The sequence below is a fragment of the Rhodococcus aetherivorans genome, from assembly GCF_025722975.1.
Classification (GTDB): Bacteria; Actinomycetota; Actinomycetes; order Mycobacteriales; family Mycobacteriaceae; genus Rhodococcus; species Rhodococcus aetherivorans.
In genome coordinates, this window is sequence record NZ_CP106983.1 from 1 (window position 1) to 115343 (window position 115343).

88 protein-coding genes, 7 pseudogenes and 1 other annotated feature are annotated in these 115343 nt (G+C 65.7%); of the genes and pseudogenes, 47 read left to right on the forward strand and 48 right to left on the reverse strand.

All coding sequences use genetic code 11. The features are described from left to right. From OCS65_RS28050 to OCS65_RS28060, 3 genes are all read left to right on the forward strand, one after another. A complete protein-coding gene (locus OCS65_RS28050) occupies nt 1-633 on the forward strand; it encodes a hypothetical protein (protein WP_263510438.1) in 633 nt (210 codons plus the stop codon). A gap of 281 nt (nt 634-914) precedes the next feature. Continuing rightward, a complete protein-coding gene (locus tag OCS65_RS28055; protein WP_263510439.1) occupies nt 915-9725 on the forward strand; it encodes a helicase-related protein in 8811 nt (2936 codons plus the stop codon). Nucleotides 9726-10610: 885 nt separating this feature from the next. Then, on the forward strand, nt 10611-11159 hold the full coding sequence (locus OCS65_RS28060; RefSeq protein WP_263510440.1) for a recombinase family protein: 549 nt from the start codon (nt 10611-10613) through the stop codon (nt 11157-11159). Nucleotides 11160-11457: 298 nt separating this feature from the next. On the opposite strand, the gene OCS65_RS28065 is transcribed toward OCS65_RS28060, so the two are convergent. Then, nucleotides 11458-12798 (reverse strand): SIR2 family protein, encoded by a 1341-nt coding sequence (locus OCS65_RS28065; RefSeq protein WP_263510441.1) that lies wholly within the window; start codon nt 12796-12798, stop codon nt 11458-11460. Between the two features lie 161 nt (nt 12799-12959). On the opposite strand from OCS65_RS28065, the gene OCS65_RS28070 reads away from it, so the two are divergent. Next, nucleotides 12960-13763, forward strand: a complete 804-nt coding sequence (locus OCS65_RS28070) for an IS5-like element ISRhosp9 family transposase (RefSeq protein ID WP_263510442.1) — start codon at nt 12960-12962, stop codon at nt 13761-13763. A 216-nt stretch (nt 13764-13979) separates the two neighbouring features. Here the strand turns inward: OCS65_RS28070 and OCS65_RS28075 are convergent, their stop codons facing one another. Continuing rightward, on the reverse strand, nt 13980-14894 hold the full coding sequence (locus tag OCS65_RS28075; protein WP_263510443.1) for an abortive infection family protein: 915 nt from the start codon (nt 14892-14894) through the stop codon (nt 13980-13982). Nucleotides 14895-14978: 84 nt separating this feature from the next. Beyond that, on the reverse strand, nt 14979-15470 hold the full coding sequence (locus tag OCS65_RS28080; protein ID WP_263510444.1) for a GNAT family N-acetyltransferase: 492 nt from the start codon (nt 15468-15470) through the stop codon (nt 14979-14981). 276 nt (nt 15471-15746) lie between these two features. On the opposite strand from OCS65_RS28080, the gene OCS65_RS28085 reads away from it, so the two are divergent. Further along, the gene (locus tag OCS65_RS28085) at nt 15747-15980 is read left to right on the forward strand and encodes a hypothetical protein (protein WP_263510480.1); all 234 of its coding nucleotides are present in this window, start codon (nt 15747-15749) and stop codon (nt 15978-15980) included. Next, nucleotides 15913-16620 (forward strand): annotated as a pseudogene (locus OCS65_RS28090) (IS110 family transposase); the annotation flags it as partial. The gene OCS65_RS28085 and the pseudogene OCS65_RS28090, both read left to right, overlap by 68 nt. Before the next feature lie 266 nt (nt 16621-16886). On the opposite strand, the gene OCS65_RS28095 reads toward OCS65_RS28090, so the two are convergent. Then, entirely contained in the window at nt 16887-17330 is a 444-nt protein-coding gene (locus OCS65_RS28095) for a YjfA family protein (RefSeq protein ID WP_263510445.1), read from the reverse strand. 180 nt (nt 17331-17510) lie between these two features. Between OCS65_RS28095 and OCS65_RS28100 the strand changes: the two genes are divergently transcribed. Both OCS65_RS28100 and OCS65_RS28105 read left to right on the forward strand, forming a co-directional pair. Next, nucleotides 17511-19232 (forward strand): hypothetical protein, encoded by a 1722-nt coding sequence (locus OCS65_RS28100; RefSeq protein ID WP_263510446.1) that lies wholly within the window; start codon nt 17511-17513, stop codon nt 19230-19232. Nucleotides 19233-20065: 833 nt separating this feature from the next. Further along, nucleotides 20066-21127: an IS110 family RNA-guided transposase gene (locus OCS65_RS28105; RefSeq protein ID WP_263510447.1), complete on the forward strand. Its 1062-nt coding sequence runs from the start codon at nt 20066-20068 to the stop codon at nt 21125-21127. Between the two features lie 185 nt (nt 21128-21312). On the opposite strand, the gene OCS65_RS28110 is transcribed toward OCS65_RS28105, so the two are convergent. From OCS65_RS28110 to OCS65_RS28125, 4 genes are all read right to left on the reverse strand, one after another. Next, entirely contained in the window at nt 21313-21507 is a 195-nt protein-coding gene (locus OCS65_RS28110; RefSeq protein WP_263510448.1) for a hypothetical protein, read from the reverse strand. Between the two features lie 321 nt (nt 21508-21828). After that, nucleotides 21829-22401 carry a hypothetical protein gene (locus OCS65_RS28115; protein WP_263510449.1) on the reverse strand — a complete coding sequence of 191 codons (573 nt, stop codon included), beginning with the start codon at nt 22399-22401 and terminating at the stop codon, nt 21829-21831. 66 nt (nt 22402-22467) lie between these two features. Next, nucleotides 22468-23037, reverse strand: coding sequence for an HNH endonuclease (locus OCS65_RS28120; RefSeq protein ID WP_263510450.1), 570 nt, complete (start codon nt 23035-23037; stop codon nt 22468-22470). Between the two features lie 10 nt (nt 23038-23047). Then, a complete protein-coding gene (locus tag OCS65_RS28125; RefSeq protein WP_263510451.1) occupies nt 23048-23596 on the reverse strand; it encodes a hypothetical protein in 549 nt (182 codons plus the stop codon). Nucleotides 23597-23847: 251 nt separating this feature from the next. On the opposite strand from OCS65_RS28125, the gene mobF reads away from it, so the two are divergent. The 4 genes from mobF to OCS65_RS28145 all read left to right on the forward strand — a co-directional run bounded on the left by mobF (nt 23848) and on the right by OCS65_RS28145 (nt 34156). Then, nucleotides 23848-28134, forward strand: coding sequence for a MobF family relaxase (gene mobF, locus OCS65_RS28130; RefSeq protein ID WP_263510452.1), 4287 nt, complete (start codon nt 23848-23850; stop codon nt 28132-28134). 47 nt (nt 28135-28181) lie between these two features. Further along, the gene (locus OCS65_RS28135) at nt 28182-29360 is read left to right on the forward strand and encodes a hypothetical protein (RefSeq protein WP_263510453.1); all 1179 of its coding nucleotides are present in this window, start codon (nt 28182-28184) and stop codon (nt 29358-29360) included. A 240-nt stretch (nt 29361-29600) separates the two neighbouring features. Continuing rightward, entirely contained in the window at nt 29601-31607 is a 2007-nt protein-coding gene (locus OCS65_RS28140) for a site-specific DNA-methyltransferase (RefSeq protein ID WP_263510454.1), read from the forward strand. Then, nucleotides 31604-34156: a DEAD/DEAH box helicase gene (locus OCS65_RS28145; RefSeq protein WP_263510455.1), complete on the forward strand. Its 2553-nt coding sequence runs from the start codon at nt 31604-31606 to the stop codon at nt 34154-34156. Before OCS65_RS28140 ends, OCS65_RS28145 begins: the two co-directional genes overlap by 4 nt. Before the next feature lie 198 nt (nt 34157-34354). On the opposite strand, the gene OCS65_RS28150 is transcribed toward OCS65_RS28145, so the two are convergent. After that, the gene (locus OCS65_RS28150) at nt 34355-34723 is read right to left on the reverse strand and encodes a hypothetical protein (RefSeq protein ID WP_263510456.1); all 369 of its coding nucleotides are present in this window, start codon (nt 34721-34723) and stop codon (nt 34355-34357) included. Nucleotides 34724-34889: 166 nt separating this feature from the next. Between OCS65_RS28150 and OCS65_RS28155 the strand changes: the two genes are divergently transcribed. Next, nucleotides 34890-35069: a hypothetical protein gene (locus OCS65_RS28155; protein WP_263510457.1), complete on the forward strand. Its 180-nt coding sequence runs from the start codon at nt 34890-34892 to the stop codon at nt 35067-35069. A gap of 22 nt (nt 35070-35091) precedes the next feature. Here OCS65_RS28155 and OCS65_RS28160 read toward each other — a convergent pair whose 3' ends face one another. The 17 genes from OCS65_RS28160 to OCS65_RS28240 form a co-directional block, all read right to left on the reverse strand. Continuing rightward, entirely contained in the window at nt 35092-35625 is a 534-nt protein-coding gene (locus tag OCS65_RS28160) for a DUF4913 domain-containing protein (protein WP_263510458.1), read from the reverse strand. Between the two features lie 2 nt (nt 35626-35627). Next, nucleotides 35628-37619 (reverse strand): type IV secretory system conjugative DNA transfer family protein, encoded by a 1992-nt coding sequence (locus OCS65_RS28165; protein WP_263510459.1) that lies wholly within the window; start codon nt 37617-37619, stop codon nt 35628-35630. Between the two features lie 16 nt (nt 37620-37635). Beyond that, nucleotides 37636-38184 carry a hypothetical protein gene (locus tag OCS65_RS28170; protein ID WP_263510460.1) on the reverse strand — a complete coding sequence of 183 codons (549 nt, stop codon included), beginning with the start codon at nt 38182-38184 and terminating at the stop codon, nt 37636-37638. A gap of 14 nt (nt 38185-38198) precedes the next feature. Continuing rightward, complete coding sequence (locus tag OCS65_RS28175) at nt 38199-39830, reverse strand: M23 family metallopeptidase (RefSeq protein ID WP_263510461.1); 1632 nt, start codon at nt 39828-39830, stop codon at nt 38199-38201. Continuing rightward, complete coding sequence (locus tag OCS65_RS28180; protein ID WP_263510462.1) at nt 39827-40141, reverse strand: hypothetical protein; 315 nt, start codon at nt 40139-40141, stop codon at nt 39827-39829. Before OCS65_RS28180 ends, OCS65_RS28175 begins: the two co-directional genes overlap by 4 nt. Further along, nucleotides 40138-41901, reverse strand: coding sequence for an ATP-binding protein (locus OCS65_RS28185; RefSeq protein WP_263510463.1), 1764 nt, complete (start codon nt 41899-41901; stop codon nt 40138-40140). The genes OCS65_RS28180 and OCS65_RS28185 overlap by 4 nt, the downstream gene beginning before the upstream one ends. Nucleotides 41902-41921: 20 nt before the next feature. Then, nucleotides 41922-43427, reverse strand: coding sequence for an SCO6880 family protein (locus OCS65_RS28190; protein WP_263510464.1), 1506 nt, complete (start codon nt 43425-43427; stop codon nt 41922-41924). Next, the gene (locus OCS65_RS28195; RefSeq protein ID WP_263510477.1) at nt 43424-45025 is read right to left on the reverse strand and encodes a hypothetical protein; all 1602 of its coding nucleotides are present in this window, start codon (nt 45023-45025) and stop codon (nt 43424-43426) included. The genes OCS65_RS28190 and OCS65_RS28195 overlap by 4 nt, the downstream gene beginning before the upstream one ends. Next, entirely contained in the window at nt 45016-45738 is a 723-nt protein-coding gene (locus tag OCS65_RS28200) for a DUF8175 domain-containg protein (protein ID WP_263510465.1), read from the reverse strand. Before OCS65_RS28200 ends, OCS65_RS28195 begins: the two co-directional genes overlap by 10 nt. A gap of 116 nt (nt 45739-45854) precedes the next feature. Beyond that, nucleotides 45855-46460 (reverse strand): DUF8175 domain-containg protein, encoded by a 606-nt coding sequence (locus OCS65_RS28205; protein ID WP_263510466.1) that lies wholly within the window; start codon nt 46458-46460, stop codon nt 45855-45857. After that, complete coding sequence (locus OCS65_RS28210) at nt 46457-46831, reverse strand: hypothetical protein (RefSeq protein WP_263510467.1); 375 nt, start codon at nt 46829-46831, stop codon at nt 46457-46459. The genes OCS65_RS28205 and OCS65_RS28210 overlap by 4 nt, the downstream gene beginning before the upstream one ends. A gap of 13 nt (nt 46832-46844) precedes the next feature. Next, a complete protein-coding gene (locus OCS65_RS28215) occupies nt 46845-47138 on the reverse strand; it encodes a hypothetical protein (RefSeq protein WP_010596728.1) in 294 nt (97 codons plus the stop codon). 28 nt (nt 47139-47166) lie between these two features. Then, on the reverse strand, nt 47167-47739 hold the full coding sequence (locus OCS65_RS28220; protein ID WP_263510468.1) for a DUF6668 family protein: 573 nt from the start codon (nt 47737-47739) through the stop codon (nt 47167-47169). Beyond that, the gene (locus tag OCS65_RS28225; protein ID WP_263510469.1) at nt 47736-48509 is read right to left on the reverse strand and encodes a hypothetical protein; all 774 of its coding nucleotides are present in this window, start codon (nt 48507-48509) and stop codon (nt 47736-47738) included. Before OCS65_RS28225 ends, OCS65_RS28220 begins: the two co-directional genes overlap by 4 nt. Continuing rightward, nucleotides 48506-49576 (reverse strand): DUF8176 domain-containing protein, encoded by a 1071-nt coding sequence (locus OCS65_RS28230; protein WP_263510470.1) that lies wholly within the window; start codon nt 49574-49576, stop codon nt 48506-48508. The genes OCS65_RS28225 and OCS65_RS28230 overlap by 4 nt, the downstream gene beginning before the upstream one ends. A 102-nt stretch (nt 49577-49678) precedes the next feature. Further along, entirely contained in the window at nt 49679-50803 is a 1125-nt protein-coding gene (locus OCS65_RS28235; protein ID WP_263510471.1) for an insoluble domain protein, read from the reverse strand. 37 nt (nt 50804-50840) lie between these two features. After that, nucleotides 50841-52460 (reverse strand): cutinase family protein, encoded by a 1620-nt coding sequence (locus OCS65_RS28240; protein ID WP_263510472.1) that lies wholly within the window; start codon nt 52458-52460, stop codon nt 50841-50843. 907 nt (nt 52461-53367) lie between these two features. On the opposite strand from OCS65_RS28240, the gene OCS65_RS28245 reads away from it, so the two are divergent. From OCS65_RS28245 to OCS65_RS28255, 3 genes are all read left to right on the forward strand, one after another. Continuing rightward, nucleotides 53368-53826, forward strand: coding sequence for a helix-turn-helix domain-containing protein (locus OCS65_RS28245; RefSeq protein ID WP_263510473.1), 459 nt, complete (start codon nt 53368-53370; stop codon nt 53824-53826). Nucleotides 53827-53993: 167 nt separating this feature from the next. Then, nucleotides 53994-54200: a toxin-antitoxin system gene (locus tag OCS65_RS28250; protein WP_139311051.1), complete on the forward strand. Its 207-nt coding sequence runs from the start codon at nt 53994-53996 to the stop codon at nt 54198-54200. A gap of 303 nt (nt 54201-54503) precedes the next feature. Beyond that, nucleotides 54504-56309: a hypothetical protein gene (locus OCS65_RS28255; RefSeq protein ID WP_263510474.1), complete on the forward strand. Its 1806-nt coding sequence runs from the start codon at nt 54504-54506 to the stop codon at nt 56307-56309. 28 nt (nt 56310-56337) lie between these two features. Here the strand turns inward: OCS65_RS28255 and OCS65_RS28260 are convergent, their stop codons facing one another. Together OCS65_RS28260 and OCS65_RS28265 are read right to left on the reverse strand one after the other, a co-directional pair. Continuing rightward, nucleotides 56338-57336, reverse strand: coding sequence for a GAF domain-containing protein (locus tag OCS65_RS28260; protein WP_263510475.1), 999 nt, complete (start codon nt 57334-57336; stop codon nt 56338-56340). A gap of 89 nt (nt 57337-57425) precedes the next feature. After that, nucleotides 57426-58784 (reverse strand): cytochrome P450, encoded by a 1359-nt coding sequence (locus OCS65_RS28265; protein ID WP_263510476.1) that lies wholly within the window; start codon nt 58782-58784, stop codon nt 57426-57428. Nucleotides 58785-59792: 1008 nt separating this feature from the next. On the opposite strand from OCS65_RS28265, the gene OCS65_RS28270 reads away from it, so the two are divergent. The 3 genes from OCS65_RS28270 (at nt 59793) to OCS65_RS28280 (ending at nt 62225) form a co-directional block, all read left to right on the forward strand. Next, entirely contained in the window at nt 59793-60509 is a 717-nt protein-coding gene (locus tag OCS65_RS28270) for a ParA family protein (RefSeq protein ID WP_029540292.1), read from the forward strand. Further along, complete coding sequence (locus tag OCS65_RS28275) at nt 60502-61020, forward strand: hypothetical protein (RefSeq protein ID WP_263510395.1); 519 nt, start codon at nt 60502-60504, stop codon at nt 61018-61020. Before OCS65_RS28270 ends, OCS65_RS28275 begins: the two co-directional genes overlap by 8 nt. 209 nt (nt 61021-61229) lie before the next feature. Next, entirely contained in the window at nt 61230-62225 is a 996-nt protein-coding gene (locus OCS65_RS28280) for a DUF2637 domain-containing protein (protein WP_263510396.1), read from the forward strand. Nucleotides 62226-63102: 877 nt separating this feature from the next. Here the strand turns inward: OCS65_RS28280 and OCS65_RS28285 are convergent. Then, on the reverse strand, nt 63103-63498 hold the full coding sequence (locus OCS65_RS28285) for a hypothetical protein (protein WP_263510397.1): 396 nt from the start codon (nt 63496-63498) through the stop codon (nt 63103-63105). Between the two features lie 392 nt (nt 63499-63890). Here OCS65_RS28285 and OCS65_RS28290 point away from each other — a divergent pair, with 392 nt between their 5' ends. Then, nucleotides 63891-64073, forward strand: a complete 183-nt coding sequence (locus tag OCS65_RS28290) for a hypothetical protein (protein ID WP_263510398.1) — start codon at nt 63891-63893, stop codon at nt 64071-64073. A 259-nt stretch (nt 64074-64332) separates the two neighbouring features. On the opposite strand, the gene OCS65_RS28295 is transcribed toward OCS65_RS28290, so the two are convergent. After that, complete coding sequence (locus OCS65_RS28295; protein WP_263510399.1) at nt 64333-64650, reverse strand: hypothetical protein; 318 nt, start codon at nt 64648-64650, stop codon at nt 64333-64335. 1393 nt (nt 64651-66043) lie between these two features. Here OCS65_RS28295 and OCS65_RS28300 point away from each other — a divergent pair. Together OCS65_RS28300 and OCS65_RS28305 are read left to right on the forward strand one after the other, a co-directional pair. Beyond that, nucleotides 66044-68896, forward strand: a complete 2853-nt coding sequence (locus OCS65_RS28300) for a leucine-rich repeat domain-containing protein (protein WP_263510400.1) — start codon at nt 66044-66046, stop codon at nt 68894-68896. Between the two features lie 17 nt (nt 68897-68913). Further along, a complete protein-coding gene (locus OCS65_RS28305) occupies nt 68914-69234 on the forward strand; it encodes a hypothetical protein (protein WP_263510401.1) in 321 nt (106 codons plus the stop codon). 17 nt (nt 69235-69251) lie between these two features. Here OCS65_RS28305 and OCS65_RS28310 read toward each other — a convergent pair whose 3' ends face one another. Continuing rightward, nucleotides 69252-71501 (reverse strand): ankyrin repeat domain-containing protein, encoded by a 2250-nt coding sequence (locus tag OCS65_RS28310; RefSeq protein WP_263510402.1) that lies wholly within the window; start codon nt 71499-71501, stop codon nt 69252-69254. A 1641-nt stretch (nt 71502-73142) separates the two neighbouring features. Between OCS65_RS28310 and OCS65_RS28315 the strand changes: the two genes are divergently transcribed. From OCS65_RS28315 to OCS65_RS28330, 4 genes are all read left to right on the forward strand, one after another. Beyond that, nucleotides 73143-73298, forward strand: a complete 156-nt coding sequence (locus tag OCS65_RS28315; protein WP_263510403.1) for a hypothetical protein — start codon at nt 73143-73145, stop codon at nt 73296-73298. Between the two features lie 936 nt (nt 73299-74234). Then, nucleotides 74235-74756: a hypothetical protein gene (locus tag OCS65_RS28320; protein WP_263510404.1), complete on the forward strand. Its 522-nt coding sequence runs from the start codon at nt 74235-74237 to the stop codon at nt 74754-74756. Nucleotides 74757-74898: 142 nt separating this feature from the next. Continuing rightward, nucleotides 74899-75210, forward strand: coding sequence for a hypothetical protein (locus OCS65_RS28325; RefSeq protein ID WP_263510405.1), 312 nt, complete (start codon nt 74899-74901; stop codon nt 75208-75210). 190 nt (nt 75211-75400) lie between these two features. Beyond that, nucleotides 75401-76261, forward strand: a complete 861-nt coding sequence (locus tag OCS65_RS28330) for a hypothetical protein (RefSeq protein ID WP_263510406.1) — start codon at nt 75401-75403, stop codon at nt 76259-76261. Nucleotides 76262-76807: 546 nt separating this feature from the next. Here OCS65_RS28330 and OCS65_RS28335 read toward each other — a convergent pair. Both OCS65_RS28335 and OCS65_RS28340 read right to left on the reverse strand, forming a co-directional pair. Further along, nucleotides 76808-77572, reverse strand: a complete 765-nt coding sequence (locus tag OCS65_RS28335) for a DUF2510 domain-containing protein (RefSeq protein ID WP_263510407.1) — start codon at nt 77570-77572, stop codon at nt 76808-76810. Between the two features lie 374 nt (nt 77573-77946). Further along, entirely contained in the window at nt 77947-78579 is a 633-nt protein-coding gene (locus OCS65_RS28340) for a DUF4352 domain-containing protein (protein ID WP_263510408.1), read from the reverse strand. A 181-nt stretch (nt 78580-78760) separates the two neighbouring features. Here OCS65_RS28340 and OCS65_RS28345 point away from each other — a divergent pair, with 181 nt between their 5' ends. Next, the gene (locus OCS65_RS28345) at nt 78761-80017 is read left to right on the forward strand and encodes a sensor histidine kinase (RefSeq protein ID WP_263510409.1); all 1257 of its coding nucleotides are present in this window, start codon (nt 78761-78763) and stop codon (nt 80015-80017) included. Nucleotides 80018-80074: 57 nt separating this feature from the next. Further along, entirely contained in the window at nt 80075-80731 is a 657-nt protein-coding gene (locus OCS65_RS28350) for a response regulator (protein WP_263510410.1), read from the forward strand. A gap of 97 nt (nt 80732-80828) precedes the next feature. Here the strand turns inward: OCS65_RS28350 and OCS65_RS28355 are convergent, their stop codons facing one another. Next, nucleotides 80829-81365, reverse strand: a complete 537-nt coding sequence (locus tag OCS65_RS28355; RefSeq protein WP_263510411.1) for a hypothetical protein — start codon at nt 81363-81365, stop codon at nt 80829-80831. A gap of 401 nt (nt 81366-81766) precedes the next feature. Between OCS65_RS28355 and OCS65_RS28360 the strand changes: the two genes are divergently transcribed. Then, nucleotides 81767-82384: a uracil-DNA glycosylase gene (locus tag OCS65_RS28360; RefSeq protein WP_263510412.1), complete on the forward strand. Its 618-nt coding sequence runs from the start codon at nt 81767-81769 to the stop codon at nt 82382-82384. 93 nt (nt 82385-82477) lie between these two features. Beyond that, nucleotides 82478-83011 carry a GIY-YIG nuclease family protein gene (locus OCS65_RS28365; protein ID WP_263510413.1) on the forward strand — a complete coding sequence of 178 codons (534 nt, stop codon included), beginning with the start codon at nt 82478-82480 and terminating at the stop codon, nt 83009-83011. 304 nt (nt 83012-83315) lie between these two features. On the opposite strand, the gene OCS65_RS28370 is transcribed toward OCS65_RS28365, so the two are convergent. The 3 genes from OCS65_RS28370 to OCS65_RS28380 form a co-directional block, all read right to left on the reverse strand. Beyond that, nucleotides 83316-84989 (reverse strand): UvrD-helicase domain-containing protein, encoded by a 1674-nt coding sequence (locus OCS65_RS28370; RefSeq protein WP_263510414.1) that lies wholly within the window; start codon nt 84987-84989, stop codon nt 83316-83318. Continuing rightward, a complete protein-coding gene (locus OCS65_RS28375; protein ID WP_263510415.1) occupies nt 84986-86605 on the reverse strand; it encodes an ATP-dependent nuclease in 1620 nt (539 codons plus the stop codon). The genes OCS65_RS28370 and OCS65_RS28375 overlap by 4 nt, the downstream gene beginning before the upstream one ends. Nucleotides 86606-86880: 275 nt before the next feature. Continuing rightward, a complete protein-coding gene (locus OCS65_RS28380) occupies nt 86881-87111 on the reverse strand; it encodes a cold shock domain-containing protein (protein ID WP_263510416.1) in 231 nt (76 codons plus the stop codon). A 695-nt stretch (nt 87112-87806) separates the two neighbouring features. Here OCS65_RS28380 and OCS65_RS28385 point away from each other — a divergent pair. The 3 genes and pseudogenes from OCS65_RS28385 to OCS65_RS28395 form a co-directional block, all read left to right on the forward strand. Beyond that, complete coding sequence (locus OCS65_RS28385; protein WP_263510417.1) at nt 87807-88973, forward strand: site-specific integrase; 1167 nt, start codon at nt 87807-87809, stop codon at nt 88971-88973. Between the two features lies 1 nt (nt 88974). After that, nucleotides 88975-89994, forward strand: coding sequence for a hypothetical protein (locus OCS65_RS28390; RefSeq protein WP_263510418.1), 1020 nt, complete (start codon nt 88975-88977; stop codon nt 89992-89994). A gap of 69 nt (nt 89995-90063) precedes the next feature. After that, a pseudogene (locus OCS65_RS28395) lies at nt 90064-91095 on the forward strand (IS3 family transposase); the annotation flags it as partial. Here OCS65_RS28395 and OCS65_RS28400 read toward each other — a convergent pair. After that, nucleotides 90995-91403: pseudogene (locus OCS65_RS28400) on the reverse strand (IS30 family transposase); the annotation flags it as partial. The pseudogenes OCS65_RS28395 and OCS65_RS28400 overlap by 101 nt on opposite strands. A 34-nt stretch (nt 91404-91437) precedes the next feature. On the opposite strand from OCS65_RS28400, the gene OCS65_RS28405 reads away from it, so the two are divergent. Further along, a protein-coding gene (locus tag OCS65_RS28405; RefSeq protein WP_420833259.1) for an IS5 family transposase occupies nt 91438-92255 on the forward strand; the annotation gives its coding sequence in 2 pieces (ribosomal slippage) (nt 91438-91788 and nt 91791-92255; 816 coding nt in all). Between the two features lie 9 nt (nt 92256-92264). On the opposite strand, the gene OCS65_RS28410 is transcribed toward OCS65_RS28405, so the two are convergent. Then, nucleotides 92265-92516 (reverse strand): hypothetical protein, encoded by a 252-nt coding sequence (locus OCS65_RS28410; protein ID WP_263510419.1) that lies wholly within the window; start codon nt 92514-92516, stop codon nt 92265-92267. Between the two features lie 462 nt (nt 92517-92978). Here OCS65_RS28410 and OCS65_RS28415 point away from each other — a divergent pair, with 462 nt between their 5' ends. Next, entirely contained in the window at nt 92979-93338 is a 360-nt protein-coding gene (locus OCS65_RS28415) for an ArsR/SmtB family transcription factor (protein ID WP_263510420.1), read from the forward strand. 210 nt (nt 93339-93548) lie between these two features. On the opposite strand, the gene OCS65_RS28420 is transcribed toward OCS65_RS28415, so the two are convergent. Genes OCS65_RS28420 through nthB form a run of 3 tightly spaced genes read right to left on the reverse strand, consistent with a single transcriptional unit; the run spans nt 93549 to nt 95174 of the window. After that, the gene (locus tag OCS65_RS28420; protein WP_263510421.1) at nt 93549-93863 is read right to left on the reverse strand and encodes a nitrile hydratase accessory protein; all 315 of its coding nucleotides are present in this window, start codon (nt 93861-93863) and stop codon (nt 93549-93551) included. Beyond that, nucleotides 93860-94471, reverse strand: coding sequence for a nitrile hydratase subunit alpha (gene nthA / locus OCS65_RS28425; protein ID WP_263510422.1), 612 nt, complete (start codon nt 94469-94471; stop codon nt 93860-93862). Before nthA ends, OCS65_RS28420 begins: the two co-directional genes overlap by 4 nt. A gap of 13 nt (nt 94472-94484) precedes the next feature. Beyond that, the gene (gene nthB / locus OCS65_RS28430) at nt 94485-95174 is read right to left on the reverse strand and encodes a nitrile hydratase subunit beta (RefSeq protein ID WP_263510423.1); all 690 of its coding nucleotides are present in this window, start codon (nt 95172-95174) and stop codon (nt 94485-94487) included. Nucleotides 95175-96361: 1187 nt separating this feature from the next. On the opposite strand from nthB, the gene OCS65_RS28435 reads away from it, so the two are divergent. Further along, nucleotides 96362-96808 carry a MarR family transcriptional regulator gene (locus OCS65_RS28435; protein WP_263510424.1) on the forward strand — a complete coding sequence of 149 codons (447 nt, stop codon included), beginning with the start codon at nt 96362-96364 and terminating at the stop codon, nt 96806-96808. Nucleotides 96809-96859: 51 nt separating this feature from the next. Here the strand turns inward: OCS65_RS28435 and OCS65_RS28440 are convergent, their stop codons facing one another. Then, a complete protein-coding gene (locus OCS65_RS28440) occupies nt 96860-97945 on the reverse strand; it encodes a substrate-binding domain-containing protein (protein ID WP_263510425.1) in 1086 nt (361 codons plus the stop codon). 1031 nt (nt 97946-98976) lie between these two features. Here OCS65_RS28440 and OCS65_RS28445 point away from each other — a divergent pair. From OCS65_RS28445 to OCS65_RS29990, 5 genes and pseudogenes are all read left to right on the forward strand, one after another. Beyond that, on the forward strand, nt 98977-99690 hold the full coding sequence (locus OCS65_RS28445) for an energy-coupling factor ABC transporter permease (protein WP_263510426.1): 714 nt from the start codon (nt 98977-98979) through the stop codon (nt 99688-99690). Continuing rightward, the gene (locus OCS65_RS28450) at nt 99677-100033 is read left to right on the forward strand and encodes an energy-coupling factor ABC transporter substrate-binding protein (protein ID WP_263510427.1); all 357 of its coding nucleotides are present in this window, start codon (nt 99677-99679) and stop codon (nt 100031-100033) included. Before OCS65_RS28445 ends, OCS65_RS28450 begins: the two co-directional genes overlap by 14 nt. A gap of 115 nt (nt 100034-100148) precedes the next feature. Continuing rightward, the gene (gene cbiQ / locus OCS65_RS28455) at nt 100149-100823 is read left to right on the forward strand and encodes a cobalt ECF transporter T component CbiQ (protein WP_263510428.1); all 675 of its coding nucleotides are present in this window, start codon (nt 100149-100151) and stop codon (nt 100821-100823) included. Then, nucleotides 100820-101746 (forward strand): energy-coupling factor ABC transporter ATP-binding protein, encoded by a 927-nt coding sequence (locus tag OCS65_RS28460; RefSeq protein WP_317551239.1) that lies wholly within the window; start codon nt 100820-100822, stop codon nt 101744-101746. Before cbiQ ends, OCS65_RS28460 begins: the two co-directional genes overlap by 4 nt. A gap of 177 nt (nt 101747-101923) precedes the next feature. Then, a pseudogene (locus OCS65_RS29990) lies at nt 101924-102079 on the forward strand (IS3 family transposase); the annotation flags it as partial. Nucleotides 102080-102214: 135 nt separating this feature from the next. Here the strand turns inward: OCS65_RS29990 and OCS65_RS28470 are convergent. Beyond that, nucleotides 102215-103339: an IS30 family transposase gene (locus tag OCS65_RS28470; RefSeq protein WP_420833258.1), complete on the reverse strand. Its 1125-nt coding sequence runs from the start codon at nt 103337-103339 to the stop codon at nt 102215-102217. Nucleotides 103340-103415: 76 nt separating this feature from the next. Next, nucleotides 103416-103546 (forward strand) — a sequence feature (AL1L pseudoknot). Between OCS65_RS28470 and OCS65_RS28475 the strand changes: the two are divergent. Then, a pseudogene (locus OCS65_RS28475) lies at nt 103422-103877 on the forward strand (IS3 family transposase); the annotation flags it as partial. It overlaps the preceding feature by 125 nt. Before the next feature lie 446 nt (nt 103878-104323). On the opposite strand, the gene OCS65_RS28480 reads toward OCS65_RS28475, so the two are convergent. Together OCS65_RS28480 and acs are read right to left on the reverse strand one after the other, a co-directional pair. Further along, nucleotides 104324-105406, reverse strand: a complete 1083-nt coding sequence (locus tag OCS65_RS28480; protein ID WP_263510430.1) for an AAA family ATPase — start codon at nt 105404-105406, stop codon at nt 104324-104326. Between the two features lie 365 nt (nt 105407-105771). Next, nucleotides 105772-107706 (reverse strand): acetate--CoA ligase, encoded by a 1935-nt coding sequence (acs, locus tag OCS65_RS28485; RefSeq protein WP_263510431.1) that lies wholly within the window; start codon nt 107704-107706, stop codon nt 105772-105774. Nucleotides 107707-107993: 287 nt separating this feature from the next. On the opposite strand from acs, the gene OCS65_RS28490 reads away from it, so the two are divergent. Continuing rightward, nucleotides 107994-109031 carry an aliphatic amidase gene (locus tag OCS65_RS28490; RefSeq protein ID WP_263510432.1) on the forward strand — a complete coding sequence of 346 codons (1038 nt, stop codon included), beginning with the start codon at nt 107994-107996 and terminating at the stop codon, nt 109029-109031. Nucleotides 109032-109671: 640 nt separating this feature from the next. On the opposite strand, the pseudogene OCS65_RS28495 reads toward OCS65_RS28490, so the two are convergent. Then, a pseudogene (locus tag OCS65_RS28495) lies at nt 109672-110674 on the reverse strand (IS481 family transposase). A 127-nt stretch (nt 110675-110801) separates the two neighbouring features. Here OCS65_RS28495 and OCS65_RS28500 point away from each other — a divergent pair. The 3 genes from OCS65_RS28500 (at nt 110802) to OCS65_RS28510 (ending at nt 113393) form a co-directional block, all read left to right on the forward strand. After that, a complete protein-coding gene (locus OCS65_RS28500) occupies nt 110802-111011 on the forward strand; it encodes a hypothetical protein (protein ID WP_263510433.1) in 210 nt (69 codons plus the stop codon). Between the two features lie 538 nt (nt 111012-111549). Then, nucleotides 111550-112368, forward strand: coding sequence for a hypothetical protein (locus tag OCS65_RS28505; RefSeq protein WP_263510434.1), 819 nt, complete (start codon nt 111550-111552; stop codon nt 112366-112368). Next, on the forward strand, nt 112365-113393 hold the full coding sequence (locus OCS65_RS28510; protein ID WP_263510435.1) for a tyrosine-type recombinase/integrase: 1029 nt from the start codon (nt 112365-112367) through the stop codon (nt 113391-113393). The genes OCS65_RS28505 and OCS65_RS28510 overlap by 4 nt, the downstream gene beginning before the upstream one ends. A gap of 251 nt (nt 113394-113644) precedes the next feature. Here the strand turns inward: OCS65_RS28510 and OCS65_RS28515 are convergent, their stop codons facing one another. Further along, nucleotides 113645-114688 (reverse strand): PDDEXK family nuclease, encoded by a 1044-nt coding sequence (locus OCS65_RS28515; protein ID WP_263510436.1) that lies wholly within the window; start codon nt 114686-114688, stop codon nt 113645-113647. 113 nt (nt 114689-114801) lie between these two features. Between OCS65_RS28515 and OCS65_RS28520 the strand changes: the two are divergent. Beyond that, nucleotides 114802-114969: pseudogene (locus OCS65_RS28520) on the forward strand (transposase); the annotation flags it as partial. Nucleotides 114970-115343 lie beyond the last annotated feature (374 nt).

Here is a 115343-nt window from a genome sequence, read left to right on the forward strand (position 1 = left end):
ATGGCTCCGCAGAGCGAGGATTTCAGGGTGCAGGTCGAGGGGATCGACCTGACGATCGCGGCCGAGACCAGGCGGATTCTGGTCGAGTGGCTGGGGATCGATCCGGCGACCGAGCAGGGGCAGATCGACCGGGAAGCGCTGCGCCTGCAGCAGATGACCGAGGACGCGGCCGAGCAGTTCGAGCAGGCGACCCCGACGCCGCCGGACGCGACGTACCGGGACGCGGTACGCGCCAAGGCAACAGCGTGGCGGGCAGCGCGGGAGATGGTGCTGGAAGACGAGCTGTATCCGCAGGTGACGCCAGAAATCCGCACAGCCCGCGAGAAGTTCGCGGCGTGGGCCGAGCGGGAAGCCGAGAAGCACTGGGAAGCGGCCCGGAGAGCGCAGGACCCCGATCGGTGGCGGACGCAGAACGTGCGACCGAACCCGACCGCGGTGCGAGTGGTCGAGCGAGTATGGCTGGCGAAGCCGGCATGGTTCCTGTCGCTGGCGGAGGCGCTGATCGCACAGCGGATCGAGGACAACCAGCCGGTGCCGATGACCTCCCGCGATCCGCTCGCGGACGAGCTAGCGACACTGATCGAGGACGAGATGCGGCGCAACCCGCCGCAGGACCCGGATCTGCCGTTCTGACCCAGGCGCATTGGGCGCAAGTCCGCGACGAACTCGTTGACCTGCGCAGGCAGGGAAAGAACGCCTCTCGTGCCCTCGCTTCGGCGCGTCGAGCATTGGCGACCGCGCAGGATCGTGGACTGCCCGAAGGGATTGCAGCCAACACTGCGAATGTTGCGTCCTGCACGGAACAACTCGAACGTCTCCGTGGGCACTGGCGTGAACTGCGGGGTCGGGAGAACCAGCTCCGCAGTGAGCTGCACGGTCTCGGGATCGACCCGGAGAGCGTCCCCAAGCAAACGGTGCGCGAGATCGCTTCCGCGCATTCGGCCTGGCGGGAGCACCCCGCCACCGCCCGCCAATTGCGGACGCTCGAACGTCTGGCTGCCGAGACGACCGTGCCGTTCGTCGTCGACGAGAACATCACCAAAGGTCAGGCCCACGACCTGATCGCCTCATTGCTGGCCGGCAACCTCCCGCAGGTACAGTTCCCCGACCGTCCCGCAGGGCCGATGTTCCTCCCGGCCGCGACACCGACCGAACTGGACACTCCCCCGGCCCCCGGACTGCACCAGGCCGAGACACCGCAGGCCGATACCCCGCAGCCGGTGATCGATCCGTTGGTCGAGGTCGAGCGACGCCTGCTCGGGCGTCTCGCCGAACCGGATCCCGAGGCCGATACCGCCGCGAACCTCGAGGTCAATACCGCGGCGCAGTTCTTCTCTTGGGCCGACGGGCATTTCAAGGTCAAGGCCCAGGTCGCCCTCGCCGATCTGATGGCCGACCGTGCCTCGCTGACCGACGAGATGTTCGTGGTGTGCCGGTCGATCCTGGCAGATCCGAAACGCTGGGGCGAACTCGGCCACCGCGCCGCCGAGGCGTACTGGCAGGCCCGCACCGGCGAGCCGGTGCAGCATCCGGTCACCGCCGGGGTCACCGACACGATCGTCGACGCCCGCGCCCGCGAGGACCGCGCCGTCGCCGAGGACTTCCTCGACACCACCCAAGTCGTTCTCGACGCGCAGGAACCGGCCGAGCTGGAGACCGCCGAGCAGCGCAGTGAGCACGTCGATGCGGTGCTGGACGGCATCGACCAGGCCGCCACGGTCGAGGTCGAGCAGTGGTGGGCGCGGGGCCGCGCCGCCTACGACCCCGACGACCCGCTGACCCTGCCGCAGCCGGACACCGACCCGCAGGTCGCCGCCGCGATCAAGGCGGTGCGCGGCCGCAAGGCCCGCGACGAGATCCGCGCCCAGTGGTTCGCCGGTGTCGAGCAGGGACGCCGCGAGGCCACCGCCGCGCAGCGCCAGGCCCTGATCGCCGAGGTCGCCGTCGATCCCCGGCTCATCGCACGCGTCGAGGGCCGGCGCCCGGACTACCTGCCCGCCGTCGCCCGCGACGACGCCAAGACCCTGATCGCCGAAGCCGCCCACGCCGGCTCACCGCTGCGGCAGGCCGCAGCGAAAGTGCTGCTCGAACACCACCCGCTGCCGGCCGAGCTGTACGAGCGGGCCTACGCCGAATGGGACCGCCTCCACGGACCCGAGCTGACCTGGGACCAGGACACCGCCGGGGAGTGGACGGCGTGGATGACCATGCAGCTGCGCCGGGACCCGCTGGTCGGGTCGTGGGCCGGATTGCCGATGTGGACCCGCACCGATCTGATCGAGTTCGGTATCGAGACCGCCTTCGCAGTCATGGCCGAGGAACGCCCCGATCTGATCGCCGCCACCGCGGGCATTCCCATCGAGCGTCTGGCTGCCGAGCTGCGCGGAAACATCATCCCGAACCTGCCGCAACCCGAGGCATCGGATGTCTCCGCCGGGTTCGTCGCGACCGGCGAATTCCGGCAGCTCCGCTTGCGGGACTACGTGGAATCGAGGGTGCAGCACTACTCGATTCACGGGTGGGCATACACCCTCGACGGCAGCAGCACGTCCACCACCGCCGGCCACAATCCGCGGGTGGCGATCGGTGCGCTGCTCGACGCACGCACCAAGCCGATCCCGGAGTGGATCGAACGCATCTACCGGCCCTACGCCGGGGCCCGCGCCACCGTTGTGACCAGGGCGACCGCCTACGCCCGGAACAACCAGTTCTACCACGCTGCGGCCCGTGCGGATCTGCTGTGGAAGTACGACGAGTCCGGCACCTTCGTTGCCGCCCACTCGCTCCTCGAGGACATGCGCCGGGGCATCATCGAGCAGCTGCGCAGCGATGTCCCCGCCGAGGTCGACCTGCTCGAATCCCTCGGGATCGACCTGGAGTGGACCCTCGGTCACGACGTGGACCCGAAGGTTCTGCGCGACATTCGGGCCGCAGGGGACGACCTCTACAGCCTCACGCCCCCCGACCTGACCTTCGCCGGGGCGGGAGATGTGATCGTCGGGGACCCCGACGGCCGGCACGTCACGATCCGCTCCGGGTGGGCACCGAACAGCAGCGACCACATCACCTACGTCGATCGTCAGCCCCGTCCCGAGCTGACTATGCGGGACGCGATCGCCGACGCCCGCGCCGTCCTCGCCGCCGCCCCCCAGGCCGAACAGTTCGACCTGGAGCGCACCACCGGCGTCGAGGCCGAACTCGACACCGCCACCGAGGCTGAAGCCGAGGTGGATACCCACGACCAACCGACCATCGAGACCGAGCAACCGCAGGTCGGTGAGGAGGCCCCGCCGTCCCCCCGAGTCTTAGCGCCTGCGGTCGATGACACAGGCGCGGTGATCTTCGAAGCGGTCGAATCGGCTCCCACCGAGCCGTCGGCACCGCCCAGCCCCGACACGGCTGCGACGTCGTGGGTGATCACCGATCGTCCGATGCTCGGCCACCTCGGGCCGATCGCTGCACCGACCCCCGCCCCCGAACCCGAGTTGGCACTGGAACCAGAAGCTGCCGCCGAGCCGATCGAGGCGGCCCCGGACGCCGACGAGCTGGTCGTTCCCGACACCGAGTATGGCGAGCCGCTGACCAGCCCCCTGTGGCGAAACGGTGGTCTGGTCAAGGCCCGCAAGGAGTCCGGCGGATACGTCTACGTCTCCCCGGCCACCGCCGCCGAGTACGCCGCCGCTGATGCGTCCGCCGAACCGCAGACCACGGTTGAACAGCCGCAACACGAGACCACCGCCGAGACCGGCGAACCCACCCCGCAGACCGGTGGTGACCAGGCGCACCCGGACACCGACTCCATGTCCGCAGGCCCGGTGGTGCGTCCTGCCCCGCCGACCGTGCAGGATCAGGACTTCACTCTCGGTACCGAGGTGCTGGTCCCCACCGGGGCGAAGGCCCGGGCACGGGCGAACATCGCCGCCCTGCGCCTGGTGCGCCGGCTCGACGAGCAGCAGCGACCGGCCACCGCCGCCGAGCAGGCGGTGCTGGCGCAGTGGTCCGGCTGGGGCGCGGTCCCGGAGGTCTTCGACAACCGCCCGAAGATCCTCGCGCAGTGGGGCGACGAACACGCCGAACTGCTCGACCTGCTCGGGGAGAAGGGCTTCGCGCAGGCCCGCCAGACCACCCTCAACGCGCACTACACCGACCCGGCGATCGTCGCCGAACTGTGGCGGGCGGCGGCGCGGGCCGGACTGCCCGACGAGGCGCTGATGCTCGAACCAGGCTGCGGGGCCGGTCATTTCGTCGGCACGGCCCCGGCCTCGGTGCGCATGGTCGGTGTCGAGATCGAGCCGATCAGCGCGAAGATCGCGCACTACCTGTATCCCTCGCAGCAGATCCGCAATCATGGCTTCGAACGCAACTTCGCCCCGGAGAACATCTTTACCGGGGCGATCGGCAACGTCCCGTTCGGCAAGTTCGCGCCCGTCGATCCGATCCACAACCCGGGCGGGCTGGCGATCCACAACCACTTCATCGCCAAGTCCCTGGCGCTGACCGCGCCCGGTGGCTACGTCGCCGTGGTGACCAGCATGTTCACCTCCGATGCCCGCCGCGCCGAACAGCGCGCCGCGATCACCGCCCGGGGGGATCTGATCGGGGCGGTGCGTCTGCCCACCGGCGCGTTCGACCGGCAGGCCGGCACCGCCGTGGTCACCGACGTGCTCATCTTCCGCCGCCGCGAGGACGGAGCCGCCCCCACCGAGGACACTCTCGACTGGGCCACACCCGCCGTGCAGGTCGCCGCGATCGACGCCAAGACCGGTGAGCAGGCGCGGATCTGGATCAATCCCTACTTCGCGAAGTACCCGGAGCGGGTGCTGGGCACCCTCGCTGTGGGCAATGGCCTGTATGCCGGGGGATCGCTGCTGGTCACCCCGCACACCGGCACTGCCCTGGCCGAGCAGTTGCGTACCCAGCTCGATCCGCTCATCGACCAGGCGCTCGACCGGGGTCTCGGGTTCACCGCCGAGGCCCCCGATCCGGCCGCAGTCGAGGCGTTCACCGCGCCGGGGTTGCGCACCGGAGCAGGTCTGGACTCGAACGAGGTGCTGCCCGGTGCGATGCGCTGGAGCGAGGCCGAGGGCCGGTTCGAGCAGTTCACCCTCGGCCGGGGCTGGGCCGAGGTCGGCTGCCGGGGCAAGGATCTGGCCGAGCAGTGGAAGGTGCTCATCGCTCTCGGTGAGACGGTCATGGAGCTGTCCGAGGCCAGCCGCTCCCGCACCGCCACCGTCGCCGACCGTGACGTGATCCGGGGCCGGCTGAACTCGCTCTACGACGGCTATGTGCGCCGATGGGGGCCGCTGAACCGGTTCAAGCTCACCGACCCGACCCCACTGTCGGACGAGAAGATCACCGCCCGCCTAGACAAGGCGATCACCGAGTGGCGGATCAAGACCGGCCGCGAGGAAGCCGCCGCCGACGGCCTCGACCCCAAGGATGCCGGACCGTTCGAGGGGTCGATTCCCGACGAGGTGTACGAGGAGCTGCGCGAGAAGGCGGCCGAGCAGCCGCAGCCGCGGCGGTATTCCGCGCATCTGCAGGGCGCGATCGCTCGTGATCCGCGCCTGGGCATGGTGCTGGCGATCGAGAACTTCCAGTCGCGCTTCGACGGCACCGAGGCGGTGGCGACCAAGACGGCGATCTTCACCGAGGACACCACCCCCTTCAAGGACAAGGCCACCGGCGCCGCCGACCTCGACGAGGCGTTGGCGATCTGCTTCGACGAACTCGGGCACATCGCCCCGCACCGGGTGGCCGAGCTGCTGAACCTGTCCGTCGAGGACACCCTCGACCAGGCCCAGGGCCGGATCTATCCGTCCCTGCACGCCGACGGCCGGTGGGAGCTGGCCACCGTCGCGTTGTCCGGGCAGGTCCGCGACAAACTCGCCCTCGCCCAGGTCAAAGCGGCCACCGATCCCCGCTACGCCCCGCTGGTGCAGGCCCTGGACACGGTGGTGCCGGCGGATGTGGACCCCGCCGACATCGGGGTGCGCATCGGCGCGACCTGGGTGCCGATCGAGGACTACCGCGCGTTCCTGATCCACGAGTTCGGGCTGCGCCCGGACCGGCTCACCGTCGAGCACGACAAGGTCAGCGGCAGCTGGGAGATCTCCACCGACCAGAAAAGCCGCCACGAATTCTCCACCGGCTATCCCGACAAGTACGGCACCGGCCGGCTCCCCGGGGTGAAGATGTTCGATCTGCTCGCCAACAACAAACCCATCCAGGTCCCCAAGACCGCCGACGAGCTCGAGCACTCCCCCAAGCCGCGATTCCACGTCAAGCTCACCGAACAGGCCCACGCCTCCGCTGGTGCGCTGCAAGAACGGTTCGAGAAGTGGCTGTGGGAGGACGGCGACCGCTATCTGCGCCTGGCCGCCACCTTCAACGAGCGCTACAACGCGTTCGTCAAACCGGTCCACGACGGACGCAGCAAGACCTTCCCCGGCCTGAACCCGAAGTACACGCCCTACGACTACCAGGCCGCCGCCGTGACACGGTTCCTGCACGACGAGACGATCCTGCTCGACCACGTGGTCGGGGCCGGCAAGACCCTGACGATCACCGCCTCGTGCATGGAAGCGAAACGTCTCGGACAGATCCGCCAACCCTGGATCGTGGTGCCCAACCACCTGCTCGCGCAGTGGTCGGTCGAAGCCCGCGACGCCTACCCCAACGCCAACATCCTCGTCGCCTCCGAACTCGACGGCCGCGACGACCGGCAACGCTTCGTCGGGCAGACCGCGGTCGGGGACTGGGATCTGGTGATCGTGCCGCAGTCGGTGTTCGGCAAGATCGCCATGCGCCGCGAAGCACAGATCGAATACCTCGACAGCGAAATCGCCGAACTCCGGCAGGCTCTCGACGCCGCCAACAACCAAGGAGCGGAGTTCACGGTCAAGCAGATCGAGAACGCGATCAAGGCCGCCGAAGGCCGCATCGAGAAGATCATCGACGCCAAGGCCACCGACGACGGGCTGACCTTCGAGCAATCGGGCTGCGATTTCCTGTTCATCGACGAGGCCCACGACTACAAGAACCTCACCCGCCCGTCCAGCAGCGCCGACCTGTCGGTGCCGACCGGCAGCCAGCGCGCCACCGACCTGGAGATGAAAGCCAAATACCTGCGCGAGCAGGCCCGCGCTCGCAACGCCGAGCAGGGCATGCCGCACGCCCCGGCCAAGGCGATCGCGTTCGCCACCGGCACCCCGATCACCAACTCGCTGTCGGAGATCTGGGTGATGACCAAGTACCTGCGCCCGGACCTGCTGCACGCCGCCGGCCTGGGGCGCATCGACAACTGGGCGGGCACCTTCGCCAAGCCGGTGTCGGTGGCGGAGATGAACACCACCGCCACCCGCATCCAGATGCGCACCCGCATGGCCGAATACGCCAACGTCCCCCAGCTGGTGGCGATGTTCGACCAGTTCCGCGACGTGGTGACCGCCGATCAGATCCCGGTGCGCCTGCCCACCCTCGACGGCGGCACGCCGCAGATCGTCGAGTTCGACATGGGCCAAGACGCCCTCGACGCGATGGCCGACCTGGACGTGCGCATGAGCACGATCCAGGGCGATCGGATGGACCTGGACAACAGCCTCAAGATCGCCACCGACGGCCGCAACCTCACCATGCACCCCTCACTGGCGAACCTCGCCCCACCCGAGCCGGAGCACAGCCGCATCGAACACGCCGCCGACCTGATCTGGCAGGTCCACAGCGACCATGCCGACCTGCGCATCCCGGCCGACAAGTACGGCCCCGAGATGACCGGGGTGTTCCAGCTGGTGTTCTGCGACCGCGGCACCCCGAAGGCCGGCGCCGGCCCCAAGGCACGCAACCTCTACACCGAGCTGCGCGACGGGTTGGTCGCTCGGGGCATGAAGCCCGACGAAGTCGCGTTCATGCACGACTACGAGGGCCCGAAGGCCAAAGCCCGATTGGTGCACGCCTGCGCCGACGGGCGGATCCGGGTGCTGCTCACCTCCACCAAGAAGGGCGGCACCGGCCTGAACGTCCAGCGGGCGCTCAAGCAGATGATCAACCTCGACCCGGCGTGGACCGCCGCCGACATGGAACAACGCCTCGGCCGCATCATCCGCCAGGGCAACGTCCACGAGAGCGTCCGCGTGGTCAACATGGTTGCCCGCCGCTCCTACGACGCGATGATGTACCAGTACGTGGCCCGCAAATCGAACTTCATCGCCATGATCCGCAAGGCCGACGTGCCCCCGACGATGGAAGACCTCGGCGGCGATCTGACGGTTTCGTGGGCGCAGAGCAAGGCCGCCGCCACCGGCGATCCGGTCTTCGTCGCGCAGGTCGAGGCCGACCAGCAGGTCGCCGAACTCGAAGCCCGCCGCGACGCCGTCCAGGGCGCCAACGCCGCCCGCAGCGCCGCGATCCGGGCCTTGAGCAAGTCCATCACCACCGACGAGAACCGGCTGCCCGAAGTCCGGGCGATGGTCGACAAGCTCACCGCGTGGACCAGCATCGACGACCGCGCCAAGAAGATCTGGCACTTCCCCCACGCCACGATCCCCGACTCGGAAACCGCCGACCTGGCCGACGCGCTGCGAAGCTCGTTGATCCGGCTCGAGGAGGAAGTGACCCGCAGCAACGACGAGGTGGTCTTCGGGGCCATCAACGGTGTGCCCCTCACGCTCGGCTACACCCAGGTGATCGGCCAGTTCTACCTCTGTGTCGGCGAGGAGATCGCCTGGTACGACCGAGACCGGTTCCTCAACGCGGTCGAGAAAGCCAGTGGGGCGCAGGGGATGCTGACCACCCTCCGCAATCTCGCCGAGAAGGCCACCCGGCAGGTGCCCGTCATCGAAGCGCGGATCGAACACAACCGGGGCCGGCTCGCCGACGCCGAGGCCGAACCCGAACTCGCCTTCACCGAGACCGACGAACTCGACGCCGCGAAACTGCGAGCCGAAGAGCTACGGCTCGAGGTCAACGCCCGCGAGAACTCCCCCGACGCACTACGCCGAGCCCGCGAAGACCAGCAGCGCCGGGCCGCCGACGGGCAATATCCTCAGTGGACCCTCGACCTCAACCCCACCGATGCCTGGGCCGCAGAACGCGGCATGAGCAAAGAAGACCTCATCGCCTCGGTACCGGCACGCATGGCCGCCGCCCGGCAGCAATGGCTCGACGGCGCCGAGCAACGCGAAGCGGATCGCAAGGCCCAACCATGGGTGGCCCTCGACGAGACCGAAGCGCTCTGGCAGTACGGCTTCGACTCGGGCAGCGGCCGGCCCGGCGCCCGGGTGTACTGGGACGAGAGGCAATGGCACCTCGAAGCCTGGGACGGCAACGGCACCGTCGAACGCGACGCCGTCAACACCCGAGGCGACGCCTTCAGCCTCGGCATCCGCGCGGTCGAGACGTTCGCCGCCGACCGTCAGATCCCCCGCGAGGCGATCCACCAGGCAAGCATCGAGCGCCGCGAACACCTCGACAACGCCACGTCCCCCACGATGGTCGAACCCACCGATGCGATCGTGGAGCCGACCGAGACGGTCAGCGCCGCCGAGGACACCTTCGAGCTCGATGGCACGCTCGCACACGGATTGCGTGCCGCAGGCGACGTTCGCCCACTGCACAAGGTCAATCCCCACGGCACAGGACCGCAACAGCAGCAGCACCTCGACCCGACACGGCAGTACGAAGCCGAATACGGAGGCGGGTACGAGGAAGACGGCCGCGCCGTCTGATCGCGTCTCTAGCCTCGACACCACCGGTGGGGCAGGACCCGGCGGTCCTGCCCCACCACACCACCGACCAGGGGAAACCTGTGACACCAGGCAAGACCGAAGCCGAAGCCCGCGCCGCCCTCGCCGCGATGGAACCGATCATGGTTCGCGAAGCCGGCTACGAGATCGACTGACAGGGACCCGCGCTACTCCCGCGAATGGCTCTACTACTTCATCCCCGACACGGTCGACTGGCCCCCGACGGAGCAGCTTAGTGAACAGTTCGGTGCGCTGCTGGGTGATCGCAGCGACGGAGGTGCACTCGATGGAGCGTGCTGACGGCCGTCGAGGGGATCGTCGATCGGGTCGCAACACATCCCGTTGGACAGCACCCGGCTGCCAGCGGAAAACAATCGATTGTCGCCCCGCACATGGAGTTGCACGCCATCGCCGCTGCCACCTACGAGCTGCTGCAACTTCGATGCTCAACACCGGAAGTGCCCGCGCACGCCGCACCTGCGTCCGATCTGCGGCAGGAATGGGGATCGGCAGCAGGTCGCATTCGCGCACAGTTGCCCTGCGCTCATCGAGCAAGCTCTCGACCATATGCACCGGCTCGCCGAGGATCTACGCACCACCCAGCAGATCCTCGGCGCAATCAACTTTGCCAGAGCCCTGCCACCCTTCTCCATTGGCGGTTGACATCCACAGGGGCATCAAGCTCGCCGCCGTCCACGTCTCTACCCTCAAACCCTCGGCTATGAATCAGCGGGCATTTGAAACACGCCCTACGAAACGCTTGACGCTCAAGCGAGCCACCAGGAGTGATAGGTGTTCCGAAACTCATGTCCAAAATCGGTGATTCAAAATCTGGTCTGTCGGTGAGTTATGGAACATTGCGAGGCTATGAGCGAACTTTTGGGCTACGCGAGGGTCTCGACGGCCGATCAGACCCTCGATCTGCAGAGCGACGCACTGAGGGCCGCGGGATGTTCTCGAATCTGGACCGAGACCGCCAGCGGTGTCACAACCGCCCGTCCGCAGCTTGACGCCCTGTTCTCTCATCTAGGTTCAGGAGACACTCTGGTGGTGTGGCGACTCGACAGACTCGGTCGGTCCCTACCTCATCTACTTCAGGTTGTCACCGATCTCGAAGAACGAGGCATCGGCTTCCGGTCGGTGACCGAATCGATCGACACTACGACCGCCGGCGGGAAGCTGATCTTCTCGATCTTCGGGGCTCTTGCTGAGTTCGAACGCAATCTTATCCGTGAACGCACCTCTGCTGGCCTCGCTGCTGCCCGTGCCCGAGGCCGAGTTGGTGGCCGGCCGCCGAAGATGACGTTGAAGAAGATCAAACAAGCGAAATTAATGCGGGACAACGGGATGAGTCAGACCGAGATCGCGGAGATTCTCGGCGTTGGCCGTACGACGCTGTATCGACACCTGAAGTGAAGCAGCGATGCTTTGACTGCTCAGGTTCGTGCGCTTTTCTGGCCTTGCGCTTGTGCGGCAGAGCTGGACCGCGTGATGAATCGGTTCGGGGTGTTCGCCTTGTGCACGAACTTGCCAGTGACTGCACTCCGCGTCGATGCACTACTCACCCGGAAGGTGTTGCTCGATACCTTCCGCACGGTGGTCTTGCTTGTCGATTTCATACGGTCCACCTCCCTGGATGATCCACAGTAGCGCACAGCAGGGCACGGTGAGGCACAGCAGGGCACAGAGTGGCGCGTGGCAACCACCCGGATGATCAGAGTGAAAGCATGCGGGTCTGCAACAGCTCCGACCACTTCTCCGACAACTCAGCGAAGGCAAAGTTGACCTCGTCGATCTGAGCATCATCAATCGCAGTAGTCGAGGCAGCACTGATCACTCCACACGGCAGAGCCGGCCCACCTGGCAGTTCTGCTACCACCGGAGTAGCCGCAACAGAGTGCCAACGGGATGTCGATCCCGGCCGGGATAACTCGCGGATGAGTAGGTCGTTTCGGCCGATGCACTGTCCCGCGATCCACGGGCTGTCGTGTCCTGGAACCTCTCGGCGCAAATGATTGGGATGCTTATACGTACGGTCGTTGGCCGCCCACCGTACGAGTCCACCTGTACCGTCAGTCAGCCACAGGGTCAGGTTCCCCAAATCAGGTAGCATCTCCTGCAGGATCGCCAGATCCTGCTCAAGCTCGTTGGAGTCCCCCTGCTGGAGCATCGAAAATTGCGACACGTTCTTCTCCCACAGGGCAGAGGCTCGCTCCCGCGGAGTCAGGTAGCCATCCTCGCCTAGATGTGGGAATTCGCGAAGGGCTTGGGCAGCGTCGGTGTAGTCGTGAGTTGCAATGACGTGCACACCCAATGCCGACCACTGGTTCTTCAGCGCCATCTCGACACGTTCAAATTGGGTCCGATCCAAACCCATACCTTCACGAGCGAGGAAGACCAGCACTTCGGCATCCCGATCTTCGGAGGTCAGATCATGAATCCACTGCCGAATGTCGGGATCGCGGTAGGAGGTGCCCGCCAGGATCAATGGCCCTTTTTGAAGAGTCTCTTGGAGGGCCGACACCTGCCACGGAACCTGCCGCTGGCCAAGCTTGTTGTAGTCACTGAGTGTGAGAACCACAGAATCGTCTGCTGAGGCACCTGGAGGAAGAAACCCGTGCAGATGGTGTACCTCGTAGTCGCCATGAGGGGCGCGTGGACGAACCTTCCCCCGGCTGAAGACCCCCGTGCTTCGGCCGAGAGCGTCAAGCACATTGTGCAAGGCGACTTCGAGCAGCTCGTCGTAGTTCAATGTGAACAACGAGATCGTCTCGGGGCCTCGCTTTTCAGCTAAGGCCGCAGCAGCATAGTGCAGTGCTGCCGGATCCACCGGGGTCTCCCCGTATAGCGCAGATTCCAGCAGCGAGGGCCACGTATTCCCTGCCGCATCTTTCGCTGCTTCGGCGACGATCGCCGGATCCTGACCTCCCAGAAAGGCTTTGGCGGTGTCGCGGTCCGTAATTGCACCGCTTCGAGTCAATAGCTCAACCGCGAACGTATTCCAATCGGGCAGTCCGGCAGCTGCGGATGCGCCTGCTCCGAGAAGGACACCCATGTGAGACTCGACATGCAGTTCTTCGAGAGTGAGGTTTTCTCACCAGGAGTTCGCTGACGGCGGCCGGGGACATTCGGGCGGTGTGGCGTGAGATGAGGACGTGGGGTCCTACCTGGTAGAGATCGTTTCGACCAAGAAGCAATCCCGAAGCAGGACCCCACGTGATTTCCTATCGTGCCACGCTCGACGTGCCCGAGCGCACCCTGGCCTTCGTCGCCAGTGCCCTGGCCGCGCATCGCACCCGAGTCGACCGCCGACCATGGCAGCGGGCCGCAACCGTCTACGTCCAGGCGGTAATGGTGCTCCGCTGGTTCCGCGACGGCACCGACGTCGCCGCCCTGGCGCGCGATGCCCGAATCTCGCCGGCAACCGCCTACCGATACCTACACGAAGGCATCGACGTGATCGCCGCCCACGCCCCTGACCTGCACGAGGTCCTCGCCCACGGGAGTGCATCCGGGTGGGAACACGTCGGACTCGACGGCACCTTGATCGCCGCGACCCGATGCCGGGAGCGCTCCGAAGCCGGACACGACTTGTGGTACTCGGGCAAACACCGCCGACACGGCGGCAACATCCAGGTCCTGACCGACCCGACCGGCTACCCGGTCTGGGTCTCCGACGTCGAACCCGGCTCGGTTCACGACATCACCGCTGCTCGACTCGGCGGAGTCCTCGGCGCCCTCTATGAGGCCGCCACCGGCGGGATGCCCACCCTTGCCGACAAGGGTTACACCGGTGCCGGGATCGGTGTCCACACGCCGACCAAGGGCCGCGACCTCGATGCCGGCACTCGATGCCGCAACACACTTCTGTCCGCGATGCGCGCTCCGGCGGAACGTGCGAATGCCCTGCTGAAGACCCGCTGGAAGGCCTTACAACGAATCAGTCTGTGTCCGTGGAGGATCGGCACGATAACCGCTGCCGCCCTCGTGCTTCTTCACCTACAAGCCCCCGCCTGGTGAGAAAACCTCAGTCTCGATCGTCTCAGGGCCAATCTCCGCTGCACTCACCCTCGAAGTCTCTCATTCGATCGGCTTAGGTAGCTGTCACTGTCCACCCTGATCAAGGATTAGAAAGGCCCCTCGAGGGAGCCACCAACTCCTCTACCTGGCAGCTCTGAACCCCGGACGCCGCTCGAACGACCTCCAGACGCCCTGCTGCAATGCCGTTCCTGTATCTCATGGGTTCGAGGCATCGAACTCCTCCCACAGGCTGAACAGGTACTCGCAGATAGTGACGGCCGCGTTGAACGCAAGTCGCGCTTCGCGGGGTGTCGCTGCCGATACCTTCCCTGAACCGTGGCCGGTCCCTGCGGCATTACGAAGTTCGCCGAGGAATTGAACTGTTCCCGTCAGCTGGGAGAGCATCTTCGCGGCAGCATCGCTTGCCTTTGGGTCGCTAGGAACCGCGGTCTTCGATAGGTCGAGAGCCTTGGCCGCCGCCCTGAACTTCTGTCCCACATTCTGGGTAGAACTCACTGGTTCATTGCTGGCCGTCAAAATCTGTGCGCATACATCTTCGATGAGTTCCTTACTGGAACCGAGAGCCAGGCTGGGGTCGGCGGCGATCGACCGTTCGATCCGCTTGAGATGTAGCTGTAGGGACTCCAGATCTCCGAGCTGGGCACTTGCCGCGACGATGGAGGCCGGCTGGGGGGGATGGAAGTTCGAAGTACTGCGGTAGTCCACCTTGGCCACGCCGGCCCGGACCTCCCGCTCGTAGAGCTCGTAGCCGCACGGGTTGATGAGGTCATTCAGTGCCTTACACAGCGGTTCTTTCTCAGCGTCCGGACAGACGCGGGGAGAAAGTCGATGTGCGGCGAACTTCAACACGGTCTTGTCGGGACCGCCCATAAAGCCGAAGCGTGGATCGGTGAAAGCCCATCCCTCGCCCCAGTCGTGGAACTTCATGACATGTTGTTCGATATCCTCATACGCCGTAGTGCATCGAGGATCATTGCTCTTGATCTGGTGCAGTTCGCAGACGCTGGACATGAACTCGAGTTCGTTTTGTTTGCCGGTCCAGCCCCAATCAAGCAAGAGTTCCTGGATCTCACGACGCGTTTCGCCGTCTATCTTCTTCGAGGTAGTCACAAGGGCTCAGTGTGCATCGCCTGGTAGTCGAGAGGCTCGTTCGACCCCCTCATTGCCCGGTGGAGCAGTGCCACGTTTGCAGTGTCAGGATGGCTGGCGGGTGTACCAAAAGTCCCTGTCAGAATCCTCCCGCAAGACGAATCCGACCTTCTCCATGACTCGTACGCTTTGCGTGTTGTGCGGGAAGACCCTGCAACAGAAGGTCTCGAACTGGCTGAACTGCGCGTCTCGGAGCATCTCCCGAAGCATCGCTGGACCGATTCCGATTCCTTGGCGGTCGGGGTCCACCTGATAGTCGAATGACATCTCCTCCGGGAACCCCTTTTTCGCCAGGCCAATGATGTAGCCCACGAGGTTGCCATCAGTGTCGTACGCGGCCCAGCCGTATTGCCCTGGATTGGGGAGCTTCGCATGCACCTCTAGTTCCTGAAAGGCGCTATCGAAGGGCATGGTGGTGCCCATCAGCTCGACCCGTCGTTCATCCCCGAGGCTGTCCCACCAGTGAGCCGCGGCCTTGCGATCGGGATGGTCTTTATCCAAAGGAAGTTCGCGCAGCTGCACCTCAAAGGTTTCCACGGACCCGATCCTAGGAAATGTGGACGGCAGTCGACGATGCCCATACCAACTTGTTCAATTGCTTCAGGAGATCGCGGTCTGCAGCCATGATCTCCTAGGTACCGACCGAGGGTCGCTCGGCCCATACCTGCCGCCGCTCGAGGCTGGCTCCTAGACGGCCTGCGTCCCGATCGGTGCCGGCGGCGTGGAGTGGCTGAAGAGAGGCCTGCGGAGCCGAAAGTTGGTGTGCCCTCCCCGCTACGAAACGACGTCGAGTCGAGGGAGTTGGTGTGATGCATGCTTGAGAACATCCCAGGTCAGGTGATGATCGCCGTTGATCCGCACAAGGCATCGTGGACCGCGGCCGCAGTCGACGTCTCACTGCGGGCGTTGGCCACCATCCGGGTGCCGGTCGGCGACGACGGATACCGAAAGCTACGTCGCTTCGCCCGGCAATGGACGAATGCCGAGTGGGCCGTGGAGGGCCGCCACCGGCCTGGGTGCGCCGCTGACGAACCGTCTGAGCAATGACGGTGTGGAAGTGGTGGATGTTCCCGCGAAACTGGCCTCCAGGGTGAGGCTGCTGTCCACCGGTCACGGCCGCAAGAGTGACGATGCAGACGCAGTTTCCGTCGGTGTCGCCGCACTGACCGGTCACGGGCTGACCACCGCCCGGATCGATGCCACGGTCACCGCGTTGCGCGCGATCGTCGAGCATCGCGATGACCTGGTCAAGACGCGCACCCAGACCGTCAACCGGCTCCACGTCGTGCTCACCCACCTGATCCCCGCCGGCGCTTCCCGCGGTCTGAGCGCCGAACGGGCCGCCGAGATGCTCAAACGAGTCCGTCCCCGCGACGTCGCCGGCAAAACCCTCCGCTCTCTCGCCGCGGATCTCGTCGCCGAGGTCCGGCAACTGGATCGTCGGATCGACAAGGCGGCACGCGACATCGAGGCAGCGGTTGCCGAGTCCGACAGCTCGTCGACTCAGCTGTGCGGGATCGCGGCGTTGAACGCAGGCAAAATCCTCGCCCGGGTCGGTTCGGTACACCGGTTCCGGTCGGCCTCCGCGTTCGCTAGCTACACCGGAACTGCCCCCATCGAGGCGTCCTCCGGGGACGTCGTGTGCCACCGTCTCTCACGGGCCGGTGATCGGCAACTGAACTACGTGTTGCACACCATGGCCATCACCCAGATCCGCCGAGCCACACCTGGTCGCGCCTATTACCGCCGCAAACGCGCCGCAGGGAAAAGCCACAGGGAAGCGTTGCGCTGCTTGAAGAGGCGACTCTCCGATGTTGTCTATCGACAGCTTCTTAGAGACGCAACACCAGCCGTAGCGGCGGGCCCGTCTGGAACAGCAAACACCCCTGCGGGCCGTCATGGGATGTCGGGCCCGCAGGGGTCTCGGTCGAGGCCGTGCCGTGCGTCAGGGGATCAGCAGAGCCGCAGGACTCCGGTGTCGTGCATGCCCCATACGCCGATCTTGCTGAAGCGCGCCTGGAAGTTGATGCAGGTGCTGCCCGGTGCGTACACCATCGGAGTCCAGAACTGGCCGGGGGCCTTGCCGTAGGACGGGCTCCACTGCCAGCCGTTGTGCGGAGACCACACCCCGGCTTCCGCCTGGCGATTGGTGGCCCCCGAGACACGGACCCAGTTCGTTCCGCAGGCGGGCGAGTAGCGAACCTCGACGGTGACGAAGTCGATGGTGCGCTTCCAAATGGTCGTGGCGTTGGTGGCGCACCCGGTAGCCAGCGGATCCCCGCTGCGGGGCGCCGCCTGCGCCGACGACGCTGTGGCGATCACGACGAACAGGGCCAGAACGGTCGCCGCCACCAGGCTCATGGCCCTGACGACGATGTTCGACTTTGTGGTCAACATGGTCTTCCCTTCTCCGGATCGATCCCTCTCGCACACGAACATAGGGCAGAAAAAGACCAGCTAGAAGCCTATTTTGAGGTTTGCACCAAACTGGTCACATGCATAGCTGACACGATGGGATGTGTGCGACTATATGGACGGACCAAATGGACCGAAAGTTTGGGAAGCAGGGGAGGCAACGTGACCGAACACAGTGGCCCGCCACGGAAGAGGCGCCCCGCGCCATCGAAGGCGAAGATCGTCCATGCCGCCGGACAGCTCTCGACGAGCACCCTGCTCGATTCGAGCGATCGGCTACTGGCGCAAAAGCTCAACGTCTCCCGGACCACGCTCAAACGACACTTCCCGACCACGGGAGCGTTGGTCTCCGCCGTCGTCGCGGACCTCGATCTCCGCAAAGAGCAGGTCGATCCCGAGTTGAGGGCGCGGGCCAGGCGTCACGAGGCCGCGAGCAGTCGTCAGGGGGATCTACCGACGGCCCTGGTGGACCGACTGCGGGAGATCCGGCTCCTGGTCGGCGAGGACGAGCGCATCGATGCGACGGTGCAGGAGGTGGACAAGTGGCTCGGCACGCCGAATCGGCTCGCCATCGCCACGCTCTGCTCGTTTGCGGCCTACCGGTTCGTGATCTGCACGCAAGCGCATCGCCCCGACGCCGCAGAAAAGGCCCGGTCCTATGCCGAAAAAGGCCTGACCGAGATCCCGCCCGGTCACGCGCACGACATGCTGCGCGCCCAGCTCTACCGGATCGCGGCCGCCGCCGAACGCCGGATCGCGCAGGCCGCTGGGGCCGAACTGACCGAGAAGTCCACCGACGTCGATCGGCTGGCCGCCGAACGGGTGGTCCTCGGGCGGATGGCCGCAATCGGACGGCTGAAGAAGGAAGAGGCGGCACTGCTCGAGGGGATCGGCCAGCCGATGTGGGCGGCAGCGGCGCGCTACCATGCCGACCGTGCCATCGCTATCGCGGAAGGACGCCCCGAGCTCGAGGTCCATGCGACCGGCGAGCTTGCGGTCTACCTCGCCGAACAGATCCGCGACCAGGTTCCACCGCCGGCGGAAATCCTCGTTCCCTTCCTGATCCGCTGGTGTGCGGCACAGGTTGCCTACCGGGAGCTGTTCCCAGTCTCGATGGATCCGGAAACGGCGACGAGCCTGCGCAACGACCTTCTCGCCTCACTGGGTCGGCGGACCGGGTACGACACCACCGCTCGAGTCCTGACGACGATGTTCGCGCTGGCCGCAGCCTACTCCGCAGGACGCGCCGATGGTCATCTGGTCCATCCGCAAGACCTCACCGCCCTGGTGACCTACGGAACGGTGGGACAGTTGCTCGTCGGTGCGTACCTGCATCATCTGGCGGCCGGCCTGGCCAACCGGTCCACCGGCGCCGAGAACATCGTCGCCCCGGACGTCGTCGCCGCCACCAAGGCGACCGGTCCGGTCGAACAGCTGTTGCCGATGGACGTGCCGGATCTGGCAGCGGCAGCGCGCAGTCATTATCGGGCCGCAATCGCACGCTCTCTCGTCGGCGGCAGCTCGAGCGTTCTTGTCGCCCGCGCCCGTAAAGGCCTCGAGGAACTGGTCGAACTACCCGGAGGAACGGTCGATCTCGACCCCCTGCCCCTGCTGCGCGCTGTCGAGGGCACGGACGAATCCGACGTCGACGTCCACGTCACCCAGCGGTTGGCGCTAACCGTCCTCATCCACAAACAGCCCACTCCCCAGGAGGCCAGGAAACTGTTGAACGAGTTCCAACCCTTCATCGCAATGCTCAAATCGATAGCCAATCACGACGTCGTGGTCGATCTCGAAGACAATCCCGCCGAATCCGGCCGAACCGAACCCATCGTCGTCCTGGGACCGACCGACGATCGCTGGCTCCAACTGGGAATCGGCTAGGGAAGACCACCCCCGAACGTCGAGGAGGAACCCCGAACAGGCAGGAACGCCACCTGCGGCAAGGGAGGAATCGCCCCGCGCAGAAGATCTTCGCGACGGCCGGTGTGCCTGGACGGCAAGGTCCTGCCAGACATCTGTCACCCACCCGGGCATCGAGAGAGCACGGCCCCCGGGAGGGCGCAGCTCCCCCTTGCCCCGCGCCGCACGCTCGCCGGGGAAACGGATGCGCCCTCGCACCGAGAAACCCCGCCGGAGCGAACACGTCAACTCCGGCGGGGTTTCGGCCACCGTGCAGGGGGTGACGGTGGCTTTCTCGAACCCTACTAGAGGCGTTTGGCTCCCGGTGAGGTCTTTGTTGCGCTCGCTGACGCCGGCGGAGATCCCCCGCGCGGCCGAGTGCGTAGAGGCGGGTGACACCGCACCGCAAGGATCACGAGTGTGGATGTGCGTGCTCGAACACCTGCTCGATGTGCGGTGGTGTCGCCGACCAGGCCGCCAGGTCCTGATCCCACCGTTTGCGGATGCTCACCCCGTACTCGGGGGCGCTCTTGAGCCCGACGTAGTCTCGGCTGACTGTGAGGATTCCATTCGCAGCCTGATAGTGCTGGGCTGTGGACTGGTGACCACGAGTGTGACCCTTCGGCTGACTGGCTTCGTGCCTTCCTCAGGACTTGTCCGCTCGTGGTTGCCGGCCCCGGCCCGGTACGGAGTAGCTGCCCTGATCAGGAGCTTGACCGCCGGGCGTTAGCGGCGCCCGACGTGTCTCATCACAGTCCTGCCGAATCTCCGTCCCGGACCGGAAACCACATCCGCTCCAGGCGAGGAGAGAACGCATGACCAGTCTGACCGATCTGCGTGAGGTGGTCGATGTCGTCATCGGCGTCGACACCCACGTCCACACCCACTCCGCGGCTGCGGTCGATGCCCGCACCGGGGGCATGCTCGACGAGATCACGGTGGAAACCACCGCGGACGGCTACGCCCAACTGGTGGAGTTCGCCGACGAGCACGCGGCGCTGCGAGCGTGGGCCGTCGAAGGTACCGGCGGCCATGGCGCCGGCCTGACCAGAGTCCTCGAACGCGGCGGGGAGGTGGTGATCGAGCTCGACCGTCCCGAGCGTGCCAAGCGTCGCCACGGCGCCAAGTCCGACCCGCTCGACGCGATCCGTGCGGCCCGGGAAGCGCTCGCGCGCCCCCGCTTGGGTACCCCCCGCAGGGGCGGGGACCGGCAGGCCTTATCGGTGCTGCTGGCCGCCCGCCGGTCCGCGGTCAACGCCGCCACGGACGCCCAGCGCCAACTGTTCAGTCTGGTCATCGCCGCCCCCGAGGACATTCGGGAGCGGTTCCGCGGTCGGACACTGCCCGGCATGGTCACGATCGCAGCCGGCCTGCGGGTCCGCGCCTGCCGGGATGTCGAGACCCGCACGACCGTCACCGCGCTGCGGTCCCTGGCCCGCCGGGCCCGTGCACTGGCCGAGGAGGCCACCGCGCACGAGAACGCCATCCGGGCGATCGTGCGGTCGTGGCGGCCAGACCTGCTCGCGCAGCTCGGCGTCGGACCGATCGTGGCTGCGACCGTGCTCTGTGCGTGGTCCCACCCGGGCCGGATCCACTCCGAGGCCGCCTTCGCGATGCTCGCCGGTGTCGCCCCGACCCCGGCCGGCAGCGGACAGGTGAGCAACCGGCATCGGCTCAACCGCTACGGGGACCGACAGCTCAACCGTGCCCTGCACACCATCGTGCTCTCGCGGATCCGCTACGACCAGACCACCCGCGCCTACGTCGCTCGCCGCACGGGCGAAGGCAAGAGCACCCGCGACATCAAACGCTGCCTCAAGCGCTACATCGCCCGGGACCTCTACCGGCTACTCGAACAGCAGCCAATCGAGGCTTGACATTCCATAGGAGCGTCCAGGGGCGGGTGCGGATCGGACCACTCGGTAGCCGGGATCAGGAACAGGTGCGGCTCGTCGTCGGTGTCGAACACCAGGGCCAACACGACCCACGATTCGAGCGGGAAAGGTCGACTTGCGCATGAAGACGTACCCGTTGGTGACCTGGATGGCTTTGACCTGGACCATCACGTGGCGGCCTCGACCGACGTCGACCACCAGGTCCACCCCCGGTCGTCGGCCAGCGGCCGGTAGACCCGAAACCCCAACAGGGCGATCCGGCTGGCGACGAACAGTTCGGCCGCAGCGCCTCGGGCGAGGGAACTCGGTGCCCGCCCAGCCAACTCGACCGGCCCCGTGCCGCCCGCATCGCCATCGGTCATACGCACCAGTGTCGCGGTTCGAAAGACCCCTGGCCGGCCGGCGCGCAGAGCTGCGCAGATACTCCTGCAAGCATCTGCGGCACGGTTCCTTCGGGGCGTGGGCGTGGCTGCAATCATCGGCACAGGCATTCAGCGCTGAGGTACAAGACCCCGGCCGAGTACGCATGCCGGATGCACTACCGGCTCCAGCCCGGGGCGTGCGAGATCGACTGCAAGTAGGAACCGGCTCGAGAATAGACCGGACCAACTATAGGAACCTGCCACGTCCATGTCGCGTCCTTAGGCCGTCAAAACCTGTCTCAACACAGCCATCCACTTGTTCTAGGGTCGCTTCCAGTCGGATAGCTCGCGAGAGTGATTTCTGATGATCTTCTCTGCAATCGCAGCGAACGCCTCTTCGAGGGTGGTCTCATCGTCCTGATATCCGCTGCCCCGGACAACGAATCGCGGCTGCTGATCATCGTGCTGCCATTCCACCGCGAACTTGAACGCGTCGAAGCTCACGTCCCACAGCAACCCGTGCTCATTCGGCATGTAAGCGCTTCGTACGCGAGGTGGTGAGAGCGTGGACGAAGACCAGCTCCAGAAGGACCCGTCTGGGAGGAGGAGATCTACACCGAGTCCCCTTCCGAAACCGCCTCTCTCGTATCCAACGACATAGCCCGCCGGAGACATCTTCTTGGGGCTAAGGAGTCTGACCCGTGGCGAAATGACGACGCGTTGGGGTCTGATTCCTTCACTCCCCAGATAGGAGAGTAAGGATCTGAAAAGGTTCTCGAACGCCGCGCGTCCTTTGCGTGCCGCCTGACGCTCCAGCTCCAGCCGATCTTCCTGAGAGTTGACCAGCGAGTCGCGGGCTTGCTTACGACGCTGTAGCGCTTCCTCGAAGTCCATTGCGGGAGCTTAGCTTACTAAGTTTCCGGTACACGGGATGTCATCCGAACAGGTTAATCAGATCAATCAAAACAACGTTCCTTGCCAATCGCCGGGGTTGGTCTTGGCATGAAACAATGCGTCTTCGTCGTACCCGTCCCGCAATGCCGCACGGATCGCCAGGGATCGCTCGTAGCGCGAGCGCCCCTGCCTGTCGAGCAGCGTATGACCGGACAGTCGGCCAAGCGCGATCGCGTAGCGCACGTTCTCGCTATGCGTGGACTCCACTAGATGCCCCGACCCGACGCGCACGCACAGCGCCTCGTTGCACTTGTGCTCGCACACCACCTGCGGGTCAAGAGGACCGTGCACCAGCTCCACCGAGAAGCGATGCGCGAGCATTGTGCGTTGCCGATTCTCGCGCTGGAAGTTGAACCGTCCGTACCCATCGGGAGCACTGATTGCCCCGACCCAGTACCAACACGTCGGGGACTTGACGACCTTCGACCAGAATGCCGCAACATTCGCCTTCGACGGCCGCAGGGAGTTGTCCACCACCCGCCCCCGCCGCGGTCGATCCTTCGACTCCTCAACGACGAACTCGATATCGAGATCCGGGAATCCTATGTCAAGCGATGACTCACCATCGTCACTCATGGCCGCAGCATCACGACGCCGCAGGCACCGACTGCGCATCAGACGATCGTGCAGCCGGCTCGGCGACATTGGCGACACCGAGATCCGCCTTGGCTTGCATGATGAGCTTCTTCGCCTCGCGGGTGCTCACGCCGAGCAACGGTGCCAGCTCCGACGCCGACGCGCTGCGACTGAACTTCACGATCGCTTCCGCGTACTCGCGCAGCAGCGACGATTCCTGCTCGCGCTCCTGCGGAGTCAACGTCTCCGTGCCGGCTTCCATCTCCCGCTGGATCTCGGCGATCTTCGCCGCGTACTCCTCTTGGATCTTCTTGATGCGACGATCCCGAGTCTGCTCTAGCCGCTCGATCTTCTTCAGCGGAGCCTGGGCCCGCGAGGCGACTGTTGCTTCGAGCTTGAACAGCTTGTCCGTCGCCTCGTGGATGGGGCCGGCCAACGCTTCGAGTGCCGCCTGACGAGCGAGCAGTCTCTCCCGTTGGCGGCGGGCGTTTTCCCGAACGTTCGACGTCGTGTGCGGACGAAGGGAGCGGCGAGATGCCGATTGGGAAGTCGAGGCCACAGGCCGGAAGTGTAGCGGCTCGCGCAGGTCGCGGGGAGGCCGACGACCGGAATCGAGGACGCTCCATCGAAGTCCAGATCCGGTCACCACACCGACAAACCGTGACGCTCACGTGCCGAACACACGCAGCTCCACTGCTCTGACAGGACCATCGAGGTCCTGTCAGACCTTGGACCGAACTCCGTTCGTCTCAAAAAATTTCTACACACCTCATGCACTAAAGCTGTGACATGGCATGATCAACTTCCGTGATGACCGTCCACAAGCTCAACGCTGGGGACGGCTATGTCTATCTCACCAAGCACGTTGCCAAGGGCGACGCCACTGAGACCCGCAAGTCCGATGCGGTCGATTACTACGTCACCAAGGGCACTCCACCCGGTATCTGGTGCGGCAAACTCGCCGAGAAGGTCGGTGTCGAGGTCGGCACCGAAGTGACCGAATCGGCGATGCGGGCGGTGTTCGGTGCCGCTCGCACACCTGCCGCATTCGATACCAGGCCCGGACCGAATGCCCCGATCCAAGACCGGCTGAACTGGTCGCGGGCGACGGCGTTGGGCCGGGCATTTTCGTGGTACGAGAACAGCCAGGAGTACGTCAACGACGTCGAGGAACTGTGCAGTTCCTACAAGGCGCAGTACGGCGAATACCCGGCCCCTGATGCGAAGAAGGCGATCCAGCTCTCGACCGCTCGCAAGCATCTTCGCCGCAGGAAGGGCGAGAAGGCCGACCTGCTCAGCGAGCAACAGGTGTGGGAGTTCATCACCGAGCAGTACACCAAGGTTCGGCAGCCGGTGGCCGGTTATGACCTGGTGTTCACGCCGATGAAGTCGGTGTCGTTGCTGTGGGGACTCGGCGACGAGAAGGTCAAGGCCGCGGTCGAGAGAGCCCACGCGCAGGCGGTGTCCGAGACGCTGGAGTGGATCGAGAACGAGGTGATCTACACTCGCCGCGGGGCCGGCGGTGCGCGCAAGGTCAAGGCCGAGGGCCTGCTGGTCGCCCGGTTCGATCACTACGACAATCGTGCCTCCGATCCGAACCTGCACACCCACTGCGCCGTGTTCAACCGGGTGTTGGCCGAGGACAAGTGGACCACGATCGACGGGTCGATTCTGTACAAGGCGAACGTCGCCGCGTCGGAGAAGTACAACACCCGGGTGGCCGATCTGGTGGCCCGCACCCTCGGGGTCACCTTCGCCCCGAGGCCCGATACGCCGGTCGGCAAGCTGCCGGTGCACGAGGTCGACGGCATCCCGTTGTCACTCATCGAGGAGTTCTCCCGCCGAGCCGCTATCGAGGCGCGCCAGGAGGACCTGGCGCGTGAGTACAAGGATCGGTACGGGAAGAACCCGCCGAAGAAGGTGCAGTACGCCCAGGCGCAACAGGCCACCCTCGATACCCGCAACGCGAAGAATCTGCCCCGATCGCTGGTCGAGTTGCGGTCCGAATGGCGCCAGCGCGCCGAGGCGATCCTTGCCGGAAGCGATCCGGCCGAACTGGTCGATGCGGTGCACGGCGAACGCGATCGTCGCCCGCTCTTCTCCCCCACCCAGGTGCCCGCGTTGGTGGAAGACGTCGTCGATGCGCTCTCGCGCAAGGTCGGCACCTGGACGGTGTTCTCGCTGTCCGCCGAGATCGACCGGCAGTTGCGTCAGTTCAGTTTCGACCACGACGACGAGTTGCGGGCGATGTACGACAACGCCCTGGAACTGGCGCTGCGGGACTACTGCCTGCCGACCTTCACCGAGGACTATCGCGGACCGGAGCGCATCACCGAACGCATCGAACGCGGCCTTCGGCGCAGCCAGCTCGTCGATCGCGCCGAGATGCGGTACACCGCACAGGCGGTCCTCGACGCCGAGAAGTTCATGCGCGAGCAGGCGTTCGCCGACGATGAGCGCACCGTCTCCGACTTCGTGATCCGACGCCAGATCAAGCGAGCAGAGCGCAAGGCCGGTCACAGCCTCGGCAACGACCAGATCGCCATGATCGACCACTTCCTCACCGCGAAGAAGCACGTTGCTGTGGCGGTCGGTGCGGCCGGTGCCGGCAAGACCACCGCCGCAACCGTGATCGCCCGTGCCTGGGAGACCCGCTACGGAAAAGTCATCGCGCTGGGTCCGTCGGCCCGTGCCGCGGAGGTGCTCGGGGAAGAGATTTCGGTGGAGGGACGCACCATCGCCGATGTGCTCACCCGCCACCGTGTCGGTCTGCCCACCGGCATCGACAAGGGTGATCTTCTGCTCGTCGACGAGGCGGGCATGGCGTCGGCGCGGGATCTTGCGGACCTGACCCGCATCGCAGTCGAGACCGGTGCGGTGGTGCGATTGCTCGGTGATCCGCAGCAGCTCGCGTCCGTCGAGGCCGGTGGGGTGTTGCGTGATCTGGCCGATCTGACCGGCGCGCCGTTCCTCGAGCAGGTGCACCGTTTCGCCACCGAAGGCGAGGCCGAGGCCAGCCTGCGACTGCGCAGCGGCGATGCATCGGTGCTGGAGTGGTACGCCGGCAACGACCGCATCCGCGAGGACATGGCCCACGAGCTTCCGGACCTGGTGTTCGACGCCTACGTCCGCGACGTCGAGGCCGGCGAGGTCGCGTTGATGGTCGCCCCGACCAACGACCTGGTGCGCCAGCTCAACGAAAAGGCCGCCGCCTACTACCGCACAGGCGGCACCGTCACCGGCCCCGGCATCGTCCTGGCGGACGGTCTCGAGGCCGCGGTCGGCGACGTGGTGGTCACACGAAAGAACAACTCGAAATACGTCGTCAAGCACTCCGACGGCACCAAGTCCGGCCGAGTCAAGAACGGTGATCTGTGGACCGTGGCCGCGATCGGCGACGACGGCTCACTGCGGCTGCGCAACAACGTCAGCGACGGTGAAGTCACCGTCGCGGCCGACTACATCGCCGAGAATGTGCAACTCGGGTACGCGACGACGGTGCACCGCTCCCAGGGCATGACCGTCGGCACCTGCCACGTCCTCGCCGCGGCGAACACGGATCGGCAGTCGCTGTATGTGGCGATGACCCGCGGCAAGCACGCCAACATCGTCTACGCCGCCCACGACGAGCTGCCCGACTGGGACTTCGAACACCCCCAGCAGGACCATCCCGGCGCGACGGGGCTGCTGGCGAGGATCATCGAACGCGACGGCTCGCAGCGCACCGCCCACCAGATGATCGAAGACGCACAGCGCCACGCCGCGTCGTGGTCGAAGATCACCGACATCTACGAGCTGGCTGTGTCCGCGCTGTACGACGACTACACCGAAAAGCTGCTGTCGTCGATCCTCACCGAACGTCAGCTCGGATGGGTGCACGACCTCGGCGGCTGGGATGCCGTCGTCACCTGCGTCACGCAAGCAGAAACCTTCGGCTGGGACACCCAGACTCTGCTGCGCGAAGCCGCCGAGGAACTACGCGAGCAGGGACGGGCCGGGCAGGTCGATGACGGCAAGAACGCTCCCGGCCGGGTCATGGCTCGGGCACTGCGCACGCGCATCGCGCCCGAGGACGGACCGGCCTTGCCGCGCACCCGCCGCGACGATCTGGCGCGTTACAAGGTGCCGGCCTTGACCGACGCGGCGGCCGAGATGGACCCGATCCTCGCCGCCTATGCTCGTGCCCAGCAACAGCAGATGCACGCCTTCATCGACTCGTATCTCACGCGGGCGATCGAGCAGAACGTCCCGTGGGTTGCGGCCGTGGGTACCCCCGTCGAGGATCCGCGGCGAGTGCGGCTGTGGGAGAAGGCGGTGCGCGAGATCGCGATCTCGCGGGTGACCTCGAACGCACCCGACGACGAGCACGAGCCCCTGGCCTACCTCCGCGGTGCCCGCCGCGAGAAGGTCGAATCCGTGATCGAGCGGCTGGTCGCGACGCCGGCCGGGCGCCGGAAGTCGGCGGATCCGTCCTCGCCGCACGCCCGCTACAGCGACACCGAACTGTTCGCTGCACGCCAGTCCAGCCTGCGACGGCTCGGTGAGGATCGGCACCTTCTGGCCTTGGCCGAAGACGAATTCGCCCGTGTCAGCGGCACCGATTCGGCGGTGACGGCCGTCGATGAGCGTGTCGCCGAGGTCGAACGGAAGGATCGACACATCCAGGCGGTGCGCGCCTCGCGTGCCTCGCTCGAACGCCTGCGCACCGATCCGTCCGCGACCGCCGAGCAGATCGCCGCAGCAGTGACGGCGCTGTCGGTGGCCGAGCAGACCGCGCCCCCGGAGCGGGACTGGCCGATCATCGAACGCTCCGCGCAGTTCAACCGCGCCGCAGCTGCCCACCGGGACCGTGCCCATGTGATCGACGAACAGGCAATCGGCCGGGTTCGAGACCGCATCACCCGCCTGGAGGAAGGACTGCGCAACGAGCAGACCCTCCTCGACCAGATCGACGCCGAAATCGCCCGGCGTGAGCAGGACGGAACACCACCCGAGACACGCCGTACCCGGCCCCAGGCGAGCACACCGCCGCCGACGAGTACGCACCCCGAGCTGGACCCGACCCAGCGCGAGTCCGGTCCCGAGGTGCAGTGGTGACACCGACACATCTGTACTGCACGACGAGAAAAGTGAGGACTTCGCCGATGGCTGACACCGACCGCACCCGCCGTTTTCGTCGCACGCGCCCCCACCAGAGCGGCGACGCTGCCGCGTTCATCGACGCCCGCGCCGCCCGGAATGCTGCGCCGCAACAACTCCCGGCGCAGCCCCAACCGCGACCGGCTGCGGTGCAGGCACGCCAGGACGTCGTGGATGTCGCCGCGTTCGTCCGCAAGGTCGAAACCGAACGCAGCCAAGGCCGGCCCGCACCCCAGCCCCAGCCGATGAAGACCGTCCTCGGTGCCTTCCACGGATCCCCGGCCACCCAGACCACCGTGCAGATCCTCGCCGCCGCAGCCACCGCCCGGTACTTCGGCGGCGAGAACTCCGCCGCGGCCCGCAAGTGGCAACGGCTCGTGCAGGACAACGCGGCCCGCCTCGAGGCAATGCGGGCCGCGCAGTACCGGCAGGATCAGGCCCGCTGCGTCCAGGCCCAGATGCCGCCAGAAGAGATGGACCGCCAGCTTCGTGCCCGTGTCGCCGCCGACCGGGAGGTCGATCGGCGGGCCTTCGACGCGGCCGGTGCGGTGGCGCTGAGCTACGTCGCAGCCAAAGCACTGCCCCCGTTCGACAAGCTCGCCGAGCTGTCCCACACGCATCTGGCTGCCCCAGAACCGACACCGGTCCCGCCTGAAGTCGCCACCAGCCTGCAGACGCAGACTCACGCTGCACAGGCGGGGGCCGTCACCGAACAGGCCGACCCCGAGGCAGAAGCCGACCGCGGGATCGACCTCGACAAGCCCGCAGTCCCGGCAGAACCGCAGACCGAACAGGACGTCCAGACCGACACCGGGGCCGTCGAGGGGGCGGATGTGTCCGATCGGCTTGAGCAGGTGCAGACCGAACCGACCATGTCATCCGAAGCCAAAGGGGGAGCGAATCTCGAACAGATCGGGTCCGCGCTCGAGAAGGCCGGCCGAGGCATCGGGGCCGCGATCGGCCCGATCAACGGCAACGACGAGGTAGCCCCTCCCCTCTCCCCTGTGGATCTCAACCAGCTCAGCCAGGAACTGCTCGACGCGATCGCCGCTGCGATGAGCAGTCACCCCCGGTCGGTGACCAAGATGCTCAACATCGAACGCCGACCCGACCACACGAACGAGATTGCGTTCGTTCCCGACCTGGGGGTCGAACACCGCCAGAAAGCCACCCTCACGAACTGACCGGGCACCGGTGGTGGGTGGGTGGTCGGCCGACATGCCGAACCCGACGGTCTCTTCACGCTGTTGGAGGTGTTGTAAGCGCATTCCCTCTGGTGTCTTCCTGATCCTCGAAGGGATCGACTGGTTGAATCAGCGGGCCACGGCCCGCCCTCCTCAGTCCAAACCCAAGACTGATCGGCTGGGGACGACCTCATAGACTGCCCTGGTATTTCACTGAATGCGACGCATCTAAGGGGCGAAGTGAGCGACGAATCAAACGTCCTGGATCAGCTTATTTCTCGTATCGATGACCCTAACTTGCAGAATCAGCTTGCCCACGAAGTCGAGCTCCTGCGCAGCTCTCGTCGGTTCGGGCTCGTGTTTGATCGGCACCTGCCGGAGTCCGTCCGTCTCCCTGATCACCCGATTCGTAAGGGTGTTCGGGTAGCCCTGCGCGACGAATCATCGACAGAGACCTGGATCGTCGAGCGATTCACTGATCGCACCCGTGAGGTCGTCGTGCTGAGCGGTAGTGGAGGTGAACGGCATGTCTCCGAACTAATAGTGGTCCGCGAGTTCGGCGAGCCGATCTACCCTGGCCTGCGATCGATCGAGCGGATTGAGAACGGTCCGTCCGACGCCCCGTGGCACGTTGTGATCAATGGCGAGAACTTTCACGCCCTCCAGACCTTGAGATCCACACACCGCGGCAAGGTCGACCTGATCTATATCGATCCGCCCTACAACACGGGTAACGAGGGTTGGATCTACAACGACCGCTACGTCGACCAGAACGACCGGGCCAAGTCGTCGAAGTGGCTGTCGTTCATGGAGCGTCGACTGTTGATTGCTCGGGACCTGCTGAAGCCAACCGGTGTCATCATCGTGGCTATTGGCGACGATGAACAGCACCGACTGCGCATGCTGCTAGATCAAGTCTTGGGAGATCAAAACTTCCTGGCCAATATTACGTGGCAAGGCAGCGGCAAGAATGATGCTCGGTACACCGCTGGTGGCGTCGACTACATGGTTGTGTATGCGCGAAATGAAGAAGCACTTACAGCTTCCGGTCGGCGTTGGAAGGAACATAAGCCGGGGGTCGATCGTGTCCTAGACGCCGCGGAAAAATCGTGGAAAGAATCTGGCGGAGACCCGGAGAGTGCGACCAAACTCTACAGATCCATGCTCCGATCGATGCGAAAAGAGCTGGAGCCTTCGGTTTTTCGATATGACCAAATTGACGAACAAGGGCGAGTGTTCCAAGCGGACAATTTGACGAGCCCAAATCGACGGCCGAACCTCATGTACGAAGTTTTCCATCCCGATACGAGTCGTCCCGTTCCGACCCCGGTCAACGGCTGGCGCTACGCAGAGGACACGATGGCGACTCTCATCGAAGAAGGACGAATACTGTTCGGCCCCGACGAGTCCACGACGCCTCGTCTCAAGCGTCTTCTGGTTGACCAGCTGGATCGAGTTCCTTACCCCACCTTCACGGAGCCGCGTATGCCAGGTTCTCGGCGGTTGGAGGCGGTGCTGGGTGATCGCAGGTTCCCGAACCCGAAAGACGTGGAGGTTATCAAGCGGTGGATTGGCATAGTCGCTCCGCCTGATGGCATAGTCCTCGACTTCTTCGGAGGATCAGGAACAACCACCGAAGCTGTTATCCAGCTCAACGCGCTGGATTCCGGCTCACGCCAGTCCATACTCGTGACCAATAACGAAGTTGGCGCTAAGGAAGCCAAGAATCTACGAAAGTCTGGGTTCCACCCGGGAGACCCAGAGTGGGAAAAACATGGCGTGTTCGAGTACGTATGTCGGCCCAGGATTTCGACAGTCGTTACCGGAAAACGCCCTAATGGGTCGGTGTATTCGGATGGGTTTAAGGCAAATGTAGAGATGTTTGATCTCACATATCTTGACCCTGGCATGGTACGTCGCGGACACGAGTTCAAGCCGGTCGCACCGCTGATGTGGCTCGAAGGCGGTGCCCGCGGCCCCCGGATTGACGAAGTCCCTGACAAGGGTTGGGTGCTCTCTGCCCACTATGGCGTCCTGTTTGACATCGACGTCCTGACCGAGTTCGCGGGTGCAGTAGTCGATGCCTCGACCACGGGAGCACCACCGACGGTGTTGTTCATCATTACGGACTCCGAAGCCGAGTACCAGGAAGCTGTCAGTCGCCTCCCTGTTGGCATCGAGACCGTTCAGCTTTACGAGGACTATCTGTCGAATTACACGATCAATATCAACGGTGGTGCGCGATGAAGTTCACTCTGGAGCCCTACCAGAGCAAAGCGGTCGAGGGGGTGCTGTCCAACCTCGCCAAGGCTCGCGCCGGGTACCTCGAGGACGGTGAGCGCTCCGCTATCGGCCTAACGGCTCCCACTGGCGCTGGTAAGACGGTGATCGCCACGGCGGTGCTTGAAGGCATCTACAAGGGCACTCCGACACGTGCTCCCATCCCACAAATGACGGTTCTGTGGATCACTGACGACCGCGCACTCAACGCGCAAACCATCAGCAAGATCACCCAGGCGTCCGGCGGTTCGATCGACATCAACCGCATCTGGTACATCGGGGAGGTCGACCAGCGCACGCTCGAGCCGGGTTTCATCTACTTCGTCCACATCCAGGCGATGCAGAAGAACTCTACGCTGCATGCCGTCCGGGCTGACGGCAGTCCGAATGACAAGCGTAGCTATGGAGCCTGGGACATGATCGCCAACACCGTACGCGACCGAGGCCAGGACTTCCTGGTGATTTGGGATGAGGCCCACCGGGGGTCGGGTACCAAGAACGCTGATCGCAAGTCGATCGCCGGGACCATCGTCGGCGGTGGCCCTACCAATATCGGCACCGTGCAGCCTCCGGCGCCGGTGGTCTTGGGCATCTCGGCGACGCCGGATCGATTCCAGGCGGCCATGCAGGCCGCCGACCGCACGATGCGGCTGGTCGACGTCAAGCCGGGTGACGTCCGCGAATCTGGGTTGCTCAAAGACCGCATCCTGTTGCGTAGCCTCGGCGAGTCACAGGCAGCTGATAACACAATGCTCGCGCTCGCAGTCAAGGATCTGAAGTCGTCCGATGCAGCATGGCATATCCACCACGAGACCACTGGAGATCGGCTCGTCAAACCACTGCTGGTTGTTCAGGTTGAGCAGGGCCTGCCGCCGGCTAAGGAAGACGCGCGACTCGCCGAGACCCTGGCGGTGCTGGAATCCACATGGCCGGAGCTGTCCGACTATGCCATCGCTCATTCGTTCGGTGACCCTCACGGTCCGAAGAAGGTCGGTAACAAGACCATTCGCTACCTGCCGCCTGAGGCGATCTCCGGTGACGACCAGGCCCGTGTAGTTCTGTTCAAGTCCGCATTGACCACCGGTTGGGATTGTCCTCGGGCCGAGGTGATGATCTCGTTTCAGAACAAGGACAGCTTTACGGAAATCGCCCAGTTGATCGGCCGACTCGTCCGCACACCGCTGACCAAGCGCATCGAAGGTGGCGATGACCGACTCAACGAGGTTGCCGCCTACCTGCCCGGTTTCCGCACTGAGCATGTCGCCCGCGTCGTGAACGCTTTGACCGAGGACGAAACTGTCGAGGTCGACGTCGTTGTTTCCCCTGTCATGTGTGAGAAGTCCCCGGACGTGCCCGCCGAATTATTCGATCTGCTTGACACCGTGCCGTCCCACAGACGGCAGAGGGCGGTGTTCAGCTCCCGTACAGGCCAGCTGATGCACCTGGCGGCGGCGCTGACCGAACACGGCATCGTCGAACGCGGATCTGCGAAGGCCAAGCAATGGATCGTGGACCAGATTCGTGCTGCCGACAGTCAGCGCAGTAGTGAAATCGATGTCAAGGTCAAGGACATCATGTCGTTGACCATCAGCACCACGATGGTCTCCTATGGAGAGACCATTCTGCAGAGTATCGGGAACTCCGATACCCCTACCAACGAACGCGATCTGGAAGGCTACTTTCGGAAAGCCAAGCGCCTGCTCCCGGACGGCTCGGCCAACTGGTACTTCAACGACCTGTGTGACCGGGACTACGACGACGTCGATGCCAACGCACGCCTGGCAGCGATGGCCGATCTAGGGTTCAAAGACATAATCGAGGAACAGGCCGAAGCTCTCATCACCAGCTGGCGTCAACAACATGCCGCCAAAATCTCCGCGAAACCCCGTCACGTCCGGGATCAGATCGAACCGCTGTGGCACCTTGGGAACACACCCATGGTTCCTACGACCGTCGAAGTACGCGATGTCTACCCCGCAGCGACGGAGAGGGTGCGGGGTAAGGATGTCGAGCCGATCGACACATATCCGCATCATATCTACGTGATCCTGGAGGGGAAGCACGCAGGTAGGTTCCCTGTCGATACTTCTCGCTCGTCGTGGGAGCGACAAGTCCTCGACTCCGAGCTCGCCTCCGAGACCCTCGTCGGTTGGTACCGCAATCCCTCGTCCGGTCGGCACGCACTTGCCGTGCCCTACGAGTTCGGCGACAAGTACCAGCTCATGCACCCGGACTTTTTGTTCTGGCACGACGACGGCGACGGCGAGTACGTCATGGACATCGTTGATCCGCACAGGTTCGACCTCGCTGATACCTCGGCGAAGTGGTCGGCTTTGGCCTGGTATGCCCAAGACCATCCTGACCGCATCCGCCGCTGCATTGCTGTTGCCAAGGTGGGTGATTCACTGCGGGCTCTTGACCTGACAACCCCGGGCATCGCGGAGCGGATCGCTAAAGCAACGAATCAGAATCTGATGGAGGCCGTCTTCATAGCCGAGGGAGTGGCATACCCGTGACAAGCTTTACGGAATGCTCGCGCTGAAGTTTCTGGCCAAGTGCGTCGGACAGTGCCGTAGCGCAGGATCCTGCACGACATGACCGCTGCGTCGCCACAGCGGTCATGTCGTGCGTCGCTCAGGAATCAGCGGTCTGCGCCTGCTGCACCGCAATCGTGGCCAACTCGATCGCCTGGCGTGTGCCCTGGCCGCTTCCCATCAGTGTCCCCGGCCGATAGTGAGCTGGACGATCGAGGGCCCCACCTTGGCGGTGACCCAGTAGGTCGAGCTCGCAGGCACATCCGGGTACCGGATCATTGTGGTGGTTTGTATCCGGGCTACGGACTCGTCACCGACCGCAGTGTCGAAGACTTCCTGATGTACATCGAAGGTGTAACCGGCCGTCCCGGCACCCATCTGCCAGGATACGCACTGGCCAACCACCTCCTGATACGCCGCCAACGCTTCGGTCGCGGCGTGCTCGTCCCGATACACGAACGCCTGACTGGGGATCGTTTCGACTTCGGCGGCCTGATCGAAATACCAGGCTGCAGCGGCATCGTCGGTCATCTCGTCGGTGCGCAGCATCCAGGACTGATTGCTGCACTCCGGCTGCGACGCCTCTTGGCGCTCGGTCGACTCGGGGTCGCCGTCATCATCCGGTTTCCACCCCGCTCCGGGCAGCTGATCGGCTGACAGGACCAACTCGTCCGCGGCGGGAACCGCCGAGTCCCCCGTGGCAGCAGGCGCCGTGGTGACAGCCGTCGTTGAGGCGAGCGTGGTCGTGGGAGCGGTGCTCGAGGAGGACGACACCGACGATGACGGTTCCGGTGTCGTCTCGACGTCGCCACTCGACGAGCATCCCGACACACCCAGTGCGGTCGCCCCGGCCATCGACACCACAGGTGCCCACCGCCGAGCTGTTCCCTGGTAGATCCTTAACATGAAGCAGAAGGTTAGTTGTGCTGGCCGAGAATCCTGTCGATCAGGTTGGGGGGAACTGGGTCGGCGGGCATGGCTGGCCAGCCCATGAAGCTGCGGTCGGATTTGGCGTTGGCCATCGGGCCGGTATCGCCGTCGAGGATGACGCGCAGGTGTGGTTCGAGGTGTTGGATCCACCACGATGACATGGCCGACATCGAATCCGACACCCGCGCTTCCTCCCATGCCTGGTGCAGCGCGGTTAGCCGGGCGACGACCTCCGGGTACGCCCACCATCGCGGGTCCCAGGACAGCCCACCGTCGTTGTCGCTGATCCGACGGCGGATCACCGGCAGGAAGAAGCCGTTGACCCACTCGATGACGTTGGCGAACTTCGGGTCCTTCGCCAACGGTGCGTCCGCCTCGTCTTCGTACTCGGCGGCGGGATCGTCTGTCTCGTCCTCCTCCGTGTCCTCGTCCGCCTCGTATTCGTCTTCGTACTCATAACCGTCGGGTGCTTCGTTGCTGGTGTCCCACTCGTCGGACGCTGCGGTGTTGACCTCGACCATGTTCAGTCCTTTGCCAGAAACTCGGAGTGGAAGAGCCGGTCGGCACGAGAAGTCTCGGGCGTGGGCTCGAGGGGAATAGGTGCGGTGTCGCTCTGGTCGTCGGCCAGCATCACCATGTCGGCGACGACGACGGGCCGATCGGATTCACCGACAGGCAGAGCCTTCTGCTGGACGGGGCCGAGCTGCTTGCTTTCCTGCTTGGACTGGCGGATCTTCTCGGCGAACTGGGAGTCACCCCAGAACGCCTTGCGGACCAGGATCGGGGTGGAGCCACCGATCGTGACCAGGGCGCGGGTTTTCGGCAGTGCCCGCAGGTCCCGCTTTTCGAAGATGGTTTCCTTCTGCCAGTTGTTCGACACGCTCGACTGGCTGCTGGAGAAGAAGCCGGCGGGGCGGCTGCGGGATTCGGTGTCGACGTAGTGGGTGCCGACTGCATCGACCAGGCCGGACAGGAACGCGTCGTCGTCGACGTTGCCGCCGTACCAGATGATGCTGGATGCATCGACCATGGCCTGGAACGCTTCGCGGCCCCAGACCTTCTCGCCCTGGGAGGGGGACTGGAAGAAGGTGATGAGGATGATGCCGCGGCCGCCGAAGTGTGAGTACCAGCGCGGCAGGTCTTCGATCTTGCAGATGTTGGCGGCCTCGTCGAGCACCGCGGTGAATGGGATCGGCATCCGTTCCGAGTCCTGCTGTTCGGAGTATTCCTCGGCGCAGGTGAGGATCTGCCCGACCAGGGCACTCGAGAGCGCCGAGGACGAGCCGGGCCCGTCCTTGGACAGCGCATACATCGTGTCGGTGCGGGTGGCGAACTCTTCGGCGATGAACTCCGGCAGATTGTGGACACGGCGACCGGGGGTGACGGTGACCTGGCCGGTCTGATCGGTGCCGATGACCACCCGTCGGTTCGGCAGGACCGCGTCGGCGTAGCGAGGCTCGTCCAACGGGGACAGGAAGCGCCGGGCCATGTCGTAGAAGCCGTCGCGCTGCTTGGCGTTGACGGCCTGCTTGCCGCGCATCGTGCGCGCCAGCTCCGGGTAGCCGTGCTGCTCGAGCACCGCCGGGGGAATCTGCGACTGGGTGTGGGTCAGCCACTCGACCACATGCCGGACGTCCCCGCCGGCCAGGGCGGCGGCGAGCAGGTAGGAGGCGAACAGGTCGCGGGCGTTGCCGTCGAAGTAGGCATCGACGCGGGCGCCGGGATCGGTGGCGGCGGAGATGAAGTAGCCGCACACGACCGCGGCGGACGGCAGGTCGGTGACCGTGCGCAGCGGATCGAACCAGAACGTGGCTCGCTGTTGCCGGTTGCCGGTGGTCACGCCCTGCAGGTCGAACACCCACACCCGCCCGCTCTGGCGGCGGATACCGACGGTGTGCGAGTACACGTCACCGCGGTTGGAGGCCACCAACGCCGCCCCGGGGGCGTGGCAGATCGCCGGGATCGCGAAGGATGCGGACTTGCCCATCCGGGCGCCGGCGAACGCAATCGCCACAAATTCCCAGGTCATCCGCAGGGTGCGGTGGCCGACCACGGTGTCACCGAGCGGGATGCCGAGATAGCCGGGATGGGTCTTCGGGATCGCCGGGGCGAGCCGGTCGGTGCTGGCGGCGAGGTACGTCGGGTCGGCCTCGTCGACCTCCTTTGGGTCGACCATCGTGCGGGCGAGACGATCGATGCGCTTCTCGAAGCGGGTGCCCCGAAGGGTCTCGAGCACCCCGAACCGGCGCAGCGCCCACCACCCAGCCCCGGCGACCGCCGCGACCAGCACCACTTCGAGGATCAGGACGGTCGTCGCGCCGGCCGGCCAGCTCGTCGCCCCGAACGCCAGGGCGAACAGCAGGCCGAGGGGGTTCCAGGTGGGGTCTTGGCCCCCGCCGGTGTTGTAGGCGATCGTCGGCAGATACGCCGCCACCGCGACGAAGGGAAATACGGTGAGGATCACCTCGTCGGCGCCCGAGGATGTGCGAGGCCGATCGCGCCTTGTCTGTGCCATCGTCGTGCGCCCCTTTCTACTGCTGGTATCGGTAGTCGGTCAGCCGCCACCCGTCGTCGGTGCGGGTGACGGTGGTGCGCCAGGTCTGCGGGGTCAGGCGGGTGCTGCGCCCGCCGGCGTGCAGCACCGTCTGGGTGCAGGTGACGTCGATGACGAGGGTGCGCATCCCGTCCGGTGCGGCCGGGGTCGAGTCGGCCCGCACACAGGTCGCGGCCACCGCGTCCTTCGACGCCGCCCACTGCTGCCAGTCCGCATCCGGGCGTACCTCGGCGCGGGTGCCGGATTCGGCGACGGCGAGCAGGTCCCCGCCGAGATACGCCGTGGCCCGGATCAGGGCGTCGGTCTTGCTCTCGTCGAGCGCGGGCTGCCAGGACAGGATCATCTGCATGGCCGTGATCGCGGTCTGGTCGGCGTCGCTCTGCTGCGGCGAGAGCGGCTCGATCACCTGGTGGTCGTCGCTGCCCTCATGCACGTGCTGGTCGCGGGTGGTGTCGCTGCCGCAGCCGGCCAGGGCGACGGCGGCCGCGGTGCACACTGCCGCGACGGTGATGCGTGTGATCCTCACGGGCTTACCTCTTGTCACTGGTTGCTCCTCGCCCGGTACTTCGGTTCGGCGGCGATGATCGTGTCGGCGTAGGGGCGGGTCTGCACCACGTAGTCGGGGTGCCCGGTCGGGAACCCCCCGGAGGCCAGGACCGCGCCTTCGCCGGCGTTGTAGCCGGCCAGGTACAGCTCGGTGCGCCCGTTCGGGGCGGAGACCACCCCGTCTGCGATCGCGCCGTCGATGGTGGCGGCGAGGGTGCACATGTAATGGCCCTGGGCCATGACCGCATCGCCGATGCTGTTCACATCGACCCGGCCGTCGCCGTCGTAGTCCCGGCCGTAGGACGCCCACGTGCCCGGCATGAACTGCGCCGGCCCCCTCGCCCCGGTCACCGACACCGGAGCCGACTCCCCATGACGGAAGCCGTTCTCGGCGGCGAGCTGCGCGGCGAGCAACGAGGGCTTGATCTGCGGGCAGATCGACCCGGCCCGCTCGAGCCACGGCACGAACTCCGGCGGCACGCTGCCGTCGGCGAGCCGGTCGCCCAGCCCCTCACCGGAGACGAGGCAGTCCGCCGGCGCGGCGGTGGCGTTGCCGCTGCCACCGGGCAGCGACCCCCACGACACCAACCTCTCGTCGGTGCCCTGACCCCGGACGCTGATGTGCACGTGGTCGAAGTGGTTCTCGGTTTCGCTGCCACGGTCCTCCATCAGGCTCGGGGCACCGCCGACGGGATAGTAGGTCTGCCGCCAGATCACGTACTCGACGCCGAAGAACTCTGCGTTGGCCAGGATGTAATCGGTGATCTCGTCCCCGAGGGCCACCCCGTCGCCGGAGCGGTAGTTGCCGATCATCACATCCACAGCCCGGCCTTCGGTGTGGTCGGTGGCGTAACCACCGTCGGCACGCCACCCGCCGAGGCCCGCGATCCGATCCCCGAACTTCAGGTGCGTCGCCCGAGCGAGTTTCTTCGCATCGACCTGCAGGCCCTGCTCGGAGCCGGCCGACGGCGGCAACGGCTGCGCCAAGCTGCCGTTGGACGGGGCCGGCGGCACCGGCGTGGTCGGCCCGGCCGAGGATTCCCCCGGTGCGGGAGCGGAGTCGTAGTACGGCAGCGGGTCCACCGCTGCGGTGCCCCAGCCGCCCGGCCAGAGTTCCCAGTGCAGGTGCGGACCGGTCGATTCTCCCCGGTTGCCGAGGGTGGCGATCTGCTGACCGGCACGAACCTGCTCACCGACGGCGACGGTGTAGGTGTCGATGTGCCCGTACACGGTGGACACCAACTGCCCGTCCTGCACGTGGTCGAGCACCACCCACTGCCCGAACCCGCTGGCGGGACCGGCGTGGCGCACCACCCCGTCGGCCGAGGCATAGATCGGGGTGCCGACGGCGCCGGCCAGGTCGATGCCCTGATGCCGGGTCCCCCACCGCTGGCCGAACCCGGAGGTGACGGTGACCGCGGAGGGATCGACCGGCTTGAGGAACGAGCCCCTCGGGGCGAGCGTGTCCCCCGACCCGAGACCACTACCGGGGCCAAGGCAACTCGTGCCGTTCTCGCGGTCTTCCTCGTCCGCAATCCGCATCACCAGCACGAGAAGCAGGAAGAACGGAACGAGGACGAGCGCCAGGATCAGCGCGATCAGCCCGGTGCCCCCCTTGTCGGTCACCGCAGACTCAGACCCTCGATCACGACCCCGTGCTTGCGCGCCAACGCCCGGTTCAGCTCCCGCGCCAGCGCCAGCTCCGCCTCCAGGGCGGCGACATCGCGTTCGGTGCGGCGGGGACGCCGGCCGGAGCGGTTGACCCAGCCCCGCACCGTTGTTTCGGCCACCTCCAGCTGCGCGGCGGCGGCTCGCGTCGCGGCGGTGAAGCTGTCGCCGGCCTGCATGCGCTGAAGGACCGCCTCGATCGCGGCGTCGCGGGTGAGGTCGTCGACGAGGGTGTACCGGCGGCGGCCGGGACGGCCACGCCCGCTCATGCCGCGAACTCCGTGCCCCGGTCTTCGTCGGCGGCCCGCAGACGGGCATCGGTGTCGTGAATCCCGGAGTCCTTCTCCGCCGGGGGCACCCACACCTTGAACGGGGTGCCCGGTGTCGCGCCTTCGCCGAGCTTGAGCAGGAAGTGCCCGACACCGGCGGCGGTGCGCGTGCTGTCCGCCACGCCGGGATCGTCGGCGGCCGCGCCGAGGGTCGCCTTGCGGCGGGCTTGGCGCAGCGCCTTCTTCTCCTCCACCGAGGAGGTGGTGTCGTTGGCCCAGCCGGTGACCATCGCGCGTTCTGCCTGCGAGAACGTCATGAAGTGGGCGAGGCGGTCGAGTTCGGCGTCGGGGACCGGGCCGATGATCCGGGCGCGGGAGCGTTCGATCATGCCCAGCGCGCCGACCTTCTCGAAGTCCGCCAGCGAGTGGGTGACCAGCGTCATCGCCACGCCCATCGACCGCTGCAACCGCTGCACCGCATCCAACCGGGCCACCGCCGAGCTGCCGGTCTGGATCACCTGCCACACCTCGTCCAAGATGATGTGCGCCGCGATCGACTTCGCGCCGGGCACCTTGTTGTCGGCCAGGATGTGCGCCGCCTCCACCGCCGCGAACGCTTCGTTCCACCCGGCGAGCAGCACCGCGGCCCGCATCAGCTCGTCCCCCGGCGGGACCGAGGACATGTCCAAATCGACCATCGGTTTGGTGATATCGATCCGCACGGTGCTGTGCCGGTTGAAGGTTTCCCCGAACCGGCCCTTGACCAGCGCGCGCAGTGAGCGCAGCAGCGGTTTGATCTGGCCGCGGTATTCCTCGGCGGTGTCGGCCACCGCGTCGTCGAGCAGCTCGCCGGGGCCGGAGGCGATCAGCGTCAGCAGATCCTCGATCCGGGCAGCACGATCGTTGTCGAACGTCGAGCCGGGTGCGTAGAGCAGCCGGATCGCCGAGGCCAGCAGGGTTTCCTCGAAGTCCTTCAGCGGGCCGCGGCGGACGATCTCGAGCAGCGCGCAGATCATGTTGAGCTGGCGCGCGTGCAACGCGAACTCGGCCTTCTCCCGCTCGAGCGAGCCTGCCGGGAGCTGTTCGATCGCGTCGCCGATCGGGCCGCGGCCCAGCGGGTTGATCGCGCCGGTGCCGTAGCCGACCTCGCTGACCTGCCCGCCGACCTGCTCGGCGAGCACCCGCAGGTCCGGCTTGACGTCACCGGGCACGAGCACCAACGTGCCGCGGGCAATGTCCCCCAGGGCGATCCGGCGCAGCAGCGTCGATTTGCCGAAACCGTTGAGCGCGCAGATGAAACACGACGGGGCGGTGATCGCCTTCATCGTCCAGGCGTAGAGCGGATCGAAACCCACGGCGGCTCCGGTGGTCAGATGCCGGCCCAGCGGGGTGCCCAGCAGCGGGGCCTTCGCCCCGACGATCCACGGGTAGATCCCGGCGACCTGAACCGAGGTGCCCCGGTATTCGACCGGGGGCATCACCGTGGACATCCGGCCCCCACCGGGGCCGTCGAATCCGCGGGCGTCGAGATCAGCGACCTCCCGGTCGAAGCCGTCGGAGTTGATCCGGGTCAACCGCTCCACCGTCGCCCGGCGACTGTACTGGCGGGTGACCAGGCTTTTCTTCCATGCCTTCTTGAGCCCGGTTGCGGTGGCGGCCTGCTCTTCGAGGCGGGACAGCTCTTCGTCCGACAGCAGGGTCTTGGCGATCTTCTCCGCTGTGAGCAGCCGCGACGATCTCGTGGCGTTGCGTGCACTCATGCCTCTAGCCCTTTGCGTGTTTAGTTGCTGAGGAAGCTGGGAATGGTGGTGTGGTCGGGGGCGATGACTCCCACGCCGAGGGAGGCCGCGAATGCTGCGGCCTGCCAGCACCAGGAGCGGCGGATCGTCAGGCGGCTCTGACGCGAGAGGTCCTCGATGAGGGCGTCGATCTTCGGCACATCGGCGCGCCCGGCCGGTTCGGTGACGGTGACGAGCACCCCGAAGCGCACCATGCCCGCACCGCGGGCCTGCTCCATCCGGGCCTGGGCGGTCGCGGCGACCTCGATCTGCGACTTCGCCGAGGCGATCGAGCCGTTCTTGAGCGAGCCGCCGTGCGCTTCGGCCATCGCGTTGCGGTAGTCGCGGTCGGCGATGTCGGTCGCATCGCCGGCCGAATGCGGCCGGTAGAGCACCGACACCCGCTTGAGCGGCACCGCGTCGTTCGGAGTCAACAGTCGCGCCAGGACTCGTTCGGTCACCGCGCCCTTGGGAGCTTCGCGCATCTCCCAGGTCACCGACACCGCGCCGTCGTGGACGTACTTGCCGCCGTCCGGGCTTTCGAGGGCGGTGCGCGGGCCGCAGTCCTCCCAGGTCAATCCGGTGCCGTCGCCGGAGTGCAGGCCGGTCTCCACGTCGACGAGCGAGGCCGGATCGTAGGAGCGGCGCACGAACGCCATGACCTCGTCCGCGTCCATCGGTGAGCACGGCACCCCGGCCCGTGCCGCCGCCGCGGTCAGGGCGGGCAGCCGCCGGCCGAGCTCGACGGCCTGCTCGGAGGGATCCTGCCTGCGTTCGGCGGTCTTGGCCTCGAAGGTGATCGCGATCCGCGCAGCCAGGCGGATACCGCCCGTGGTCAAGCCGGTGGCGAGCTGGTAAGCGGCATCGCGGGCCAGCTGCGGGGCGTCGGCGCGGGTGTTCTGATGCACCGTCTCGTAGAGCTCGATGCCGGTCTCGGGCAGGGTTTCGACGGTGGTGACCACCGCGAGGATGTCCGAGGTCTCCCCCGCCGCGGACAGGAACTGCGCCCAGTTGCCGACGTAGTGATCGATCACGTCCTGATCGACGGCCTCCGCGCCCTGCGGGTAGGCGTCGAAGACGACCGTGTAGGCGTTTTTGCTGGGCATGTGGATCATCCCGAAGGTGCGCCCGTCGGAGTCGATCCCCTCGTAGAGCTCGGTGTCGGCGAGCACACCGGGCAGCCGGTACGCCCGCCCGGGAACGCGGGAGAACGTGCCCGAGGCGTAGGTGTGCTCACCGCGGCGGCGGCCGCGCCAGAACTGGACTCGCATCAGTGCCCTTTCGTAACCGGAACGCCCGTCGCGGGAGATGACTAGGGGGATGAAGCAGGCGATCATCGGGATCGCCAGCAGCACGGTGACCTTCAGGCCGAAGAACAGACCCGTGATGATGACCAGGGCCGCAGCCGCGATCGCGGCGATCGAGGTGCCGAAGGTGGCACCGAGAATGCCGGTCTCCCGAGGCCGGCGCCAGTTGCCGTAGGTGTTGTAGGTCTTCTCCTCGCTCACTGTTCGAAGCCCCCTCGGTGGAACTGCGGACCGGCACCGGACGCCACCGCGGCCGCGGCCGCCGCATCACCGGAGGATCCGCCGCCGGGAGTGCCGGAGGTGTTGCCGCCGGGCTGACCATTCCCGCCGCCGCTTGGGGTGCCCGAGGAGTTGCCCTGCGGAGCCGCGCCGGCACCGCCACCGGAGGGGGTGCCCTGCTGGTTGCCGGCCGGTCCCCCGCCTGCCGCACCGAAACCGGACGGTGCGCCGCCGGTCTGGGCGCCGCTGGGCGGGGTGCCCATGCTCGTCGACGTCGACGTCGACGTCGACGTCGAGGACGTGGTCGCCGCGCCGGACGCTGCGCCACTGGCACCGCCGGTGGCGATCATGCCGCCGACCTTCGCGCCGACCGCCGCCGCACCGGCCGCGGCCGCCATGCCGCTGCCGCCGCCACCGAGAGCGCCGACATTCGGGACGATCAGCCGCATCAGCGCCGGGAGCACCAGGGCCGCGGCGCACAAGGTGATGACCCCGGACAGGGCCATGAACCCGTCCCCGTTCTCGGGATCGGTGATCGTCGGGGTGGCCTCGAGGAACAGGATCGCCGAGACCCCGATCACGAACGCCCCGACCGGTTTGACCAGCAGGAACGCGATCGTCCAGGCCAGCATCTTCTCGAACGCCTGGCTGCCGACCTTCGTGCCCCCGGCCGCACCCGCGATCGGCAGCGCCGCGGCCATGAGCACCAGGATGCCGGTGCGCAGCAGCATCAAAAACGCCATCATCAAACCGCCGAGCATCCCGATGAGGCCGATCAGGAACAGCAAACCGACGCCGGCCGGACCTGCGTAGAGCTGGATCGTCACCATCGCTTCGGCCAGGCGGGACGGATCGGAGCCGACCGCGCTGCCGAGGAACCACGCCGAAATCTGATCCGACAATCGGGTGCCGAGCACGATCATCGTCGTGGCTCCCCCGGCGAGCACCGCAGCGCGGGCCAGTTGTTTCAGGCCCTCTTCCGAGGTGTCGCGGATCGCCCCCGATCGGGCCAGCGCCAGACGCCCGCCGAGCAGGATCAGCGACAACGACAAGGCGGCGACCTGGATGTAGAAGGTGTAGTCGTTGACCGTCGCGACCGTGTCCTGGAAGGTGTCCCCGTCCATCTCGGTGCCGGTGATCCACCACCCGAGAGCGAACTTCAACACCGCCACACCGGCATTGCCGATCCACAGCGCGGTCTTTTCGACCGCGCCGGCAGCGGCGTCATTGATGCCGTCCTCGATCGCGCCCGTTCCGGCATCGACGACGTTGCCGGCTGCGTCCAAGCAGCCGGGAACGTCGACATCGGTGGTCAGACTGACGGCCCCGCTGAAGGCAGCCGCAAGAGGGTTGGCGCAGCTCAAGGCACCGGCACCCGTTTCCAGCCAGTCGAACCCCAAGTCCTCGTCGCCCTGCTTGTCGACTTCGGCACTGTCGATGCCGCCGCCGGACGAGTCCCCCGAGGGCTCGGTCTCCTGGGCGAAGGCTGCACTCGCTGCGCCGATGCCGACGGCCGCGACGGCGCAGAGCACAGCGACCAGCCGGAGAATGCCGGTGAGCAGACTGCGGTTCACCACCACTGCTGCCACCCTTCGGACGACACCGGCTCGAACCCGCCGCTCAAGGCCGTCGAGTCCAGTTGGACAACCCAACCGGTGCCCTCGCGCCACACCACCGGGATCTTCAGTACCTCGACCTCGGTAGCCCCGTTCGACCGTTCGACGCTGGCGCCGAACTTCACCAGGGTCAGATCAGGATGGAACGACACGTTGACCATCGGCGACGCTGTAACCGCCGTGTCGTCCGGCATTCTCAATCCCTCCAACAGCACGGCCGGGTCCGACGAGTGACCTGCTTCCGCGACCATCCCGGCGCGGTTGTCTCCACTGATGAGGTAGGCGACGTAATGGGCCGCGGCCAGCGCCGCTCCCTGGGCCGTGCGGGCGAAGCCGGTGGCCACACCATTGTCGGTGAAGCCGGTGGGGCCGTCGGAGGTCGAGAACGGCAGGTCCATGTTGCCGTGGATGCGCTGGAGCATCACCCCACTCGGTGCCTGCTCGACCGGCCGATTCGTACTGGCGAGGGTCTCGGACAGGATCACCCCCCTGGTGTCGAGCGGCACGTAGACAACGCGATCGAACTTGCCGAAGACGGGTTCCGGCATGAACTGGAGGTCCTCGAGTCGGGCGGTGGCCCCGTTGTCGGTAGTCGGATCGAGCGATACCAGCAGTTCGGCGTCGTCGCCGCGGAAGAGCATCACGATGCTCAGCACGAGACCGACGACGACGATCACGGCCACTGCCGCCAGCCCGATGGTGAGTTTCGTTGCCGCCGAAGACCGCTCGTTCTCGGTGTCCTCGAGTGAGAGTGTGTTCGTGTCCCCGGCGGGGCCGGTGGTGTGGGGTTCGGTCACTTGCGGGTCTCCTCGAGGTCGACCAGTTCCGACGGCACGCCGTCGAGAGCGGTGATGGTGGCGGCGGTATCGCTGGGCAGGTTCAGTCGCCAGTCCCCGTCGATCCACACCACCTGGGTGGTCGAGGATGCGAGCGAGTCGTCGGAGAACCGCTGCACGACGTCGACGGTGGCGGCGGTGTCGCTGTAGTCGGCGACGGTGTAGCCGACGATGGTCGGCACCATCTCGGGGTCGGTTCCCGACATCTCCACCAGCCCGCGGTGGGCGGCGTACAGGTCGCGGCCTTCCCCGGGGGCGGCCACCCCGGACAGAATCGTCGGCCAGGTGCGATCGGACGCGGTGGCCAGCTGCACCGACTGGGTGATCGCCGCCAGGGCCGCACCCTGCGGGGTGTGGCTGAACCCGGCGAAGGGCTCCCACTCACCGCCTCGCGGTCCGTCGGTCGTGCCGATCGGCACCTCGATGCCACCGACGGTCACCCACCGAGCGATCTGCGGCGGATCGGTCAGCGACACCGCGGTCTCGGTCGTCTCCGAGTCTCCGCAGCTCACGGCAACCAGCGCCACCGCGACCACCACGGTCCGCGCCCACCGACGCATCATCGTTCGTTCTCCTCGCTATCGGATTGCTGCTGTTGCTGGAGCTGTTCGAGCTGCTCGATGACGGTCGGGGAATGACCGCCGCCGAGCTGGTGGGCTTGGGGCCCGTGTGCGGTGGCCAGCAGGATCGTGGCGAGGGTGGCGGCCACACCGCCGGCGAGGAGCGCGCCGATGTTCGCCGCAACGAACTCGGCCGCGGTGGGGGATTCGAGGCCGGCGCCGTGCTTGTGGTCCCAGGCCAGGCGTGCGCCGACGAAGATCACCTTGGCCACGCACAGGGCGAAGACGATCCAGGCCGCGTAGCCCAGAAGCGTCTGGAGACCGTCGAGAACGTCGGGGGGCGGGCTGACCACGCCCTGGGCGGACACCTGCATCGCTGACCCCGCCTTATGCCGCGCTGGTGACGGCGCTGAGGATCTGGTTGGCGGAGATGGCGACGATTGCCCCGACGAGGGAACCGACGAGCATCTTCGGTGAGTCCCCCGAGCCGTGCTGCCACTTCTCCCACGCGAACTTCCCGCCCGAGAAGATCAGGGCCGCCACGCACGCGAGCGTGACACCCCACAGCAGCCAGTTCAGCAGCTTGAGCAGGCCGTTCGCGCCCGGCGGCACCTCCGGGTTGATGTCGAAATTCACGGCGCCTTGCGCGAGAATCGCGGTGTCCACGACTGTCTGGAACATGCAAATGTCCTTTGCTCGAAGGTGCTGGCTACTGCCCCGACCACAAGGTCGGCAGAGCGGATTGGATTGCCGTGACGATGCCGACGCCGGCAGCGATCACGTCCTCGGGAACGGCGATCACGGCTCCCTTGGTCTGAATCGGCACGCCGTCGAGGGCGCGCCAGGTGGGCAGGCTCGACCGGGCCGCCGAGGCCAGGAAGCGATGCCAGCCGATCGCCCAGTGCGCAGCCACCGCGCCGGTGACGATCGCACGCAGCTGACGCACCTCCTTCGGCAGCGGACCGGGCGCGTTCGCCACGGTGACCAGGCCGAGCAGCTCGCACACCAACCCGCGGTTGCGGTGCTCGAGGATCAGATCGTGGGCGCTGGACAGGCCCTGGATGGTTTCGCGGCAGACCACCACCACATACGGCGATTCGATCTCCCGGGCGTCACCGCACGGCCACCGATGCTTCGCGTCGTCGGCGAAGCTCCAATACTGGGCGAGGGTGGAGACTCCCGCCCCACCGTGTGCGCCGAGCAGCCAGACCGCAGGTCCGGGAGTCGGTACCGGGTACGGCTCGATGCGAGCGTCGGCGCTGGTGTGTTCGCGGATGCTCATGCCAGCTCTCCTGTGCCTGCCTGCTGGTCGGTATCCTGGTGGCCGGCCTTGATGCGGCCGAACGCGTCGAGCACATCGGTCCAGGCGTCGATCGAGGCGACCGACAGGTGCCGGTGATCGACGGTGCCGGGGCGAGCCAAGGTCGCATCGAACGGCACTTCCACGAACGCGGCGACCAGCGGGGACCGCGCGTCGCGGATCGGGGTCAGATCGACCACGCACTGCGGGAGCTGATGCGAGATCGATACCACCGTGCGTGGGAGCACGCCGCGCCCGTAGGTGCCGACGAGCCATTCGAGACCGACACGCATCCGAGCCAACGGTTCGGCACGAGGCGCCGTGGCGACGACGATCGCAGCGCCCGCCTCGATCAACGGGGCCAGACGACGTGACCGCACGGCGGTGCCGACATCGTGGATACGGGCCAGATGCCGGTCGGCGAGCAGGCTGTCCACCAGCACCGAATCCGAGGATTCGCCGTGGCCGACGACGACGGCCCCGGCGCTGCTGAGCACCATGCGGGAGCCGAGCTGACGGATCGCCCGCGCAGAATCGATCGGTTCGACCCCGGCGCGGTCGAGCAGGTTCCCACCGCCGAAGGTTCCGTCGATCGCGGCGACGTCGGCGCCCAGGCCCAGGCGCAGGGCGGTGGCCAGGCCGAGGCAGGTCGTGGTCGCGGCCGCTCCCCCGGAGCCGGCCACCACGATGGTCGAGAGGTGTTCGGGCTGATCAATTTTCGGGCTACGACGCAGCGCGACAACGTTGGTCATCGGTTCTCCACGTTCGCGATCTTCAACCCGCCGTCGGCGGGCAGGGTGGTGATCCACTGCCTGTGGATGCCTTCGTCTCCCACGGGCGGGAACTTCAGCAGCACATCGACCGACCAGCGGTTCGGATCCTCGGTCGGCAGCACGCTCACGCAGTGCTCGGTCCCGACCGGCACGGCGTCGATGAAACTCTGAATATCGCTGCCGGGCAGGACCATCAGGTCCGCGACGGCCTTGCCGTCCCGCTCGACGTAGTAGGCGTGCTCGAATGCCTGGATCACCGCAGGGCCCGTGTCGCGGCCACCGGGACCGTTGCCGACGACCCGATCCGACTCGGTGACCGGGGCGCACCACCCTGGGGCCGCGGATGCGGTCGTGGAGGTCGTGATGGTGGACGAGGACACCACCGTCGGCGAGCGCAGCGGCGGCACCTGCGGTTCGTCGGTGGTGCCCGTCATCGCGGTGACCACCGCCGCGGAGACCACCGCCAGCACCGCGACACCGCCGCCGACGAGCATCCAGGTGCGGGATCGATCGGGGCGGACCGTCGCGGCCGCAGAGGCGCTGTCGGTGACCGGCCGGGCGGTCGTCTCCTCGACGACCTCGACCGCAGCCGCAGCCGGAGCAGCGGCAGGGGCCAGGCGGGTAGTGCGGGCACGGCTGATCGCGGACTTCAATCCCCCACGGGTGCGTTCGGGGATCATCAGCGGGCCACGGGGGATGTGGGCGCGGACCCACTCCGGGGCGCCTGCATAGGGATCGACCTCGGTCGCCGCATCGCCGTGGCCGGCAGGGCCGTGGGCTGGGTGATCGGCAGGATGGACCGGCGCCGGGTCGGTATCGACGGTGGTCTCGGCTGCGGATTCGGCAGCGACGATCGGTTCGAGGTCGGTCTGGATCACCGACTCGTTGTCGGCAGGCTGTTCGGGGACGGAGGCCGCATCGACCGGCTGGAGGTCCGATTTCGGCACCACCGCGGCGTCGATGGTCTCCTCGGGGATCGGAAAGTGCACCGATCCGGTGTCGGTGTCGTCGGTCGGAGTCGGCTCCGGCCCGTACCGCTCGGTCACGTCCGGGAAGAGTTGTCCTCGATTGCCGGTCGACAATGCATCCTCCGTCGTCGGGTGGTGGGGCGGAGCTACCCGCCCCCACCGGCGAGATGTTCGGGCAGGTCAGGCCGGGTTGATACCGTCCGCGGCCGCGGTCGAGATCATCTCGGCGGCCGTGCCGAGCGAACCGCCGAAGAACGTGGCGAGCACGGTGTCCGCCCCCGCGACGACACCTTCGCCACCGGGCTGGACCTTCACCCACTCACGGACCTGCGAATCGACCTGCGGAGCGCTGGTCACGACGCTGCGCACGGCATCGGCCGCGGCCTGCCCGACCGGACCGGAGGAGCGCCACTGCTCGACCGTGGAATCGGTCTGCTCGGTGAGCGCCTCCTGATGCACATCCGGCAGCTGCACCTCGATGGGCTGGCCCTCGTCGTCACCGGCACCGAAGGCGGTCCCGGCAGCCAGACCGACCGCCCCACCGACCACCGCACCGGGAACCGCGCCGACCGCCCCGCCGATCGCTGCGCCCGCCGCGGTCCCGGCCACACCGGTGGTCACCGCGGGCAGCACCGGGATCGGCAGCGGCACCACACCACCGGCCGCAGCCCCGGCGATACCGCCGATGGTGCCGCCGATCAGCGCGCCGGGAACCGCCCCGGCCGCAGCCCCGGCCGCGGCACCGGCCACCGTCGCACCGATCTGCGCAGCAGCGACCCGATCGGCACGGCTGGCATCGACACCGACCGACTTGTAGAACGTCGCCACCTCGGAGCGGATCAGACCGGCGGTGTTGTTGGTGCGCTCGCGGTCGTCGTCGGTGACCCAGTTCGGCTGGTTGAAATGGACATCGCCGATCATGATCTTCTCGGGCGGAGCGAGGTAGATCGGCTCCGGGGGGACCGGCTGCGGCGCCCGCAGCGCCAGCGGGTCGATCGGCGGCGGGGCGCTTTGCCGCTCGTAACGGTTCGTGTCGTAGTTGTAGTCCGGCAGCGGCGCGTACTGACGCTGCTGCGCCGGAGGCGGGGTCCAGTAGATCTGCTTGGCCGGAGGAGCCGGGGCCGGCTTCGGGGCGCTGGTGGTGCCGCCCTGGGTGGACGGGGCCGGCGTGGTCACCCCGCCCTGCGAGGGCAGCTCGACCGGAGCGGCCGAGGCCAGCCCCGACCCTGCTGCCACGATCGCCACGGCCGTGGCGGGCACGACGCTCGCCTTGGCGATCCGCGAAGCCCTGCGATGTCTGCTCATGATCGCTTCTCTCTCTCGTGTGTGTCGGGGCGTGGAATCAGTTGAGTGCGGCGGCCGAGACGCCGCCCTGCTCGAGCACCGTCGGCCCCGCCTCGACCACATGCGTCGTGGTCACAGCCGGTGCCGAGGTGGTGGAGGCGACCGTCTGCGACGGCGTGGTCGAGACGGTCTCGGAAGTGGTCGTCGGCCGCGTCGGCGTGGTGTTCGGGGCCGTCGGTGTGGAGGTCACCGTCTTCGCCGTGGTCGCGGACGTGGACATGGACGTGGAGGACGTGGCGGCGGCGAGGTCGGCTGCCGCCGCAGCGAGCCAGGCCGCAACGAACCGCGTCGGGGCCTGCCCGCTGGCCATGGCCGGGACCGACCCGTAGGAGCCGTGCTCGGCGGCGACGTTGCGCAGCGTCGTCGTCGCCACCAGATCGAAGGCATCCCGGTTGGCCTTGACCTCGTTCGCCACGACCTCGAACGCCTGGCGCACGAGCCGCTGTGAGGTCGCCGGCGGAACCAGCTTGGGCAGCACACTGACCGTCTTGGCGGCGAGCACCCCGAACGCGGCCGCGGGGTTGGCCAGCCCGACCGCCGCGACCGCGGCGATCGTCTCCGGGGTGAGCACCTTCTTCGCGACCGTGACGGCCGCATTGAGGCCGATCAGACCGACCTTCATCAACGCCGCGGTCACTTCCTGCCCGGTCGGGGGTGTCGCCCGCGGATCGGAGGCTTCGGCCAACCGCTGCGAGATCGTCTTCTTCGGCTGGATCGACACCGAGTCGAGGGCGTTCTTCGGAGCCTGCACGTCCTGGTTGACCATGTCGACGGCGGTGGTGAATGCGGTCGAGGCCAGTGCCCGGCCGACCGTGGCGACGGCGACGAACGGATCGCCGCCGACCTCGACCTGCCCGGCGACGTTGACCACCGCCCGCACGATCGGGGCGTTCGCGGGGGCGTCACACGCCAGATCCCCGGTCTGGCACCAGGACGAGACCCGGCCCGACAGGGTGCCGTAGTCCTCGGTCAGATCGGCGACAGGCCCGATGCCGCCGCCTTCCGGGGCCACGAACGACACCGATGCCAGGCTTTCGACTGCCTCACCCGTGGTGCCGGGGACCGCCGAGGGCGAGGTCTGCGAGGTGCCGGGGAACAGCCCCGATCCGGCGCCGCGGGTCGGTGCGCCGAACAGGGCACCGGCCGCGACCGAGCCGGCCGGGACGACCCCACTGCCCTGGCCGACCGAGCGCAGGAAGTTCGAGGCCGCATGAGCGCCCTGGGAGTAGCCGACCACCGCCAGCTTGGTCGACGGGCACGCCGAGAGCACCATCTCCGCAGCCAGGGACAGGTTCTCCTCCCCCTCGGTGACCGACTCGACGTACGACCGGCTACCACCGGGGGTGAGGCCGCCGAACGAACCCGGATACGGGACGTAGGCGCGATCGACGCTCGCGCCCAGTTCGCGGGCCTGGTCGAGCATCGGCCCCATGATCTTCGAGAGCATTCCGGTGTCGACCTTCACCGGTGCATCCGGTGAGGACTCCGTGGTGCCCTGCATCCCGAGGACATACAGATCCGGGCACCCATCGACCAGCCCGTCGAGCCAATTCGTCTGCGCGTGCACCGGGACCAGACCACCCACACCAGCTATGACCGCAGCCGTGGTGACGGTCATAGCCAGGACTCTTTTGCCCCAACATTTCATTTCTCTCCCTCCCGAACAGCCGTTTCCCGATGCCAGCAGTCACCCCTGTTTGTTCCGAGGCGGGAGTGTCGATAGCCCGATACGGTGTAAAACCGCCTTCGGAGAATGCAATTGCTTCGGCACGAGGGCACATGTGCGCGTTGTCGTTGGGATGGCCAGGACGTGTTCCGGGTTGACGGGCCCCGGATCGGTCGCCTTCGCCTGGATCTCTTCGACAGTCGCGATGGGCACTCGACGCAACGACTGCGCGGACTCGTGTGCGTGGACGGGCTCCCGTGAGAGCCCAGTTCACCGACAAGTTTGGCGCTGGCCAGGAACTTATGCAGCCTTTGCTGGTACTGGGCACGACGTCGCTGTTCGCGAACGGGGGGTACGACGAGGACTTGACTGCCCTCGGGATTTTTGGAGTTGAGCGGGGCCGCTGGCCCCAGGTCGACGGAGCAGCGACGACCTGAGGCCAGCGGGCGCAGTGGACGCGGCGCGAGGGGTCGCCGGCCACAGTTCGGGAGCGGGTACGACCGATGGCGCCCTTCACTGAGTGTTGGGCGCAGGTGTTCGGCACTCGGTGGTACGCGCAAGTTGATTCCCCGGGGTTCCGTAGCTGGCTTTGGGTAGAGCTCCGCCATCGCGTCAGTGCTACGTCCGAGGCCGACCACGACAGACCTCGGGAAACCCCCGGAAGGGGCGCGAGCGGATCGTAGACAGGAGCAGCGGGTTTGTGCAACACGGCAGGCCCTCCCTTCCTCGACGCAGCACCTTCCATGCGGTTCCTCGAATTAATCCGTAAATTAGCACCTTATAATTCTAAACACTAGTGGTTCGAGTGGGCGGGAAGGGGCGAGACAATGAGCGGCGACAGGAGGATCCAGGGCAGGGAGTGGAGTTGGCTCGAAGCGGCATACACGGCTTCAGTGGGGCTCGCCTGCGCAGATACCGCCAAGCGCTCGACATGACGATGGCTGACCTCGCTGATGCCGCGGAGGTCTCGGAAGCGACCGTCTCGGCTTGGGAGACCGGCCGGGCCGCCCCCACACCGCCGTTGTTGAAGCGCGTGGCCGACGTCTTGCGCATCACCGTCCCAGACCTTGCTCCCATCCAGGAAGGCCGGATGACGCTCAGTGATTTGCGCGCTCTGGCTGGTCTCACGCAGGCGGAAGCGGCCCGAGCGCTCGGCATTTCGGCCACCGTGCTCGGGCGCATCGAGAAGGGCCGCAAGGACTACGACAAGGATCGGGTGGCGAGCATGGCCAAGCTTTATGGGGTGAAGTCTTCGGTCGTTAAGGCCGTCTGGGAGCGCGACCGTGCGACACGCCAGGAGTACATCCGGCGCCTGTAGATTCCATCACTAAAATAACGCCACATGTGTGCTTCGATCAGTTGAGGGTCGATGTTGCACTGGATGACTTCTGTTGCGAACTGGGGGCGTGTCGCTCCCCCTCTTCCGAACCAACCTGGGACAAGATCAAGGGCGTTCGGAAGCAGTGACGAGGAAGGGCCGACACAATGCCTACGCCAAGCAAGGGGCCGCGCAAAGAAGTGAAAACCCGCGTTCCGGAAGACGTGCGCGAAGTGCTGGAAGTGATGGCAGCCAATTCCGGTGCCAGCTCACTCAGCCAGTACGTAGCGGACCTTCTCTCCAGCCTCGCCGGCCGTCCGGACCTTGTACGAGAAATCCACCAGGAAGTGATGCCGATGCCGCTCTCCGCATAGAAAAGTGCGGCGGAGTCCTCCGCCGCACCAGCACATAGCCGAAGCGGTTACCACAACTGAAATGCGAAAACCCCCGGCGGGCAGGCCGAGGGCTTTCGTCTGAAGTTGGCGAGAACGAGTTGGCGCTCGTTCTCGGTACCGCATATCCCCGAAGGGACTGTCTTGCTGGACAGGTCTCAGGGTACATCGCGCCCTGAATCAGAGCCAACGATCGCTGCGCGTGTCGCCACCTTCACCGGTGACACCTCACCGAATCGTCGCCTTTTCGACGTGTGCACGCGCCGCTGGTCGCCGCGTGCCCGAGTGCGGATCGACCCGGATCGCACTCACACGTACGCCACCACGATGGCCATGCCCAGCCAGGCGCCCGGATTTCCGTGGGCGATCTACCTGGCCGGCGCCGACCATCGCTACCGCCTGCTGGCGTTCGACCTCGACAGCGGGCGCCACGGCCCCGACGCCGCCCGCACCGATGCCGATCGGCTGGCCGCGCAGCTGGCGGAGCTCGGTGTTCCACACCTGCGCGCGCAGTCCGGGCCCACCGGCGGGCAGCACCTCTGGCTGCGCCTCGCCGCCCCGGGCGCGGCCCCCGACGACGTGCGTCGCCTCGCCCACGCCCTGCGCCAGCACTACCCCAGCCTCGACACCGCCCCCTTGACGAACCCCGCCACCGGCGCCGTCCGCCCTCCCGGGGCACCGCACCGCCGCGGCGGGCAGTCCCGGCCCCACCTGCACGGGGCCGCCCTCGACGCCGCCCTGGCCCGCCTCGACACCGAAGTCGCGCCGGAGGTGGTGGAATGGTTGCTCGCCCGGCACCCGCACTCCGCCTCCCCGGACCCCCACTGCCGCCACACCGGGCCGGTGCGCATCGTCGATCCGGCCTCCAATCCCCGCCTGGACCGACCGCGGCGCCGGCTCACCGACACCACCCGGGCCCTCCTGTCCACGGTTCCGGCCCCCGGAGCGGACCGCTCGGCCCTCGTGCACAGCATCTTCCTGGGCATGGCCCGCGCCGGACACACCCTCGCCGACGCCCGGGCGGCCGCCGCCACCGCGCCGGGACTGGTCCGGCTGCGCGAGGACCGCGCCCGCGGCCGCGAGGACACCGACCGGCAATGGCGCCGCGCCCTGGACACCGCCGCCGGCTTCACCCCCACTCCCCCGGCCACGCGGGCCCCGGTCGACGACGAACTCGACCGCATCGAGGCCGCCATCGGATCCGACCCGGCGCACTGGGCCCGCCCCGGTGGCGCCAGCGACGAACGCATCCTCTACGCCCTCGTCGCGGTGGCCCGCACCGCCCGCACCCGCACCGTCGACATCGACTGCCGCCGACTCGCCCAGGCCGCGGCCGTCGACGCCTCCACCGTCTCCCGGCGTCTGCGGGTGCTGGCCCACGAGTCCTGGGTGCGATGCGTCCGCACCGGACGCGGAACCCGCGCCGCCACCTGGCAACTCGAACTCCCCGACCCGGCGGCACCACACCCCGCTGCAACACAAGGGGAACCCGCCCCCGCCCCGGGGCCCCCCTCCGGCCTGCTGCACCACCACACGCACGATCTCTGGGCGCACCGGTCCGGGTTGGGTGCGGTGGCTGCCCGCATCCACTGGGCTGCGATTTCGGGAAAACCCTATATTTCCGGAGAGGGCAGAAATCCCGTCGAGGTGGCTGCGCTGACCGGCTACAGCCTCGCCACCGTGACGCGGACCCTCTCCGCACTCGTTCGCCTGGGCGTGCCCACCCGCGCGAGGACCGATACCCCCGCTCTCCGGGAGCAACTCGATCGTGCCGCCGACCGTGTCGGGGCCTCGGGTGTCGGGGCGCAGCGGGTCCTCCGTCACCTTCTCGATCGGGAGTTGCACCGGTGGTGGATCGAAGAGCAGGAATGGCGCTGCCGACGCGGCAAGAAGACCGGTGTGCCCCGCACGGTCTCGCTGACCATCGCCCTGCCGATCGACGCTCCCGCTCGGCTGCGGTACGGCCGATTCCCGGTGACCGACACCGGCCGCGCCGACTATCGTGCGGCGCGAGCTGTGGTAACCCGCTTGTGCTCTCCTGGTTGGAATTCCACGAGCAATCCAGTTCGGCAGGATGGGAAGGCGGCCTGACCCACCCTGGCTCTCCAACAGGACCGAATCAGTATGAGTCGTCCACGCGGGCGATTTGAGCCAGGAGGAGCGCGGCATGAGGCGGCCGATCCGGCAACTGGAACGGCCGCAATGTCACCGCGGCCTTGACCCAGTCACCATCTCCCGCATTCAGCCGCACGAGATCGCCGGCCTGGGGAACCTCACCGCTCTCGACTCTCCGAGCATTCGCTTGCAGACTCGGCAGATCCTCGGGATGGACGACGGGACCGGTGACATGCGCATACTGCCACTCCACCCACTCCGGAGCCCGGCCGATCCACATCGCGATAATGCCTCGCCGAGCCTCGAACAGCGCGACATGGACATCGGCACCTAACAACCCCTCACGCAGCCCAAGAGCAGCCAACGATGGCATCGACGGCGGATATACATCGGACACGTCGTGATACAGCACCCGGACACCAGAGCCGTCTTCCATGGGGCGTAACACGACCTGCCACTGCATCGCATGACCGTGGTCGTGCCGAACCGAGAACCACGTGCTCAGCACTCCCCCGGACCGCGGATTGAGCACCAGATTCAGGAATTCGGCCTCGTGCTCGAAGCAGATCGCTCGGTTGATGTAGTCGGCAGGGGTCGCTGTGGGAAGCCAATCCTGGAGCAACGTACCGGACATCGCCCCCGACTCCCACGTCTGATAGATCAGCATCTCCTCGACCATCCAGGCCACACCTGAGGTCAGACGCCGCCTTCCCAGCTCCTCCCCTGGCTCTCCCACCCACAGATGGATGCCGTGCACATCGCCGAACGGGCCGATAATCGGCCAGGCATAGAACCGCCACGTCTGCCGCATCTTCTTCGACGACAACACCCGATCGAACGGTTTACGGACTTCCCGGACGTACTCCACGATCGGCTCCACCGGGATGTCCGGTGCGGGCGAGACTTTCCGGCGGAGCGAAGTCATGTCCTTAACTTCACCATCCGAGGCGACCAGCGTCGCAATACCCTCCACGAGCGTTTCGATCAAATGCCATGAACCCATCGAAGATCCCCCTCTGTCTCGACCTGATCTCGATGCGGGGAGGCAGTGTAGCGAAAACCGACTGTTCGACCGTTAAGTGGGATCGATGGTCACGCTCGGACGTGTAGCGCCAGCTGCAAGCGCTCGGGCCGGATCGTCAACAACTCGGCCACCGACAGCTCATAGCCCGGCACCGGCGCGACCTCGAAACGAGTGAGGATCTCCGCCAGCGCCAGGACCGCCTCATGCAACGCGAACTGCCGGCCGATGCAGGCCCGAGCCCCTACCCCGAAGGGCTTGTAGGCGTGGGCCGGACGGGCACGAACGGCTGCAGGCAGGAACCGGTCGGGGTCGAAGGTCTCGGTGTTCTCGCCCCACAGCTTCGGGTCGCGGTGCAGTGCCAGCAACACCACCAGAACCGTCTGGCCCTTTGCAACCGGGTAGCCGGCCAGCGTCGTGGCCGTCCGGGCCTTGCGGAAGAACGCCGGGCCGGACGGCCACAGCCGCAGTGTCTCGTCGACGATACGGCGGACATAGCGCAGCTTCGCCACCTGCTCGAACCGGAGCGGGCCGCTGCCGTCGCGCACCTGGGTTATTTCCGTCCGCGCTCGCTCGACCATCTCGGGATGCAGCGACAGGTAGTGCAGCGCGAACGACAGCAGACCTGCCGTCGTCTCGTGCCCGGCCACCAGGAAGGTCAGCACCTGATTGCGGATACTCTGATCCGACAACAGCTCACCGGTCTCCGGGTCCGGGTGCTCCAGCATCCGCTGCAGCAAGTCGTCCTGCCGCGGTGACTGGCCGTGGCGGCGTGCCGAGATCACCTCGTCGACGGTGCGCTGCATCAGCGCAATGTCCTTGGGATGTTGGCGCAACGCTTTCCACCCGAAGATCTCCCGGAGGACCGGCAGATCGTTCGCCGACTGCGACACGAACGACAGCGCCCGCGTCATCGACTCGACGAACGGATGCCGACCGGCGGAGAACGAGTCGAAGCTGTACCCGAAGCCGGTGCGTCCGATGACCTCCAACGTCAGCCGATTCATATCCGAGGAGACGTCCACTGGACCGTGGGAGGCCTGATCGGCCCAGTATTGGCACAGCCCGTCGACACACTCGACCATCACATCGTGATAGCTGCGCATCGACGGCTGGCTGAACGACGGCATCAGCACGTTGTGTGCCTGGGCCCAGGCCGGCTCACTGTTGAACGCGGTGAACAACCCGTCCCCGGCCAGCTCGCGCAGGTTGCTCACCGGTGGGACGACCGCCTTGGCGAACCGGGACTCGTCGAACACCTCCGCGGCCGCGTCCCCGCCCCCGACGACAACCACCTTCTTCCCAGCGATGTTGATCTCGAACACATCCCCGAGCTCCCGTACGAACTGCGCCTCACGCTGTACCGGCCGCCGAGGATCGAGACGCAACACATCTCCCAGCAAGGGCAGCCGCCACGACGGATGCGGCATCGCTTCTCCACGCCCGGTCTCAGCTTTGACGCGGACATCATTTGAGGCTTGCTCCCCCGCAGAAGTCATGACCGGAGTCTGCCGCACCGCTGTGCCGATCGCAGAATCGGTCGGCTGGTATGACGGAGGAAGCGACGGTTACGGCCAAGTCGGGTGAGGAGGGTTCGTGGCGGATCCATCCCCTTGAAGCACTGCCGCTGAACCAACGACGGCTCGCTCAGCGGGGGTGTCACGCGTTGTAGCGCTACAACGTCGTTGCGCAAGGCGATTGCTGGGGGCGGAGCCGCTATAGCGCTTGCACGTCGGAGCGTAACGCCGGTAATCCGCCCCGATGGGGCGGACATCGTAGTTATAGCGCTATAACGGCTAAACGCTAGAACGTTGTCACGTCATGCCGTTACCATGGCTGAGCGTCAGAGCGCTACGATCTTGAAGCGTTGCAGAGCTACAACGCCCTGGCGATGGAACGTTGCAGCGTTGGAACGTTGCTCCGCTACAACGGTGCAAGCAGTGCAGTGGGCTACTGCGGAGTTCTCGGCCGAGCCTCGGGAAACTGCTGGTCGCCCGATGTGTTCAGCAAGTATGAGTTGTAGCGCTACAACGTCGTTGCGCAAGGCGATTGCTGGGGGCGGAGCCGCTATAGCGCTTGCACGTCGGAGCGTAACGCCGGTAATCCGCCCCGATGGGGCGGACATCGTAGTTATAGCGCTATAACGGCTAAACGCTAGAACGTTGTCACGTCATGCCGTTACCATGGCTGAGCGTCAGAGCGCTACGATCTTGAAGCGTTGCAGAGCTACAACGCCCTGGCGATGGAACGTTGCAGCGTTGGAACGTTGCAGCGTTGGAACGTTGCTCCGCTACAACGGTGCAACGTTGCAACGGCGTGGCGCTACGACGTTGCAGCGCTCCGACGCTTAGCGTTTAGAGCGTGGTAGCGCTGCACGCTGCAGCGCCCCAATGCACCGACTCATTGCACCCAGTGCAACCGACGAAAGGCTCCATGCAATGGCCAAAATCATCGTTTGCCACTCCCGGAAGGGAGGGGTGGGAAAGACCACGATGGCGTACGAGTTGGCTTACGAGCTGGACGCAGTCCTGGTGGACTTGGAGTACGACGGGGGCGGCGCCACCGGTAAGTGGGGGGATCGGCCTCTCGACCGGGCCCGCATTCCGATCCTCGATGCAATCCGCACCGGCAAGACCCCCAAGCCGTTGAACGGCTTCAAGAAGCCGCGTCTGGTACCTGGGCATCCCGACCTGTACGACCAGGCGCCCAGCGAAGATGCAATGGCGGATGCGCTGGTGCAGTGGGCGGGGGAGTGGGACACGGAATGGGTCGTCGTGGACACGCATCCAGGTGCAACAACCCAGGCCCATGGTGCACTGTCCGTTGCAAATGTCGTTCTTGCGCCGACTCCGTTGCGGAAGCTGGATCTCGATGCAACTGAGCAGCTCGTCGACGAGCTCGCCGACTACCCCCTGGTCATTTCGCCGACAATGGTGCCGGCGGCACCTCCGGGAACGATGATCGACCGTCTTGCGCGGATGGTTGACGGCACGCCGGTGCAGGTTGCGCCTCCGGTTCCCCATGCCGCCCGGGTTGGCACTCGGACGAAGCGCATTGCAATCACCGCTGAGGAACCACCGGCCAAGCCGTTGCGGGCTTTCGCGGCTGCAATCACCGATACCGCGAAGTTCCTCCAGGAGTACGTCAATGACTAACGGACTCGATGCCTTGCGGCAAAAGAACAAGCGTGCCGGTGGGCGCACCATGCCGCCACCGCGGCACAAGCCCCGGTCGGTTCCGGTGGAAATTCCCACTGATTCCGAGAACCCGACCAAGTCCATTGCGCCCCCCGTGCAAGAGATCCGACCGTCTACTTCGGACGCTGCGGCGGCCCACTTGGAGCAAGCGGCGGCGCAGACCGTCAACGGCCGGGAACCGGCGCCCGCGTTGCCTGCCTCCGAGTTGCCGAAGGCAGCGCCTCCAGCGCCTTCGGTAGAAGTGGACGAGCTAACAAAGTCGACGATCTATCTGGACGCCGAGACTGACCAGTTCCTGGAGGAGGCGATCTATCTCGGGCGGAAGCAAAAACCACGCATTGATTCCCGTAGTGCGATCGTTCGTTTTGCACTTCGTGAGTTGGCCTCTCGCATGTCCACCGAGCAGGTGATCGCCGCGATCCGGGCAGGTGCGCCTGAAACTGGCAATCAAGGAAGACCTCGACTCTAGCTTTATAGCGTTTCAACGTTCTAGCGCCCTAAAGAGGGGGAGTCCCGCTCGACCTGCAATCCAACGGGACTCCGTGACCGGCTACCTCAGTAAAGGAAATTCCGATCATGTATGACCTTAACGTTCGCGCTGCGCAACGTCAGCTACCGTCCGCAAGTGCACGCCGACGGTTGCACTCGAAGACCACGGCCCTCGGTGCTGTTGCAGCGATGACGCTCGTGCTTGCAGCGCTGGCGTTCACCCTGTCGTTCGACGCGTTGCGCCAGCTCACCCTGGAAATCGGTGTGCGCCCGGAACTGGCCTGGATGGCGCCGGTGGCACTCGATGTTGCGCAGGCCGCCGCGGCCTTGGCTCTTGTTGCGTTGGGGGCCGACGACGAGTATCGCGGTGCCCGCTTCTACTGCAAGGCCCTGGCCACGGGCACGGTCCTGCTCAGCGTGGCCGGCAACGGCTATCACGCCTTCCGTCTGGCCGGGCAGCGGCACGCGCAGGCCGCGGCCGGTGTCGATGTCGGGTACCAGCCGCAACCGGCTGCAATCGCTGCCTGCATTGCGATGATTGTGCCGCTGTTGTTCCTGGCGCTGTTGCATCTGTTCACCACGATCGTGCGGGCGCTGGCCGTCGAACGCGGCCGCTACAACCAGGCGGTGCACCACGCGCACCCGACCGCCCACCAGGATCGGGACGCGAGCGCACCCGAGGCATCGGAGCTGCACAACCCTGCGGTGGATGCACCCGTCGGGGACGACGTGCAGTACCCCGGTGCACGCGTGCACCACGAGGTCTTCACCGGTGCCGCCGAGCCTGCAACGGTGCAGCCGCAAGGCGCCGGGTGCTTCGGCGAGGATGCACCGGGGGAGGGGGCCGTGCAGGCCCCGGCCAGTCTTGAGGCACCGCCCGAGCCGCACCTGACGCCGACATCTGGTGGCTATCCGCAGACGGCCGAGGGCCTGCGCGAGTTCCTGGCTGGGTGCACGCTGCGCAGCGAGGAGAAGGAGGTCGCGGCGATCCTGCTGGACCGCCCGCACCTGACCTATGCGCAGGTGGCCGTCGAGCTGGACGACACCCCGTCCCCGTCCACGGTGTGCCGACGCTGGCAGCGCTTCAAGAACGCCGCCTACGCCGAAGGCTTCGAGATCCCCCCGGTGGTGCCGCTCCCGCTCGACGCGCTCACCCCCCGCGAGGAACAGTTGGTGTCGGTGTAACCAGACACCACCGGGGGTTGCACGCCAGGCCGTGCGGGTAGGTGCCCGAAGCACCGAACGAACCGCTGACCGCAGCCCGGCGAGGCGGGCGGGGTGGGGCGGAGAAAGCAGTGACGCCGGGACTGTGCTTCCCCCACAGTCCCGGCGTCGAGTTCCACCGTAGCAGGCGTGTTCGAACGTGTGTGCGATCATGGGGTGTGGTTCGGTACGAGCGCGCACCGGCGAGATGCCCGTTCGGGCACCGGCTCACGCGGTACACCGTTCTGGTGGGATGGATCCCGTGCGACTGCACACCCGGCGCCGGGGGTCACCGCACCTGGACGTGCCGCACCTGCGAGCTCACCATCGGCTCACCGCCCCATGTCGGCCCGCCGCGGCCGGGAGTGCGGTGGTCCTGACACAAGCGAACGCCCCGGTGCGTTGGGTGCCGGGGCGCTCACCGGGCAGCGTACGACGCCGGTCCGACATCCCCCCGGCGTGTGAGGCGGCGTTGGTTCCGGGGGGCGTTGGTTCTGTGTATTGTCGCCAGGTCGCGCACGGTCCCCTCCAACGTGCGGGCCCGCGTGCCTCGGCGCTTCACCCCCCGCCGCCGGGGCACTGGCCTTTCCGGGGCAGGTGGTGATCCCCCGGTGAAGGCGGTGGGCGGACGGTGGTGCCCGGCCGGTCGAGTATCCCGCGGGGTTCGCGTCATGTGGCGGTGGCGGCCGGTGTCACGGTGATGGTCCGGTCTGGTCTGGTTCTTGGGGTTCGTGCCGAAGGCATGGTGCTCGACGACGAGGGGAGTAGCTCGCTATCCTGAGAGTGTCCTGGCGAAGAGTCAGGAAAGTGAGGCCGGGAGCCCGCACGTTTTGCGTGGTCGCCCGGCCTTTGCGCTTGTCTACGGCACCCGGTGCACGGTGACCAGCGAGTCGATCGCGCGCCGCAGCTGTCCGCCGGCGGTGTAGGCGTAGGCGATCAGGTCCGCGGCCCATAGCAACTCGTGCGCGTGCGGACGGTCCACCATCGCCCGCACCGTCTCGAGCGCCCCGATGTGGGCGAGGGCGCCGGTGAGCGCCGCGAGATCCTGCTTGTCCTGGGCACAGGATTCGACCAGGATGCGGCGCGCTCCCAGCTCGGCGCTGTGCACCGCCAACGCCGCCAGCAACTGGTCGCGGACCTGCCGGTGCGGGCGACCGGCGATCGGCGCGGTGAACAGGTGGGCCTGCCGAATCGGCGGTGTGCGGGCGAAGGCCGCCACGATCCGCCGCCGGTTCTCCGGGCGCTCGTCGTGCATGTGCAGCCGGTCCCGATTGTTCGGCCTCGAGCGTCCGCATCATCGTGCGGGCCGCAGCCAGATCCTCGGAGGGCACCACCACCGCGCAGATCAGGTAGTCCTTGGTCTTCGCCTCGTCGACGAAAATTTCCACGGTTGCCCGTCGCACCTTCTTCCTCCGGTATCCGGCCCCGGCATGGTCGCCGATCACCGTGGCGGGGTCCCGCATCCGCCGGTGCTCCACGCCCTGTGCGGCGTGGCCGTTTCTGTTGGTGCGGCCCACACACGGCCTCCACCAGGGTGGTGTCTGCTCGGCGCGCCTGCCGGAGAATCCGCGCCTGCTCGGCTACCGTCGCGGCAGCTCACGAGTTGAGGGGCGAGAGCGCCCCCGGGTCATCGAAGGGGCGCCCGGCATGGAAATGGACGAACAGCTGCACCAGTGGGCGTGGCAGCTGCGCCATGACGGCCACGACTGGAGCGAGGTCGCCACCGAACTCGGCTGCACCGAAGACCTCGCCCGCGCCATGGCCGACCGGCACCGCCGCGATACCGAAACCCAGGCACAGGCCGACCAGTTCTCTCTATTCGAGCTGTAACGCGGCCGGATCGACGCCCCTTGCCGCGGCCACTCCGGGACACCCCTCGGGGCTGCCGGTGACGTCGGTACGCTCATCGCCCGCTCGCGGAGGAGCGAGCCGGCCACGTCTCATCGAGAGGGTGGAATCCGCGCCGGTCGGAGAACGCCGCGGGTACTGCCACTCGCTGCGCGGCACAATTACCCTGAGGGTTCGGGACTGTGCAGTTGTCGAATCGGCTCCTACCGCCCTGCTTGCATCGAGAGCCCAGGCCTCAGCACTACCGCTTGACCACGATGTCTCCGCCGGCATCGAGGACGCGTGACTCGGTCTGGCACTGATAGCACTCGAACTTGGGCTCGTCCTTCGTGACGTTCTGATCGGTGTTGCAGCGCGGACAAGTCACGGCGACAAATCCTTCGGGAGCCGAAGGCCGCCCCGGCGCGACAACGGCGGCGACGAGCACACCGATCGGCCCGAACAACAACCCCAGGATGCCAAAGCCGAGCGCGTCCCGGTTCTTCTTCCCGGCGATCGTCGCCGCAATCGCGGCGCAGACAATTACAACGACGAGGCCGACGCCCAGCAGTCCGTTCATTTCGCGGATACTCCTCATACACAGGAAGCGTCGAGATCGCTTCGTACGGCGTATCAAACCAGATGCCTCCGCTGCGTTCTCAGCGGGATCGACGCAACCTCGACTTGGTGCCAATCGACTGAATGACATGGGAGGGGGCGGGCCGGCGGACCCGCATGGTGTGCACGGACCGAAGGAGCGTGGTCCCACCCGCGAGGTCGTTGCACCACAGGAGTCCGCCACGCCCGAGGTGATCTCGCCTATTTGGGCCCACCAACTGCCGAGTGGCCCTATCGGATGAGACCAGGCCGCCAGCCTCGAGACCTCCGAATCGAGCTCCGCTGCACTCCGCCCTGTCAAAGAGCCCAAATTTTGCCCTTCTGGCCTTTCGATGATGACCAGCGGTCCGCTGCACGCCACCCCTGGACGCTGCGCAGTCTGAGAGCCCGAAAATTCTCTCCCCCGTTGCGCTCCTCCGAGATTTTCCGTCCCAGAAGTTGCACTCCATGGCCCTTATTCCTGTCCACCTTCTCCCTGCCAGAAGGGCAAAAGAACGGATGGGTTACCCTTCGTTCTCACCTCCAGCAGGAATGTCGCCATGACCCCGCCGAAGACCCCGAGCTTTCCGACCCTGACCACCTACACCACCATCCTGATCGCCGGGCAGGATCAACAGGTGCGGCTTGACGTGACCAACGCCCTGACCGCCAGCGCGATGAGCTCGCCACAATCGGTGCGGTGCGGATGGTCTTCACCGATCCCGTCGTCACCGGCGGCCTGGTCTCGGCGCTGCACCGCCCACCACCGGCGGGTTCCTCCTAGCACGGCCCGAACACTTCCTCTTCAGCCCGGACCGCTTCACCGCCGAAAAGTACCTGGTGACGGAGACTGTTCCATGTTGTAGTACTCGGTGAGGTACACCGCACCGCAGTCTTCTTGGCATCTTTGTCGGGGACCGTCCTTGTGACGGTTGGCGGTGAATGCGTCGCAGACGGTGCTACAGCGTCGCAAGCGGGTGTTCTACTCGACCGCCTCGGCGGTCTCCCCGTGGTTGTCGGTGCGGCACTAGGCGGGTCGAAAAGCACAGTCGGTGCGACGAACGCGGTCTCCGTCGGAGGCACCTTAATCGTGCTACTGCTCGGGCAGTGCCTTGCATACGGCATTCGGGCAGCTAAATCCGGGACAGAAGAGGAATCAGATGCCATCCTCAAGTTGGGTGCGGCGTGGCTGCTACCGAGAAGGTCGATGCCCAGACTCGATCGATGAGGCGTTCGCTGGCCCGCAGTAGAGAATGCAACCTACGCGGGGCCCCAAAACTACAGAACGAAGGACCAGTTTGTAGCAGCAGCCAAACCGGCCCGGCTTCTTATAAGGGTTTTGGGCTGGAGCGTCGAGAACGACTCGGGGAGACAGCATGGCCGACGCAAGTGCTCAAGTCAACGCCGCCATAACCTCACAACGTTGGTCGGAAACAGGCCGCTTGTCGTTGCACGGTCTAGGCATTCAAGAACTGTCGTCCCCCCCGCCAGTAGAAATGGCCGACCTCGTTGCTCTCGATCTAAGTGGCAACAGATTCAAATCCGTTCCAGAGTGGCTACAGTATCTACCTAGGCTTGAGAATTTGAGCCTCGCCGGGAATCGACTCACCACGCTCGGTGGGATCTCAGCGGCCATCAACCTTCAGGCATTGGATGTCTCAGAGAATCGCCTCCGTTCGCTGCCCGTGGAGTTGGGGGATTGCCATCAGCTACGCTGGCTGAATCTAAGCTTCAATCAGATCACTACCCTTGCTCCATTGGCGGGACTAACCTCACTTGAGGCGCTCGATATCTCGCGGAACCGATTGACCACCTTGGAAAGTCTGCCGAGTCTCGCGAACCTGCGAAGACTGGACGCGAGCGGGAACAACTTAACGCGCTTGTGGTCGCCGAATTCGGACCTCCACTCTCTGCGATGGCTGGACCTGGCGAGGAACCGCCTCACCGCTGAGGTGCTTGAGGCGCTCGCGAATCTTCCTCTGACCGAACTCTTCCTCGACCAAAACAATATTGATAGAAGCCCGTCCTGGCTCGATCGCATCCGACTCCGACGTTTTTCGGGGGGCGGAAATCCTTGGGAAATCGACCCGTCTGTGCTGACCGAGTCGACCGACGACCGTGACGTCCGGGTCGAGGTAGATTCCCTAATTCAAGAAGAGCCGAGCTACGGTTTGAACTTCGACAAATCCCCGTACAGCTTTGGTTTTCAACTCGAGGCATACGCTCCGGAGAATTCGGCACAGGTGGTCGATTTGTACTACAAGGGATATCCTTCCCTTCCGGCTGTCCTCCGCATTGGAGACGCGGTCGAGCTACCACTCTCGAGCATGACTCGACAGTCGGCGCTCGACAGGGTGCTGGGTGGTATGGAGGCCGATGCCGTTGCGAAACTGACACTGCCGGCGACAAGAGAGGACTCTGTGCGAAACCTGGGAGCAGCCTTCGCTGCCGAAGCGCTCCGTCGGGTCGAAGACCTCGACCTCGTTTCAAGAACCACAGGAAAGCGGCATCACATTTCCTGGGAAAGTGCCCCGCGAGTAGTGAACGCCGAGATCAGAGTTGCATCTGGCGTGCCCTTACCGGCGTCCGCTTCGCTCCTTCCGAACGATCACTATCTCCTGTGCGTCTGGATCGGACAGGACACGGGACAGTCCCTGGTGCTCAACCCAGCAATGCTCCCAGTCTCAGATCTTGAGCCCAACTCCAGTTTCGGGTGGTGGTTCGATGTGGTCGTCACCAGCCCGAGCGTCGAAGTCGAGAGAAACGAGCACCGACTACTTCTTCCGTTCGCGGGAGCGAGCCGCACTCTTAACATTCCGTTCCGCACGGGAAATCGCGAATCCAAAGGTACATTGCGGTGCACAGTCTATTACGAAAATAACGCCATGCAGTCCTTTCGCCTCACCTTCTCCGTCGGGACCGGTGCCCCAAGTGTTGCGATACATGCAGTAGTTGATTACGTCCTCACCCATGATCTCGGGCATGCCGTTGAGTTCAAGTCGCGCCAGCTGAATCTTCTGACCAACGAGTCAAATGGCGGAAGGCACACTATCGTCGTGAAAGGCGCCGATCTCCCCGCAACTTCTTCAAATCTCCGCGAAAGCGATGTGAACGGCGTACTAGCTCCGATTCGGCAACAGCTCGAACTAATCACGCTTGGGCGCAATCATCAGACGCAGTATGACTCGAATAACGCCGCTTCGGAACAGCAACTCCAGGTTGACCTCAAGACACTCGCGCATCACGGATGGTCATTCCTGCAGGCGGCAATTCCAAACGTCATGGTTCGGATCCAATTGCAGACCGCGCTAAGATCGACTTCCAAAATACAGATATCACGAGCAGGCAGGACGGTCTTCCCATGGGCGTTGGTGTATGATGGACCGCGCCAGGGTAAAGATGAATGGAATCCTTGCGAACTTCTCACCAATTGGTCGGATTCCAAGGAAAGGCTCGCCGACTACCCCGAAGAATGCCCATTCGGTCCCCATCTTGAACTTAATGTCTTGTGTCCATTCAATTTCTGGGGATTCCGTCACCTGATTGAGCAGCCTCCGTCTGTTCTTGAAGGTCAACTCCCGACATCCCTTATCCTCCGAGGTGATGCGCGCGCGGCGACGGTGCGCAGCCTGGACCTTGATGAGAACCTGAGTAGAGCGCATCTGCAGAGTCTTGAGGACATCTTCTCCAAGCGCTTCCATGTGACCGACTGCGACTCGCGCGCCGATCTCATCGCGGCCATCAATATGCCGGCCACGCCCGTAATCTATTTCTACTGCCATGGCACCGTCCGCCTGATGGGAGACGTCGGAGTCGACCGTCAGGAACCATACCTGGAAATCGGGCACGGCGAAGCGATTGCGACCGGCGATCTCACCGCCTGGGCCTTGGCTAAGCAATGGAGCCCCGAGCTGTGGCTCGATGTGCGGCCCCTGGTTTTTATCAATGGGTGCCACACTGCTGCCTTGTCGCCGGAGCAGGTTGTGGACTTTGTCAACGCATTTGCTGGCGCGAATGCCGCCGGGGTTGTTGGCACTGAGATTGCCGTCGCACAGCCTGTGGCGAGCGAGTTCGCGCAGCGCTTCTACGAGCACTTCATGGGAGGCAACCCAATGACCGTTGGTCAGGCGATGAGACGGGCGCGGCTTGATCTGCTTGCTAAAGGCAACGTGGCAGGGCTGGTGTACACGGCCTTCTGCTCGATGGACCTTGCATTCGACAGTGACTAAGGGACAGGAGAACGAGTATGGACGAGATCGCCAACTGGGGCGCACTGCTCTTTGGCTTTGTAGTGGGCTGGATCACCTATCGCACACTCGCGCGCCGCTCTGGAGGCACGGAACTCTCCGATATTGCCTCCGTGATCGGTGCGGTCGGCGGCGCGGTGGTTACCGGGCTGTTCATCAATGAGGAGAGGTTCTCTTACTACTCCATCGGTCTGTTTGCGGGATTCTTCATATACCTGATTGTGTTCTGGCACCTCAACGGCCAGCAGAAGACGTCAGTGGTCATGGGTCAGGATGGTCTCAGCAGTGGTACGGAACGGATCGGAGGTGGCGGCAGGTAAGTTCTCTGGCCTGTGCCTCAGTGGATACTTTCCGCTAGATCGAGCGGGATTGCGCCGTCCCTGTTGCGTGCAGCCGCGTCTGCTCCGGCGTCAAGAAGCGCCTTGACCCGCCGCGGCCAGGAGAATCGGTAAGCACGATGCAGCGCGGTGTCTCCGGCGTCATCGGCCGCACTGATATCTGCGCCGGCGCCCAAGAGTCGACTCATGCAATCGAGCATCCGCGCGTCGCCAATGGTCCCAAACCGATCATTGATCCTCGCTGGATCCTCAACCGTGCTAGCGATCATCAGTGCAGTCAGCCCGTCGACCGTCTGGGCGTCTACGTCGGCGCCCGCGTCAATCAGTGCTTGCATCGCATCTGTGTTGGCATCGATGACCGCCAACATGAGCGGTGTGTACCCGATGGCGGTCTGTGCGTCCACGTCGGCGCCAGCCGCAAGAAGCGTCTGGATGACGGCGCGGCCTGAACCCGACGTCTGAGCGGCGTAGTGAAGGGCTGTTTCCCCTTTCACTGTTTCTGCATTGACATCGGCACCGGCCGCAAGAAGGACCTCCACCATGGCTGTGTCACCTCGGTGCACCGATCTCATCAGTGCCGTTTCACCACTGACGGTTGATGAGTCAGGACTAGCTCCAGCGTCACACAACGCTCTTGTGATCTGCGCCGACATCGCTCTTAACAAGGGCGTCTCGCCCCGAGCATTGATTGCTGACACAGGAGCTCCACGACCGAGCAGAATGTCGACGATCTCGACGTGGCCGTTCTCCGCGGCTCGGTGCAAGGGAGTCTGGCCGTCATTGTCGTGTGCGGCGGGGTTCCCGCCGGCATCGAGCAGAACTGTCACGATCGCGGGAGTCCGTGCATGCCATAGAGGGGAAGCCCCCCGTGTGTCAGTGCGATTGACGTCGACGCCTGCGACCACGAGCTCTTGGGTCAACCACAGCGATCGACTGGCGGCATCGGTGAGAAGCGTTCGGCCACCGTCCAGCACCGGAGCGCTGATGTCGAACCCTGCCGCGGCGAGTGTCTTCACAACTTGGACAAGCCCGTCTGCTGTTGGACCGTCATAGTCCACCTCCCCTAAGTGCCACCTGCAGGCTAGGCTGCTACCCAGGCCGTCGAGTCCGATGTCGGTTTCACGTAGGCTCTGGGGCGGCAACGTTCCTTGATCGCACAGCTTTGTGACCGCATCCAAACGTCCACACCGAACAGCGCTTCTCAACAGCGCGAGCCAATCAGCGTTCTGTCCGGCGGTCCCCAGCAGGTCGTGCGTCACCATCGCGACAGCACGGGCATCGTCCTCAACTGCCGGCACTCGCAGGATACGAGTACCCGAATCACCCAGTCCGAGGAGTGACGCCATGTCGCCGGGATACGTTCCGAATCGCCCGGACGAGTGGATGCCGTCCCTCCATGTAGCGGACTTTTCGAGGAGAGTTGACTGAAGGTCCTCAATGAATTCGCGACCTCTCGGATCAGTCAGTTGGTGTCCATCCCACGGTATTCCAACCTCCAAGTATCCGATCCCTGAGTGAACAAGCGCGATTCGCGACGGATCGACGTCGAGCACTATAGCTGCAGCGAACCCGAAGGGCGCACCAGCCTTAAGGTCGATTGGTCCGCCGTTCCGGTTCGTAATTGAGAGGCGGAGGTAGCCGGAGTCGTGGGTCCGCCAGAGAGAGCATTCAACTCGGATACCACCCTTGAGCACGACGGGCGCGGTCCCTGAGGACGCAGCGGCGTCTTTCCCGTTTATCTGACGTAGTGCTTCCGGCAGCAGCTCTGCGAGCTCGAGTGCGGTAGCGACTGGGTCAGGTGGCGCCTCCACGTCGTCAAGGAAGACACCGGCCTGAAAGAGATGGGTGACCTCGTGGCTTAGGCGGAACCACAGATCTTCGGGGCGTGGTATGCCCAAAATGACTTCACGTCCGATTTCGAAGGAGGTATCCGTTTCCGACCCCGAGGCCACGCGGGCGTTGAGAGCGATGGCAAGCCACTGTCGCATGGTCGCACTGCCGATCTGGACCCCTCCAAGCTTGCCGAACAAGGCCGCACTTTGAAGCACGCTCGCGACCGCGTATGCGCGCAGTGCATCATCCTGAGTTGGGTTGCTTTGCTCTACCAAGGTCTGGAAGCTGCACCACTCGCATTCGGTACGAGCCCGCAATGCGATCTGCTGCCATGTCTCAAGGTTCTCCCAGATCGTGCGGGGGAAGTGGGCGGCGGCAAGCAGCAGCAACAGCGGCGGTGCGTCGATGTCCGCCAATCGGGCGTAAGTCAGGTCCCCGTGGTGGGAGAGAGCCTGGGTGTCGAGCCCTAGTTCATCCCCAACAGCGCGGGCCAGGCACACAGCAGATTTCGCACTTCCGAGCCGCGCGGTCAGGCTAAGAAATTCAAGCGCAGTTGCAGGAGCCGCCCTGCCAGCACCGTGTCGCACGAGCCGCTCCAGTCGCGTCCCTGACGCCGCCCGTACCTCTGTCGCTTCGCTATCAACCATCATGGTTCCCCAGAGCCGAGCCCACCGATTGGCACACCGCCCAGAAGAGCGTGTCGCCACCACAATTGATTACTGCGACTGATTACTGCGACCCCCAGTATCGACCTTCCCCGCTTCCAAGAACAGTTAGCGCAGGCAGCCCTAATCGCTACGTGCGCTGTTGACCACCTTGGTAAACAAGCTGGTGGCGGGCGAGTGAGAACATGCGGTATCCAGCGGTGTCCAGGTTCACAGCTCGGCGACCCCGCAACGGTCACGCCCTCACCGGGACGGACACCCCCACCTCGTTCGACGTTTCGCTGCTGCGCTCGGCATCCGAGCGCCCAGTACGGGCACTGACGCTGAAGGTGCGCTGTGATGGCACATAATCGGAGAGGCCTTCCTTGGGGCTTCGACTTGGTCCAGGTCGGGGCCGGTCGAAGTGGACCCGGCTGCCCTGGAAGGGCCGGAATCGTCACTGTGGGATCTCATCGATGACCGTCGTGTCGAGATGCGCTCCCCAGATGATGTACTCGATCCCCCACACCGTGGGTGGCGACGGCTTTTCCCAAGCCGGGATGACGTCACGGAATCGAGGGAGCTCCTCGCCGCACCGCACGGTAGGTGGCGGATACATGGGTGTTGGTGTTCGTCGCCGAGACAAATGGGATCAGGAGGGTAAGTACGCACCCCGGCCCCATCCGGGTGTATCGCTGCCGCGCTGCCCGCCGGCTCGGTCTGGAGTTGCACTGGCCCGGCGCGCATACCTGCAAGGCAGGGTCGCTGCCTGGGATGACGATCGGCCTGGTCAATACTGCAAACCGAAAGTGGGTCAACGACGGAGGGGACCACATGGCCGTCCGCAGTTGGCTCCTCAAGGAGAAGGGCGAACCGATAAGGCCGGGGTTGTCGCTGTTCTTGCACGCGCCGACACTGCCCCCTCTGGACCCAGGCGATCGGATTTTCCTGTGCATGTGCAGCCGGTCCCGGTTGTTCGGCCTCGAGCGCCCGCATCGTCTTGCGGGCCGCAAGCAGATCCTCGGAAGGCGCCACCACCGCGCAGATCAGATAGTCCTTGGTCTTGGCCTCGTCGACGAAGATCTCCACGGTTGCCTGTCGCACCTTCTTCCTCCGGTATCGGGCCCAGGGCATGGTCGTCGATCACCACAGCCCGCCGCGCATCCGCCGGTGTCTGCGACCTGCCCCGTCCGGACCGGCCTCCGCCGATGCTGTCGCGGGCTCGCTGCGCGCCGTGGCCGGTCCTGCCGGCACGGCCCGACGCACGGCTCAAGCTGGTCGGAGCCTCCGCGGTGCGCCTGCCCAAGAACCCGCGCCTGCTCGGCTACGGTCGCGGCAGCGCACGAGTTACGGGGTGCGAGCGCCCCCGTCATGAGGGGCACCCGGCATCGAGACCGACGAACAGCTGCACCAGTGGCGTGGCAGCTGCGCCACGACGGCCACGACTGGAGCGAGGTCGCCACCGAACTCGGCTGCACCGAAGACCTCGCCCGCGCCATGGCAGACCGGCACCGCCGCGACGCCGACACCCGGGCCCAGGCCGCCCAATTCTCCCTGTTCGACCTGTAACCCCGGCCGGATCGACGCCCCCGGCACCCGCCCGCGCCGATCTGAGAACGGCACGACTACCGTCCCCGGCCGCGGCGCAGCGAACGTTCACCCGCCGCAGGTGTCCGCGACGGCTGTTCCTCGAAAGGTGGATCTCCGGCCCGAGCCGCCGCGATGCCGCCGGCCGCTGCTCACTCGGGGGCTCGGAGGAACGTAGCTCCGGCATGTTCGTCCGAGGTCGGAGCCGGACCGATGCCGCTTCCCCGCACCGATTCGGGCGTTGTAGCGCTATAACGCGGGAGTGCGGATGCCTTTCCGGCCTCGCGCGCCAGCACGGGAGACCGGGATCCCCAGCCCCGCTGCGCGTTTCCTCAGACGTTGCCGGGTCGTGCGGTCCGGCCTCTGTCGGTGAGGCCGCCCCGCCCCGGGTGAACAAGACCGGCCGCCGGGGCCGTCACCCGATCGGCACACCCCAGCGGCACCGGCACGGCGCAGGGGAGAGGGGTTCGACCGGCTGCGCCCGTAGGCACGACCACTGCCCGCCCCACCCCAGAGGGACTACGCGCCAGTCTGACGGGTACGCCTGGGGATCTGCGACCACGATCCCGCTGCGCGCACCGGTGCGCTCCGCCGACAGGGGTGTCGTCGACCTCGGGCGTGGTCCGTGGTGCGCCTGCGGCGCACACCGAATCGAGCTCCGCTGCGCTCCGCCCTGTCGAAGAGCTTTCTTTTTCCCTTCTGGCCATCCGATTGTGACCGGCGGTCCGCTGCGCGCAACCCCTGGGCGCTGCGCGGCCTGACGGCCCGGAAAATTCTCTCCTCCGCTGCGCTCCGGCGAGATTTTTCCGTCCCAGAAGTTGCACTCCGCGGCCCTCATGCCGGTCGTCATCTCCTTGCCAGAAGGGCAAAAGAACGGGCGGACCCGCGCCGGTTCTCACCTCCAGTAGGAAGGTCGCCATGACCGCGCCGCAGACCCCGAGCTTTCCGAGCTCGACCACCCGCACCACCGTCCTGATCGCCGGGCAGGATCAACAGGTGCGGCTGGATGTGACCAGCGCGCTGACCGCGAGCGCGGCGGTGTTCGCCACCATCGGCGCGGTGCGGATGGTCTTCACCGACCTTGCCGTCGTCCGTGGCCTGGTCACGGTGCTGCGTCGCCCGGCCACCGACGGGGTGACGACGGTGCTGCCCGAGCAGTTCCTGCTGCGCCCGGACCGCTTCGCCACCGACGAGCACCTGGTGACGGTGCACTGGTCGACGGTGCCGCAGTCCAAGATCACCCCCGGCGGGGCGTTCGACCCGCAGCGTCGCCGTCACATCCACTGGGTCGACGTCGAGACCGGACCGCTGACCTTCCGGTTCTTCGACCGGGCCGGTCACCGCGCCTTCACCGCCGAACTCGCCCGCACCGTCCAGGTGGCCCGATCGGTACTGCTGCCCACCGACGACAAGGCCCTCGCCCTCGACGGGCGGCGTTGACCCCCGGTGAGTTGTCCACAGCGGGCCCGGTTCTCCACAGAACCGGGCCCGCTGCCCGTCTCCGCCCCGCCCGGGGCCGGAGCGGGGCGGGCACAGTGGCATCCACCGAAGGCCCGTACCGACCCGAAGAAAGGACCCGCTCGTGCACACCTGGACCGTCACCTGCGATCCGGCCGTCGCGCAGGAATCCGGCACCGCCGCCACCGAAGTCGACGCCGTGCTCGCCGGCGCCGCCGCGTTGCGCCGCATCACGGCCGCCACCCACCGGACCGGCCACCCGTCGCCGTACGTGTGTCTGCGCATCGACACCCGCTTCCGGATCGGCCTGAGCGCCGGCCCCGACAGCCCGGACGGAGTGCTCGAGTGGATCGACGACTACGAACACCGGGCCACCATCGCGGCCGCCGTCGACGACTGCGTGCCCGGCCCGGGCGGCCCCGACCCGGCGTGCTGACCCAACCCTCGCGCCACCAAGGGGTGGCGGCCACCGCCGCGGCCTCGGCGAGGGAACGGGCGGTGTCACCCACCCCCCGTCTCGGGTTTGTTCGAACCCCATCGTTTCGTACGTATCTTGTTACGTACGAAACGATACGTACGAGGTAGCATCGATCGGAGACTCAGGAGGCGAGCGGGAGGGCGGGGCGATGACCGAGGGCACCAGGGGAGGGCGGCGCCGGGAGTACGCCTCGGACGCGGACCGGGTCCGGGCCTGGCGGCAACGGCAGAAGGAGGCGGCCCGCGCCGAGCGGCTCGAGGCGGCCACCCCGACCGATCCGGCCCAGGCCGTGTCCACCCTCGCCGAGGCGGTTCCGTTGCTGCGGCAGGAAGCCCAGGCCGCGCTCGCGCGCCTGAGCGAGGTGGCCACCTCGATCACTGCGGCCACCGCGCTGTTGGCCGACCCGGCGGCGCTCGAGGCGCACCTGCGCCGGGTGCAGGCCGACGCCGACAAGGTCCGCGCCGACGCCGGCGCCGAGATCGCCGGTCTGCGTGAGCAACTCGACACCGCCCTCGAGGATTGCGCCGACGCCGACGCGGCCGCCGCGGCCGCCGTCGCGCAGGCCGACGATGCCACCGCACAACTCGCCGCGGCCCGCCGCGAGCAGCGGGACGAACTCGACCGCCTGCGCGCCGACCACGCCGCAGCCCTGGACGCGTGGGCGACCCGGTTCGAGGACTCGGAGGCTGGGCACCGTCGGCGAACCGCCGACCTCGAGGCCCTCGTCGAACAGCAACGCGACCAGCTCGCCCGGCTCGGTGCCGCCGCCGATCAGGCCGCGGCCACCGTGGGCCGGCTCGAGACCGACCTGGCCGCCGCCCGCGCCGAGACCGCCGCCGAACGGGACCGCACCGAGGCCGTGCGCGCCGACCTCGCGGCCGCCCGCGCCGAGACCGCCGCGGCCCGCGCCCAGGTCGAGGCCGCCCGCGACCGCGCCGACGAACTGCGCACCGAACTGCGCGAGGTGCGCGCCGCGTCCGCGGCCTCCGGCTCGACCGAGGCGAGCTGACCCTTCGGGATGGGGCCTCGCGCCCGGCCTCTGCGCTGTGGGAGGGGGCGAATCGGTGCCGGCCGGGTACCGGCGCGCTACCGGTCCGACCGGCCGCAGGGGGCACAGGCTGCCGGCCGCTTGGTCGACGAGGGGGCACAGCGGGAGGGGCGCAGAGCTCCTCAGGTCAGCATATCGAATTCTGCAAGATACGGAGATGTGTGATTCTCCGAATTCGCTATCTCTTCGCTGAACAGCCAGGAAACGCCATATCGTTGACCAGCTCGGCGGTCCCGCGGCCTGTGCGTGAGGTCGCCACGATATTCCGGCCCCGGAGACTAGGACCCAGCGGTGTTCTCGGGGCCCGGATCCTGGCGAATCGGCAGTCGCCGAGCCGGATTCGGAATCGAGCGGATCCCGGGGGAGCCCCTCTCGAGGGGGGTCGAGCCGGTGGAATGCTCGTCGCGTTTTCGTCGACACCATTCGAAGGGACATCCCGTGGTGTCGCTACCACAGACGCGCCCCCGCTCTGTTTCCTCGAGTGGGGGCGCGTCGTCGTTGACGGACCTACTTCGAGCCGGTCACCTCGATCATGTTCAGCCGGAAACTCGGCACGGTGGTCGAACCGCCGAGCGTGGTGTCGTAGGTCAGCGGCTCGTCGACCTCGACCCACATGGTGATCAGGTCGTCTTCGACCACGTTGGCCACGAGGCCGCGGTCGCTGGCCTTGATCACTACGTTGTGGTCGTACTCGTACCAGGACCCGAGCGGCTGCGAGTCCACGCTCGCTCGGAACTGGTTTGTCCCCGTTGCGGAATCGAACTGGCTGACGTAGCCGTAGAGCACGATCTTGCGGCCCTGCGCCGCCGCCGAATCCCGGGCGATCAACGCGAAGTCCCGGGTGTTCAATTGTTCGTACGCGGCCGGGTTCTTGCGCTCCGCCTCGGCCGCTGCGGCGGCCGCGGCTCTGCTCGCCGCCGCTGCCGCGGCCTGCTCCGAGGCTTGGATCTGCGCCGCCGAGCGGGTCGTCGACGTCGCCGTGGCCCTCGCCGACGTGGTCGAGGGGGCGGCCACGGTGGTCGAGCCGTCCTCGTCCGAGTTCGATCCACCGACCGCCACGGCCACCACCAGGCCCACCACACCCAGCACGGCGAGACCCGCCATGATCAGCTTGGAGTTCTTCGCCTGCTTCGCGGTCGGTTGCGGCCGCCGTGGGGGAGGTGGAGGGGTGGAGAACTTCGGTGCTGTCCGAGGGCTCCACCCGGTGCCGTCCCAGTAGCGCACCAGGCTGGGGTCCCCGGGATCGGGATACCAGCCGGCGGGTTGGTTCATGCTGTTGTCCGTTCTGCGAAAGTCGATCGACTCGGGTGTCGCGCGAACCGATCGGTCTGTTACAGGGTTACCGCTGGTCACAGCAACCGGGTGCCCTGCGCGGTGCGCGCCGCCGAGCGCGTAGTCGCTCCGGCCGTCACCAGGGCTGCGTCGACTCTCGCCGCACCGGGGGCGCCGGGAGCCGCCACCAGCGCAGGAGTCGGTGCAGTTTCAGCCCTTCCCGACCTCGGCCACGGAGCCGACCTTCGGTGCGGGAGTATCGACCGTTGCGCCGCTGCATGTCCGGGTGCGTGATCGCCGGCGGCGTCACCGCCGGCGCCGCCACCGGGGGCGGCAGGGTCGGTCGTACCGCGGTGCTGCCGTGTCCTGGTGGGTCACAGGGCGTTGATCCAGGCCAGACGGTCGGTGGACAGGGAGAAGGTGTCTTCGAACAGCACCACGTAGGTGCCCGGTGTCGCGCCGGTGCGGTCGTCGAAGCAGACGCTGCCGGTGGCGCGGCCACCGGGGGCGATCTGGCCGGAGTTGAGCATGGGCCGGTCGGGGCCGAAGGTGGCATCGCGGATGGCGCCGCCGGTGTCCTGCAGGCTCCAGTCGGTGTAGCCGTTGAAGTCGTTCTGGGTGGTGCCGACGTTGTCGATGGTGACCGTGCTGCACAGGTAGCTCCCGAGGACGGTGTCGACGGCCTCGAGCGGGCTCACGGTGTAGGCGAGCTCGTCGCGGGTGATCGTCGCTCCCGCCGCGGCGGCGGTGTCGTGGTCCAGCTTGCCGGGGAAGTCCGGGCCCCGATCGGGCGCGCCACCGTCGGTGTCCCCGGCTGCAGGGCCAGGGGTGACGGTGGTGTCGTTGCCCCCGGCCACGCTCGTGACCACCGCGACCCCGCAGGCCCCGAACAGCAGCACCGGCACCCCGATCACGAGCCACGGCCAGCGCCGGCGCCTGGTGCGCGGCGGCTGCTCGTGCGGGGTCGGATGCTGGCCGGGGTTCGGGTACGCGCCGGGATCGGTCATCTCGCTTCTCCTTCAACGACAACGGAACATGAGGGCGGCAGGGCACGAGGATCGCCGCGCTGCCGGTGTGTCCAGCTCACCCGACCTGTGTGCCCCGGCACCTCGTCCGATCGGCCGGACCGTCTCCTCCTTTCGGCCCGATCCGGGGGAGGGTCAGGTCCGTTCGGCCGATCCCGCACCGGTGCGGTGGTTGCGTACCGTGCAGGACGTGATGGCCACCTCGACCCGGCACCTGCGCCGCCCCGTCTGGATCCGTCGGGCCTGGACCACCGGCGCGGTGGCGCTGAGCGCGTTCTGCACCATGGCCGCGTTCGTGCTGTCGCAGGACTCGGGCACCGTACCGGTGTGGAACTACACGCTCGGCTTCGTGGTGAATCTGGTGGCGGCCGCGGCCCTGGTGTGGCGGCACGAACATCCCTGGCCGGTGCTCGCGGTGACGGTGGCCGGGCCACTGGTGCTGTCCACCGATGCCACCGCCGCGTTGATCGCGCTCTACGCGCTGGTCAAGGTCGAGCGCAACCGTCCTCGCCTGGCCGCCGCGGTCGGCGCGGTGTACCTCGCGTGTGCGATCTCGCTGACCTACGACGCGCACCGCACCCGCGACAACTCCGTGCTGAGCATGGAACAGAAGCCCGAACCGGGTGAGCCGAAACCGATGTGGGAGATCGCGTGGTGGATCCCGTGGCTGGCGGCGGCGCTGCTGGTGGCGATTGTCGTCGCGCTCGCAATGGTCAAACGCACTCGCACCCAGCTGGCCGCCGCCGAGCACAGCCGCGACCGGGCCACCGAGCAGACCAGGGCACTGCACGAGGAGATGATCCGCACCGAGGAACGCACCCGCATCGCCCGCGACATGCACGACACCCTCGCCGCCGGCCTGAGCCGGATCTCGCTGTTCGCCGGCGCGCTGCAGGTCGGCGGCGCCGACAACCCCGAGAAGATCGCCAACACCGCTTCGATGATCCGCAGCACCGCCCACGACGCGCTCGACGAGCTCAAGCACATCGTCGGGGTCCTGCGCGGAAGCGCCGGCGCCCCACCTTCGAGTGGGCATCAGGGCATCGACGCGGTCGCCGACCTGGTGCACTCGGCCCGCGCGGCCGGGCTGCACACCACCGTGTTCACCGACCTGCGTCCCGGGGAGGTGGGCACCGTCTCCGGGCACGTCACCTACCGGGTCGTGCAGGAGGCACTGACCAACGCCCAGAAGTACGCCTCGGATCAGACGGTGCACATCACCATCACCGGTGCCGAGGAGAACGGCCTCCGCATCGAGGTCCGCAACGCGCTCAGCACCCGTCCGCCGGCGGTGCCGACCGGCTCGCGTGCCGGTCTGACCGGGCTGACCGAGCAGGCCCACCAGATCGGTGGCACCGTCCACGCCGGGGTGGACGGTGCCGACTTCGTGGTGTCCTGCTGGCTGCCCTGGTTCGCCTGACCCTCGACACCGCGTGCGGCCCATGGTGTCTGCGCCGCGGTCTACGCTGTGCGCGCCATGACTGCAGCCGCACCGATCACCGTCCTGGTCGTCGACGACGACCCCTTCGTCCGCCGCGGCGTGACCGATATCTTCGCCGCCACCGACGACATCACCGTGATCGCCGATGTCGACGACGGGGACCGGGTCCCGGGCGCGGTCCAGACGTACCGCCCACGCGTGGTGCTGATGGATCTGAAGATGCGCCGCGTCGGTGGCCTCGAGGCCACCCGCCAGCTGATGGGACTGCCGCATCCGCCGAAGGTGATCGCGATGACCGCGATGGACGTCGACGACCTCGTCGTCGAGGCCGTGGCCGCCGGAGCCCACAGTTTCCTGAGCAAGGACGAACCCCCGCACACCTTCCATCAGTCGGTGCGCGCCGTCGCCGCCGGCAACACCTTGTTCAGTCAAGAATCGCTGCGCCGGATCGTCGCCGCCCGCCCGGCGTCGACTCCGGTGCCGGACCCGGACCCGCTGGGGGTGCTGTCCGTGCGGGAACGCGACGTGCTGCAGGTGCTGGCCACCGGTGCGTCCAACGCCGACATCGCCGGCCGGCTGTTCCTGAGTGAGACCACCGTCAAAACCCACCTTTCGGCGGTGTTTCACAAGCTCGGCACCCGCAACCGCGTCGAAGCCGCCCTCGCGGCCTTCCGCGCCGGCCTGATCACCTGACCCCACAATGGGGCGCACCTACCGACCAAGGATCGTCGCTCGGCCGAGGCACCTCGGTCCGTAGGTGACGGGGTCATCCCGGTTCCGTTCGGCCGGGTCATTGCGAGGGCGAGAGCGAGAACTCGAGGCCTCGGGCGGCGATCAAATCTTTACCGGAGTTGATCGGACGCCAGATCAAGGTGGTGTGCGTCGCGGGCACGTTGAGCGGGGTGGTCAGGTGATACGTCGAGTTGGGCATCAATTCGTCCGCGCTGTCGCCGCATCCCACCCAGCCTCCGGTGATCTTCGAGTTCACGGTGCCTTGTTCGTCGACTGCCATCCAGCTACTGGTACCCATCGGATCCCACACCTGAGCTGGCAGATTCGGTCCGGTCACGATCGTGTGGCGCACGGCCACGACCTGGCCGTCGCCATAGACGTCACAGTTGGCCGGATTCACCTCGATGCCGGTCACGGTCACCGTCAGGTCGCACACCTGCCCGACGCAACCGCTCGTGAGCGGTTCGCCGACTGTGCCGACGGCGTTGCCCCGGGGAGTCAGATCCTCGGCAGCAGGCATCGCTTCGACCGTGGCACCGGAACCGGTGCCGGCGGTCCCGCCCGCCACCGGAGCCGTGACCGTCACGGTCGTCACCTGGTCCGATCCGCTGTCACTGCAACCAGCCAGCAAGCACGACACTGCTGTACCGACCAATACGATGCGACGACTCTTCATTACCGCCCTCTGCGATCTGCTGTTGCGCCGATATGTCGACCCCGACCCTGATGAAGGTACTGGCTCGCACACCGGACAAAACACTCACCACCGGAAGTCCATCCGCACATGCTGGGCCGAAGAGCGTGGACCCGGAACACGGGCAAGCGCGGCGGTGCGGCAAACCCAGGGAACGGAAAAACCCACGACACCAGTGCGCACCCCCTCGGAGTTCCCCACCGTCGGACGCTCGGAGGGTTTCGTGCCTGCCGACAAGAGGGAGGGGCATCTTCGTTGGTTCGGACGAATGGTTGTCGGCCCGGTGTGTCATCGTCTGTCGCATGCCGAACGGACGCAACGCCGACCCCGTGGTGGTCGCCGCGAAGATGGCCCGTATTCGTGAACCGCACGTCAAGCCGCTCAACGATCTGGCCGACCGGATCGCCGAGTCGATGGGTCTGCCGCACGGGCATGTCCCCTACGTCGATCCGGACCAGGGCGGCATCGACGCGCGGGTGTTGGTGCTGCTCGACAATCCGTCCACCAAGGCCGAGGCGGGCACCGGCTCCGGGCTGTTGAGTCTGGACAACGACGATCGCACCGCCCGCCACTGCCGTGAGGCCTACGCCCGCCACGGTGTGCCGTGGTCGCAGGTCGTGCACTGGAACGTGGTGCCGTTCCCGGTGGCGGCGGTCAGAAACGGTGGTTCGACCGCCGCCGAACGCGCCCGGGCGGTGCGGTGGACCCGGCAGGTCGTCGAGCTGTGCCCGAACCTCGAACAGGTGCTGCTGCTCGGCGCAGCGGCCCGCGACGGCTGGGCCCGCGCCGGCATCGGCCGCGACCTCTACGTCCTGCCCGGCAAGATCCCGCACTGCTCGGCCCGCGGATTGAACTCCCCCGGCGGCCGCGAACGCTTCGACGCAGCGATCGCGCAGATCGCCCGCTCCCTCACCTGGTGACGCCCTACCCGACTACCGCACGCCGCCTCGACCTCTGACCTGCACGGCCTGAGGCACGTGCCCTGCCCGAACCGAAACGAAAGACCACACCCGATGACCGACCTCAACACCCTCGACCCGGCAGCCGCGATCACCGCACTGGGCACCGCCACCCACCAGCTCGACGAGCTGACCACACTGCCGAAATCGCGAGGGCTGTATGCGTGGTGGGCCGCCCCGGCGGTGCTGCCGCAGCTGCCCGGACCGGACCACCCCAGTGAGGAGAATCTGCGGTTGCTGTATGTCGGGATCGCCTCGAACCTGCGACGGCGGATCATCGGCAACCATCTGCGGCGCAGCGGCAGCTCCACACTGCGCCGCACCCTCGCCAGCCTGCTGCTTACCGAGCAGCAGTACCGCACCGAGCGCACCGACCGGGTGGCGCTCGTCGCCGAGGACGAGGCCAGGCTCACTGCCTGGATGCACACCCACCTGCGGCTGTCGTGGTGCGAACACCCGAACCCAGCCGCCATCGAACCGGCCGTCATCGGGCAGTGGGCACCGCCGCTGAACCTCGACCACACCTCCTCCGGCGCCGTCCGAGATCTGGTCCACGCCGCTCGCACCGCCTACAACACCAGTGCCTGAGCCACCCCAGCGGATGCCGATAGCGCGCTCTCATGTCAACCGAAACACTGCATATTGCATCGGATGCATCACGCGCCGCGCAGGTGCGTTTTCTTTCCCCCAAAGACTGAAGACTGAAGGGGGAGGACTCCCTCCCCTCAGAACGCAGTAGCGGCACTGGGCTCGATGCTTCGGGAGGTCGAAAGCATGCAGGTCGAGGAGTTTCTCGCGAGCTCCAGGAAAGAATAGGAAGAGTTCGATCGGGTCACCCGATAGGCGATCCGCAGCCACTCAAGATTGATCGGGCTGCCGATCATGCGAAGTTCTACGCCTGACTCGGCGGAGGGACTGGAAGATCCGCTTCCAGATGTGCTTCGATCTCTTCCGCCGTGAAGTAGTGGGCCTGGATTCCGGCGCACCATCGGCTCCGCGTGGCCTGGTACGGCCCGTACTTGCCGTCCGCCGTCCTCGTTCTCGTGACGACTAGGCCGTGACGAGCCCTGGAGAGCATGACAAGCAGGACGCGCTGCTCCTCGGCCAGAGCATGGCCCTGGCTGTTCCGCTTGTCCGGCAAGTGCCCTTCCTCCAGGCCGATGACGAATACCCAGTCGAACTGCTGGCCTTTGCCGGAATGTGCGTTGAGCAGGTGGACGCCGGGCCCAATTGCCTGCTTAGGGTCGGAGGTCCTGATCGACCTCACCGCCGCCTTCGCGGTGACCGCGGCGTTCTGCTCCAGGGTGTCGAATGCATCGTCGACCAGCTCTCGGGCGTCGATGTCGGCGGGGTCGACGGCATCGAGCACCGCCAGCCGCGCGTCCGCGATGCTCGCTCCATGCGGCAGGACCGCGACGGTTGACTGGATGAGGGCGACGATCCCAGGGTCGTCGATCGCGAGGTCCCATCGGCGGACTGGGAAGGACTTCTCTTCCACGAACACCGCGTCGATGTGTTTTCTGCGCCACCCCGCACGAGTGATGATCCCGATGGATGCTTCAGGCATCCGGTCCAGGATCGATCCCGCCAGACGTCTCAGCAATTCTGCCTCGGCGGCGCGGTCCTGGAGCACGAGGGCAGCGGAACAGCCCCCACCTGGCCATCGCTCGGGTTGCGCGGACACCAGACCAGAGCCCGGATCGACCTGTTCGCTCACCGAGTTGACCGTCTCCAAAACCTTCGGCGAGGAGCGGTAGGACTCGTGCAGCCTGATCGGCTCGCCGCAGGTCTTTCTAATCTCCACCTCGACCGCGGTGGGTGCTGCCCCTGCCCACGAGTAGATGCCCTGGAGCGGATCTCCGGCGAACGTCCGTCTGGACGTGCAGCTCAGCAGGGCGAGATCGAGCTGTTGCATCGAGAGATCTTGGAACTCGTCGACCAGTACCGCGCCGAAATGTGCCTGGTAGAGCCGCGCGACCGCGGGGATGCGGAGCAGGCGCTGTGCGTGCCGGAGGAGGTCCTCGTAGTGCAGCTGGTTCGCCTCCTGTCGTGACCGCTCTACCTTCTCCGCGAGCACGGCCGCCTGCCCGGGACCTCGCTGCTGGATAGCCGTCAACACCTCGGTGTCCGAGAGCGGTTCCCGCTTGATCTCGCTCAGGATCTGCTCGGCTTCGTACATGGCGGGCCCGCCGCCTGCTGTCTCCATCGCCCGCCGCATGGTGCTGGTCTTCGGCAGCTCCAGTCCTTCCATGTCGAGGCCGATGGTCCTGCCGTGGGCGAGGACCACCTGGGTCGCGAAGCCGTGGAGGTTACGGACGACGATCTGCCGGCGCGCTCGTGCGTGGCCCAGCACGGAGCGGAGGCGCTGTTCGAGGTTCGAGCGCGCCCGCTTGGTGAAGGTCAAAGCGAGCACGCGCTGGTTCTGCTCGAGGGAACCGATTTGATGGGCGGCGCGGTGCGCCAGGACCTCGGTCTTACCGCATCCCGGAGGCGCGATGATCAGGAGGTGCTCCTTCGCGCAGGTCGCTGCAGTGCGCTGCTCTTCGCTGAGCGAGAACCCGCTCACCGCTTGCTCAGCTCGTCAAGCGTGCGCACGAGACGCGACACGCTGCCGATCTTCTCTGCCACATCTGGCGTCAGGGCTTCAGCGATGCATGTCGCCGCCTCGACTTTGCCCTTGCCTCTGCAGAACTTCGCCACCGCTTCCGGGCCGATCTTCTCGATCGACTCGACGCCCGTCGATTGCAACAGTCCCTGTTCCTTGCAGAACTTTCCATCTATGAGGGCTTGGGCCGCAACCGGGCCGCCGAGGGCGCGGGTGTACTCGTCCTCAAGGTCAATGTCGGAGATGAAGACTTTCTTGTCTACGACGGTGCTCCTCTTGCCTTTGAAGGCATTGACCCACTTTCCGCTCTCCTGCTCGTCCACCAGCCCGAGCAAGGTCGGGCCAAAGCCGTCGGGTCCAAGAAGCGGGAAGACGTTGCTGAACTTGTCCGCTCCGTCCAGCTCGACGACCACAGCACCGAGCCGGTCGAGGTCGATGCCTAGCTTCTGCGCTACCGCCTCGACGATCACCCGATCGGCGTCACCCTCAACGAGAACGACGAAGCGCGCTGTCAGGGCCTCCAGGAGCCGCGGTGACCACCAGTGCGCGCGCACCTTCTCGACCTTCGACAGCTTCGCATCTCCGATCTGGTGACATTTGCCATGTCGGTCCACCGCGATGACCTCCGAGGGTTCGAATCGGTGAAGGATGTACGGCGAATGGGTAACGATGATCTTTTGATTCCCGTCGCCGCTCAAGAGGTCCGCTGCCGTCCGCTGGCTGGTCGGGTGCAGATGGATCTCCGGCTCGTCGATCGCGAGGATGTTCGCCGTTCCCTCGGCTAGGTCGAAGAGCGTCATAGCCATGAGCTGGCGGACCCCGTCCGATTGCTCCATCAGTGAGACCTGGTCGTCGCCGCGGTTGAGGAAGATCGTCACGTCCTGGAGCACGTCGCTGGACGGATCGGTTACGCTCCGGACCGAGAAATCGTCCTTGGTGACACTCCGCGGCATCGAACGACTCAGGTGGCCGGCCACGCGGCCGAGGAGCTCGCCGACCGACTCGTTGCCTGCGATCTCCTCGTTGAATTGTTTGAGGAGGGTCTTCAATCCGTCCTCGTTTGTACCGAGATCGGCGGCCGCCAGAAGCGTGCGGACCGGGCTGTGCGGGCCCTCCATCATCGACGCGCCGCGGGTCGCCTTCAGGTAGCGCCAGCCGAACGCCTCCAGCTGCTCGCGGCTGGGCGCTCGTTCATGACCGCTCTCCGGGAACCACCGGCGGATTGTTATGGCCTCGTCGTCCTCTGGGTCCGGCTCGACGATCATCTGGACCCAGAGGTACTCGCCGATCTGGTCGTGGGCGATGCTGATCTCCGAGGGGAAGGGACGGCAGTTCTCGTCCGTGAAGCCCGACCACCACGCGTTGACCACGAGAGGCTGCCCCGGGTCGCGCAGGTCGCTGAGCTTGAGCGCTTGGTAGAGGCCGGCGGTGCTCGTCCCCAGGAGCAGGTTCAACATACGCAGAATCGACGACTTACCCACCTCGTTCGCGCCAACGATCACCGCGTGCCGCCGCACTTCGAGATCCAGGTCTTGGATCCGACTGTGGTTCTTAATCTCCACCCTGGACAAACGCATGTCCGCCTCGCCCCCCTCATTGTCTGGAGCGAAGATTCTGCTCCAAATGTCCGTTTTGCTGAGCTCAGTGAACCATCCGGCACCTCAGTGGAGGCTCAGAGGTCCGTTTGCCGATCGATCGCTGCCTCGTAGAAGGCGTCCGCGAGCGCGATCATGACAGCGCCGATGGCGGGTCCGTCGCTAAAGCCATCATGCGTTCGTCACCAATTCAACTCTGACCGTACGCGGACATCCGGTCACAAATCCTCGGGTCAACGCCCCGCGTTCGTCCCCAGTCACTCGGCGGAAACCGGCCGTACCTGGGAAGCCACGAAGGCAAACCCCTCTACCGGACCGCTCGACCGCTGCCACTCGAAGTCAACCTGATCCCCGGGATCGAGTGCTCGGAAGCCCGGAAGATCGACCTCGCTGAAGTGCACCCAGCAGCCGCCCGGAGTCTCCGCACACTCAAGGACACCCCAACCGTCCTCGCGGTGCCACACTCGCACAACACCTCGTGAAGTCATCTGCAGAGCATGCCCCTACTCCCCGTTCACCGCAGAAGTCGGCAACACCGATCAGACCCAGTGGAAGAGGAATCCCACTCTGGAACCTTTGCTCCCGGACCGGAACAAGACACCGTCCGCTTGCCCAAGCCCCCAGGAACGGCCGACTGCACCGCATTGCCCGCGCCTGCGGACTGAGGATCCCGGCCCTGCACCCCTGGCGTGACGCCTGGCTCCGCCGGACCGGCATCCTCAACCTCGCCCGGATGTGCCCTGACCCCGTGCCCTGACCCGCCCGTTCGGGCCCGATCGGACCGGCCGCTGCGGACAGCAACCGGCGACGTACTGCTCGGCCAGGACGAAATACATCCTGCTCGCTCGCAAATCCCCAGGTCCTCCTGCCTTCCGGATCAGACCGGACCCGCTGACATCGAGTGGGAATACCTATTGACATGGATGGGAAAACCCCAGCTCACGGCACTGACATCCCGATGGGAAGTCTCATTTCTTGTGCAGAGTCTCAGCGGGAGCCCCGAAAAAACCAGGATGAATCGTGCATGCCGGGCGTTTTCGCGACCTGGGGGTATGTCAGTCCTAGTTTGTGTGGTGTTGAGGCTGAAAATTGTCATTTACGCAGCTATCTCCGCGAACCCCGTGGTGAGCGTGTTTTCGGGTCGTCGGGACGGTGTCGGCGCCGTCCGGTACCGTCCCCACCCGTGAACGACGAGACGGAAACACTGGGGGAGGGGCAGATCGTGGGGCCCGGGGCCCCCTCCGGACCGGCGCTGCCGGATCTCGCCCCCGATACGGCGGCGCGGATCGCCGAGTCGGTGGCGTCGGCGCGGGCCGCCGGCACCCGCCGCACCTACGCCTCGGCGTGGCGGGCCTTCACCACCTGGTGCCAGCGTGAAGGGCATGTCGCGGTGCCGGCGCACCCGGTCACGGTCGCCGCCTACCTGGTCGCGTGCGCCGACACCGTCACCGAGGCGGGGGAGCGGGCGTACGCCCCGGCCACCCTCGCGCACCGCCTCGCCGCGATCGCCCACCACCACCGCCAGACCGGACACCCGGCCCCGACCGGTGACGACCTGGTGAAAGCGACGATGTCCGGGATCCGCCGCGGCTACGCCACCACCGGGCAGCGGCCCCGCAGCCCGCGGGCGCCGTTGCTCACCGCCGACATCCTCGCGATCGTCGACAAGGCGAGAGCGGACTGCCAGGGCTGGGCGGACGAGGTGGTCGAACGCCGCGACACCGCGATCCTGCTGCTCGGCTTCGCCGGGGCGTTCCGCCGCAGCGAACTCGTCGCCCTCACCTGCGGGGACATCAGCCTGCACCGGCTCGACGGCCTGCACATCAAACTCCGCAAGAGCAAGACCGACCAGGAGGGCCGCGGCACCGTCCGGGCCCTGCCCTTCACCCACAGCCACACCAGCTGCCCGCCGTGCGCATGGCTGCGGTGGGCGCAGATCGTCGCCGCGTACGACACCGCCGGGCGCCCCGGCGTGATCCGGCTACTCCGCACCGCGGAGCCGTTCGCGGCGCACGTGTGCCGCGGCCCCCGCCCGCGCACCGGGGGCGGGGCGCCGTTGCTGCGCGCGATCCGCAAGAACGGCAACCTCTCCGAGACCGCCTTGTCGGGGGCGGCCGTCCATGGGGCGATCCGCCGCCGCGCCGAGTTGGCCGGCTACGACCCCGACCTCGTCGCCCAATTGGGCGGGCATTCGCTGCGGGCCGGGTTCGTCACCCAGGCCTTCCGCAACGGCGCCTCCGCACACGCGATCATGCGCCAGACCGGGCACACCACCCCCGCCATGCTCGAGGTCTACGCCCGCGAACACGCCCCGCTCCTCGGGAACGCTGTCACCAATCTGGGCTTGTAGCGTGGATTCCTCGACCGAGCGACTCGGTGATTCTGCGGGAACGGCAGCGGGCCTGTGGATTCCGGCGCGGTACCGGCACGACTGGGCGTTGTTCGCCGACTGGTGCACCGCCACCGGCCAGCCCCCGCTGCCCGCCGAGCCCGAGGCGCTCGCGCTGTTCCTGCGCGAGCATCCCGCCGCGCCCACCACTCAACGCCGACGGGTCTCGGCGATCAACACCGTCCACACCCGCCACGGCCACCCGGCGCCCGGCCGCAGCGAAACCGTCCGCCGCCGCCTCGACACCGCCCGCGCCACCCGCCTCGACCGACTCGCCCCGCTCCTGCTGCGCAAAGCCGCGGAGCTGCCCACCACCGGGTGGCCGAGCGGGCTGTTCGGCCGCCGCGACGCCCTGCTGCTGACCCTGGCCGCGACGGGCATGTCGTCCGCCCGGCTCGCCCGGCTGCGCCGCGGCGACATCCACGTCGACGCCGGCACCCTCGTCGCCACCACCGAGAGCGGGGAACGATTCTGTCTACGACCGGAGTCGGGTAGCGGCGCGAGCGCGGCGGTGGCGGTGTACCGCAGGTGGGCGGAGATCCTGGCGTTCCTGGACGCCTATCCGAACACCGACCTGCTCGCCCAGCACCTCACCGACCCGGTCGAGGCCGAGCAGGCCGCGCTCACCGACCGGCAGGCCCGGCAACCCCTGCTGCCCCCGATCGACCGCTGGGGACACCTACCGCTGATGCCACAGCCGATGACCGCGCAATCCCTCGCCGCACTGGTTCGGGATCATCTAGCCGGCCGGGTACCAGCCCGTGCGCCGCTGCCGCTGCGCAGGAAGGGGAAACTGGATGACGACCCGCACGGCCGGTTCGAGATCGAGGTCTACCTCGATCCGCACTACTACGAACGGGGTGTTGCAGCGCGCCGCCACGCCCACGACAGCCTGGGCGGGCTCACCGACGTCTTCGACGAGATCGAAGCCCGCGCCGACGCCCTGCTCGAGGACCTGCTCACCGTGCTGGAGGAGCTGTGAGGGTGAGGCTGCCCCCTGGGAGTGGACACCCTGATCATGGTTCGTAGAGGAACCGGAAGGGATGTTCGCATGGGACGTCAGTCACAGTACACGGAGGAGTTCCGCCGGGACGCGGTCGCGTTGTATCGCGCGGGCGGCGGTACCCGCACCTACCCGGCAGTGGCCGCGGGCCTCGGCATCAGTGGCGAGACCTGCGCACGTGGTTCGCAAGGACAACATCTCGGGCCGGGACTCAGCGGCCGAAGGAGGCGACGGCAGCGAGACCGCGGCCGAGGAACTGGCGTGGCTGCGCGCGGAGAACGCCCGGCTGCGCAGCTCGGAGAAAAAAATGGCAGATCAAACGCGAGATCCTGCGCCGGGCAGCCGCCTATTTCGCACAGGAAATGATGTGCAGACCTGCCGTTGGGGCTTCATCTCCACCCACCGCACCGAGTTCGGTGTGCAGCGGCTGTGCCGGGCCTCGGAGCGTCCCGGTCCGGGTACTGCCGGCGCCTGGCCACCGTCGCGGCGCGCACCGAACGCGCCGCAGCCGAAGCCGCGACCGTCACACGCATCCGGGAGATCCATACCGCCCATCGCGGCGCCTACGGCGCACCCCGTATCGACGCCGAACTGCGCGAGCTCGGGGTGTGCATCAACCGCAAACGGGTGACGCGGTTGATGCGTGACCACAAGATCGTCGGCCGGCACCTGCGCCGCGGGCGGCGCACCGCCATGGCGGCCCCTGCGGCGCCGGCCGTGCCGGATCTGATCGGTCGGAAGTTCACCGCCGACACGCTCGATACCCGTTGGTGCGGCGACATCACGTCATTCTGGTGGGGTCGTCGTGGTTGTATCTGGCTACGGTGATCGGTATCTGTTCGCGTCGGGTGGGGTGGTCCATCGCCGAGCACTTGCGTACCGAGTTGATCACCGACGCGTTGGAGACGGCCGTCGTCACTCGGGGTGGGGACGTGGGCGGGGGTGATTCTCCACAGTGATCGCGGAGCGCAGGGCGGATTCAATCGGTCGTCGCAACACCTGGCTGTTGCAGTGAGCGTAGCTGCTCGGCGAAGACCACGGCCGGGGTTCGCCAGTCGTGGATCTTGCGGGGCCGGTTATTGATCGCCAGGGCGACGGCTTCGAGGTCCTCGGCGGACCACCTGGACAGATCGGTGCCCTTCGGAAAGTACTGGTGCAGCAGGCCGTTCGTGATCTCGTTCGTCGGTCGTTGCCAGGGCGAGTGCGGGTCGGCGACGAACACTCTCGTACCGGTATCGAGGGCGAACTGGGCATGACCGGACAGCTCCTTCCCGCGGTCCCAGGTGAGGGTCTTGCGGAGCTGCTCGGGGAGCGTGGTCATCGATGTCGTCAGCGCGGCGTTCATCGCGACGGCGGTAGCCGCCGAGGAACGGACCGTTCTTAGAGCGTGTCTTGTATGGGTCGGATCCTGTGTACGGCATGATGCATGGCGTGGTCGATGCGTTGTCTACTCGGTTGGTGCCGGATGCGTTGTGGGAGATCGTCGAACCGCTGCTGCCTCGGCTCTCGCCGAGGCCGCAGGGCGGCGGCCGGGCGGCGCTCGATGATCGGGCGGTGTTCACCGCCGTCGTCTACGTGCTCACCAGTGGCTGCGCCTGGCGGCACCTGCCACCGTCGTTCGGGGTCAGCGTCCCGACCGCGCACCGCCGCTTCGCGGCCTGGGTCAAGGCCGGGGTGTTCGACGAGCTGCACCGCCAAGTCCTCGACCGACTCGGCGCCGGCGGGGACCTGGACTGGTCCGCGGCGATCCTGGACGCCGCGCACGTCCGGGCGAAAAGGGGGGCTCTCTGACCGGTCCCAGTCCGGTCGACCGGGGCAAGAACGGCTCGAAGATCCACGTCCTCACCGACGCCGACGGGATCCCACTCGTCACCGCGGTGACCTCGGCGAACACCCACGACAGCGTCATGCTGCAGCCCATGGTGGCCGCGATCCCGGCGGTCCGGTCGCGTCGTGGTCCGCGGCGCCGGCGACCCGGCCGGTTGCGGGCGGACAAGGGCTACGACTACCCCGTGCACCGTCGGTGGCTGCGTCAGCGGGGCATCGTCCCGCGGATCGCTCGCCGTGGCGTCGACAGCAGCGAGCGTCTCGGGCGGTACCGGTGGAAGATCGAACGCACCCTGGCGTGGCTGAGCGGCTACCGCCGGCTGACGATCCGCTACGAACGTCACGGCGAGCACTTCGCCGGATTTCTCCAACTCGCCGCCGCGCTGACGTGCTGGAAGAAGCTTCCCAAATGAGACATACTCTTAGGACGCCGTGGCGTACACGATCAGGCCGGAGGGGCCGGTACGGGCGTTCGACTCCGCGGTCGGCACCACCACCAGGATGCTGGTCAACCCGACGGCCGCCTGCCCGCCGACGAGGCCGCCGACCGCGCAGCCGAGCGCCACGCAGCTCGACGCGATGGTCGAGTTGGCCGATCTAACCCGCGCCCGCAATGACCTCGCCCGCACCTTCCCCCGTGCGGCGGTGGCCGACGTGCCGATCCGCTCACCCATGCTTTGGTCGTTGCGGAGATTCGAGTCAGGAAAAATCCTGCCTTGTATTCCGTTTCGGGTCACGAGGATGAAATGTTACCTCGCCGGTAAGGGCTCTGACGACGGTTGCGAGGTCGGTGTCGGTAAGACGGTCTTGGTCTTCTGCCCGGGGGGTGGGGTGGTCGACTCGGTTCTCGCGTTCTCGGCGGGGCGAGCGGTTTGACACGGCTTCTCCTTCTTCTCCGACAGGGATCGTGTGTGGTCACCGCGCGAAAGCCTCTGGCGGTTGCCTGTTCCTGCGCAGTGTGGGCGTACCGCGGCGGTTCGCTTTCGGCTTGGAGGTGTGTGGGGTGCCTGCGCTGAGCAGTGTTGCTCCACCAGTGGACCTGCCCGTCAACAATGCGGCAGGAAGGGCTTTGAAGCCTCCAGATGAATGCAAGTGTGTTGAGATTTACATGTATCGAGGTGTGATTGAATTGGTGTATGGGGCACGGTATGCGGGTTCGTTCAGCGACGCCGGTGATCGCCTTGGATCCAGCTGCGGCGGCCACAGTCGCGGAGACCTTGCAAGCATTGGCGTCACCGAATCGACTGTTGATATTGGCCAGGTTGCGGCAAGGACCGTGCGGAGTCACCGAGCTCGCCGAAGCCGTCGGCATGGAGCAACCTGCGGTTTCTCACCAACTCCGACTGCTGCGAGCGCTGCGGTTGGTGATCGGTGAACGCAGTGGTCGTAGTGTCGTATACAGCCTCTACGACTCGCATGTCGCGTCCTTGTTGGACGAAGCAGTATACCACATCGAACACCTCCGGCTCGGTGCGCTGGAGCCCCATTTGCCATGAACACCCGCAGTGTCACTGCGTCCTCACGTCGCGGGTTCAGTACTCACGCAGCCGGCTTGGGAAAGCAATGATCGATGCCGCTCTGAGGCACTCAGCTCGACTCTGCGCTGAGTGCCTCAGAACGTCATCGATGAAGTGGTGGCGCGCCCCGTCGGCTCAGGTCCTTTCGGGGTGCGCCACCACTGTTGCCGGATGGAAACGCCGAGGATGTCAGTCGATGATGGCCATTGATTCCATGCGCTCGCGGATCTCATCCTCACTGATCAGTCCCGAGTCGACCACGCTGGCTTCGAGAGCCTTCGTCCAACTCTCGTAGTACGCCTCGCAACCATCGGCCTCAGCGATCGAGTGAATGAGACGCTGTCGGAAAAACTCCCACTCGTACGACTTCTGATCCGAGAGTGCGATGGCCACCCCGAATGCCGTGGCTTCCCACGGCTCGGTGAACACAAGCTCGCCATTGTCGCGGGGCGGTGCGGCGGTCCCAGTAGCTGAGAGCCGATCAGTCAGTGTGTCTTCGCTCATACGATCACTTCCTGCGGTGTCAGCGCCTTGCTGACACCGATCATCGAGTCCCGGCTCACCAGCTTTGCCAGCTCGTTCTCGGACCAACTGTCTGTGCCGGCCGGCCGTTCCGGGATGACGATATAGCGGATTTCGGAGCTGCTGTCCCAAACCCTGACCTCGACGTCATCGGGAACGTCGAAACCGAAATCGCGCTTGAGTACTCCACGAGGGTCTGCGACAATCCGGGACCGGTATTCCATGCTCTTGTACCAGGCGGGCGGGAGACCAAGCACCGGCCACGGATAGCACGAACACAGAGTGCACACCACCACGTGATGCGTGCGGGAGTCGTTGAACACGGCCGAGATCTGGTGTGCCTGCTCACCGGCATAGCCCAGCGACGCTATCGCGGCCGTCGCGTCTTCTTCGAGCCACTTGCGGTACTCAGGGTCTACCCAGGACTTGGCCACAACCTTGGCGCCACCCATGGGACCGATCTCGTTCTCGTAGTACGAGACCACTCGGTCGACCGCGGCCGGCGTGATGACCCCTCGCTCGTACAACAAGGTTTCGATGGCCTTGGTACGTGCTTCGTACTCCGTGTACTTGTTGACGTGCTCGCTCACTATCGTATTCCTTTCACGCAGAGATCAGGTACGGTTCCCAGAGATCGACGCACACTACGTCCTTCCCGTTTCCGTCGTCGCCCCACAGTTCCTGGGCCGAAAACGCCACCGTGTAGAGCGGGCGAGGATCGTCGCCGAGGCCGGCGGAGCTGCTCTCGGGATAGATCTGGCACCCGTGGGAGGTGACGATCTCCCCGATCCTGTTCCGCACATACTTCGGGCACCTTGTGTGTCCCAGCGGGTTCATGTTCTTCACTTTGACCTTGTCACCGAGGGAGAAGCTCGGCTCCGGTCCCGGAAGCACCAGAGAGTGGGGCTCGTGAAGCCTCTCGATCGCCTTCTCGATATCGGCCGGATCGAATTTCCGCGACGGCTTCCTGTCCGTGTACCGACCCTCGAGGATCTCCTGCACGCGGTGCTTTCGCTCTTCTTCGGTGATGATCTTGTCGGAGACGAGGATACGTTCCGCCGCACTCAGCCAGTGGGTGTAGTACGAGTTGCGAATCTCGTTGACGTAGTTTTCGTTCCCCATCGACTCTCGGAAGAACCGCGACTTGTCCCACCACGACATGCCCTTGAGATGCATCCAGGTCAGAATCGACAGGGTTCGACCCTCCCACTCGTAGTGGAAGAAGGGCTCGTCCTTCTGATAGGGGACCGGTCCGTATCCGGTCATACCGCCTGTGTCGTGGATACCATCCATTTCCTCATTCCTTTCATCGGCGCTGGGCTCAAATGAGGAGCCCAGCTGGCTTCTACTCGTCGGGAGAAGGCATCAAATGCTCCGGCAACGGAATAGGCGATATCAATCGGACCGATAGAATCCTTCACGGGACAACAATCGCTGAACGGCGTCACGAAATCTCCGGATCCGCTGTATCGGCCGGTTCTCGTTCGAAAATGAAGGAGGGCATGGATGCCGTCCCTGCATTCGGGTGCTCTTCCGTTCCAGAACGAGCACATGATTCAATTCTGGAAGTAACAAGATTGAATCGCCTGCGCTGAATCTTCAGGCATTGCCAGGACAAACATCGATCCGAAAGCTAGGTTTCCTCTGGATGCCTGCGCGTCCGACTTCTCGGTGCCTACCCTTCGATGCTCGGGTCGCGGACTTCGTCTGCGCCCTACGTGACAATTTTTACTTCACATCGGAACGGATGTCAATGTGTAGATGTGTTAATCCTGTGCACCTGCAGACCAAGACGAAGGCTCCGGCGATTCCGTGGCGCCCCATGGCTGGCTCCGTATTGCTCGTAGCAACCGCGGCCGTCCTACGGTGACAGGGGCGAGCGGCCGCCAGCAGGCGGCATCGTGATCACTGCCGCGGTCGCAGTGCAGTCGATACACAGATTGCGAAGAACGGTGCACTCGGCGACATACGGCACCGACCTCGACGTCGGTCCGCGACGTGCGCTCTCGCGCGGGCGTCAGCACCGAGTCGAAGCCCTCCGGGACAGCCGGAAACCGCCCCGACTCGAGTATCGTTACGTTCGGCCGCAGGCTTCCAGGCATGGTGCCCCAGGCCTTTTCGCAGGTACCCAATCGCCGCTATCGGCGTTCGTGACCGCGGTGGCCTTCTGGCCGAGGGTGCGAAGGACCGGCCGAGGGCGACGTCGGTCACGGCGATCAGCGCGGGCTGAAGGGTCGATAAGGCCGCGCGGGCGTTCACGACAGCTGCAAGACGGTATGCGGGGACGGCCGCGCGTTCCGGTCCTCGGTGGAGGGCGAGGAGGATCAGGGTGGGGGTTGCGCACCCGGCTCGCAACCAGACGTGGGCAGCCCATGTGTAGAGTCGAATCCATGTGCTTCCAACTGAAATAGTTCGTTCGGTGGATATCCTTTTGATGAGGCGGTAAGATCAACTGCGGAGTGGACGGGGAGGGGACAGGAATGATCGAGTCGGAAGCCGTGGTTAAACTCGGTGATGTCGTTCGATCGCCCTTGGTCGGGGGTGCCTTGGAGGCCGTGAGTCGGTCCCTGAGTCGCAGAATTCATGAGGTGGTCGATCGAGAGGGGTTGACTGCGGATCAGTGGTACGTGTTGGACATCATCGTCCGCAACGACGGTATTGCGATGACCGAAATCGCTCGATCCCTGGGCTCACCTGCGCCGACAACGACAAAGCATGTGGACCGCCTGGTCACCACGGCGTTTGCGTTCCGCCTTCCCGATCATGCCGACCGCAGGAAAGTGCTGGTCCATGCTTCGAAGCGCGGCGGATCTGCTCACAGTCGCTTGCTCCCGCTCGTGCAGCAGGTCGAGGACGAGTTCATGGATGTACTCGCGATGCCCGATCGGCGGGCCCTGCGCACGGTGTTGGAAGCCTGGTTCGAGTAGGGCACTCTTATCTGCGTGCCTCGACATCGCATCGCAATGCATCGAAGCAGCTTAGGCGTGAGAAACCTGCGCTAGTATGTCGAACTCTACTCCTTCGGCCCGCGCGATATACATGTCCTGAGCGAGATGGCGACCGTCGAAGCGGACACGGCCTCGGGGGCTGTCGTAGTCGAGGGTGTGGTCTGCGTGATAGCTCAGAGACCTGGGATCGAGATCGCCGGCCCTGTCTGCGAGAGTGGCCAACAGCCGAATACCCTCGTAGCACGACTCTCCCGGTGAGGTAATCGGGGGGGCGGTCGGACCGAAGTGCTTGATGTACCTCGATTCGAAATCCATGCTGTGGCCGGTGACCAGGCACTCGAAGAACCCCGACACCGAGTAGAGCCCGTGCGCGGCGTGTGCGCCGCTTGCCAACAGCATGTTCTCGTCCATCAGCGGACTGAGCCTGACGATGTCACGATGCAGCCCCTTCTTCGAAAAAGACCGGTTGAACTGTACTGCGTCCTGGCCGAGGAGGAGGACGAGAACGCCATCGGCCCCCGACATCTCAATGGACTCGAGCGTTGAGGTGAAGTCGGATGTGCCTAGCGACAAGAACTCGCACGACACCAGTTGAACTTCGCTGTGGCCTCGACTCGTCCGCTGGGTCGACAGAAGAGATTCACGAATGACCGAGACAGTCTTTCGGGGCCAAACATAGTCACTACCAATGACATACCATTTACGCACGCCGATCTCAGTCATCCATTCGAGGGCAGGAAGGATCTGATTCGTCGGTACCTCTCCCGTCATGAACACGCCGTCCGAGTTCTCGCCGCCCTCGTATACTGCGGTGTAGACGTACGGGATACGTCCGCCGATGGCGCCTACTACGCGTCGACGAACAGCAGACGTGTGCCACCCGACCACGGCGTGCAATTCCCGTCGTTTCGTCTGCTCGGCAATGCACGCCGCTACTGCGGACGGGTCCGCGCCCCCATCAATGAACACCGGCGTGACCTCCCGGCCCAGGATCCCGCCGCCCGCGTTGAGCTCATCGATTGCGTACTCGGCACTCGCTTGGCATGACGGACCGAAAATGCCGGACGGTCCACTCTGAGGTAGCACCAAGCCCAGCTTCAGTCGGCCAACGGGCACAGCAGTCTCCTTGCGAGGATTCAGGCAACATGCTCCCAGAGAGTATGAACCCGTTCACATTGCTCTGTCCACGACCGGGTGTTTCGCGACTGTTAACATCGGCGCGATGGTAGACGGCATCATCCATGGGGTAGGGGCGGGTGGTTGCACATCTGCGTCGTTCGACACGGCGGACCGATCGGTCGCAAGCTCACACTTGCTGTGGACCTCGGGGGGCTTCTGCATGAGTGGTCGGGCTCGGCGAGCGGCGCTCGCGCCGGAGGTCGAGCAGGCGCCTGCCGCATGTGGGTCAACGAGTGCCCCTCGCCCAGTGACGGCGGGCCACCTCGTTACCGGTCTCCCAGGAGAATTGACGTTCGCATGCCTTGTCGGCTCGTCACGCTGCTCTCGGTGACACGACGTCGTGGGCTACGTGAGACCTGGGAAATCCTGCCGGAGGTGCACCAGCCGTGCGATCACAGCACGATTCTTCGTGCCCGTACCGATAGTCCGCGCACCGTCAGCCGGTCGTCCGGGCTCCCGCCGCCCTTCTGGAAAGTGCATTCTCTAACTAATATTCGTTGCGATCGCCGTCTTGGGGTGCAGGTCTCGTATCGTGCCCGCGCCAGCGTGACCCACTCGCGCGCCCGTGGCTGCTTGGGGCTTGGTACAAGACTCTTACGGAAATCTATTTCACAATGACAGTATTTGCTCTACCCTGGGAGCGCACAACCCCACAGTGCGTGGGTACACCACCGGCGACGGGCGGACGAGTCGGCTCTGGACGGTGGTCCGTCTTAAGGGATGTGCAGGCATGAACTACGAGCCGTCTACCGGGCGGCGGCGCGGACCGAGGCGCGAGAAGGGAATCGCCACTCTTGCACCATCGACGCCGACGCACAGGAACAACTCCAAGCCGAGCAGCGGCGGTCATAGATCTGTGAGGTAGTAGACGTCCAATCGGACGGTCCATATTTCGCGCAGTTGGCCCCCTGCCGCCGGCCACCCGGGAGCGCGAGTTCTCACATTCCGCAGGAAAGGAGCTTGCCAGTATGCATATCGCAGAAGGATTTTTACCGCCACTTCAAGCGGCGGCCTGGACGGTGGCAGCCGCACCCTTCGTTGTTCATGGCGCGACCGCGGTGGTGCGCCAGGTACGTGAACGCCCCGAGACTCGGCTGCTATTAGGTGCAGCAGGAGCATTCACATTCGTGTTATCGGCGATCAAATTGCCATCGGTGACAGGTACCTCGAGTCATCCAACAGGGACCGGTCTCGGAGCAGTGCTGTTCCGCCCTCCGGTAATGGCGTTTCTCGGGACCGTGGTCCTTCTCTTCCAGGCACTTCTTCTGGCACATGGTGGCCTCACAACCCTGGGAGCCAATGCCTTCTCGATGGCGATCGTCGGTCCGTGGGTGGGATATGCCGCATGGCGAGGGCTACGATTGCTCAACGCCCCAGTGGCTGTGGGCATCTTCGCCGCGATGTTCTGTGCCGATCTCGCCACGTATTGCACGACCTCGGTCCAGTTGGCAGTAGCATTCCCCGATGCGACGAGTGGAGTTCTCGGCTCGCTGGTGAAGTTCCTCTCGGTATTCGCGATCACGCAGGTTCCGCTCGCTGTCATCGAGGGTCTGCTGGGAGTCCTGGTATTCCGCACCCTGCGCCACATCGCCGGTCCGGAGCTTGCAAACCTGAGAGTACTGACACGTCGAGGCCGGCGCGTAGCAGCGCCCCAGACGGAGGATAGCTATGTTGCGTCATAAGTCTGCACTCACGAGCGCATCATTGGTAATCGCGATCGCTGCAATCTTCTATGCATCGATTTGGATGAACCGTGATCAAGCAGCGGACTCGAGCTTCGTCGGCAGCGACACAGCCGCTACGGAGTACATCGAAGAAAGCAACCCCGAATACCGCCCCTGGTTCTTGCCGGTGTTCACACCAACATCGGGAGCAATCGAGTCCGGTCTCTTCGCATTGCAGGCCGCGCTCGGTGCGGGAGTGTTCGGATTCGCCCTGGGCGCACTATGGCAGCGGCGAAGAGCCGAGTCTGGGTCGCGTTCGACGACGCCGGTCCCGACGGCTGCGGAAGAGTCTGAGGGTTGACACGAACCGGGGGCGTCCCCCCGGCGAAGGGAGCGCAATGGGATCAAGTGCAGCAGGAATTGACACTGTCGCATGGCGAAGTCCCTGGCGGCAAAAATCGGTAGCAGAGAAGGCAATGCTCTACGGCGGTGTCACGGTACTGGCGTTGGCGCTGCCGCCCTGGCCGACGATACCGCTGCTGCTGTCGGTATGCCTGGCAACTTCCAAACCGGCTGGCATCCGGTTAGGTCACTTGCTCCGCTGCGCTCGCGGGCCCGCGACATTCATCCTCATCGCAGCTGCATCGACCGTGATCTCGGTGGACTTGAACAATTGGCAACTGTCCGTACCCGAAGAGAATGTCGTACACGGTGCGACGCTAGGCGCTCGGGCGATAACCGCATCCATTGCGATGTTGATGTTTGCCTCCACGACACCCATTACTACGGTGATGGGATCGCTCCGACGGCTCGGTGTGCCGGGTCCGTGTATCGACGTGGTAACCGTAATGTACAGACTGGTATTTGTTCTGCTCGAATCGATCTCGGTGATCCGGCAAGCACAGATCTCGCGCCTCGGGTACTCGACTGCCAGACGTACACTCAACTCGGCGGGACTGCTCACCGCAGCTGCGCTTACTCGAGCATGGTCGCAGGCAAGTCGGTTGGAGATAGGACTTGCAGGGCGGGACTTCGGAATATCGATGCCGACGCTCGAGGATTCGATTGTGAACTGGCGTTTCATCGGCGCCTGCGCATTGACGTTCAGCGCGGTCGTTGGGGCATCACTGCTGGAAGGAATATTGCCTTGAGTCACTTATCTTTGCGCGCCGGAGGAATATCCTACGCCTACCCCTCAGGAGTCGAACCCCTCACCAACGCAACTATCGACATACCGCCGGCATCACGTGTTGCTATCCTGGGGGCGAACGGATCCGGAAAGACCACGCTCTTGAAGATCCTCGCTGGTTCCCTGAAACCTACCGGCGGTACCGTCGAGGTCGACGGCGTTCCGCTTCGGCATGACCGCCGCGGGCTTCGGCGCCACAGGCAATCCGTTCAGCTAGTTCTGCAGGATCCCGATGACCAATTGTTCTCGGCCGATGTCGCACACGATGTGGCGTTTGGACCGGCGAATCTGGGCCTAGAACGGACAGAAATTTCTGAACGCGTTGCCGAGGCACTCGACCTACTCTCCATCGAAGCCCTCGCCAGCCGGCCCACACATGAGCTGTCCTACGGGGAACGCAAGCGCGTGACCATCGCAGGTGCGATGGCGATGCGCCCCTGCGTTCTATTGCTGGATGAACCATCAGCTGGGCTTGATCCCGCGGGCATCGAGGAGATGTTCCTTGCGCTCGGCAGACTCGAGCAAAAGCAGACGACAGTCGTCCTGTCGACTCACGACACCGCCCTTGCCTTCGAATGGGCCGACTCCGTCGCGGTGGTACAGGGAGGTAACGTCCGGCAAGGAGCCCCGGATCGTGTACTGCGCGACGCAGACCTCATGACTGCGGCACGGTTGCGGCCGCCTTGGCTGATCGACCTTTGGGACAAGTTGCACACGCTCGGCGCTGGATTACCGCGCTCGGTTCCGCGGAATACTGGCGAATGCGCGAGACAAATTTCCGAAATACTCTTGTCGCGCAATGCGTTCCAGAAGAGCTACTCGGCACCGGAACGGACCTCTGAGATGGATCGACCTGCGAGCGTTCCTGTGGCTGGAGTCCTTTGAGAACCCGACCTTCTCATCGTCGGATAGCGGCACAGGGTACGGATCTATCGAGGACCGAGGATGCTGCTATTGGTCTTGTGCATCCCGATGGCAGTTGACGAGTCGTGCGAGTTCTGGGTGCAGATGAACCGTCCTGGACGAGGTGGAGGCTCCTGATCCAACAAGGAGAATGCTGGTATGCCTGCACCGAGGAAGTACGACGCCGAGACTCAGGAGCCGTCCGGATGTATCGGGACCGGATCGCCGAGCACGGTGGTTCGAAAGTCGCCGCCCGTCGCCACGTCGGCGAGTTTCTCGGCATCGCGCCGGCGACGTGGCGGAACTGGATCGAAGCCGCGGAGCGGAACGACGCACCGACCACCTCGGAACCCGGGGGGAACGGATCGACCTCGACGAGGTACGTCGACTGCGCAAAGAGAACGCCGAATTACGCAGGTCCAATGATATTTGAAGACCGCGAGCTTAGATTCAACGGGTCAACGCAACACACTCGGCCGGGGTGCGGAAACCGAGGCACTTGCGAGGCCGGGTATTGAGGCGATCGGCGAAAGCGTCGAGGTCGGACTGGCTGTGCGTGGACAGATCGGTTCCCTTCGGCAGGTACTGACGCAGCAACTTGTTGGTGTTCTCATTCGTCCCTCGCTGCCAAGGACTTCGCGGCGCAGCAAAGAACACATCGACACCGGTGGAAGCGCTCAGCGCCTTGTGGGCGGCCAGTTCCATGCCACGATCCCAGGTCAGTGTGCTCCGCAACACGGGATTGATGCGGGTGTAGGTGTCGATCAGCGCGGGAACGACGGTCGTGGTGTGCCGGCTCGCCAACTTCACGATGGTCAAAAACCTCGCCTTGCGGTCGACGAGGGTGGCGACCTGGCTGTTGTTCGAACCGATCACCAGATCGCCTTCGAGATGCCCGAGAGCGCTGCGGTCGTCGGCGTCGGCGGGGCGGTCCTCGATCGGCCGGGCATCGGTAATCTGTGACCTCCATTGCCCTTTGACGCTGTGCCGCTTGTTCTTCCGGATCGGTCGGCGGGTTCGCAGCTTCTTGCACAACTCGCGCGGAATCACCTTCCACCGACTGGTGTAGATCGATCGGTAGATCGTCTCGTGGCTGACCGCCATGTCGGGATCGTCGCGGTGATGCAGCCGCAGATGGCCCACGATCTGCTCGGGCGACCACTCCTTGTCCAACCATTCGATGACCTGCGTGCGCAGCGCCGGCCTACGGGCCAGAAGGCTCTCTTTCGGTCGACGAGCACGCTCGTGGGCCCGTTCCTGTGCGGTGACGGCGCGGTAGGCGTCCCGGCCACCGTTGCGCTCGACTTCGCGGCTGACCGTCGACGCCGGCCGGCCGAGCTCCGAGGCGATGGTACGGAACGAGTGTCCAGCACTGATTCCTCGTGAGATTGCTTCTCGCTCAACCAAGGTCAGGTGTCCCTCGCGGGGTGTGCGGGTCACGGGGGCGATACCGCCATGATGTTTGAGAACGGTGAATACCGAACCGGGGGGCTTATCGAGGGCGCGGGAGATCACGCTGATTGATTCACCCGAGCGCCATCGGTGCCACAGTTCGTCCTTCATCCCGTCCGACATGCCCGGCCGACCGACCTTCGCCCTAGATTCTCCTGATCCCAGCTGCAGTGTTGCGTTGACCCGTTGAATCTAAGAGCGCATTTTTCGCGGCGGCGGAGGTCGACCGCCGACTGCGGTGATCGTCGACTACATCGACGCCCACCGCTCCCGATTCGGGGGGACCCGATCTGTGCCGTGCTCACCGAGCACGGCATCAGCATCGCCCCGTCCACCTACTACAAGGCCAAACAGCGCGGGCGTATCTCCGAGGCGGAACTGGCCCGCCTACGCCGCGAACACCGTACACGCGCTGTATGTGGCCAATCGGCGGGTCTACGGTGTCCGCAAGATGTGGCACGCGATGAAACGCGCTGGTCACGACATCGGCCGCGATCAGGTGGCCCGGCTGATGTCGATCACCGGGATCACCGGCGCGGTCCGCGGCAAACACCGCACGGTCACCACCGAGCGCGATGACCGAGCGCCGCGGCATCCGGACCTGATCGAGCGGAACTGGGATGGTCCTGAACGTCCGGACCAATGGTGGGTGGCCGACTTCGTGTGCCACGAGGCGCTGTTGAACCGAGTGGAGGTGAGAGACCACCACCGCCCTGCTGTCGCAGCAGCGGGGTGAAGCTGAGGGCAGCCCGATCCCCGGGACGGAGTGAGGGTGGACAGTGGCCCTGACAACGACGAGTCGTACCAGCACTGCCAGATGGTGCGGGCTCGGCAAGCGACACGGTCAGGTATACGAGAGGAACCAGTGTCTGAACGCCCCTCAAGAGAGGAACCAGTGTCTGAACGCCCCTCAAGCGAACCCACCAGCCCGGAACCTGGCGGACATGGGCTGGGTCGCACCGCGCACCCTCCGGCCTCAGCCGGACGGGGAACTCCTGGGCCGGAGAATGTCGTCGACCGGGAGGCGACGAGCCGCCCCCCCGGTGACCGTCCTCGGCATCGACGAGACCCACCGCGGCAAATCGAAATGGGGGAATCTCATCATTCTCAGGGCTGAGAGCACTCCGCCGCGATCGCGATAATCACTCCATCACGAACCTCGGTGAATATCTGCAGCGGTCTGACGGCTGATTCGGCGGAAACGATTACTCTTGCGATCGGCGCATGCAACTGCAGTCGCACGGCTCGTCTGAGGTTCCGAGCTCCGTATATTGCATCGAATCCGGTATGCACAAGGTGGTCGAGCACTGCCTCGCTCGGCGACCACGAAATGTTCCGATCCGACAGTAGAGCCTGTAGCCGAGCCAGTTCGAGGTCGACAATTGCTCGAGAACTTTCCCTGGTAAGCTGTTTGAATTGCACAACCTCGTCGAATCGATTGAACAACTCGGGATCGAAAAATTTCTCGACTGCGGTCGACACCGCCTCGTCGAAGGAATCGATGATGCCAGATTTCCTGGACAATAGCCCACGTAGCTTGGAAAGTGAGGTGAGTCTTGTTGTGCGCAGGCGAGTGGCGATCTCGGCCGAACCTAGATTCGACGTCAAGAGCACGATCGAGTTCCGGAACGAGATGGTAGACGTGCCGGACGTCAGATGAAGCACGCCGGTGTCGAGGACCTGGAGTAGCGACCGAAGTACTGTAGCGTGAGCCTTTTCCACTTCGTCGAACAGAACGATACCGGGACGCGAAATGTTACCCTCGACGAGCTCGCGGTTGAAAAGGGTGAACTGCTCCTTCGATCCGGCATATCCCGGTGGGGCTCCGGAGATCGAGGCTGAATAGTGTTCTTGTGCCAGTGAATTCATATCGATGCGACACAGTCTGTCGGGATCGCCGGTGACTTCCGCGGCCAGACGTCGTGCGAGTTCAGTTTTTCCGACCCCGGTCGGACCGACAAAGAGTAGTGATGCAATAGGACGATGTGGATCGCGAATTCCGGCAGCGGCTATGGTCAGCGCTCGGACAACGGCGTCAATCGCCTCGCCCTGTCCAATGATCGCATTCTTGAGGTTATTTGATAATTGCGAAGGCGACGTACTCCGACCCATGCGGAAACCGTACGGAGCCGGTTTGGTCACATGCCCCGAGTTCATGTCATTGACTTTTTCGGACAAATAGCCGGACAAGATCTTTCTCCCCTCCAGGAGCAGAAGTGGAAGCGTTGAGCCGCTATGATGTCGTGATGTGCAACTGAGAAACGAGCCCTGTTGCAGACATAACCACAATGCAGAATCCGGCGATTGCTGTAGGCGTTGCTGCCGGCAGCGGCAGGAGCCTGCTGAACTTGCAGAAATTCGATCAGAATGCGTTCGTTCCGGGTACATCGCCTCGATCGGAACGACAGTGGGTCGTTTCCTCGAAATGGAGCGCTTCGAAGGTACGGTACTGGCGGTTCGTGACGTAGCGAGCATCGGCTGCTCCAAATATTAACGGCTCATCGCTGTGGGCGGCGAACGGATGAGTGGTCCCGACACCACCGAAGAACTGTCCCTCAGGCATTGCTGGAGCGGAGTCCGTCGAAGACCTTCGGGTCGACGAGGGTGGAGGTGTCGCCGAGTTCGCGGCCCTCGGCGACGTCGCGCAGCAGGCGGCGCATGATCTTGCCGGAGCGGGTCTTGGGCAGTTCCGGCACGATCGAGATCTGCCGGGGCTTGGCGATCGGGGAGATCTCGGTGGAGACCTGGTTGCGCAGCTCGGTGATGAGCTGATCGCCGGTGTTGGTCACGCCCTCGCGCAGGATGACGAACGCGACGATGCCCTGGCCGGTGGTCTCGTCGGCGGCACCGACGACGGCGGCCTCGGCGACGGCCGGGTGCCCGACGAGCGCGGATTCGACCTCCGAGGTCGAGATCCGGTGTCCGGAGACGTTCATGACGTCGTCGACGCGGCCGAGGACCCACAGGGCCCCGTCCTCGTCGTAGCGGGCGCCGTCGCCGGCGAAGTACCAGCCCTCCTCGGCGTACCGGGACCAGTAGGTGTCCTTGTAGCGGTCCATGTCGCCCCAGATGCCGCGCAGCATCGACGGCCACGGCTGATCGAGCACCAGGTAGCCGTTGCCGCCGGCCCCCAGCGGCACGGCGTTGTCGTCGACGATCTTGGCGGAGATGCCGGGCAACGGCGCCATCGCCGAGCCCGGCTTGGTGGCGGTGATCCCCGGCAGCGGGGAGATCATGATCGCGCCGGTCTCGGTCTGCCACCAGGTGTCGACGATCGGGGCCTGGCCGGCGCCGATGACCTCCCGGAACCAGCGCCACGCCTCGGGGTTGATCGGCTCGCCGACCGAGCCCAGCAGCCGGATCGAGGACAGGTCGTGCGCGTCGGGGATGTCCCGGCCCCACTTCATGAAGGTGCGGATCAGGGTCGGGGCGGTGTAGTAGATGCTCACCCCGTACTTTTCGATGATCTCGAAGTGCCGGTGCTCGTTCGGCGAGTTCGGGGTGCCCTCGTAGACGACCTGGGTCGCGCCGTTGCTCAGCGGCCCGTACACGATGTAGCTGTGCCCGGTGACCCAGCCGATGTCGGCGGTGCACCAGTACACGTCGCGGCCGGGCTTGTGGTCGAACACGTAGTGGTGGGTGTAGGAGGCCTGCGTCAGGTAGCCCCCGGAGGTGTGGATGATGCCCTTGGGCTTACCGGTGGTGCCCGAGGTGTAGAGGATGAACAGCGGGTGCTCGGCGTCGAACGGCTGCGCCTCGTGCTCGGCGGAGGCCTTGTCGACCGTCTCGTGCCACCACAGATCGCGTCCCTCGGTCCAGTCGACGTCGATGCCGGTGCGCTTGACCACCAGCACGCGCTGCACCGACGCCGCATCGGCGACAGCTTCGTCGGCGGCCGGCTTGAGCGGGGCGGCCTGACCGCGGCGCCACTGCCCGTCGACGGTGACGACGAGTTTGGCCTGCGCGTCGTCGATGCGCGAGCGCAGCGCGTGCGAGGAGAACCCGGCGAAGACCACCGAGTGGGTCAGGCCGAGGCGGGCGCAAGCCAGCATCGCCACGATCGCCTCGGGGATCATCGGCATGTAGATCGCGACCCGGTCGCCGGCGACCAGGCCCAGGTCGGTGAAGGTGTTCGCCGCCTTGCACACCTCGGCGAGCAGATCGTTGTAGGTCAGCGCGCGCGAATCGCCGGGCTCGCCCTCGAAGTGGATGGCGACGCGGTCCCCGTTGCCGGCGAGGACATGCCGGTCGACGCAGTTGTAGGCGACGTTGAGCTGCCCGCCGACGAACCACTTCGCCACCGGCGCGTCGGACCAGTCCAGCACCTCGGACCACTCGGTGGCCCAGTCCAGCCGCTGCGCCTGCGTCGCCCAGAATCCGAGCCGGTCGGCGTCTGCGGCGGCCTGCAACTCGGGACCGGCGTTGGCGGTGGCGACGAACTCGGCGGACGGCGGATACGTCATGGCTGGGGAAGGTTGGACGGTCGTCATGGTAGGTACCTTTTCTCAACGTCTTTGAAGTGCTGGAACATCCGCAGCTGGCGATGCCCAGAGAATACATGCTGCCTAACGGAAGTAAAGATCTTCGGACGCGGATGCGCGTAGGGGCAGACCTATCTATCGCTTTGAACAGGTGAAATTTTGGCATATAGGGCTTGTGGACGGACCTGTGATGTCGTAGCGTGGGCGCAACGTTGCAGATCACACAATGTGAAACAGTTCAAGCTGGAAGCAACTGTCGGGTAGTGAACGCCCGTTGAGTCACTAAGGAGTCCTAGATGCGACACGGGGACATTTCATCGAGTCCGGACACCGTGGGTGTGGCAGTGGTCAACTACAAGATGCCGCGACTGCATACCAAGGCAGACGTCCTCGAGAATGCCAAAGCGATTGCGAAGATGGTGGTCGGTATGAAGGCCGGCCTTCCCGGTATGGATCTCGTTGTGTTCCCAGAATATTCGACCATGGGAATCATGTATGACAACGATGAGATGTATGCCACCGCGGCAACGATCCCCGGGGACGAGACCGACATCTTTGCGCAGGCATGCCGCGACGCGAAGACGTGGGGCGTCTTCTCGATCACCGGTGAGCGCCATGAGGATCACCCGCACAAACCCCCGTACAACACGTTGGTGCTGATCAACGATCAGGGCGAGATTGTGCAGAAGTACCGCAAAATTCTGCCATGGACCCCGATCGAAGGCTGGTACCCCGGTGGCCAGACATATGTGACCGACGGCCCTAAAGGACTCAAGATCTCGCTTATCATCTGCGACGACGGCAACTATCCGGAGATCTGGCGCGATTGCGCGATGAAGGGTGCTGAGTTGATCGTTCGTCCGCAGGGCTACATGTACCCGTCGAAGGACCAGCAGGTGCTGATGGCGAAGGCCATGGCGTGGGCAAACAACTGTTACGTCGCGGTCGCCAACGCCACCGGGTTCGACGGCGTCTACTCGTACTTCGGCCATAGCGCCATTATCGGATTCGACGGCCGCACGTTGGGTGAGTGCGGCGAGGAAGACTACGGCGTCCAGTATGCCCAGTTGTCGCTGTCCACGATCCGAGACGCCCGAGCAAACGATCAGTCGCAGAACCATCTGTTCAAGCTCCTGCACCGCGGATACACCGGAGTCTTCGCTGGTGGTGACGGGGACAAGGGCGTGGCCGACTGCCCGTTCGACTTCTACCGGAACTGGGTCAATGACGCCGAAGCCACGCAGAAGGCTGTCGAGGCCATCACTCGAGAGACCATCGGTGTCGCCGAATGCCCCGTATATGACCTTCCGTCCGAGAAAACCATGGACGCCTAAACCCATTATCGGACCGTTCAATCCGCGGTGACGAAGGATGTCAGCATGAAATCGGATGGGGATAGGTATGATCCTGTATGCAGCCGCCATCCTGGTTCATTCGGCCTGGGCGCCGATGCCCTTCGACGTCCCCGACCGTAGCCCTGGCATCATGCAGTACGGCCACCCCCATCGCTGAACCACGCTCCACCAACCCCAGGGAGACAATCACCGCCCGCCGTGCGGTAGCCGCGACCGCACACCCGAAGCTTCTCCAGGAGTGAGCCTTTCCTCCTGGAGAAATGGATGGCCCCCGATCACCCCCTGCATCGGGGGCCATCTCCATTCAACGAGATGGTCCCTGGGCAAGCCACCGATTCGCCCGTAATGATCGGGCTCGTCCGTCACCACCACGGTGCTGCAATGCAGGGCCGCCACGTTCCGGACATGACAGTTACCATCGAAAACGACTGCAGGATCGGCAACTCAAGAGCATCGGCCGATCACGGACTTTGTAGACGAGATCGCTGCGGATCCGGCTGTCCGCGCCGACATCGAGAAGTTCGCCCTCACAGACAAGCGGGGGAGGTTCCTGGGCATGTCTTCCATGGACAAGCTGCTCACTGTCTCGGATGCCGCGAACAAGTTTGTCCTTAGTCACCTAGATGTATGAGGCCATGACGTTGGTGACACCGGCGCGGAGCTTGCTCGCGGGCGGTCGGTCGCCGACGGCAGTGTGGGGTCGATGGTAGTTGTAGTGCACGTTCCACACGTGCAGGGCCTCCGATCGTTGCTGTTCACTGGTCCAGGTGCGGGCGTAGAGGAACTCTTCGGCCAGGATCCGGCCCAAAGCGCTCGACCTTGCCGTTGTGCCGTGGGGTGTACGGGGTGATCCGCTGATGCCGAGCCCCGTGCAACACCTTCGCGAAGTCCTTCGCGCGGTAGCACGAGCCGTTGTCGGTCACGATGCGGTGGATGTGGCCGATGCCGTGAGCGGCGAAGAACACCCGGGCCCGGTGCACGAACCCGATTGCGGTCGAAGCTTTCTCGTCGGGCAACGCTTCGGTGTACGCCAGTCGGGAGAACCCGTCCACAGCCGAATGCAGATACACGTAGCCGGCGCGGGCCCCGGCAGCCTTGGCACGTTCGACCCTCTTGGCGTGCTCGCTGCCGCGACCGTGCACGCGCCAGCCGCCGCCGTCGGGGATCCGGCCGACCTTCTTGATGTCGACGTGCACCATGTGGCCGGGCCAATGCGCGACGATCCGCCGGGGTTCGCGGTTGCTGTCTCCGGTCGGGTCGAGGAACCTGCGTCGGTTCAGACCGAGGTGGGCCAGGTGCCGGCTGACGGTGCGCACCGAGATCGGGAACCCGTCGGTGGCCAGTTCGAGGGCGAGGCGCCGTGCCGACCACTTCTTCTCGCGTCGCAGCTGTTCGATCCGGGCGACGACCTCGGCCGGGGTTGCGGTGGGTTGGTGGTGCGGCACGCTGGGGCGGTCGAGCAGACCCAACTCACCGAACTGCCGGTGGCGGTGCACCCATTTGCTGGCACAAGCGCGGGAGATGCCCATCTCGGCGGCGACGTGGGAGATCGGACGGGTCTGACACCGCTGCACAAGGCGGCGGCGTCCCTCGACGGACAGCGGGGCGTTACGGTGGAGCACGGACGGGTTCTTCCTGTTGGCGGATGCGTTGGTGGTACTTCTCATCCTGCCGCGGAAGACCCGTCCGCTTCGCTCAGCCCCCGCCTGGCCCGGTGTCTACAACGTCATGACCCGCAACATCTAGCCGTTGGCCCGCAACTACCGAATATCCGACGACTATCGTCCGAAGTTTGGGCGCACAGTTATCCGAGGTGACCTCTGGAAAGGATTTTTCCAAGATATGGGTAACATCACCAAGGAAGGCGGTGTGAACTTCAACAACGGCAAGAAGCCGTTCGCTGCCGTCGACGCTGCCGGAGTGATCGGCTGGAACGGTCTCGGCCCTGAACGAGCCTGAACGTGTGGTCCCGCGCGAGGTGCGGCACCGGCGCCATGGCATCGCGCTCACCCCGTCGAGCCATCCAAACCTACTGCACCACAACATATGTGATGGATAATCGTGCTTATCCATCAAGGCCACCGTCCAGTATGGAAGCGAATGGCTGCGGGCACGTAGTGGTGCGGAGGTCGGTGCGCTGTCGACGCGGACGCCGCTCGGATTCGAGCAATCCTAGACGTGCGCACATGTGATCACCTTCGCGCCGTCGTAGGGCAACGAGCTGCGTGTACACGCCACGGCGAGGCTCTCCGGCGGCCCCTGTGTACGGGCTGCCTGCGACAGACCCGCCGCAACCCCGGGCTCAACGCCGGGCCCCGTTTAGGTAGTGGACCCGCAGATCAGCGCCCTGTATGCATGACGGATGTGGATGGCCGTCGCGACTAATGATGGGTGGCGTCATGGTTTCGGGTGTTGTGCAAATCAAGACTGTAGTTGCTAGATAACTGATATTATCTAGCAAACGTGATCGCCGCCCGGACGACAGGAACCGCTCCCCGTGACTCTGCACATGTACGGACTCGCCGATGGCACTTGGCTCACGCTGTCCGACAGCTGGACCACAAAATTGACGCCGAACGAGCGGGTCGTCAAGCATCCCGATACCACGAAGTATCTGACATATCCGATTGACCAAACGTCCTGGAAGCCCGGCGACTTTGCAGCGATCGTCATGACGTACGGTCGGGGCGAGTTCCGCAACCCTGACTGCACCACCATCGACACCGCCATCTCGGTTCTTCAATCGGGGCTCACCGAGACACCCGGGCCGGCCGTCACCTCCCTCTCGGAACTGATCAATCGCATCTGGATGCCGGTGGTCAAGCGGTGGTACGAGTGCGATGAGTGCGCGCTCGAACGAGACAAGGCGAATGATCCAGCGAACATCGACAGTCCGGACGCACAGGTTCCCAACGAACTCGATGAGTACGTCAGCAACAACTGTGGCCACACTGAGCTAAGTGTCGTCGCCGTGGCGATTAACTCAGTTGACGGCAGACAATGCTGCATCCGCGAGTGGGGCGAAGAACTCAAGGACATCGTCCCAATTGACAGGAACTTCGAGAGCTCAGGCGATGGAGCTGCTACTTGCCGCATCGCGGCAGAGAACGATCTCGTCAATCACCTCGACGAGGTTCTCTCGTGCCTCGACAATCACTTCGACAGCCTCGCCGAGGAAGCTCGAGACCGCGACAGGAGTGCCGGCATCCTCGGCGACGGACCTATCGGAGGGACCAGATACGCATGGACGCTCAGTCCAACTAAAGGATTTCGTAAGTTGCCTCCCAGACCAATTTTGGCCAGAGATTCAGCATGAGTCGCGATCTTCCTCTCCTGTTCGAAGAGTTCCTGCTGTACCGGAGTAGTGCGAAGCTGTCGCCCCACACAGTGAAGGCCTACCGACAGGACTTCACCGCGATCGCCGCCCGCCTTGCTACGACGACGGGCACTACCGCCGATCAGCTCGTCAGCGACGTCATTGACAAGACGCGGATGCGGGCGGTGTTCGCCGACTTCGCCGCCGACCACTCCGCTGCGTCGATTCGGCGGTGCTGGTCGACGTGGAACAACCTATGCGACTACCTGTTCACCTCGGACATCATCGAGGCGAACCCGATGGCGGCCGTGCTGCGCCCGAAGGCCGAGAAGACTGTCCCGAAGTCGTTCGACCAGGATGCGGTCCAGCGCCTTCTCTCGACGCTCACCGAGACCGACGAGCAGAACTCGCATGCCTGGCAGGAACGGGACCTCGCGATCGTCTTCACCGCGCTGCTGACCGGCTGCCGGCTCTCGGAGCTGGTCGTGATGAACGTCGGTGACCTCCGCGATGTCGACGACACCGGCCGGACGAAGGCCCTCACGGTGCGAGGCAAGGGCAACAAGGAACGCGTGCTCACAGCGGAGGCCGGACTAGTGGACGTGCTCACCGACTACCTCGAGTCGCGGCTGCAGCGGTTTCCTGGGAGCGGCGAGGCTCGGTCCTCCCCCACCGACTCACCGTGGCGGAGACTTCGCGCCAAGGATGCGCTGTTCGTCGGCGCCGACGGTGAGCGCATCACGGGCCCGACGATCCAGTACCGTGTTGAGCGAGCGTATCGCCGGGCCGGGATCAATGGACAGCGTGCGAAGGGTGCTCTGGTGCACCAACTCCGGCACACGTTTGCGACGTCACTCGCAGATCAGAACGTGAGCGTCTACACGCTGATGCGGCTGCTCGGGCACGAGGCGATGACCACGACCCAGCGGTACACGAAGGGTGCGGGGAAAGAGACTCGCTCCGCTTCTGCGCTCAACCCGGCGTATCGGATGCTCGAACCGAAGGCCGCGCCCACGGAGGGCTGACCGTGGGGGGTCAGGCAGGTACTGCGGCAGATGGTGGCCTCGTCGACGGGCACCGGGGTCACTCCGAATAGCTCGAGCACGGCTTGTTCGCCTCGACTAGCTTGCCGGTGCGCCATCGTTTGATCTGTCGGTCCAGCCGTTCGCCATGTCCCCCGGCCGTCGTCGGTCGTCTGGTGGGCCGTGACCGACGTCGGCTGGCAGAGTCGGGCTTGCTGCATCCATTGCTAACCGCCTGAGCTGGGGAAACGCGTTCATGCCTCGGATTCGAGATCGTTGATCTGCCGGGCGCAGCGAAGCACGATAGCCCAGAGTTGGTCGATGTCGACATCGGCGACAGGAAAGCCTTTCATGGCGCCTTCGTGGTCTTGACCGACGAAGCGCGCGAGTTCAGCGAATCCAGGGTGCGCGCGCACTGCTGTGTACTGGCGCCAGTTGCCGTAGGCCATGAGTTGCCCGGCTTTGTTGACCCAGAGTTGGATGGGGGCGAATCGCAGCCCGTAGGGGTAGAGGAATACTCCCCCTTGCCCGTAGGTGCCGAACCACAGATCGTCGTGGGATCCGAGTCGTTCGTCGAGCTCATCGAGCAGCGTGAACAGTTTCTCGGCGAGGGCGCGTTCGGACGGTGAGGTGATCGCGTCGAGGAAGGATTCCTTGGTCCACTTGTCCTTCTGATGCGCGGCGTGGGTCTTGGCGTGGGCGATCTCGCCGCCGTAGGTGGACGGGACGAGGATTTCGACAGTGCCGTGGCGGGCATAGGTCAGCTGCAGTGCGGTCACGCGGACGTCGTCGCGGGTGGCGAGGTTGAGGTATTCGACCAGGCGGCGCAGGTCGGCGTCGATCAGGTCGACGGCCAGACACAGGTGGATTCGGCCGTCGGTGATGTTGCGGTCGAGTTGGTCGCGACTGCTCTCGTCGAGTTCGGACAGGTCCGGGCCGCCTTGTCGGGACCACTGCCGATGGAAAGCATCTGTACCGGCCTGCCAGATGGCGGCCGCGTAGTCGAGGACCTGGCCGATGACCATGCGGCGGCGTTCGGAGTTCGAGGCGAGTTTGCATTCGACGACGGTGATCTCACCGTTCGGGTCGATGATGCACACGTCGGCCGGGCCGGCGGAGGTGGACAGCTCCCGCTGGGCCAGGGCGCCTTCGGGCACGCCGGGCACGTGATGGGGTGCGTCGGCGATGATCGCTTGCAGGTGATCTTCGTTGGTGTAGGCCGTCATCTCCGGTGACGACCATGTGCCGCCGGTGCTGGTGTCCCGTATCAGCAGTGGTCCATCGCTCGTTCCCGCCACACCCTTCTCCATCCCATTCGTCGGGGCGGTGGTCTGTGCGTACCGTATCCAACCACCTGGACGCCCAGGATCGTGTCATGTGCCAGTGCGGATGCGGGTGGTCGGGCGCAGCTGTGGTCGACCGGTTCCACCTGGTAAAGAAGGCCAACGAGGTCGTCGACGCGGTGCGCCGACGGGTCACCCAGACTCACCGTGGCCGGAGCGGACGCAAGAGCGATGTCGAATGGATCAACCGCCGCCGGCTGCTGCGCGGCGCCGAGAGTCTCACCGGCGAACGGCGCGGGTAGGGAACCTCACAGCGCCGGTGTCTATTCGGTAGGGTTTGTGAAGTCACCGTCATCCCCCTGCACGGTGACACAAGGCCCCGCCGGAATTGCCCCCCAAACTCTCTCCGGCGGGGTTCTCAGTTCCATCTCAGGCCGATCTCGACCGAGCGTGCGACACTGCAAGGCGGCTGGCTCGGACTGCGCCTTGCAGGGGTTGCACAGTGCGGGCCGGCTCTTGTCGTCTTCCGTCCGGAGTTCCGTCGGCGCTTGCGCTGACGGAGCTGGATCCTCCACGTACTGGGAGGGTGTCGGTGTCCCCGACACGATGGATCGACGCACGCTGCCGGAAACATGCGTGCATTGCATGCACGCCACGCATGCAGCCTTGC

Excerpts from the sequence above, each read along its gene's own strand:
- OCS65_RS28185 (WP_263510463.1), bottom strand. The coding sequence starts at position 41,901 with ATGAGTGCACGCAACGCCACGAGATCGTCGCGGCTGCTCACAGCGGAG.
- OCS65_RS28180 (WP_263510462.1), bottom strand. The coding sequence starts at position 40,141 with ATGAGCGGGCGTGGCCGTCCCGGCCGCCGCCGGTACACCCTCGTCGAC.
- nthB (WP_263510423.1), bottom strand. The coding sequence starts at position 95,174 with ATGGATGGTATCCACGACACAGGCGGTATGACCGGATACGGACCGGTC.
- OCS65_RS28115 (WP_263510449.1), bottom strand. The coding sequence starts at position 22,401 with ATGGACTTCGAGGAAGCGCTACAGCGTCGTAAGCAAGCCCGCGACTCG.
- OCS65_RS28335 (WP_263510407.1), bottom strand. The coding sequence starts at position 77,572 with ATGAACCAACCCGCCGGCTGGTATCCCGATCCCGGGGACCCCAGCCTG.
- OCS65_RS28450 (WP_263510427.1), top strand. The coding sequence starts at position 99,677 with ATGTTGCGTCATAAGTCTGCACTCACGAGCGCATCATTGGTAATCGCG.
- OCS65_RS28435 (WP_263510424.1), top strand. The coding sequence starts at position 96,362 with ATGATCGAGTCGGAAGCCGTGGTTAAACTCGGTGATGTCGTTCGATCG.
- OCS65_RS28160 (WP_263510458.1), bottom strand. The coding sequence starts at position 35,625 with ATGGTCGAGGTCAACACCGCAGCGTCCGACGAGTGGGACACCAGCAAC.
- OCS65_RS28490 (WP_263510432.1), top strand. The coding sequence starts at position 107,994 with ATGCGACACGGGGACATTTCATCGAGTCCGGACACCGTGGGTGTGGCA.
- OCS65_RS28110 (WP_263510448.1), bottom strand. The coding sequence starts at position 21,507 with ATGACCGATGGCGATGCGGGCGGCACGGGGCCGGTCGAGTTGGCTGGG.
- OCS65_RS28085 (WP_263510480.1), top strand. The coding sequence starts at position 15,747 with ATGCTTGAGAACATCCCAGGTCAGGTGATGATCGCCGTTGATCCGCAC.
- OCS65_RS28095 (WP_263510445.1), bottom strand. The coding sequence starts at position 17,330 with ATGTTGACCACAAAGTCGAACATCGTCGTCAGGGCCATGAGCCTGGTG.
- OCS65_RS28225 (WP_263510469.1), bottom strand. The coding sequence starts at position 48,509 with ATGACCAACGTTGTCGCGCTGCGTCGTAGCCCGAAAATTGATCAGCCC.
- OCS65_RS28330 (WP_263510406.1), top strand. The coding sequence starts at position 75,401 with ATGACCGAGGGCACCAGGGGAGGGCGGCGCCGGGAGTACGCCTCGGAC.
- OCS65_RS28150 (WP_263510456.1), bottom strand. The coding sequence starts at position 34,723 with ATGCTGCGCACCGACGAGATGACCGACGATGCCGCTGCAGCCTGGTAT.
- OCS65_RS28060 (WP_263510440.1), top strand. The coding sequence starts at position 10,611 with ATGAGCGAACTTTTGGGCTACGCGAGGGTCTCGACGGCCGATCAGACC.
- OCS65_RS28375 (WP_263510415.1), bottom strand. The coding sequence starts at position 86,605 with ATGCGTTTGTCCAGGGTGGAGATTAAGAACCACAGTCGGATCCAAGAC.
- acs (WP_263510431.1), bottom strand. The coding sequence starts at position 107,706 with ATGACGACCGTCCAACCTTCCCCAGCCATGACGTATCCGCCGTCCGCC.
- OCS65_RS28300 (WP_263510400.1), top strand. The coding sequence starts at position 66,044 with ATGGCCGACGCAAGTGCTCAAGTCAACGCCGCCATAACCTCACAACGT.
- OCS65_RS28365 (WP_263510413.1), top strand. The coding sequence starts at position 82,478 with ATGACCGACCTCAACACCCTCGACCCGGCAGCCGCGATCACCGCACTG.
- OCS65_RS28320 (WP_263510404.1), top strand. The coding sequence starts at position 74,235 with ATGACCGCGCCGCAGACCCCGAGCTTTCCGAGCTCGACCACCCGCACC.
- OCS65_RS28065 (WP_263510441.1), bottom strand. The coding sequence starts at position 12,798 with ATGGGTGTCCTTCTCGGAGCAGGCGCATCCGCAGCTGCCGGACTGCCC.
- OCS65_RS28380 (WP_263510416.1), bottom strand. The coding sequence starts at position 87,111 with ATGACTTCACGAGGTGTTGTGCGAGTGTGGCACCGCGAGGACGGTTGG.
- OCS65_RS28285 (WP_263510397.1), bottom strand. The coding sequence starts at position 63,498 with ATGCACGACGAGCGCCCGGAGAACCGGCGGCGGATCGTGGCGGCCTTC.
- OCS65_RS28275 (WP_263510395.1), top strand. The coding sequence starts at position 60,502 with ATGACTAACGGACTCGATGCCTTGCGGCAAAAGAACAAGCGTGCCGGT.
- OCS65_RS28240 (WP_263510472.1), bottom strand. The coding sequence starts at position 52,460 with ATGACCGTCACCACGGCTGCGGTCATAGCTGGTGTGGGTGGTCTGGTC.
- OCS65_RS28165 (WP_263510459.1), bottom strand. The coding sequence starts at position 37,619 with ATGGCACAGACAAGGCGCGATCGGCCTCGCACATCCTCGGGCGCCGAC.
- OCS65_RS28350 (WP_263510410.1), top strand. The coding sequence starts at position 80,075 with ATGACTGCAGCCGCACCGATCACCGTCCTGGTCGTCGACGACGACCCC.
- OCS65_RS28290 (WP_263510398.1), top strand. The coding sequence starts at position 63,891 with ATGGAAATGGACGAACAGCTGCACCAGTGGGCGTGGCAGCTGCGCCAT.
- OCS65_RS28205 (WP_263510466.1), bottom strand. The coding sequence starts at position 46,460 with ATGATGCGTCGGTGGGCGCGGACCGTGGTGGTCGCGGTGGCGCTGGTT.
- OCS65_RS28105 (WP_263510447.1), top strand. The coding sequence starts at position 20,066 with ATGACCAGTCTGACCGATCTGCGTGAGGTGGTCGATGTCGTCATCGGC.
- OCS65_RS28260 (WP_263510475.1), bottom strand. The coding sequence starts at position 57,336 with ATGGGTTCATGGCATTTGATCGAAACGCTCGTGGAGGGTATTGCGACG.
- OCS65_RS28360 (WP_263510412.1), top strand. The coding sequence starts at position 81,767 with ATGCCGAACGGACGCAACGCCGACCCCGTGGTGGTCGCCGCGAAGATG.
- OCS65_RS28050 (WP_263510438.1), top strand. The coding sequence starts at position 1 with ATGGCTCCGCAGAGCGAGGATTTCAGGGTGCAGGTCGAGGGGATCGAC.
- OCS65_RS28250 (WP_139311051.1), top strand. The coding sequence starts at position 53,994 with ATGCCTACGCCAAGCAAGGGGCCGCGCAAAGAAGTGAAAACCCGCGTT.
- OCS65_RS28305 (WP_263510401.1), top strand. The coding sequence starts at position 68,914 with ATGGACGAGATCGCCAACTGGGGCGCACTGCTCTTTGGCTTTGTAGTG.
- OCS65_RS28410 (WP_263510419.1), bottom strand. The coding sequence starts at position 92,516 with ATGGGTGAGCGGATCGGCACGTCGGCCACCGCCGCACGGGGGAAGGTG.
- OCS65_RS28280 (WP_263510396.1), top strand. The coding sequence starts at position 61,230 with ATGACGCTCGTGCTTGCAGCGCTGGCGTTCACCCTGTCGTTCGACGCG.
- OCS65_RS28295 (WP_263510399.1), bottom strand. The coding sequence starts at position 64,650 with ATGAACGGACTGCTGGGCGTCGGCCTCGTCGTTGTAATTGTCTGCGCC.
- OCS65_RS28340 (WP_263510408.1), bottom strand. The coding sequence starts at position 78,579 with ATGACCGATCCCGGCGCGTACCCGAACCCCGGCCAGCATCCGACCCCG.
- OCS65_RS28415 (WP_263510420.1), top strand. The coding sequence starts at position 92,979 with ATGGGGCACGGTATGCGGGTTCGTTCAGCGACGCCGGTGATCGCCTTG.
- OCS65_RS28215 (WP_010596728.1), bottom strand. The coding sequence starts at position 47,138 with ATGTTCCAGACAGTCGTGGACACCGCGATTCTCGCGCAAGGCGCCGTG.
- OCS65_RS28120 (WP_263510450.1), bottom strand. The coding sequence starts at position 23,037 with ATGAGTGACGATGGTGAGTCATCGCTTGACATAGGATTCCCGGATCTC.
- OCS65_RS28145 (WP_263510455.1), top strand. The coding sequence starts at position 31,604 with ATGAAGTTCACTCTGGAGCCCTACCAGAGCAAAGCGGTCGAGGGGGTG.
- OCS65_RS28270 (WP_029540292.1), top strand. The coding sequence starts at position 59,793 with ATGGCCAAAATCATCGTTTGCCACTCCCGGAAGGGAGGGGTGGGAAAG.
- OCS65_RS28220 (WP_263510468.1), bottom strand. The coding sequence starts at position 47,739 with ATGAGCATCCGCGAACACACCAGCGCCGACGCTCGCATCGAGCCGTAC.
- OCS65_RS28210 (WP_263510467.1), bottom strand. The coding sequence starts at position 46,831 with ATGCAGGTGTCCGCCCAGGGCGTGGTCAGCCCGCCCCCCGACGTTCTC.
- OCS65_RS28510 (WP_263510435.1), top strand. The coding sequence starts at position 112,365 with ATGAGTCGCGATCTTCCTCTCCTGTTCGAAGAGTTCCTGCTGTACCGG.
- OCS65_RS28135 (WP_263510453.1), top strand. The coding sequence starts at position 28,182 with ATGGCTGACACCGACCGCACCCGCCGTTTTCGTCGCACGCGCCCCCAC.
- OCS65_RS28265 (WP_263510476.1), bottom strand. The coding sequence starts at position 58,784 with ATGCCGCATCCGTCGTGGCGGCTGCCCTTGCTGGGAGATGTGTTGCGT.
- OCS65_RS28445 (WP_263510426.1), top strand. The coding sequence starts at position 98,977 with ATGCATATCGCAGAAGGATTTTTACCGCCACTTCAAGCGGCGGCCTGG.
- OCS65_RS28420 (WP_263510421.1), bottom strand. The coding sequence starts at position 93,863 with ATGAGCGAAGACACACTGACTGATCGGCTCTCAGCTACTGGGACCGCC.
- mobF (WP_263510452.1), top strand. The coding sequence starts at position 23,848 with ATGACCGTCCACAAGCTCAACGCTGGGGACGGCTATGTCTATCTCACC.
- OCS65_RS28235 (WP_263510471.1), bottom strand. The coding sequence starts at position 50,803 with ATGAGCAGACATCGCAGGGCTTCGCGGATCGCCAAGGCGAGCGTCGTG.
- cbiQ (WP_263510428.1), top strand. The coding sequence starts at position 100,149 with ATGCTCTACGGCGGTGTCACGGTACTGGCGTTGGCGCTGCCGCCCTGG.
- OCS65_RS28470 (WP_420833258.1), bottom strand. The coding sequence starts at position 103,339 with ATGTCGGACGGGATGAAGGACGAACTGTGGCACCGATGGCGCTCGGGT.